The organism is Rothia sp. HMSC062F03 (assembly GCF_001836905.1).
GTDB lineage: Bacteria > Actinomycetota > Actinomycetes > Actinomycetales > Micrococcaceae > Rothia > Rothia mucilaginosa_A.
In genome coordinates this window covers 122,687-238,029 of record NZ_KV830898.1, presented here as the reverse complement: position 1 = coordinate 238,029, position 115,343 = coordinate 122,687, and the positions used below count along the sequence as shown (strand labels likewise).

92 protein-coding genes and 1 tRNA gene (2 of these 93 running past the window's edge) are annotated in these 115,343 nt (G+C 61.9%); 49 read left to right on the top strand and 44 right to left on the bottom strand.

The window, feature by feature from the left end; genetic code table 11:
- Window positions 1–257, bottom strand: partial view of an alpha/beta fold hydrolase gene (locus tag HMPREF2674_RS08545; RefSeq protein ID WP_070825430.1) — the beginning only. The gene continues 769 nt to the left of window position 1, outside the view; 257 of the gene's 1,026 nt are visible here — the first part of the coding sequence; its start codon is at window positions 255–257; its stop codon lies beyond the left edge, outside the window.
- A gap of 219 nt (window positions 258–476) precedes the next feature.
- Here HMPREF2674_RS08545 and leuS point away from each other — a divergent pair, with 219 nt between their 5' ends.
- The 19 genes from leuS (at window position 477) to HMPREF2674_RS08450 (ending at window position 27,198) form a co-directional block, all read left to right on the top strand.
- On the top strand, window positions 477–2,972 hold the full coding sequence (leuS, locus tag HMPREF2674_RS08540; RefSeq protein ID WP_070825429.1) for a leucine--tRNA ligase: 2,496 nt from the start codon (window positions 477–479) through the stop codon (window positions 2,970–2,972).
- Between the two features lie 177 nt (window positions 2,973–3,149).
- On the top strand, window positions 3,150–4,172 hold the full coding sequence (locus HMPREF2674_RS08535; protein WP_070825428.1) for a DegV family protein: 1,023 nt from the start codon (window positions 3,150–3,152) through the stop codon (window positions 4,170–4,172).
- Window positions 4,173–4,525: 353 nt separating this feature from the next.
- Complete coding sequence (gap, locus tag HMPREF2674_RS08530) at window positions 4,526–5,530, top strand: type I glyceraldehyde-3-phosphate dehydrogenase (RefSeq protein WP_049346349.1); 1,005 nt, start codon at window positions 4,526–4,528, stop codon at window positions 5,528–5,530.
- A 341-nt stretch (window positions 5,531–5,871) separates the two neighbouring features.
- Window positions 5,872–7,095 (top strand): phosphoglycerate kinase, encoded by a 1,224-nt coding sequence (pgk, locus tag HMPREF2674_RS08525; protein ID WP_049342838.1) that lies wholly within the window; start codon window positions 5,872–5,874, stop codon window positions 7,093–7,095.
- A 324-nt stretch (window positions 7,096–7,419) separates the two neighbouring features.
- Window positions 7,420–8,343: a DUF6318 family protein gene (locus tag HMPREF2674_RS08520; RefSeq protein WP_053088823.1), complete on the top strand. Its 924-nt coding sequence runs from the start codon at window positions 7,420–7,422 to the stop codon at window positions 8,341–8,343.
- A gap of 116 nt (window positions 8,344–8,459) precedes the next feature.
- A complete protein-coding gene (locus HMPREF2674_RS08515; protein ID WP_065425444.1) occupies window positions 8,460–9,086 on the top strand; it encodes a DUF6318 family protein in 627 nt (208 codons plus the stop codon).
- The gene (locus tag HMPREF2674_RS08510; RefSeq protein WP_141761825.1) at window positions 9,083–9,955 is read left to right on the top strand and encodes a DUF6318 family protein; all 873 of its coding nucleotides are present in this window, start codon (window positions 9,083–9,085) and stop codon (window positions 9,953–9,955) included. The genes HMPREF2674_RS08515 and HMPREF2674_RS08510 overlap by 4 nt, the downstream gene beginning before the upstream one ends.
- Before the next feature lie 371 nt (window positions 9,956–10,326).
- Entirely contained in the window at window positions 10,327–10,917 is a 591-nt protein-coding gene (locus HMPREF2674_RS08505) for a DUF6318 family protein (protein WP_070506373.1), read from the top strand.
- Between the two features lie 83 nt (window positions 10,918–11,000).
- Window positions 11,001–11,780 (top strand): DUF6318 family protein, encoded by a 780-nt coding sequence (locus tag HMPREF2674_RS08500; protein WP_246826208.1) that lies wholly within the window; start codon window positions 11,001–11,003, stop codon window positions 11,778–11,780.
- A 591-nt stretch (window positions 11,781–12,371) separates the two neighbouring features.
- Window positions 12,372–12,971, top strand: a complete 600-nt coding sequence (locus HMPREF2674_RS08495; RefSeq protein ID WP_049342832.1) for a DUF6318 family protein — start codon at window positions 12,372–12,374, stop codon at window positions 12,969–12,971.
- A 2-nt stretch (window positions 12,972–12,973) separates the two neighbouring features.
- On the top strand, window positions 12,974–13,855 hold the full coding sequence (locus HMPREF2674_RS08490) for a DUF6318 family protein (RefSeq protein ID WP_070825426.1): 882 nt from the start codon (window positions 12,974–12,976) through the stop codon (window positions 13,853–13,855).
- Between the two features lie 70 nt (window positions 13,856–13,925).
- Window positions 13,926–14,522, top strand: a complete 597-nt coding sequence (locus tag HMPREF2674_RS08485) for a G-protein coupled receptor family protein (protein ID WP_049334134.1) — start codon at window positions 13,926–13,928, stop codon at window positions 14,520–14,522.
- Between the two features lie 243 nt (window positions 14,523–14,765).
- Window positions 14,766–15,542: a triose-phosphate isomerase gene (gene tpiA, locus HMPREF2674_RS08480; protein WP_049334135.1), complete on the top strand. Its 777-nt coding sequence runs from the start codon at window positions 14,766–14,768 to the stop codon at window positions 15,540–15,542.
- A 272-nt stretch (window positions 15,543–15,814) separates the two neighbouring features.
- The gene (locus HMPREF2674_RS08475) at window positions 15,815–16,279 is read left to right on the top strand and encodes a hypothetical protein (RefSeq protein ID WP_049342829.1); all 465 of its coding nucleotides are present in this window, start codon (window positions 15,815–15,817) and stop codon (window positions 16,277–16,279) included.
- Between the two features lie 108 nt (window positions 16,280–16,387).
- Window positions 16,388–16,645: a preprotein translocase subunit SecG gene (gene secG / locus HMPREF2674_RS08470; protein ID WP_049334137.1), complete on the top strand. Its 258-nt coding sequence runs from the start codon at window positions 16,388–16,390 to the stop codon at window positions 16,643–16,645.
- Window positions 16,646–16,836: 191 nt separating this feature from the next.
- Window positions 16,837–18,246 (top strand): SWIM zinc finger family protein, encoded by a 1,410-nt coding sequence (locus HMPREF2674_RS08465; RefSeq protein WP_070825425.1) that lies wholly within the window; start codon window positions 16,837–16,839, stop codon window positions 18,244–18,246.
- Between the two features lie 82 nt (window positions 18,247–18,328).
- Window positions 18,329–21,100 carry a DUF6493 family protein gene (locus HMPREF2674_RS08460; protein ID WP_070825424.1) on the top strand — a complete coding sequence of 924 codons (2,772 nt, stop codon included), beginning with the start codon at window positions 18,329–18,331 and terminating at the stop codon, window positions 21,098–21,100.
- Window positions 21,101–21,179: 79 nt separating this feature from the next.
- Window positions 21,180–24,074 (top strand): endonuclease, encoded by a 2,895-nt coding sequence (locus tag HMPREF2674_RS08455; protein ID WP_070825423.1) that lies wholly within the window; start codon window positions 21,180–21,182, stop codon window positions 24,072–24,074.
- A gap of 481 nt (window positions 24,075–24,555) precedes the next feature.
- Window positions 24,556–27,198: a hypothetical protein gene (locus tag HMPREF2674_RS08450; protein WP_070825422.1), complete on the top strand. Its 2,643-nt coding sequence runs from the start codon at window positions 24,556–24,558 to the stop codon at window positions 27,196–27,198.
- A 92-nt stretch (window positions 27,199–27,290) separates the two neighbouring features.
- On the opposite strand, the gene HMPREF2674_RS08445 is transcribed toward HMPREF2674_RS08450, so the two are convergent.
- From HMPREF2674_RS08445 to HMPREF2674_RS08415, 7 genes are all read right to left on the bottom strand, one after another.
- Window positions 27,291–28,391 (bottom strand): 6-phosphogluconolactonase, encoded by a 1,101-nt coding sequence (locus HMPREF2674_RS08445; protein WP_070825421.1) that lies wholly within the window; start codon window positions 28,389–28,391, stop codon window positions 27,291–27,293.
- Window positions 28,384–29,370, bottom strand: coding sequence for a glucose-6-phosphate dehydrogenase assembly protein OpcA (locus HMPREF2674_RS08440; protein WP_070825420.1), 987 nt, complete (start codon window positions 29,368–29,370; stop codon window positions 28,384–28,386). The genes HMPREF2674_RS08445 and HMPREF2674_RS08440 overlap by 8 nt, the downstream gene beginning before the upstream one ends.
- Window positions 29,367–30,914: a glucose-6-phosphate dehydrogenase gene (gene zwf, locus HMPREF2674_RS08435; protein ID WP_070825419.1), complete on the bottom strand. Its 1,548-nt coding sequence runs from the start codon at window positions 30,912–30,914 to the stop codon at window positions 29,367–29,369. Before zwf ends, HMPREF2674_RS08440 begins: the two co-directional genes overlap by 4 nt.
- A 215-nt stretch (window positions 30,915–31,129) precedes the next feature.
- Window positions 31,130–32,233: a transaldolase gene (gene tal / locus HMPREF2674_RS08430; RefSeq protein WP_070825418.1), complete on the bottom strand. Its 1,104-nt coding sequence runs from the start codon at window positions 32,231–32,233 to the stop codon at window positions 31,130–31,132.
- A 170-nt stretch (window positions 32,234–32,403) separates the two neighbouring features.
- Entirely contained in the window at window positions 32,404–34,506 is a 2,103-nt protein-coding gene (gene tkt, locus HMPREF2674_RS08425) for a transketolase (protein WP_070825417.1), read from the bottom strand.
- A 728-nt stretch (window positions 34,507–35,234) separates the two neighbouring features.
- Window positions 35,235–36,092: an ABC transporter permease gene (locus HMPREF2674_RS08420; protein ID WP_070825416.1), complete on the bottom strand. Its 858-nt coding sequence runs from the start codon at window positions 36,090–36,092 to the stop codon at window positions 35,235–35,237.
- On the bottom strand, window positions 36,089–37,177 hold the full coding sequence (locus tag HMPREF2674_RS08415) for an ABC transporter ATP-binding protein (protein ID WP_070825484.1): 1,089 nt from the start codon (window positions 37,175–37,177) through the stop codon (window positions 36,089–36,091). The genes HMPREF2674_RS08420 and HMPREF2674_RS08415 overlap by 4 nt, the downstream gene beginning before the upstream one ends.
- 166 nt (window positions 37,178–37,343) lie before the next feature.
- On the opposite strand from HMPREF2674_RS08415, the gene HMPREF2674_RS08410 reads away from it, so the two are divergent.
- The 6 genes from HMPREF2674_RS08410 (at window position 37,344) to HMPREF2674_RS08385 (ending at window position 43,050) form a co-directional block, all read left to right on the top strand.
- Window positions 37,344–38,243: a helix-turn-helix transcriptional regulator gene (locus HMPREF2674_RS08410; RefSeq protein ID WP_070825415.1), complete on the top strand. Its 900-nt coding sequence runs from the start codon at window positions 37,344–37,346 to the stop codon at window positions 38,241–38,243.
- An 84-nt stretch (window positions 38,244–38,327) separates the two neighbouring features.
- On the top strand, window positions 38,328–39,785 hold the full coding sequence (sufB, locus tag HMPREF2674_RS08405) for a Fe-S cluster assembly protein SufB (RefSeq protein WP_049342817.1): 1,458 nt from the start codon (window positions 38,328–38,330) through the stop codon (window positions 39,783–39,785).
- Complete coding sequence (gene sufD / locus HMPREF2674_RS08400) at window positions 39,785–41,059, top strand: Fe-S cluster assembly protein SufD (protein ID WP_049342816.1); 1,275 nt, start codon at window positions 39,785–39,787, stop codon at window positions 41,057–41,059. The genes sufB and sufD overlap by 1 nt, the downstream gene beginning before the upstream one ends.
- An 18-nt stretch (window positions 41,060–41,077) precedes the next feature.
- Window positions 41,078–41,836, top strand: a complete 759-nt coding sequence (gene sufC, locus HMPREF2674_RS08395; RefSeq protein ID WP_049347000.1) for a Fe-S cluster assembly ATPase SufC — start codon at window positions 41,078–41,080, stop codon at window positions 41,834–41,836.
- A gap of 40 nt (window positions 41,837–41,876) precedes the next feature.
- On the top strand, window positions 41,877–42,206 hold the full coding sequence (locus HMPREF2674_RS08390) for a metal-sulfur cluster assembly factor (protein WP_049342815.1): 330 nt from the start codon (window positions 41,877–41,879) through the stop codon (window positions 42,204–42,206).
- A gap of 274 nt (window positions 42,207–42,480) precedes the next feature.
- The gene (locus tag HMPREF2674_RS08385) at window positions 42,481–43,050 is read left to right on the top strand and encodes an Ltp family lipoprotein (RefSeq protein ID WP_070635241.1); all 570 of its coding nucleotides are present in this window, start codon (window positions 42,481–42,483) and stop codon (window positions 43,048–43,050) included.
- 101 nt (window positions 43,051–43,151) lie between these two features.
- Here HMPREF2674_RS08385 and HMPREF2674_RS08380 read toward each other — a convergent pair whose 3' ends face one another.
- On the bottom strand, window positions 43,152–43,652 hold the full coding sequence (locus HMPREF2674_RS08380) for an HD domain-containing protein (protein ID WP_049346998.1): 501 nt from the start codon (window positions 43,650–43,652) through the stop codon (window positions 43,152–43,154).
- Between the two features lie 577 nt (window positions 43,653–44,229).
- On the opposite strand from HMPREF2674_RS08380, the gene HMPREF2674_RS08375 reads away from it, so the two are divergent.
- On the top strand, window positions 44,230–45,084 hold the full coding sequence (locus HMPREF2674_RS08375) for a DUF4253 domain-containing protein (protein ID WP_070825414.1): 855 nt from the start codon (window positions 44,230–44,232) through the stop codon (window positions 45,082–45,084).
- 105 nt (window positions 45,085–45,189) lie between these two features.
- Here HMPREF2674_RS08375 and HMPREF2674_RS08370 read toward each other — a convergent pair whose 3' ends face one another.
- The 3 genes from HMPREF2674_RS08370 to HMPREF2674_RS08360 are packed head-to-tail and all read right to left on the bottom strand — an operon-like array spanning window position 45,190 to window position 47,395.
- Entirely contained in the window at window positions 45,190–45,876 is a 687-nt protein-coding gene (locus HMPREF2674_RS08370) for an energy-coupling factor transporter transmembrane component T family protein (RefSeq protein ID WP_070825413.1), read from the bottom strand.
- Window positions 45,866–46,747 carry an energy-coupling factor ABC transporter ATP-binding protein gene (locus tag HMPREF2674_RS08365; RefSeq protein ID WP_049334157.1) on the bottom strand — a complete coding sequence of 294 codons (882 nt, stop codon included), beginning with the start codon at window positions 46,745–46,747 and terminating at the stop codon, window positions 45,866–45,868. Before HMPREF2674_RS08365 ends, HMPREF2674_RS08370 begins: the two co-directional genes overlap by 11 nt.
- Window positions 46,748–46,777: 30 nt before the next feature.
- Entirely contained in the window at window positions 46,778–47,395 is a 618-nt protein-coding gene (locus tag HMPREF2674_RS08360; protein WP_070825412.1) for a biotin transporter BioY, read from the bottom strand.
- 288 nt (window positions 47,396–47,683) lie between these two features.
- Here HMPREF2674_RS08360 and abc-f point away from each other — a divergent pair, with 288 nt between their 5' ends.
- A complete protein-coding gene (gene abc-f, locus HMPREF2674_RS08355) occupies window positions 47,684–49,282 on the top strand; it encodes a ribosomal protection-like ABC-F family protein (RefSeq protein WP_049334159.1) in 1,599 nt (532 codons plus the stop codon).
- A gap of 744 nt (window positions 49,283–50,026) precedes the next feature.
- Here the strand turns inward: abc-f and HMPREF2674_RS08350 are convergent.
- The gene (locus HMPREF2674_RS08350; protein WP_049343321.1) at window positions 50,027–50,758 is read right to left on the bottom strand and encodes a metal-dependent hydrolase; all 732 of its coding nucleotides are present in this window, start codon (window positions 50,756–50,758) and stop codon (window positions 50,027–50,029) included.
- 140 nt (window positions 50,759–50,898) lie between these two features.
- On the bottom strand, window positions 50,899–51,147 hold the full coding sequence (locus tag HMPREF2674_RS08345) for a hypothetical protein (RefSeq protein ID WP_049343320.1): 249 nt from the start codon (window positions 51,145–51,147) through the stop codon (window positions 50,899–50,901).
- A gap of 261 nt (window positions 51,148–51,408) precedes the next feature.
- Between HMPREF2674_RS08345 and HMPREF2674_RS08340 the strand changes: the two genes are divergently transcribed.
- The 6 genes from HMPREF2674_RS08340 to HMPREF2674_RS08315 all read left to right on the top strand — a co-directional run bounded on the left by HMPREF2674_RS08340 (window position 51,409) and on the right by HMPREF2674_RS08315 (window position 56,747).
- Window positions 51,409–52,125, top strand: a complete 717-nt coding sequence (locus HMPREF2674_RS08340) for a beta-ketoacyl-ACP reductase (RefSeq protein ID WP_049343319.1) — start codon at window positions 51,409–51,411, stop codon at window positions 52,123–52,125.
- A 164-nt stretch (window positions 52,126–52,289) separates the two neighbouring features.
- The gene (locus tag HMPREF2674_RS08335) at window positions 52,290–53,033 is read left to right on the top strand and encodes an SDR family oxidoreductase (RefSeq protein WP_049334163.1); all 744 of its coding nucleotides are present in this window, start codon (window positions 52,290–52,292) and stop codon (window positions 53,031–53,033) included.
- A gap of 126 nt (window positions 53,034–53,159) precedes the next feature.
- A complete protein-coding gene (locus HMPREF2674_RS08330) occupies window positions 53,160–53,948 on the top strand; it encodes an ABC transporter ATP-binding protein (protein WP_049334164.1) in 789 nt (262 codons plus the stop codon).
- Window positions 53,945–54,820: a TrmH family RNA methyltransferase gene (locus HMPREF2674_RS08325; RefSeq protein ID WP_049343318.1), complete on the top strand. Its 876-nt coding sequence runs from the start codon at window positions 53,945–53,947 to the stop codon at window positions 54,818–54,820. The genes HMPREF2674_RS08330 and HMPREF2674_RS08325 overlap by 4 nt, the downstream gene beginning before the upstream one ends.
- Window positions 54,821–55,030: 210 nt before the next feature.
- Window positions 55,031–55,288: a type B 50S ribosomal protein L31 gene (locus HMPREF2674_RS08320; protein ID WP_049334166.1), complete on the top strand. Its 258-nt coding sequence runs from the start codon at window positions 55,031–55,033 to the stop codon at window positions 55,286–55,288.
- 286 nt (window positions 55,289–55,574) lie between these two features.
- On the top strand, window positions 55,575–56,747 hold the full coding sequence (locus HMPREF2674_RS08315; protein ID WP_049334167.1) for an LCP family protein: 1,173 nt from the start codon (window positions 55,575–55,577) through the stop codon (window positions 56,745–56,747).
- Between the two features lie 222 nt (window positions 56,748–56,969).
- Here HMPREF2674_RS08315 and HMPREF2674_RS08310 read toward each other — a convergent pair whose 3' ends face one another.
- The gene (locus HMPREF2674_RS08310) at window positions 56,970–58,235 is read right to left on the bottom strand and encodes an HIRAN domain-containing protein (protein ID WP_070825411.1); all 1,266 of its coding nucleotides are present in this window, start codon (window positions 58,233–58,235) and stop codon (window positions 56,970–56,972) included.
- A gap of 298 nt (window positions 58,236–58,533) precedes the next feature.
- Complete coding sequence (gene pepN / locus HMPREF2674_RS08305) at window positions 58,534–61,209, bottom strand: aminopeptidase N (protein WP_070825410.1); 2,676 nt, start codon at window positions 61,207–61,209, stop codon at window positions 58,534–58,536.
- 249 nt (window positions 61,210–61,458) lie between these two features.
- On the opposite strand from pepN, the gene HMPREF2674_RS08300 reads away from it, so the two are divergent.
- Window positions 61,459–61,545 (top strand) — tRNA-Leu (locus HMPREF2674_RS08300).
- 153 nt (window positions 61,546–61,698) lie between these two features.
- Here the strand turns inward: HMPREF2674_RS08300 and HMPREF2674_RS08295 are convergent.
- Window positions 61,699–62,784 (bottom strand): 2,3-butanediol dehydrogenase, encoded by a 1,086-nt coding sequence (locus HMPREF2674_RS08295; protein WP_049343316.1) that lies wholly within the window; start codon window positions 62,782–62,784, stop codon window positions 61,699–61,701.
- 405 nt (window positions 62,785–63,189) lie between these two features.
- On the opposite strand from HMPREF2674_RS08295, the gene HMPREF2674_RS08290 reads away from it, so the two are divergent.
- The 7 genes from HMPREF2674_RS08290 to HMPREF2674_RS08260 all read left to right on the top strand — a co-directional run bounded on the left by HMPREF2674_RS08290 (window position 63,190) and on the right by HMPREF2674_RS08260 (window position 70,653).
- Window positions 63,190–64,779 (top strand): amidohydrolase, encoded by a 1,590-nt coding sequence (locus tag HMPREF2674_RS08290; RefSeq protein ID WP_070825409.1) that lies wholly within the window; start codon window positions 63,190–63,192, stop codon window positions 64,777–64,779.
- Between the two features lie 418 nt (window positions 64,780–65,197).
- A complete protein-coding gene (locus tag HMPREF2674_RS08285) occupies window positions 65,198–66,157 on the top strand; it encodes an L-lactate dehydrogenase (RefSeq protein WP_049345295.1) in 960 nt (319 codons plus the stop codon).
- 144 nt (window positions 66,158–66,301) lie between these two features.
- Window positions 66,302–66,580: a hypothetical protein gene (locus HMPREF2674_RS08280; protein ID WP_049334173.1), complete on the top strand. Its 279-nt coding sequence runs from the start codon at window positions 66,302–66,304 to the stop codon at window positions 66,578–66,580.
- A gap of 216 nt (window positions 66,581–66,796) precedes the next feature.
- Window positions 66,797–67,624, top strand: a complete 828-nt coding sequence (gene recO, locus HMPREF2674_RS08275) for a DNA repair protein RecO (RefSeq protein ID WP_070825408.1) — start codon at window positions 66,797–66,799, stop codon at window positions 67,622–67,624.
- 126 nt (window positions 67,625–67,750) lie between these two features.
- A complete protein-coding gene (locus HMPREF2674_RS08270) occupies window positions 67,751–68,539 on the top strand; it encodes an isoprenyl transferase (protein WP_049345287.1) in 789 nt (262 codons plus the stop codon).
- A 92-nt stretch (window positions 68,540–68,631) separates the two neighbouring features.
- Window positions 68,632–69,720, top strand: a complete 1,089-nt coding sequence (locus HMPREF2674_RS08265) for a quinone-dependent dihydroorotate dehydrogenase (RefSeq protein WP_070484381.1) — start codon at window positions 68,632–68,634, stop codon at window positions 69,718–69,720.
- Between the two features lie 288 nt (window positions 69,721–70,008).
- On the top strand, window positions 70,009–70,653 hold the full coding sequence (locus tag HMPREF2674_RS08260) for a DUF6318 family protein (RefSeq protein ID WP_070825407.1): 645 nt from the start codon (window positions 70,009–70,011) through the stop codon (window positions 70,651–70,653).
- 196 nt (window positions 70,654–70,849) lie between these two features.
- On the opposite strand, the gene HMPREF2674_RS09330 is transcribed toward HMPREF2674_RS08260, so the two are convergent.
- Window positions 70,850–73,012 (bottom strand): hypothetical protein, encoded by a 2,163-nt coding sequence (locus HMPREF2674_RS09330; protein ID WP_141761823.1) that lies wholly within the window; start codon window positions 73,010–73,012, stop codon window positions 70,850–70,852.
- Window positions 73,013–73,180: 168 nt separating this feature from the next.
- Window positions 73,181–73,840 (bottom strand): DUF3043 domain-containing protein, encoded by a 660-nt coding sequence (locus HMPREF2674_RS08255; RefSeq protein WP_070825406.1) that lies wholly within the window; start codon window positions 73,838–73,840, stop codon window positions 73,181–73,183.
- 136 nt (window positions 73,841–73,976) lie between these two features.
- On the opposite strand from HMPREF2674_RS08255, the gene HMPREF2674_RS08250 reads away from it, so the two are divergent.
- From HMPREF2674_RS08250 to HMPREF2674_RS08225, 6 genes are all read left to right on the top strand, one after another.
- Window positions 73,977–75,371, top strand: a complete 1,395-nt coding sequence (locus HMPREF2674_RS08250; RefSeq protein ID WP_049334180.1) for a M20/M25/M40 family metallo-hydrolase — start codon at window positions 73,977–73,979, stop codon at window positions 75,369–75,371.
- A gap of 291 nt (window positions 75,372–75,662) precedes the next feature.
- Complete coding sequence (locus HMPREF2674_RS08245; protein ID WP_049337623.1) at window positions 75,663–76,016, top strand: HesB/IscA family protein; 354 nt, start codon at window positions 75,663–75,665, stop codon at window positions 76,014–76,016.
- A gap of 103 nt (window positions 76,017–76,119) precedes the next feature.
- Complete coding sequence (trpD, locus tag HMPREF2674_RS08240; protein ID WP_070484393.1) at window positions 76,120–77,190, top strand: anthranilate phosphoribosyltransferase; 1,071 nt, start codon at window positions 76,120–76,122, stop codon at window positions 77,188–77,190.
- A gap of 549 nt (window positions 77,191–77,739) precedes the next feature.
- Window positions 77,740–78,189: an NfeD family protein gene (locus HMPREF2674_RS08235; protein WP_070825405.1), complete on the top strand. Its 450-nt coding sequence runs from the start codon at window positions 77,740–77,742 to the stop codon at window positions 78,187–78,189.
- Between the two features lie 79 nt (window positions 78,190–78,268).
- Window positions 78,269–79,249, top strand: coding sequence for an SPFH domain-containing protein (locus HMPREF2674_RS08230; protein WP_070825404.1), 981 nt, complete (start codon window positions 78,269–78,271; stop codon window positions 79,247–79,249).
- Window positions 79,250–79,413: 164 nt separating this feature from the next.
- Window positions 79,414–79,752: an RNA polymerase-binding protein RbpA gene (locus tag HMPREF2674_RS08225; protein ID WP_049334184.1), complete on the top strand. Its 339-nt coding sequence runs from the start codon at window positions 79,414–79,416 to the stop codon at window positions 79,750–79,752.
- 208 nt (window positions 79,753–79,960) lie between these two features.
- On the opposite strand, the gene HMPREF2674_RS08220 is transcribed toward HMPREF2674_RS08225, so the two are convergent.
- The 24 genes from HMPREF2674_RS08220 to dnaJ all read right to left on the bottom strand — a co-directional run bounded on the left by HMPREF2674_RS08220 (window position 79,961) and on the right by dnaJ (window position 111,910).
- Window positions 79,961–80,698 (bottom strand): polyprenol monophosphomannose synthase, encoded by a 738-nt coding sequence (locus HMPREF2674_RS08220; protein ID WP_070484396.1) that lies wholly within the window; start codon window positions 80,696–80,698, stop codon window positions 79,961–79,963.
- A gap of 122 nt (window positions 80,699–80,820) precedes the next feature.
- Window positions 80,821–82,029 (bottom strand): amidohydrolase, encoded by a 1,209-nt coding sequence (locus tag HMPREF2674_RS08215; RefSeq protein WP_070825403.1) that lies wholly within the window; start codon window positions 82,027–82,029, stop codon window positions 80,821–80,823.
- A gap of 238 nt (window positions 82,030–82,267) precedes the next feature.
- Window positions 82,268–85,300, bottom strand: a complete 3,033-nt coding sequence (locus tag HMPREF2674_RS08210; protein ID WP_070825402.1) for a DEAD/DEAH box helicase — start codon at window positions 85,298–85,300, stop codon at window positions 82,268–82,270.
- Window positions 85,301–85,560: 260 nt separating this feature from the next.
- Window positions 85,561–86,442 carry a twin-arginine translocase subunit TatC gene (gene tatC, locus HMPREF2674_RS08205; protein ID WP_070649401.1) on the bottom strand — a complete coding sequence of 294 codons (882 nt, stop codon included), beginning with the start codon at window positions 86,440–86,442 and terminating at the stop codon, window positions 85,561–85,563.
- A 119-nt stretch (window positions 86,443–86,561) separates the two neighbouring features.
- A complete protein-coding gene (gene tatA / locus HMPREF2674_RS08200; RefSeq protein ID WP_049334189.1) occupies window positions 86,562–86,813 on the bottom strand; it encodes a Sec-independent protein translocase subunit TatA in 252 nt (83 codons plus the stop codon).
- Between the two features lie 15 nt (window positions 86,814–86,828).
- Window positions 86,829–87,167, bottom strand: a complete 339-nt coding sequence (locus HMPREF2674_RS08195; RefSeq protein ID WP_049334190.1) for a hypothetical protein — start codon at window positions 87,165–87,167, stop codon at window positions 86,829–86,831.
- A gap of 93 nt (window positions 87,168–87,260) precedes the next feature.
- Window positions 87,261–89,588, bottom strand: coding sequence for a helix-turn-helix transcriptional regulator (locus HMPREF2674_RS08190; RefSeq protein WP_070825401.1), 2,328 nt, complete (start codon window positions 89,586–89,588; stop codon window positions 87,261–87,263).
- 244 nt (window positions 89,589–89,832) lie between these two features.
- Complete coding sequence (locus HMPREF2674_RS08185) at window positions 89,833–90,228, bottom strand: FKBP-type peptidyl-prolyl cis-trans isomerase (RefSeq protein ID WP_005508667.1); 396 nt, start codon at window positions 90,226–90,228, stop codon at window positions 89,833–89,835.
- Window positions 90,229–90,337: 109 nt separating this feature from the next.
- Window positions 90,338–91,396: an FKBP-type peptidyl-prolyl cis-trans isomerase gene (locus tag HMPREF2674_RS08180; RefSeq protein WP_070825400.1), complete on the bottom strand. Its 1,059-nt coding sequence runs from the start codon at window positions 91,394–91,396 to the stop codon at window positions 90,338–90,340.
- Between the two features lie 240 nt (window positions 91,397–91,636).
- Window positions 91,637–93,109 carry a Pup--protein ligase gene (pafA, locus tag HMPREF2674_RS08175; RefSeq protein WP_070825399.1) on the bottom strand — a complete coding sequence of 491 codons (1,473 nt, stop codon included), beginning with the start codon at window positions 93,107–93,109 and terminating at the stop codon, window positions 91,637–91,639.
- Between the two features lie 29 nt (window positions 93,110–93,138).
- On the bottom strand, window positions 93,139–93,333 hold the full coding sequence (locus HMPREF2674_RS08170) for a ubiquitin-like protein Pup (RefSeq protein WP_049334195.1): 195 nt from the start codon (window positions 93,331–93,333) through the stop codon (window positions 93,139–93,141).
- A 240-nt stretch (window positions 93,334–93,573) separates the two neighbouring features.
- Window positions 93,574–95,400 carry a depupylase/deamidase Dop gene (gene dop, locus HMPREF2674_RS08165; protein ID WP_070825398.1) on the bottom strand — a complete coding sequence of 609 codons (1,827 nt, stop codon included), beginning with the start codon at window positions 95,398–95,400 and terminating at the stop codon, window positions 93,574–93,576.
- Between the two features lie 120 nt (window positions 95,401–95,520).
- Window positions 95,521–97,377 carry a proteasome ATPase gene (gene arc, locus HMPREF2674_RS08160; RefSeq protein ID WP_070484421.1) on the bottom strand — a complete coding sequence of 619 codons (1,857 nt, stop codon included), beginning with the start codon at window positions 97,375–97,377 and terminating at the stop codon, window positions 95,521–95,523.
- A 387-nt stretch (window positions 97,378–97,764) separates the two neighbouring features.
- Complete coding sequence (locus HMPREF2674_RS08155) at window positions 97,765–98,877, bottom strand: tRNA (adenine-N1)-methyltransferase (RefSeq protein WP_070825397.1); 1,113 nt, start codon at window positions 98,875–98,877, stop codon at window positions 97,765–97,767.
- Window positions 98,878–99,091: 214 nt separating this feature from the next.
- Window positions 99,092–100,408 carry a cysteine--1-D-myo-inosityl 2-amino-2-deoxy-alpha-D-glucopyranoside ligase gene (gene mshC / locus HMPREF2674_RS08150; protein ID WP_070825396.1) on the bottom strand — a complete coding sequence of 439 codons (1,317 nt, stop codon included), beginning with the start codon at window positions 100,406–100,408 and terminating at the stop codon, window positions 99,092–99,094.
- Between the two features lie 158 nt (window positions 100,409–100,566).
- The gene (locus HMPREF2674_RS08145) at window positions 100,567–101,415 is read right to left on the bottom strand and encodes an undecaprenyl-diphosphate phosphatase (protein ID WP_049343292.1); all 849 of its coding nucleotides are present in this window, start codon (window positions 101,413–101,415) and stop codon (window positions 100,567–100,569) included.
- A 164-nt stretch (window positions 101,416–101,579) separates the two neighbouring features.
- The gene (gene leuA / locus HMPREF2674_RS08140; protein WP_070825395.1) at window positions 101,580–103,319 is read right to left on the bottom strand and encodes a 2-isopropylmalate synthase; all 1,740 of its coding nucleotides are present in this window, start codon (window positions 103,317–103,319) and stop codon (window positions 101,580–101,582) included.
- A gap of 455 nt (window positions 103,320–103,774) precedes the next feature.
- A complete protein-coding gene (locus HMPREF2674_RS08135; RefSeq protein WP_049343290.1) occupies window positions 103,775–105,205 on the bottom strand; it encodes an LCP family protein in 1,431 nt (476 codons plus the stop codon).
- A 148-nt stretch (window positions 105,206–105,353) separates the two neighbouring features.
- Complete coding sequence (locus tag HMPREF2674_RS08130; RefSeq protein ID WP_193389459.1) at window positions 105,354–106,499, bottom strand: GTPase Era; 1,146 nt, start codon at window positions 106,497–106,499, stop codon at window positions 105,354–105,356.
- 126 nt (window positions 106,500–106,625) lie between these two features.
- Entirely contained in the window at window positions 106,626–108,080 is a 1,455-nt protein-coding gene (locus HMPREF2674_RS08125) for a hemolysin family protein (protein ID WP_070825394.1), read from the bottom strand.
- A gap of 9 nt (window positions 108,081–108,089) precedes the next feature.
- On the bottom strand, window positions 108,090–108,611 hold the full coding sequence (gene ybeY / locus HMPREF2674_RS08120) for an rRNA maturation RNase YbeY (protein ID WP_070825393.1): 522 nt from the start codon (window positions 108,609–108,611) through the stop codon (window positions 108,090–108,092).
- 3 nt (window positions 108,612–108,614) lie between these two features.
- Window positions 108,615–109,742, bottom strand: a complete 1,128-nt coding sequence (locus HMPREF2674_RS08115; RefSeq protein WP_070825392.1) for a PhoH family protein — start codon at window positions 109,740–109,742, stop codon at window positions 108,615–108,617.
- A 109-nt stretch (window positions 109,743–109,851) separates the two neighbouring features.
- Window positions 109,852–110,619: a 16S rRNA (uracil(1498)-N(3))-methyltransferase gene (locus HMPREF2674_RS08110; protein ID WP_070825391.1), complete on the bottom strand. Its 768-nt coding sequence runs from the start codon at window positions 110,617–110,619 to the stop codon at window positions 109,852–109,854.
- Between the two features lie 154 nt (window positions 110,620–110,773).
- On the bottom strand, window positions 110,774–111,910 hold the full coding sequence (dnaJ, locus tag HMPREF2674_RS08105) for a molecular chaperone DnaJ (protein WP_049334207.1): 1,137 nt from the start codon (window positions 111,908–111,910) through the stop codon (window positions 110,774–110,776).
- 251 nt (window positions 111,911–112,161) lie between these two features.
- On the opposite strand from dnaJ, the gene HMPREF2674_RS08100 reads away from it, so the two are divergent.
- Together HMPREF2674_RS08100 and HMPREF2674_RS08095 are read left to right on the top strand one after the other, a co-directional pair.
- Window positions 112,162–113,031: a DUF3097 domain-containing protein gene (locus tag HMPREF2674_RS08100; protein ID WP_070825390.1), complete on the top strand. Its 870-nt coding sequence runs from the start codon at window positions 112,162–112,164 to the stop codon at window positions 113,029–113,031.
- A gap of 234 nt (window positions 113,032–113,265) precedes the next feature.
- A complete protein-coding gene (locus tag HMPREF2674_RS08095; protein ID WP_049334209.1) occupies window positions 113,266–113,664 on the top strand; it encodes a DUF4870 domain-containing protein in 399 nt (132 codons plus the stop codon).
- An 810-nt stretch (window positions 113,665–114,474) separates the two neighbouring features.
- Here the strand turns inward: HMPREF2674_RS08095 and hemW are convergent.
- Window positions 114,475–115,343: the 3' portion of a radical SAM family heme chaperone HemW gene (gene hemW / locus HMPREF2674_RS08090; RefSeq protein ID WP_070825389.1), read on the bottom strand. It continues 415 nt past the right edge of the window; the window shows 869 of its 1,284 coding nt (coding positions 416–1,284); its start codon lies beyond the right edge, outside the window; it ends in the stop codon at window positions 114,475–114,477.

Here is a 115,343-nt window from a genome sequence, read left to right as displayed (position 1 = left end):
ATGAGCTTCAGCAGGTAGTTCGCGATGATTTCGAGGCCGTGGTGGTCGCCGCGGAAACCGTGAATGAGTAGCACGGGGTAGCACCCCTCGGGGAAGCTTCCGGAGCCCATGCCCTCACCGTACTGCCAGTAGCGGGTCGTGACCGCCTGCGCATCCGCGCCGATGCGCGCCTCGTGACCGGTGCCGGGAATGAGCGGGCCGGGTACGCCCTCGAGAACCGAGGCGTTGGGGGAGTTCGAGGGAACGGTGGAGGTCATGGGTACCTTTCACGGGGTCGGGTGCGGGGAGGGCAGGGTCCCACCCCTAATTTTAGGGGAGAAGCCTGAAAAGCCTCTGGAGGGCGGTGTGCGCCGGGCCCCTCGCGCGTCCTCGGCTCGTCCACAGACTAATCAGCGCGGGCTCGGATCCATCTCGTCGCCGCTTTCGCGTTACACTTGGAGGGTTAAGTTTTGATCAACCGTCTTTAAGGAATCGCTGTGTCTGCTCAGGTAGAGACCGAACGCACCGAGAATGCGTACGACTTCCGCGCTATGGAAGCCAAGTGGCGCCCCTACTGGGACGAAACGAAGGTTTTCCAGCCCACCGGTCACGCACCCAAGGGCCGCAAGTATGTTCTGGATATGTTCCCCTACCCCTCCGGTGACCTGCACATGGGTCACGCGGAGGCATTCGCCATTGGTGATATGAACGCCCGCTACTATAAGCAGTGCGGCTACGATGTTCTGCACCCGATTGGCTGGGACTCCTTCGGCCTGCCGGCAGAGAACGCAGCCATTAAGAACGACACTCACCCCAAGGAGTGGACGTACAAGAACATCGACACCCAGGCCGAGTCGTTCAAGCGTTACGCCATTGCCGCTGACTGGAGCCGCCGCCTGCACACCTCGGACCCCGAGTACTATAAGTGGACCCAGTGGTTCTTCGAGCAGTTCTATAAGAAGGGCCTGGCGTACCGCAAGGACTCTATGGTCAACTGGTGCCCCAAGGACCAGACCGTGCTCGCTAATGAGCAGGTCGTCAACGGTGCCTGCGAGCGCTGCGGCACCACCGTGACCAAGAAGGCCCTGAACCAGTGGTACTTCAAGATCACCGACTACGCCCAGCAGCTGCTGGACGACATGGAGCAGCTGGAGGGCAAGTGGCCCGACCGCGTGCTGCTCATGCAGCGCAACTGGATTGGCCGCTCCGAAGGTGCCGAGGTGCGCTTCGAGATTGAGGCCACCGAGGACCAGGCTGCTGAGTCCTTCACCGTGTTCACCACCCGCCCGGACACCCTGTACGGCGCAACCTTCATCGTGGTTGCTGCGGATGCGGCGTTCGCCGAGCAGATCGTGGCACCCGAGCAGAAGGCCGCCCTGGAGCAGTACCGCGAGGACATCAAGGCGCTGAGCGATATCGATCGCCAGTCCTCCGAGCGCGAGAAGACCGGCGTGTTCACCGGCCGCTACGCGATCAACCCGCTGACCGGCGCAAAGCTGCCCGTGTGGGCTTCCGACTACGTGCTGGCCGACTACGGTACCGGTGCGATTATGGCCGTGCCCGCGCACGACCAGCGCGACCTGGACTTCGCCCTGAAGTTTGACCTGCCCGTCGTGAAGGTCCTGGACGTTGAGGGCGCCGAGGATCCGGCCACCAGCGGTGTTGCTACCGCCGGTGACGGCGTGCTCGTGAACTCCGGCGAGCTGACCGGCCTGCCCAAGGCCGAGGCCATCGCTAAGGCCATCGAGCTGGTGGAGGCCGCCGGCACCGGTGAGGGCAAGGTCATTTACCGTCTGCGCGACTGGCTGCTCTCCCGCCAGCGCTTCTGGGGTACCCCCATCCCCGTGATTCACTGTGAGGACTGTGGCGAGGTTCTGGTTCCTGAGGATCAGCTGCCGGTGCTGCTGCCCGATAACCTGCGCGGTGAGCAGCTGGCTCCTAAGGGTCAGTCGCCTCTTGCTGCTGCCGATGACTGGGCGATTGTGCCTTGCCCCGAGTGTGGCAAGCAGGCTCGCCGTGACTCGGACACCATGGACACCTTCGTGGATTCCTCCTGGTACTTCCTGCGTTACGTTTCCCCGAACTACGACAAGGCTCCTTTCGACCCGCAGGCTATGAGCGAGTGGGGTGCCGTGGACATGTACGTTGGCGGTGTGGAGCACGCTATTCTGCACCTGCTGTACGCACGCTTCTTCACCAAGGTTGTTCGCGACCTGGGCCTGATTAAGCACGATGAGCCGTTCAAGGCGCTCATGAACCAGGGCCAGGTGCTCAACGGCGGCAAGGCTATGTCCAAGTCGCTGGGTAACGGCGTGAACCTGGGCGAGCAGCTCGACAAGTTCGGTGTGGACGCTATCCGCACCACCATGATTTTCGCGTCCCCGCCCGAGGATGACGTGGACTGGGCAGATGTTTCCCCGTCTGGTTCGCAGAAGTTCCTGGCCCGCGCCTGGCGCGTGGCTCAGGACGTCACCAGCGAACCCTGCGTGGACGCAACCACCGGTGACCTGGAGCTGCAGAAGCTGATTGCACGCACCGTGCACGAGGTGCAGGGCCTGATTGAGGGCGGCAAGTTCAACGTGGTTGTTGCGAAGACCATGGAGCTCGTCAACGCTACCCGTAAGGCTATTGACTCCGGTGCTGGTGCGGCTGACCCTGCTGTCCGTAAGGCTGCTGAGACTATCGCTATTCTGCTGTCTCTGTACGCACCCTACACCGCTGAGGACATGTGGCACGCTCTCGGCTACGACACCCCGGTTCTGACCGCGGGCTTCCCCGAGGTTGACCCGGCTCTGCTGGTGGATGACACCGTCACCGCTATCGTGCAGATTAAGGGCAAGGTCAAGGCTCGCCTGGAGGTTGCGAAGGATATTTCCGAGCAGGAGCTTCAGGAGCTGGCTCTGGCGGATGCCGCTGTTCAGCGTTCGATTGGTGACGCCGAGATCCGCAAGGTGATTGTGCGTGCACCGAAGCTCGTGAACATCGTAATCTAGGCTTTTGGCCGATCTGCAAGCCCCGCTGTGGCTTCGGTTCGTTCTGCGGAACGTTCCGAAAGGCACGGCGGGGCTTTGCTGTACTGCGGTAGTGATGAGTGCCATAATGTTCAGGAAACGCTAGGAGAGGCTTCGTCGCTGAATCATTCGCTGACGAACCGGAAGAAGGGCCGGAATATGGGGCACGAGAACAACGCAAAGGATCGCATTGCCGTGGTCACCGATAGCGCCGCGGCACTGCATCCGGAGCTGGTGGAGCGGCTGAGTGCTCGCGGGAACTTTGTCGTGGTGCCCATGCCCGTTACGATTCGCACCCCCGGTGCGGAGGACCGTAGCTTGCAGGGCCTCGGCGCCGCCGAGGTGGACGAAGCCATTATGCTGGCGCACGTCATGGGGCAGACCGTGAGCACATCCGGCCCGGCTCCTGGCGCGTTTGCTGACGTGTACGACGAGCTGGCATCGCGCGGCTTTACGCACGTGGTGTCGGTTCACCTCTCCGGCGAGCTCTCGGGCACGGTGGAGTCCGCGCGTACCGGCGCGCGCCTGAGCCGCCTGGGTGCCGAGGGCGTGAGCGTGGTGGATAGCCGCACGGTGGCCGGCGCCTACGGGTATGCGGTGCTTCGCGCCCTTGAGCTGTTGGAGGAGGACCCGAACCCCGAGCGGGTCGTGGAGTGCATGCGGCGGGTGTGTGAGCGCGCGACCTTGTACTTTTACATCCCCACCCTTGATGCGCTGCGCCGCGGGGGTCGCGTTTCCCCGGCGCTGGCGATGGTGGGGCAGATGTTTCAGATTAAGCCCATCGGCACGATTTCCCAGGGGAAGCTCACCTATGTGGAACGGCCCCGTACGGCCGCGCGCGCCCTGGATCGGTTCGTGGAACTGACGGTGCAGGCCTGCCGCGAGCACCGTCATGCCGCCGCTCTCGACGCTTCAACGGATGCGGTCCCGGGCAGCGATACGCCCGGCGAGGTGGTCGCGGTGCATCACGTGGGTAATGCGGCGCAGGCGGTGCAGCTGTATGAGCGGGTGCAACGTCTGCTGGGTGAGGGCTCGCTGAGTCATTCCGCGGGTGCCTCCACCGATTCTGCCTCGGGTGAGGGTTCTGTGGCGCTAAACATACCCGAGTTTTTGGTGAGTTCTCTGCCCCCGGTGCTTTCGGCCCATTCGGGGTTGGGAGCGGTTGCGATGGTCGTGTATTAGCGATTGAAAGGGTGGTTTGTACCCTCTCATCGTGCCTTGATACGGCGGGGTTTTTCTGCGAATGGGCATCGTGTGTATTTATTGTTATTTAGACCATATCGCAACATTTTCTCGGGGTGAACACCACGTAAACCAACAGAAAACAAAGGGTTTTTCGCCTATTTTATGGGGTAACTCACAAAAAATTCTCGAATGAGCACACCAAAACACACACAAACTAGGGTAGGATTATTACCAACAACGGCGGAACGCGCCGGGCACCACAGAGCTCGGAATAATTCGGTAAGCATAATGCCCACAAGGCATCGAATTGGGCGGGTCGCCACCCAACGCACTGACAAGGAGATACTCCAGTGACTGTACGCGTAGCAATCAACGGCTTCGGCCGCATCGGCCGCACCTTCTTCCGCGCAGCTCAGACCGAGGGCGTCGGCTTCGAGATCGTCGCAATCAACGACCTCACCGACGTTGAGACCCTGGCACACCTGCTCAAGTACGACTCCATCATGGGTCGCTTCAACGCAGAGGTTGAGGTCAAGGAAGGCGCACTGGTTGTTGACGGCAAGGAAATCAAGATCCTCGCCGAGCGCGACCCCCAGAACCTCCCCTGGAAGGACCTGGGCGTTGACGTAGTCCTCGAGTCCACCGGTTTCTTCACCGACGGCACCAAGGCAAAGGCACACATCGAGGCCGGCGCTAAGAAGGTTATCCTCTCCGCTCCCGGTAAGAACATCGACGGCACCTTCGTCATGGGCGTGAACGACGACCAGTACGATGCAGCTAACCACCACATCGTCTCCAACGCATCCTGCACCACCAACTGCCTCGCTCCGATGGCTAAGGTCCTGAACGACGCATTCGGCATCAAGCAGGGTCTGATGACCACCATCCACGCATACACCGCTGACCAGCGTCTGCAGGATGCACCCCACCGCGACCTGCGCCGTGCACGCGCCGCAGCCGTGAACATGGTCCCCACCTCCACCGGTGCAGCAGCAGCTGTAGGCCTGGTTCTGCCCGACCTGAAGGGTAAGCTGGACGGCTTCGCAGTCCGCGTTCCCACCATCACCGGCTCCATCACCGACCTGACCTTCACCGCTGAGCGCGAGGTCACCGTTGAGGAAGTCAACGCAGCGGTCAAGGCAGCAGCTGAGGGCCCCATGAAGGGCATCATCAAGTACAACACCGACCCGATCGTCTCCAAGGACATCGAGGGTGAGCCCATCTCCACCGTCTTCGACGCACCGCTGACCAAGGTGATCGGTGACCAGGTGAAGGTTATCGCTTGGTACGACAACGAGTACGGCTACGTTTCCCGCCTCGTGATGTTCACCAACAAGGTTGTGGCTTCCCTCTAAGCCTTCTGGGCTTCGACGCATAGCTAAGCGTCATAGAGCGTGACTAACGCATATAGTGAACCCCGGCACCACCGCTTTACGCGAGGGAGTCGGGGTTTGCTGTACCAAGACTCTTTTGCAGGGGTCTTGAATAAAACCCTTAATGATGTATAAACATACTATTTTCTATCGCTCATTTTGAGTCAGAAATACCGTAAGGGAGTAGGGGATAGAAAGGGTGAATATCCGCGGTATTCTGCGGAGAAACACCTTATAAAAGCTTATTTTTTAGGCTGTCAAAACCCCTATTCTTCGGTATGATTGAAACGGTATATAAACCCACCTAACCAGGAGGAAATCCCATGGCTAAGGCACTGTCCGAACTGCTCGAAGAAGGCGTCGCAGGCCGCCACGTCCTCGTTCGCTCCGACCTGAACGTACCCCTGAAGGACGGCGTCGTCACCGACGACGGCCGCGTCCGCGCATCCCTGCCCGTGATTGAGAAGCTTGCCAAGGCTGGCGCACGCGTCATCGTCACCGCACACCTGGGCCGCCCCAAGGGCAAGGTCGACCCCCAGTACTCCATCGCACCGGCAGCAGCACGCCTGGCCGAGCTCGCCTCCGTGCCCGTGAAGGTTGCAACCGACCTGGTAGGCGAGGACGCAAAGGCTAAGGCAGCAGCCCTGGCCGACGGCGAGGTCCTGGTTCTCGAGAACGTCCGCTACGACGCTCGCGAGACCTCCAAGGACGACGCAGAGCGCGGCGAATTCGCTGACGAGCTGGTCGCACTGACCGGCGAGAACGGTGCATACGTGAACGACGCCTTCGGTGCGGTTCACCGCAAGCACGCTTCCGTCTACGACGTTGCTAAGCGTCTGCCCGCATACCTGGGTGACCTGGTGAAGAAGGAAGTTGACGTTCTGGCTAAGACCCTGAATGACCCCGAGCGTCCTTTCGTGGTGGTCATGGGCGGCGCTAAGGTGTCCGATAAGCTCGCCGTGATTGACAACCTGATTGGTAAGGCTGACACCATCCTGATTGGTGGCGGCATGGGTTACACCTTCGCCTACGCAAAGGGCTACGAGGTGGGCAAGTCCCTGCTCGAGAAGGACCAGGTTGAGAACGTTCTGCGCTACCTGAAGGAAGCCCCCGAGAAGGGCACCGAGATCATTACCGCTGTGGACGTGGTCTGGGCTGACGACTTCTCCGCAGACGCTAACACCGAGATTCGCCCCATTGAGGACCTGACCGGCGGCAAGCTCGGCGCAGAGGCTGAGGGCCTGGACATTGGCCCCAAGACCCGCGAGATTTTCGCTGAGAAGATTAAGGGCGCAAAGACCATCTTCTGGAACGGCCCCGTGGGTGTGTTCGAGATCGCTCCGTTCGCTGAGGGTACCCGCGCGGTGGCACAGGCTATCGTCGACTCTGATGCGTTCTCCATCATCGGTGGTGGCGACTCCGCTTCGGCAGTCCGCAACCTGGGCTTCAAGGACGAGCAGTTCGGCCACATCTCCACCGGTGGTGGCGCTTCCCTCGAGTACATCGAGGGTAAGACCCTGCCCGGTCTGGAGGCACTGGGCGCCTAATCTGGGTGCGCCTCATCTGACTACGTACAGTAGCGCAGAGTTTTAGCGTGAGACCCCCGTCGGGGCGGTATTTCGGTACCGTTCCGGCGGGGGTTTCTGCGTGCTCGGTCTATCTTTTGTGGGGAGGGGCGGTGCTGTTTCCTGGCTATTTGCTGTGGATTCCTTGGGTTTGCGGCTTGTATCGGAGGCGTGTGGAACCGACTCTAATAGACTGGGAATGTAGGGTTCCCCGCCGTTCATGGGACGACGTCTGTTGCACCCGGTGGGGGACCGCAACTCCAGAAAATACATCGCGGTATTTACGAAAGCCGTGGAGGAACACGAATGACCACGAACAATGACGGCAATTCAACCAGCCAGGCTCCTGAGCGGAACCCCGTGCAAAACCCTGGGCAGAGCCCGGAGAAGAAAAAGCGTTTTTCCCGGCGAACCCTGGGATATGCCGGTGTGGGTGTTCTGACGGCTGCGGTTATTAGCCGGTGCACGGGCTTGATTAAGACGCCGGAGGAGCTGGAAGAGGATCGTAAAAAGAAGCAGGAAGCTGAGGAGAGAGAACGGCAGGCTCAAAAAGATCGGGCTTTGGCTGCTCTTGAACCGAATCAAGAATTCGTGGGGGCAATCGATAAGTCTTATCTGTATAAGGATGTTCCTCTTGAGTACACCGCCTACGAAAGCCGCGGCGAGTTCGTACCCGCGACTGAGGAACATCCCGCGCAGAACGTGCCTTACCCTGTACCTCAACCGGAGATGTACGAATATAGTCTGCAGGGTTTTATGACCTTCATGGGGTATTTTTGTGCAGCCCTCAACTACTTCTATTACACGGGAGATACTGAGCCTCTGTCGAAGGTTGTTGAGCCGGCGGCTGTCCTTCCTGAAACAATGCTTCGCCTGTACCGAGAGAAGCGCGGATGGGTTATATCGGAACAGGACGTGTGCAAGGCGTGGATTTATTTCCCAACGAGTAGTTCGGATCGTCTATCAATATCGGAGCGGAATGGCCGGCACATTATATGGTGCTGGCTGGGGGTATCTAAAGAATCCTATACAGGCTATTTCTATATTCCGAGCATCGGTGAAAAATTATCTCTTTACGATTATCGGAGTCCTCTGGGGAGGAAGCCAAGGGACGACAGAGGGGAGAGGCTGGAAGCTGAGCACCTGAATGGCAGGTGGACCTTGTTGAATAATGACAAGGATAGGACACCGATGTACCCCGCAGATGTCCCTCATACCGGTGAATCCTAAGACCGGGTTCATAATAACTTCAGTTAGGAGACGCAAGCGGCTGCCAGTGTCCCTATTGAGCCCCACCTACAGTGGGTTTTGTTATACATCCAAAGATGAGTGTAAGGAAGAAGACAATGATAGACAGCGAAGAACTACTTAAATCATTTGTATATATGGATGATTTCGCTGGAGAGTATTCGTTAGCAACCACTCGTTTAACTGGCGAGTATATTCCGGCCAATCAGGATCATCCAGCATATTCTGCGCCTATCCCGGATTACGATTATTGGCAGCAACCAGTAACTAGCTTTGTGCGGGAGCTTTTCCATTATATCTATTATTACTCCTGTCAGAATTACATTCTTTTGACCTCTGATACACGAGGCTTAGGAGACGATCTGAGTGAGGATGAAATCTTTTTCCCGGCTATTCAAGATCTCTTCGAAGAGGGTAAAGCATGGGTAGTTACACCTGATACTAGGATTCTCAACCTGCACGTTCTCGAGGGTCGGCCGCGCATCACGAATTCGGAACAAGAGGTGACCGAGTGGAAGGTGCGATTTGATATTCATCCTGACGTGAAGGTATATCGAAAAGATACCGGAGAACTGCATCCCATCGCTAAATTTGATACGCGAAGCCTGATTCGTGAGGGATCAATACACGGCACGATGAGAACGGTGAGTGTCAAAGACAAAGGGTCAACAATCAGTTTTATCCCAGAAGGTACCAACAATGCGTCAGAGGAGAAGACATCATGAGTATCAACAGCGGTCCTAACCCATATCCCACCTCGTATTCCGAACCATATTCCCAGCTCAATTATCAGCCTGAACCTCGGAAGAACCGCCCGGTTAGCCGCCGCGTCTTTTTAGGCAGAGTGGGCGTAGGCGTTCTGGGTGCTGGGTTGTTCGTCTCCGCTGGGTATCGTGCTGGCTTGCTGGGAACGGACGAGGAGCGACGGGAGGCACGTCGACGGTTGCAGCACCAAAGATATATTGACATGGAGCCGAAGCAACAATACGACTATCAAAAGGACCTTGGGAAATCTAGTAGATTGCTCATTTACACGGCGTATGAGCGTAGCGGGCGGTATATTCCTGCAACGGAAGAACACGCGGCACAGAATGTACCCTATCCTGTATTGCATCCGGGTATGAATAAGTACACCAGGTCTGGATTATATACTTTTATTGCTTACTATTATGCGTCTCTGAAATATTTTTACCTCACGGGAGACACTGAGCCTCTTTCTAAGATAGTGAAGCCAGAGGATGTTATTGAACCTGAAATCCTCCGGTTCTACCAAGAAAAGCGCGGATGGCTTATCTGTGATGATGATATATTTAATGAGGTATCTATTAATTCTGCTTCTTTTTTCCCAGATGAGAGGTTTGAGTACACCAAGCGGAATATTTTTTATTGTAGTGTAGAATATTTTCTTCACCGGGCAGCGTATTTCTTTATTCCAGAGACGGGGGAAAAGATTCCTCTTGATCACTATGAGACCTTTGAAAGTAGTTTTTTTAGTTCATATCTAGAAAACTTGAAGGGGCGATGGGTTTTGCTTAACAATCAAGATGATTTGATGCCTCTATATCCTCCCGGTTTTCATAAAATAAGATACTAAAACGGATATGTGGGGGTTTCTGCACGCCCGCTCATGCCCGGTCCACCTTGTGCGGGCAGGGTGTGGGGCTGTTTCCTGGCTATTTGCTGTGGATTCCCTCGATTCGCCGCCTGTATCCGAGAGGGACAGAGCAGCTTTACTAGACTGGAAATATAGAGGGCCCCGGCGCTCACCGGGCGGTACCCATACGGTTGCCGCGGGGGAGCGAAACAGGGAGCGCACGCACCTCCACAGGCAAACAAATACAGGCAAGCAAATACAGGCGGGCGAAGACGCCCAGGTGCTGAACCCAGCCGCCCGAGCAGTCCAGGACCACCTCGGCAGCTTATGAAAACGGCAACTAGTGAACATCGAATCCAAGGAGGCAAAGAATGACCGTAAACGCTCAAGCGCTCTTTGACGAAAAAGACTACACCGGAACATACCCGTACGTTGCCGATGGCGTGATTGGGCCCTACACACCCGCAAACCGGGACCACCCCGCCTACTCGGCGCCGGCGCCGGGGGTGAGGTACAGGCCGAGGCACTATGCGGCGAGGAACCTGCGCCCCTACCTGGGCTACTACTACGCCTGCCAGAATTACATGATTCTCGCCTCGGAACCTGCGGTTCTGAGAATGGACAATATCAGCGAGGAAATGTTCTTCCCCACCATTCAGGACCTCTACGAAGAAGGTAAAGGCTGGGTCATTACCCCTAACCCCCAGATTCTGACCATGAACCTTTTGGAGGGGCAGCCGCGCCTCATTGACGAGACGCTAAAAATTGTGGAATGGAATGTGCGGTTCGATATTCTTCCCGAAGTTCAGGTGTACCGCAAGGACACAAATCAGGTGTATCCCATCACCGATTTTGATACGCGCGGCCTGATTCGTGACGGCGCAATACACGGGACTCTACGCACACAATTCACGAATGAGTGGAGGCCCGTCCAATTCATCCCAGAAAATAGTTTGAGCTAGGGGAGGGCATCATGACGAATAACTTTGGTGGACCCGGATACGGCGGACCCGGATATAACGAGCAACGAGCGTACATGAGATCTATGCTGTCTCGCGCCAAGTTTATACGGGCTGGCGTGTTCGCCGGTGCCGCCCTCGTCGCGGTGGCTTTTGGCTGGGGTGTCAACCTGCTCAATACGATGAGCTCGGATTCCCAAGCCGATAAGAAGCGTGACCAGGAATTTGTGCGCCTGGAACCCACGGAGAAGTACGATGAGCTCCGTACCTTGGGGCCTTCCTCCGGGCCGCTCGTCTACACGGCGTTTGAGCGTAAGGGCCGCTTCATTCCTGCCACCGAGGCGCAGGCGGCGCAAAACGTGCCGTACCCGATTCAGCAGCCCGGAATGGATAACTACGACCGCGCCGGCTTGTACGCGTTTTTGGCGTACTTCTTTGCGTCAATGAATTACTTCTACCACACGGGCGACACGGAGCCTCTTTCCAAGGTCACAGACCCCGAAAAGGTGCTACACCCCGAAATTCTTCGCCTGTACAGGGAGAAGCGCGGGTGGGTTATTTCGCCTGACAAGAATGTGCTGAACGCCAACGTTGTTGACGATCTTGTTGCGGGTGAAAAGGCTAAAAATACGAGCCGAAATATTTTGGTGAGCACCCTGTACACGACTAAGGCTACGGACCTGGCGTTTTACGTGACTGAGACGGGTGAGAAGCAGGATATCCGCAAATATTTGAGGTACCTGGGGCGTTTCTCGCTGGCTGTGGAGCATCTGCGCGGGCAGTGGGTGATTGTGGTGGACCGCGACGGCTACAGCAACCGTAACACCTACGAGCCGATCTACCCGAAGGGCTTTGGCAATCTATAGCGTCCCTGGGCCCCCTCCGGCGCGGTACTTTCGGTACCGCGCCGGAGGGGGTTTCGTGCTGGACTTTTGAGGTGGGCTCTTCGCGGTTGGCTAGGGGGGCGGAATCCGTCCTACTGAGTTCGTGTGCAGAGTGCGCGTGTGTTACCTTGAGGAGTGTGTGATTCTCACTGTCACCGAGAGGGAACACACATGCAACGAGTGTGAGCGAGGATGCTCGTTCACCGTCACATCAACTTCAACTTCCGGAAGCTAAATACATGGTTACCTTTCAGGCTCATGCCGTTCCCGTACCTTTTAAAGATGAGAGCGCTGAGGCTCTCACGATGCGGCTCAAGCATCTAACTCAGGTACGTCAGATTTTTATTCGCTAAAGGTATTTATTCGTTTAATAATCTCATTTGTTATATGAATAATGAGTGTTTTTCTTGAGCTGATTCAGTGAATATTTTAACTCTTAACAATTGAATTATTTTTTGTGTAAACCCCCGGGATGCGGCAGGTGAGATTTTCAAGGGTGAAAATATGCAAAATAGATTCATGAATTCAAATTAGCGTTAGGTAATGAGAGATATATTTTAGGAAGGAGAGGAAATGACTGTCGACCCTGAGTGGACCAAAAAATTCTTCAACCAAGAAGACTATAGGGGAGAATACCATCTTGTCGATACGGACATGATCGGAATTTACACCCCGGCAAATCAGCAGCACCCTGCATATTCTGCGCCGCCGCCAGATTACAGCTATACGTTTACTAAATTTCTAACGTCCGCTGATTTGGAATTCTATAATATCTACTATTATCAATGCCAAAACTATATGCTTTTGGCATCCGATTCGCGACGCCTCGAATATGCAATGACCGCCGAAGAACTATTCTTCCCCGCCATTCAAGATATCTTTGACGACGGGAAAGGCTGGGTCATCACCCCCAACCAACAAATCCTGACCATGCATATCCTCGAAGCACAACCGCGCATCCATAATGAAGAACAAAAAATCTTCGACTGGAACGTCAAATTCGACATCCTCCCCGAAGCAAAAGTCTTCCGCAAGGACACCGGGCAGCTACAGCCCATCACCGAATTCGACACGCGCGGACTCCTCCGCGACGGAGCAATCCACGGCACCCTGCGCTCCCGTTTCCTCGACCCCGGCTGGGATATCCACTTCATCCCCGAAAAGGAGGCATAACCATGGAGCCCCAACGCAAGGAACAGGAGACGAACGGAACGCTGGGTTCCTCCCCGGAAGCTCCGCCGGTATCTTCTGGTCAGCTACTCGCTCATCAGCAGGAACCGCGGAAGCCTCGTTTTTCTCGTCGTGCCCTCGCTGTAGCAGGCGTGGGCACCCTCGGCGCTCTCTTTGTCGGTCGTCAGACCGGTATCCTCGCCACCAACGAGGAAAAGCAAGAAGTTCGTCTTCTCAAGCGAGATAGGGCACTAATCGCTCTAGAACCTGAAGAGAAGTTTGATGCTGGTTACGTAGACCGTGGAAGCGCAGCCGGGTTTATGGTGTACACCGCCTACGAACGCAACGGCAGGTACGTGCCCGCCACCGAAGAGCACGCCGCCCAGAATGTGCCGTACCCCGTTCTGCAGCCGGGAATGAATGAGTATAACCGCGGTGGTTTCTATATTTTTCAGGCGTACTTTTATGCCGCCCTGAACTATTTCTACTACACCGGAGATACCAAACCGCTCTCTGAAGTGATCAATCCGGAAGAGATTATTTCCCCTGAGCTTCTTCGGCTCTACCGAGAAAACCGCGGCTGGCTTATTGCCAACCAGGATGTGTACCGTCTGCAGGTTACCACCGCCGGTATTAATGACCGCAGTAAGAATGGTCGGCAGGTATTGAGATACCAAGCAAGACGACGTATTCGCGATGAGGCTGTCTTCTACGTATCCGAAACGGGGGAGAAGCTACCCATCGATAAGTTCTTGAAGACCGGTGAGGAAGAGTACGCTTTCCTCTGCGCGGAGCACCTGCGCGGCCGCTGGGTGCTCGTGGAAGACGATAAGGACGCCACGCCGCTATACCCTCCGGGATTCTCCCTCGAAGGGCTAGAGGTATAAGAATCCACCTTCTCGGTAGCCGCACGACATCACCAGTAACCACACCACACCAACCACAACAAGGAGACATATGGAACAGCCGCCCCAGAACCCCGGCGTACCCGCACAGGGGAGCGCCGTGCAGGGTAGCCCCTTGCCGGAGAATACTGCGCAGAGCAATGCTGTACAGGAAAATACCGTGCAGAACAATGCCGCAGAAAGCACCGCGGTAGAAGCCAGCGCAGTACCTACCGCAACCACCCTCCAGAGCCCCGGACGTGAGCCCGCCGTAGCTGGCGCCGCCTCCGCAGTTCCCAGCGAAACAGTAGCGACCCAGAACGCACCCGCAGAGCCTAAGCGTATGGGCCTGTACTCGCTCATCTGCCTTCCCATCGGTGGATTCATGGCCTACTTCATCGCAGGTTCTCCTTACCTCTGGATGTACTACGCCTATTGGGAATCTTCCTCGATAGCAACGGCTACTCTCATCATTTCGTTTGTTGTTTTGCTGTGCGTCTGCTTCACCTACTGTGCTCTTGCGGCGCTCATCGTTGAGAAGATCGCTACCCGAAAACTGCCCTGGAAGCGTTCCCTCGCCATAAGTGCGCGCGCTACCGCGCTTCTTGTGATTGTTCTGACGATTGTCTTCTTCTGCTACACGTCGTACCTTCTCCGAGGTGGCTACTAACACACCGTAGACAAACACCACCGGCAGAGTACCGGCAGGGTAGAGCCCCTAAGCTCCACCCTGCCGGTACTTCGTATCCGGGGTTCCACGCAATCAGCGAACGCGGGGTGAGAATAGTCAAGGCACAGCATAAAACCGCGCCGAACCAGTGAAAATATGCCGCCAACCCTCTAAAATGGGAAAGGAAAATTCCGAACAACAACCCCGCACGGCATACCGCGCGGGACAGCTAAGGAGCGAACTATGTCGCGTAAGCCCCTCATCGCAGGCAACTGGAAGATGAACCTCAACCACGCAGAGGCAGTCACCCTCGTCCAGAAGCTCGCATGGACCCTCGACGACGCAAACTTTGACTTCTCCGCAACCGAAGTTGCCGTCTTCCCGCCCTTCACCGACATCCGCTCCGTGCAGACCCTCGTCGAGGGCGACAAGCTGGACATCCTCTACGGCGGCCAGGACCTCTCCGTCCACGACTCCGGCGCATACACCGGCGAAATCTCCGGCGCATTCCTCTCCAAGCTCGGCGCAACCTTCGTGCTCGTCGGCCACTCCGAGCGCCGCACCTACCACCACGAAAGCGACGAGCTGTGCGCAGCAAAGGTCCAGGCAGCATACAAGCACGGCCTGACCCCCGTCCTCTGCGTCGGTGAGCCCCTCGAGGTCCGCGAGGCAGGCACCCACGTCGAGTACACCCTCGAGCAGCTGCGCGGCTCCATCGCTGGTCTGACCGCAGAGCAGGCAGAGACCCTGGTCGTCGCCTACGAGCCCGTCTGGGCCATCGGCACCGGCAAGGTCGCAACCGCAGAGGACGCTCAGGAAATGTCCGCAGCAATCCGCGCGGAAATCGCTAAGCTCTACTCCGCAGACGTTGCAGAGAAGGTTCGCGTTCTCTACGGCGGCTCCGTCAAGTCCTCCTCCGCACCCTCCATCATGGGTAAGGAAGACGTGGACGGCGTGCTCGTCGGCGGCGCATCCCTGCAGGCTGAAGAGTTCGCAGCCATCGCACGCTTCGACGCATAAAACCCCGACGCATCACGGCGTCTCATAGTGTTACGGCGCCCGGCCGGGTACTCACCCGGCCGGGCGCCGCGCCTTTTAACCGCGCTTCTTTACGGGTGCGTCTCCGTAAGTCTGTAAGCTTCGGTAGCAAAGTGGCGGGGAGTTGCGCTCAGGGGAGTCCCACTAACCGGCTATGCGCGGCCGGCGGGCAAGATGCCGGGGGTGTTCGCCCCTCGGCGCAAAACCCATCCGGAACGTGCCCGCCGCACGGTTCGCCCCGTACACTTAACGGCATGTTCAGCTTCGGATTCTCCCTCATCATCGCAGGCCTCATCGGCACGATGCTCTTCCTCTACATCCGCAACCGCAGGGTCAGCGCCCCGCGCCTGCCCGGCAATGACGGCGGCAACCTCGGCTACGCGGGCGGCGAAGAGTACAGGGAGCCCTCGCCCGAATACCAGTACTTCGAGAGCCGCCGAGACGAATTCCTTGATTGGCTCTACAGCCGCACCTCCTCTCCCGAAATTCCCGTGACCCTCACCCTGCGCGACTGGGTAGACCAGGGCTTCTACGCCGGAGGAGGCGCCTACTGGGCGGCCGCGCAACAATTCACCTACTACCTCATCGACGGCGGGTACGTGCGCGCCTACGACACTGAAGGCGATGAGCTCACCGCCCAGCGCGTGCTCACCGACCGGCCCGCGGCCCTGCAGCTGACCCCCAGCGAGTACCAGCGCCGCACTAACCGCGCCGCCTAAAAACCTAATCAACGTGACCGAACGGCGACGGTAGCGTATAGTTAAACCGTCTGTCTGCAATGCGAAAGCCGCAGACCCCGCCCGAAGAATGACTACAGGAAGGTCCCCATGGACGTCATCATGAACGTACTCATGGTCATTATTGCCATCACCAGCGTGATTGCAGTGCTGCTCGTGCTGCTCAACCGCGGTCAGGGCGGCGGCCTCTCCGACATGTTCGGTGGCGGTATGACCAACTCCCTGAACTCCTCCGGTATGGCGTCGAAGAACCTGATTCGCCTGACCGTGACCGTAATCGTCATCTGGGTTATCGCAGTGGTCCTGTACGGCCTGGCCCTGCGCTTCAACGGCCAGATCGTCGTCTAGTCAGAGCCTCTCATTAGAGCCCACGCCCACCCCACCGAAGGTGAGCCAATTAGAGCTTCTCCCCGGCACTTCTCAACCGAGAATGTCGGGGATTTTTTATGCACCAAACGGCAATGACGAAAGCGGTAGCGGGGCGTGAATCTTTACGGCATGATAGGACGTATACACCACATACGAAAGGCAAAGAAGCCATGAGCGCCTACACCCTCGACTACACGTACACCGCTCCGTCAGCCCTCATCGACGGCGCCGACTCCCGCGCGCTCAGCCTCGCCACCAGCGGCGGCAGCACCCCCGAAGGCGCCGCCTCCCACCCGTATTTCTTCTCCGGGTTCCTCGAACGAGCAGACGTCTACGCCACTGCACTATTGGTCGTCGCCCGGGTCGCCCGCACCCGCTTCTACGTGCCGCCCAGCTCCCTCGCCGGAGCCCTACGCGCCGCAGACCCCGTTGTCACCAGCACCGCCGAAGGCCTACGCTTCGAATCCTTCAGCGCCTGCTGCGGAGTGTATGCGCGCCTCGACGTTGACTCCAGCGCACTCGACGCCAGCCACAGCGCCGTAGGCGTCACCAACGTAGACGTCAACCCGCCCCTGCGCGCCGCGCTCGCCTCCCTGCGGGCGGGGGAGCCCATCCACTTGAACGTTGGCGACGACGGGCTGCTTACCACCACCCTTGACGGCTCCGTCATGGAAGAAAAAGTGCCGCTGCCCATCCGCTGGCTCAAGGGCTTTGCAGAAACGCAGATGCTCTCATCCCGCATGAGCCCCGTGCACAGCCTGGACGCTGCCGCCGCCCGAACCTTCATCCACTCCCTGCCGCGTAACTCCAGCACCAAGGCGGTCCTGTGGGCGACCCGTGCCGTGCGTTCCCTGCGGCTTGCCACCCGCGCCACCGCCGGATCTGTATGCGTGGCGGGCCCCGAGCGTCTGCGTGTGCTTGAGCCGCTCATCCGCCACATTCAGCGCCTGGACGCATACAGTGAGCCCGTGACCGCCGGTAACGCGCCCGTGCCCAGTGTGTGGGTGGCGCACCTGCCCGGCGCACGCCTGAGCATTGGTTTGAGCCCCGAAAAGTCACGCGGGTTCTCCGGTGAGGGATCCGTGCTGCAGGCGCTGTCTAACCCGAACACCGCCCAGAACGCTGACATGCTCAGCGTGTTGCTTTCCTTCGAGCCGCGCATTGACGTGCCCGTCATGTCTGCCCGCGCAGGCCTGGACGAGGCGGCAACCCGCGACGCCCTCGCCCTGCTGGCTTCCTCCGGTCAGGTTGGTTTTGACTCGCATGCCGGCGAGTATTTCCACCGCCCGCTGCCGGTGCATCCGGAGGCGCTGACCGCCATGCACCCGCGCCTGGTCGGCGCGAAAAAGCTTGCCGATTCCGGCGCTATTGAGCGGGTCGGGGCGGGGGAGCATGGCACCGGTGAGTACAGTGTGCGCAGCAGTGAGAACACGTACACCGTGGTGCTGCCCGCCGACCCGTACGCCGTGGAGGGGTACCTCTGCTCCTGCCCCTGGTGGTTGAAGTACCGCGGTACGCGCGGCCCCTGCAAGCACGCGCTGGCGGTCAGTATTCTCTACCGCGAACACGCCGCCGGCTAGGGTAAACACCCCGACACACCACGCACCGCACTAAAAGACGACGCCCCAAAAGCTCCCCTCAGCTTCCTCCCGAAAGACCACCATGAGCAAACGCCCCGAAACGCATACCTTCCCCGAAGGTGTTATCACCGAGCCGCTCCCCGGCGAAGTCATTTACCCACTCACCAGGCAGCAGAAAACCTGGAGCGACATCATGCACTTCAACCGCAATCTCGCCAACATCCTGGCGGTCGGCGGTACCTTCGAACAGATTTACCGCCGCTGGCAGTACTTCGACATTGTCACCACCCCGTTCGGCTCCGAGGTCGGCAAAAATAAGCCCGGAACCGTCACGCAGGACCGCGTCAAAGCTTATATTGAGACAGGTTGGTTCTCGGGCGCTGCCTCCATGAGACTTGCCGAACTCTACGACGGCACGGTCCTTGAACACGACGAAGACTACTACACCGCCCTCATCAACTGTGAGTCCGACCTGATTCTTCCGCTGCTGCGTGAGGACGAACAGCTCCGCGAAGAACTTATCTGGGGTATGCTTGCCGTCGAAGGCAACCGGGACATCTCTCTCACCCAGCGCGATTCCTACAAGCCCGGGCAGAAGGAGAATAACCCCGGCTGGTCGTGCGCCCTTATCGAAGCCACCGAAACCGGGCTGATTAGCCGTGACCGCCTGATTGATGCGCTCCTGAGCTCTCTCATGAGTGACTTCCCGGCGTACCGGGTTGGCTGGTTCTCACGCCTGGTCACCGGACTCAAACTCACCGCCGAAGAAATTGCGGCACGTCAGAGCGAATTTCTGACGCTGTTCTCCTCGCCCATCGGTCCGAGCGTGACCCTCGGCGTGCAGCATATTCACCGCCTCTGGAGCAAAAACCCGCAGGTGCTGGATGCCACCGCCTTCGCCTACGCGGCACCCGCCGTATGCGCCGGAACCAAAGCAAACGCGCTCAAAATCCTGACCATGCTCCAGGCGCTGTACCGGGAGGGCACCCTCGATGCTGCCGCCTGCGAAGACGCTGTAGTCATGGCGCTCAGCCACACCCACGCGCAGGTTCAAGCCGCCGCCCTCAAACACCTCGAAGAATGGGTGCAGGCGGGCGCCGCAGACAACGCGAGCGCCGAGACTATCGTGTTTGCCGAGCGTGCCCGCGAGCTCTACCGCGACTACCGTTCCCAGCTGGATCCGCTGGTTGTGGCGCAGATTCAGGAAGAGGGCTCGCTGCTGCTTGAAGATGGGTACAGCCCGGAGAATAGCCGGGGGAGCGGCGAGGACAGCGCCGCCCTCACTGAAGCTGCTGACATTGAGGCCGTCGCCGCGGAGGCGCTCGCCGCCTCCCGCACCGCAATCCACCGGTACTGGGACACCCCCGTGCACGCCATTACCGCATCCGACGTGCAAGAACGCGCCCGCGCGCTCCTGCACCATCAGGTCGCGCCCTGCGCCACCCCCGACACTCTCAGCGAAGCAGACCAGCCCGAAACGCACGCCGGATGCGAGCTGGAGCTGGAACTGCTCACCGCCTACCTGCTCAGCGCCGACGGCACCGCGCAGAGCCCAAACCTGCTCGAACAGCTTGTTCCCCTCTGCCTGAAAAAGCTGAACCACTGGGGTTTGACATGGTTCGACATGCGCGCGCACTTGACGGTTATTGCCGCCGCCGGGAAGCTGCGTGAGCGCCCGAAAGCATCGGAGATGACCCCGAAGGAAGACCCCGGTACGGTGCCGAACCTGCACACCATGTACTCCCGCCACGCCGCGTTCTTCAGCACCGGATTCAAGGATTCCCTCGGCGTGCTGCAGAGCAGGCAGAGCTACACCCCGCTCGCCACCCCTGAACTGTTCGGCGGGTGGGTGCATCCGGATACCCTGGTGCGTCGGTACGCCAAGAACCTGGCTGATGGAGCCACCATCCTGCGCCAGGATTTCACGGCGGCGTTACTGCGTGTGCATGTGCCGGAGGTGCTGCCTCCGTACGCTACCGACGAGCAGCGACAGGATGCACAGAGCCGCCGAGCTGAGGCGCTGACTCTGCTTGAAAGCCTCGAAGAGCAATACGTGAAGAACGCTGAGGAAGACGCTCCGCGCTCTGCTCCTACCCAGATTCGCGTGCTCCGCTCCGCTCTCGACGGCACCCTCGCCACCGGGCGCGTCAACCCCTACCTGGAATCCATCACGGTAGCCCAGCGGGAAAAAAGCTGGGGCCTTCAGCTGAACGGAGCGGCGCACGGTGCTTCCACCCCCGAGCTGAACGCTTTCCGCGGCCTCGCCACCGCCCACCACGACGAAGAAGGACAGTACGCCCTGCTCTATCCCTCACGGGCAGAACCGCTGGCTTTCTACTGCGCTAGTAGCAACTGGTACAGCTTGGATCACAGCGCCTTTGACCGGAGCCTGTATTTGGCGTTGGCGGCGCACCCCGGCGCATGGGGTCCCGCCTGCGCGTTCGTGTTCGCCGCGGGCTTCTCGGAGCAGCGTGTCGAAATTCGTTCCCTCGCCGTGGAAATCATGCACCGCGTGCTGGACGATCAGCTCAGCCTTGAGGACGCCACCGCAGGCTTCGTGAACTTTGTGCCGCTGGCGATGCTGAACCGTTGGGCGCTCGCCCTCACCGACTTCGCCCAGCTGGATGCGCGGGCGGCGGTGCGCTTCTTCGCGCGCCTCATACCGCACCTGGATACCGGGGCGAACTCGCTCGGTAAGCTGCTGGGCGCCTTCAGCCAGGCGTTGGCGACTCTCGACCCTGCCACCCGTGCGGAGCTCGTGGATGAGCCGCTGCGTGCCTGGTTGGGTACGCTGACCGGTTCTTCGCAGAAGGCGCGGTACGCCCGGAATATCCTCAACCAGGTGCAGGGCTAACCGCCCCGCCCGCACCCGTTCAAACCCTCCGTTCAACTCTATTACAACCATTCACCATCAACTCCGAAAGCAGGTACCAATGACTGATACCGCCCAGCCGCATAACCCTAACGAGCACAGCGCAGGGGAGCGCACCCTCGAAGAGCGCCGCGCCGCCCTCAAAGCCCTCATGGCGGCAGAATCAACTGACGTGCAGGAATACCATGCCGTCATCACCGGCGCCACCGAGGAGGAACGCGCCTCCCTCGCCCGAACCCTCACCCCCAAGAGCGTCATCGGTAGCGACCACATTAACCGCACCCCGCTTGCCGCCTACGTTGCCGGCGCCCTCGTGCGCACCCCCGACGGCGACCCTTGGGAATACCACCGTTCCGCCGGTCGCGCCATGCGCACCCTGCTCTGGGAGGAGCGCCCGGATCAGCAGCTGATTGACGCGTTCCTGCTCGGCGCCACCGAACGCCCCGACGAGTGGATTCTGCGTTTCATTGAGGGCCTGCCGAACTCTTGGGCGCGCTCGAAGAAAATTTGGGAAACCTGCTACATGCTGCTTCGTGCCCGTAACCTGAGCTGCGATGCCCCCGAATACCTGGTCCTTTTCCTGCACGAAGCCCTGCCCTGCGTGAAGAAGGGCAGCGCCAGTAATCACGCCCAGCTCAAGACCTTCTTCACCCGTGACATGACCCTGCTCGACCAGGAGTTTTGGGCTGTCTTCCGCACCGAAGGGGTGCTCTTCAAGGGCTACGGCAACTACATGGGCGAAAGCGCGGAACTCTGCCGCCTCATGGGCGAATACTTCGACATCCGCGACAAGATTCTGGACGCCCTGCTACGCGGCCTGACCAGCGATTTCAGCGCCTTCAACTCGGCTGCGTTCCACTCCGTCTACACCGATCTGCAGCCCACCGACGCAGAAAACCGGGCACGCTTCGGGCAGCTCATGGCTGTCCTCACCGCAGAGCCCAGCGCCTCCGTCGGATTCGCCCAGACCATGCTGCAGAACGTGCTCAAAGCCTGCGCACCCGCCGCCCTGCAGAAGACCCCCGACCTGCAGCCCCTCGAACAGGTCGACCTGGAACAGCTCATCGACGCGCTCAGCGCGAACCTCTACCGCACCGAAAAGAAGATTCAGCGCGGCGCCCTGCGCCTGCTCAAGCTCATCGCCACCCAGTACGCTGGTTTGAGCAAAGCCAAGCGTAAGAAGGCGCAAACCGCTGAGCAGCTGGCGCTCGCCAACTACGTTGCTGAGCGCATCCTTGAGGCTTACGAGGTGCTACCCCTGGAACTGCGCGGCGCTGCGGAAGCCTGCCTGCCCGAAGACCGCCTACCCCAGGCGGAAGAGGAGGCGGCGGCGGGCGCCTCCGTAGAGGTACCGCCGGTGCTCTTGCCCGGCACCCCGCACCATGAGCCGTTCACCCCCATTGCGGATCTGAACGAGTTCTGCACTCTGCTGATTGAGGAATCGAACACCACCTCGGGTCGAATTACCGGGGACGAATCTCCCCGCACTAGGGGAGAGAACCTGGTGCGTCTTTACCACTTTGCCGCGACCGACAAGCTGGCACCGGCGGGTCAGCAGCAACTGCGTACCCTGCGCAAGATTGCCAGCGAATATTACTACAACAACGTCGCTTACATGTCTGTTCTCCGCGCAGTATTGGAAGCTAACGCCGAGGCCGCAGGATACGAGTCATGGGAGCTACCCGAGCTCACGCCGCTCCTGCAGTATTCCGACCGTAGTGAGATGGTTGCACGAGCTCACCCGAGTAACGCGCTCCTGAGCAAGGAAGAGATGATACGTCTAACTATTCAAAATAAACACCATCTCTGGAATGCTGACTACAAGCCGTTGAAGGGTTACCGCGACCTCCACGAGATCTTCCGCGAGCAGATGCGCGCCGTTGCCGCCGGGGGAGAGTACCACACGGAAGGACGCACGGTGCGCCTGCTGAGTGCCCCGCTACCCGCCCGTCAGCTTACCTACAGTGACTGGACGTACCGCATGGTCTCCAGCCTGGACATCCCTTGGAGCGGCTACAACCGCGGTCTCGATTTTGATCGAATTGAGGAATACCGGCAAGCCAGCCAGGAAGGTCGTCTTCGCGAGGCAGGTTTCGAAAACTTTAACGCTGAGGAATTCGTGAAGTACCAGTCCATGTGGCAGGTCAAGGGCGACATTGTGGATACCGCGGATGAGGCGCGCGAAGCGCTGAGCCGCGCAACCGCTGGCATGAGCCCCGAGGAGGCCATCGCCTACGAAGCGCTGAACACTGCGTTCATTCCCTTCGTGTACCTACTGAATCTCGATAGCGTCGATGGGTGGCGGGGCGACTATATTATCGCTCTCACCGAGTGGGCGTCCTGGCTGCTTCAGAACAACCCGGACCTGCTCTCGGCATACTTCCTGTTCGCCGCTTCGCAGTGCGTTGAGGAGAAGACCGTCACCCCCGTTCCCGTACTCATGCGTGCGCTGAGGGAGTCCACCGTGCAGGTGGGCGCCCCGACCTGCACCCTGCTCGGCTACGTGGCGAGCGCGAAGAATCCTGAGTACCGTCTGGCGGCGGCAGAGGCCATTGCGGCACTCTTTGAGGCGGGCCTGCTGGATACAGGAACCTTCGCGGAGACCCTGAAGTGGGCGCTGGAGGACGGGATGGTTCTTCCGACCCGCCTGGTGGCGACCCTGCGTGAGGTGTCGGCTATTAGTCCGCTGGCAGGTTGGCGTGTGCTGCAGGTTCTGCGCCTGCTGCTACCGATGGTTGATGGGCTGACGAAGGGCGGCGACTATGTGCGCCTGGCGGTTGAGCTTGCCGAACTGTACGGCACTCCTGTTGAGATTCCCGCCGAGCTGGAACCGCAGATGAAGGGCTCCACGGTCATAGCGAAAGCACTACGCGCCCTAGCCGCCGTGCCTGCCCGCAAGACCGAGGAGGCGCTTGCCGCCCGCGAGGCCGCGCTCGCGCTATTGGGCGAGTCCTAACCCGAGAGTCCTAACCCGAAAAACCTACCTGCCGGTGAGGCTACTTGCCCCTTAGCTAGAGCCTCACCGGCGGGTAGAAAACCCCGAGCATGCTTCGGTGACGAAACGGCTTGACCGCCGTCGCGGGGCGGGAGTAGTCTATAGGTAATGGCGGATCATGAAGAGTCCTACTTTCTGAAATATCTTTTTCTTATATTTGTCGGATTCTTCGCTTCCCGCCATTTTTCTTTTAACCCCCGTTCCCGCGCGGCCGGCAGGATAAGCGACCGACAGATAAGCGGCTGATGGACAAGCACGCGGCGGATAAGCGCCGCCCCGGCTCCGCGATACGTAACGGTCGGTTGCTCCCCGCGAATATTTACCCCCGCAGGTCACCGATGACCAAACCCAGCGACAACCCGCGCCCACGCCGCTACGATAAGAACATAGCCGCACACCACCGACGGTGACAGTCGGGTGAGACCAACGGAAAGGACGACCCGTGACTACCCCCTACGACGCATCCCCCTACCTGCAGGAATCACCCTACCTCAACGAGTCCGCCTACCTTCAGGGTGAAGCCCCCGAAGGCCTCAGCCCCCTCGTGCGCCTCATCCTGATGCGCCGCTACGGCGTGTATGTCTTCACCGACCTGTACGACCCCTCCTACCGCTCGAACTACTCGAGCATTAATGAGCGGCACCAGGCCGGCGTATTCGACACCGACCTGGGGCGAGTGTCCGCCCTGAGCAATTGCGGCCTGACCCTCAGCGAGGAATCCCTCGCCCAGGCGCTGAAGGTCAGCGCCAACGAATTTGCCCTGTTCTTGACCATCTGGTCCTACGAGTATGGGTACCGTCCCGGCCGCGTGTTCCGCCGCGACTTTGATCTGCGCGCCCTGGCGCTCCCCGAAGAGCAGCGCTACACCGAGCAGATCATGCACTACCTCTCCAACCCGTACTACAACCCGGACGGTACCGAGCGCATCGTTGGCGGTCTGCCCGAAAACTACGTGCCCTACGAGTGGCAGCAGCCGATGAGCCGCGCCAACTTCACGAGCATGGAACGCAACCGCCGACCCCTGCAGATGGTCAGCGGCGTGCAGAACGCCCTGATTATGGCGGGCGCCCTCTACCGGCAGCTGCTCGGTCAGCAGCAGGCGTACAACCAGACCGACCAGCGCGACCTTGTGGCGCTGCGCCGTTTCCTCGCCCAGCATGACGCCCTGCCGGCTGCCCGACCGGAGAACACCAGCCGCGAAAACCGCGTGTTCATCGCCGCCTGCCTGCACCCCGAAGACGCTGAGCACCTGCGCACCATGAAGGAGGCGCTCGCTCTCGCCGCCGCATACTCGCGCCTGCGTTTCAACGGCACGGTGGGGGACCTGAGCCTGAGCACCGCCCCGCGCCTGAAGCTGCGCCGTAGCGAACGCACCCGCATCGCGCACCTGCTCAACCGGGTGCTGGAAGCCGACCCGGTCGGTGCCCGCTACGACAGCGCGCCCGGCGCCGAAATGTACAAGCGCCTCGTCAAGGCGATTCACCCCGGCGACTACCCGTCACTGACCGCGCTGAGCCGCTGGGCTGACGAGCTGTACCGCGGTGAGGTGTACAGCTTCGAGTCGCTGGTGGACCGCGCATACGCCACCCGGGATGCGCAGAACGTGGCACGTCTGCTCTCGACCCGTCCCGGCGTGTTCGCGCGCCAGCTGGTGCGCGCCCTGACTGCGTTTGAGGTGCCGCGCTACGGCATCGACACCGCACCGAGCCCCGGCCAGCAGATCATCTTTGACGCATTTGCTGCCGTGGCGCCGCGCGTTTCCGCGCCCATCCTGGTGCAGATCCGCAACCTGGTGACCCTGCAGCGTAACGCGCTTGCGAATCCGCCGAAGGAACGCCCCGCCAACCCTGTGGCGGTGCAGGAGGACCGGGAGCTCGCTGACTACGCGCGCCGCAACCCGGAGGGCGTCGCCAGGGTTCAGAACATCATGCAGAACGCGGGCATTCCGAATCCGCTGGGTTCGTTCTTCGGCGCTAATTCCGGCCCGGAGAACCCGATGCGTTCTATCCCGGTCGGTTCCGAACCTGCCGCAAGCCAGCGTGAGGAGCGCCGCGCGGCTTCCGCTCAGAAGGCTCAGCCTGCCGCCCCGCAGCGCATGAACCTGTCCAAGACCGGCATCGCCACCATGATTCCGGCGCGCGAGTACAGCCCGACTGTGCTGGACCTGCTGGAACGCCTGGTTGAGATTGGTCTGTCCGGCCGCCTTGCCGAGACCAGCATCTACCTGCCCGACGAGGTGGGGGACATGGTCATGCCGCTGAACACCCGCAGCGCCCGCCCCTCCCTGGACGGCATGGGCCGCTACAACACCTCCACGGTGCACCTGCCGCCCACCGGCGTGATTCGCCTCTTCTGCTTCTGGGATGAGGGCGTGGACATTGACCTGTCGCTGATGATGTTCGACGCCGAAGGCAACTACATGGACAAGATCAGCTACTGGTCGCAGACCGCTAAGAACAGCCAGGGCGCCATTTACGCGCACCACTCCGGTGACATTACGGACGGTACCGGCGGCGCCTGGGAGTACATCGACATTGAGGCACGCAAGGCGCTCAAGGCGGAGGTGTGCTACCTCGTGCCGGTGGTGCAACTGTACTCCGGCTTCGGGCAGGCGCACACCCTGGACGCGGTGAACGATCTGCAGGCGGGCTTCATGCTGGTTCCCGCCGTGGGCGTGGGCGAGGTACACGAGGTGAGCCAGGTGCACACCAAGTTCGCCCTGCGTGCTGAGAGCCGCGGCGTGCTGCCGTTCATCGTGGACCTGCAGAACCGCGACCCGTACGACATCCCGGAGGAGACCGACGCCATCGTGAAGGTGACGGACATCGGTCTTGCCCGCGGCATTAACGTGTTGCAGTCCGGCGCGAACATCACCGCCGTGCGCGAACACTTCGACTGGGCACAGCCCATGACGGTGCGCGAGTACCTGCGTCTGACCGGTGCGAAGCTCGCCCCGACCGCAGAGGAGGCTCAGGAGGTGCTGGAGGCGACGGTTCCCTCGCTGGCGGCACTTTACGTGGGCTTTGAGGCAGATGAATCTTCGGAGGAGCAAGAGCCGCAGAATCATGCCGCCCCTGAGCAGTAAGCGGGCGTAGAAAAGGGTGGAGCCCCGGATAGTCACCTATCCGGGCTCCACCCTTTTGTTGATGCAGTTCAGAACCGAACCAGAACCGAACCTTACGGGCGGTTCTCGGGAGCCAGCGACTCCTCAGTTGCAAAAATCAGGGTCTGCTTCTTACCGCGCGCACCCACCGCCGGGGTTTCCAGCAGCAGCTCCGCGTTCAGGTCCTCAGCGTCCAGCTTCGCGCCAGCCAGCAGGCGGCTGGTCGCATCCTGCTTATCCTCACCGGTGATGAGGAAGAAGACGTTGCGGGAGTTATTGATAATCGGCAGGGTCACCGACACGCGCTCAGCCGGGGGCTTCGGCGAGTCAGAAACCATGACGGTCACGGCCTTACCGCCCTCAACCGGATCCTCCGGTAGACCGGTACCCAGCAGAACCTGCTTACGGCCCGGGAACAGGGAAGCGATGTGGCCGTCCGGGCCCATGCCCAGCAGGGTGATGTCGAAGACCGGTGCGGGCCACTGGCCACCGCCACCACCGCAGCAACCACCGCCGCCGCATCCGCAACCACCGGCGGACTCGGCAGCCTCAGCGGCAGCGTCAAAGTCTTCGAGAGTGGTCTCTTCGAGGGACTGCTCGGGTGCGGAAGAACCGCAACCGCCGCCACCACAACCACAGCCGCCGGAGCCGCCGTGTTCGTGACCCGCGCCGCCACCGTGACCGCCAGCCAGCGGCAATTCGGTTGCGCCCTCGGGCATCTGCACGCTCACAGTCGGTGCAGAACCGGCGTAGTCACGCATCTCAAAGGCGTAGTGCTCAGCTGCAGCTTCCAGGCCGGTGAAAATATCGGATGGACCCATGCGGTGCACATTGCCCACAACCAGGCCGTGCGACAGCAGGGGAGCGAGCAGCGCCTCAATAGCCTGACCGTCATTACGTTCGGGGCTACGCTCGGGCACGAAACGCTCATCAGAGAACCAGAAATGCACGCGGGACCAGTCGATATCCTTCACGCGCTCGTTCTCAGCCCACGCCTTCAGGGTGGCGATACCCATCGTGCCGCCGGTCAGCGAAATGTGGGCGATCGTGCGCTCAGAGAGCACATGCTCAATGATGTCGAGGATGCGGGTCACCGCGTCCGCTGCGAGAGCCTCGCGGGTCGGGTGCGCCACCAGGACGGGGGTGGAGGAACCCATGTTCTGGATCTTAGGCATCGAAAACCTCCGGGTATTCTTCGAGGTCCAGCGTGTCTTCAGGCTGGCAGGTGTCGTCCACGAGGGTGACAGTGCGCAGCGCCTGCTTCAGCACGTCACCGTAAGTGTCGTCCGGGTCGAGGCGGCGCAGCTCCTCAGAGATGCACTCCGCCAGGGTGCGTACCGGCAGAGCAATCTGCTGATCGGGCGCGTACGGGGTGGAAATGGTCGCCACGGACACGCCGGGGCGGAACATGGTCACCGAACCGTCCTCGCGCTCAATGCTGACGCGGTACAGGCCGCGGTTTGCCGCACCGATGGTGGCCAGGTGCACGGGTGCGTTGAGCATCCAACCGAGCCAGGTACCGAGCAGAACCACGGACGGAGACTTGCCCGAACCCCACACGACTACACGGCGCACGGGGGAGGCGGGCATCTGCTCCAGGAGCGCGGCCAGCTGAGTACGCCACAGGGTGAGGCGGGTCCAAGCCAGGTCGGTGTCGCCGGCGCGGTACACCTCGGCCAGGTGAGTCAGGGCAGCCTTCGGGTCCGCCGCACGCGCAGAATCGGTGATGCGGCGCTGGGCGATGCGACCAATCGAATCCTTGGCGGGGTTCTCGGGCACCGAGTGCGGCCACCAGACCACGATGGGGGAGTCCGGCAGCAGCAGACCGGAGATTAGTGCTTCGGTCGGGCGGGATGCGCTACCCCAGCCGCGCAGAACAATCATCTCGGATGCGCCGGTGTCGCCGCCGAGGTGGATTTCGGCGTCCAGCTGGTCGGAGTCGAGCGGGTCATGCGAGATGTGCACGATGATGCGGCTCGGATGCTCGTGGGAGGCGCGAATCGCCGCGCGCATGGCCTCGCGGGAGTGGCCCTTCTCGGCGAGCACAACGAGGGTGAGCACACGTCCGCTGCTGAGGCTGCCGTTGTTGGCGCGCAGCTGGCTCAGTTCCTTGTTGATGGCGGAAACGGTGGTGTGGTGCAGATGCGAAATCACGGGCGCCTCCAAGCGCGGTTGTCGCGTTCGAGCATTTCGTCTGCCGAACGCGGACCCCACGAACCGGACTCGTAGGGTTCGGGCTTAATGTGGTGTTCTTCCCAGTACTCTTCGAAGGGATCGAGAATCTTCCAGGAGAGCTCGACCTCTTCGTGGCGGGGGAACAGCGGCGGCTCACCGAGCAGCACGTCCAGGATGAGGCGTTCGTAGGCCTCGGGGGATTCCTCGGTGAAGGAGTGGCCGTAGCCGAAGTCCATGTTCACGTCGCGGATTTCCATCTGGGTGCCGGGAACCTTCGCGGAGAAGCGAATGGTCATGCCCTCGTCGGGCTGCACGCGAATCACGATGGCGTTCTGACCGACATGCGCGTTCTCGATTTCACCAAAGAGCGAGCGTGCGGGCTTCTTGAAAATCACGGCAATCTCGGTGACTCGACGGCCCAGACGCTTGCCGGCGCGCAGGTAGAAGGGAGTGCCTTCCCAGCGGCGGTTGGCGATGGAGAGCTTCAGCGCGGCGAATGTTTCGGTGCGGGAGTCGGCGGGAATGTCCTTCTCGTCGAAGAAGCCGTTGACGTGCTCGCCGCCCTGGTAGCCTGCGGAGTACTGTCCGACCGCGAAAGAGTTCGGCAGGTCGTCGATGCGCACGGCCTCGAGGACCTTCGCCTTTTCGGCGCGCAGGTGCTTGGCGTCCAGGCTGAGGGGCTCTTCCATTGCGGTGAGGGCGAGCAGCTGCAGCAGGTGGTTCTGGATGACGTCGCGGGCCGCACCCACGCCGTCGTAGTAGCCTGCGCGGGAGCCGATGCCGATGTCCTCGGCCATCGTGATCTGCACGTGGTCCACGTAGTGGGAGTTCCAGAGCGGCTCGAACATCTGGTTGGAGAAACGCATCGCCAGGATGTTCTGAACGGTTTCCTTACCCAGGTAGTGGTCGATGCGGAACACGGCGTCGGGCGGGAAGACCGCCTCCACGATGGAGTTCAGCTCGCGCGCGCTCTTCAGGTCGTGACCGAAGGGCTTCTCGATGACCACGCGGCGCCAACCGTCGACGGGGTTGACGGTGTCGGCATCGTGCGATGCCAGGCCGTGCTCGGCCAGCTTGGTGAGGACCTGCTCGAAGGCCTTCGGGGGGATGGAGAGGTAGAAGGCGTGGTTGCCGTGTGCGCCACGCTCGTCGAGCTCGGCAAGGGTGCTCTTGAGTTTCTCGAAGGCGGCGTCGTCATCAAAGGCGCCCTCGACGAATCGCATACCCTGCTGGAACTGGTTCCAAACGTCCTCGCGGAAGGGGGTGCGGGCGTTTGCCTCAACGGACTCACGCACGTAAGCGCGGAAGTCGTCATTGCTCCAGGGGCGGCGGCCGAAGCCGACGAGGCCGAAGCTCGGCGGGAGCAAACCGCGGTTCATGAGGTCATACACTGCCGGAAGCAGCTTCTTGCGGGCCAGGTCACCGGTTACGCCAAAGAAGACGAGCGCGGACGGCCCCGCAATGCGGGTAATGCGGCGGTCGCGAGTATCCCTGAGGGGGTTCGCTTCATGACCGTTAGTCACAATATATTCCTTTGATTGCCTTGGTTGGTTCGTGCGGCGCGCGGTTCGTACCATATCGCGCGGAGGCGATGCCGCATCGTGGAAGGTGTGTACCCAGTATTGTACCGTTTTGGGTTCGTCAGCTGGGGGCCGCCCTAATCCGTCGGGTCCCACGGCGGAACCCGGCGGATTAGGGGAGTGCATCCGGCCGCCTCACGAAGGAGACGACCAACGTCTTAGCGAGCGTTGTCGAGTGCCTCGCGGACGGTCTGTAGCAGCTCTTCCCAGGAGACATCGAACTTGGACAGGCCCTCGGTCTCGAGCTTCTCGACGACCTCGGTGTAGGAGATGCCGCGCTCGGCGATGGCGTCCAGAGCCTTGTTCGACTCGGAGTAGTTCGGAACGATGGTGTTGCCGGTAATCTCGCCGTGGTCGGCAACGGCGTTCAGAGTTGCCTCGGGCATAGTGTTCACGGTGTTCGGTGCCACCAGGCCGGTCACGTAGAGGGTATCGGGCAGCGAGGGGTCCTTCACGCCGGTGGAGGCCCACAGCGGACGCTGCACGTTCGCGCCGTGTGCCTGCAGGCGAGCCCAACGCTCGGTGGAGAACATTTCCTCGAAGACCTCGTAGGCGAGGCGTGCGTTGGCCAGACCGGCCTTGCCCTTGAGCTCAAGGGCGTCGCCGCCGATAGCCTCCAGGCGGCCGTCAACCTCGGTGTCCACGCGGGAGACGAAGAAGGACGCGACCGAGTGGATGGTGGACAGGTCCTTGCCGTTCTCCAGCGCCTGCTCCAGGCCGAGCATGTAGGCGTTGATGACCTCGCGGTAGCGGGTCAGGGAGAAGATCAGGGTCACGTTCACGCTGATGCCAGCAGCCAGGGTCTCTGCGATGGGGCGCAGACCTTCCTGGGTTGCGGGGATCTTAATCATGACGTTTTCGCGGCCTACACGCTCGTAGAGTTCACGTGCCATCTTGGCGGTGCCTTCGGCGTCGCGTGCCAGGCGGGGGTCAACCTCGATGGAGACGCGGCCGTCAAAACCGTTGGATGCCTTGTAGATGGGTTCGAACACGTCGCAGGCGTTGCGCACGTCGTCGCAGGTTGCGGCGAAGACGGCTTCCTCGACGTCGGCACCGGCGGCGGCCAGCTCACGCATCTGCTCGGCGTAGGCGGCACCCTTGGAGAGCGCACCGGCGAAGATGGTGGGGTTGGTGGTCACGCCGACCACGTTGTGGGTCTTGATGAGTTCGGCGAGGTTGCCGCTGGTCAGACGCTCACGGGAGAGGTCGTCAAGCCAGATGGAGACGCCGGCGTCGGAAAGCTTCTGAGTGGACTCAGACATGTGAAAACCTTCGATTCTTTGTCGAAATGAAATTTGAGATATCAGTGAAAACTACTGGGCGGCGGGAGGCTCCGGCTGAGCGGTCAGCCGGAGCCTCCCCGTTGCGTCCGCACCCCACCCGTACAGGGGGAGCGCAGTGTGCGCGGCAGTTACCGCGGCGTTGTTATTGCCTACTTAGCGGCGGCGATAGATTCCTTAGCGGCAGCCACGACAGCCTCCGCGGTGATACCGAATTCGCGGTACAGGGTCTTCGCATCGGCGGATGCACCGAAGTGCTCGATGGATACGGCGCGGCCGGCGGTGCCGAGCAGGTCGTACCAGCTCATCGCCAGGCCAGCCTCGACGGAGACACGCGCTGCAACCGAGGAGGGCAGGACCGACTCGCGGTACTCTGCGTCCTGCTCAGCGAACCACTCGCGCGAAGGCATGGAAACCACGCGAGCCGCGATGCCCTGCTCGGCGAGGGTTGCGCGAGCCTGGACGGCCAGCTCAACCTCGGAGCCGGTAGCAATCAGGATGACGTCCGGGGTGCCCTCGGTGTCAGCCATGATGTAGCCGCCGCGTGCGGTGCCCTCTGCGGAGGCGAACTTCTCGCCCTCGGCGTCGGGGTGCACATCCTCACGAGCCCAGACGGGCAGGTTCTGGCGGGAGAGCACGAGGCCCGCGGGGCGATCGGACTTCTCCAGGATGGTGCGCCATGCGACGGCGGTCTCGTTGGCGTCCGCGGGGCGAACCACGTCGAAGCCGGGGATGGCGCGCAGGGAGGAGAGGTGCTCGATGGGCTGGTGGGTCGGGCCATCCTCGCCCACGCCGATGGAGTCGTGGGTCCACACGTACAGCGAGGGAACGCCCATCAGGGCCGAGAGGCGAACCGCCGGACGCTGGTAGTCGGAGAACACGAAGAAGGTGCCCGAGAATGCGCGGGTCGGCGAGGAGAGCACGATGCCGTTGACGATCGCTGCGGCGGCCTGCTCGCGAATACCGAAGTGCAGCACGCGACCGTAGGGGTTCGCGGTCCAGTCTTCGGTGCTACGCGATACCGGGTTGAAGGAATCCGTACCCTTGATGGTGGTCAGGTTCGAGCCGGCCAGGTCGGCGGAGCCGCCCCACAGCTCGGGGAAGGTCTCGGCGATAGCGTTAATGACGGTGCCGGATGCCGCGCGAGTTGCCACGGAGGTGCCGGCCTCGAACACGGGGAAGGCGGCCTTGTAGTCGGCGGGCAGCTCGCCCGCGACCAGGCGGTTGTACAGTGCGGCGCGCTCGGGGTTAGCCTTAGCCCATGCCTCGAACTTTTCGTCCCATGCCTTATGTGCAGCGGCGCCGCGCTCGCGCAGCTGACGGGTGTGCTCGAGCACGTTCTCCTCGATGAAGAAGCTCTTGGCGGGGTCGAAGCCGAGCACCTCCTTGGTGGCGGCAACTTCCTCGGCGCCGAGCTTGGAGCCGTGCACTGCGCCGGTGTTCTGCTTGTGCGGTGCGGGGTAGCCGATGATGGTGCGCAGCTCGATGAACGAGGGCTTGTCAGTGACGGCCTTGGCGCGCTCAATAGCGGCGTACAGCTCGGCGACGTCCTCGACGTAGTCGCCGGTGCGGGTCCAATCCACGCGCTGAACGTCCCAACCGTAGGACTCGTAGCGCTTGGCCACGTCCTCGGTGAAGGCGACGTCGGTGTCTTCCTCAATGGAGATGTGGTTGCGGTCCCAGACGACAATCAGGTTGCCGAGCTCCTGGTGGCCCGCGAGCGCGCTAGCCTCTGCGGTGACGCCTTCCTGCACGTCACCCTCGGAGGCGATGACGTAGATGTGGTGGTCGAAGGGGGAGGTGCCCGGGGCAGCCTCGGGGTCGAACATGCCGCGCATACGACGCTGTGCGTAGGCGAAACCAACGGCGGAGGCCAGGCCCTGGCCGAGCGGACCGGTGGTGATTTCAACACCCTTGGTGTGCTTGTACTCGGGGTGGCCGGGGGTGAGGGCACCCCAGGTGCGCAGTTCCTCCAGGTCCTTCATCTCGAGGCCGTAGCCGCCGAGGAACAGCTGGGTGTACAGGGTCAGGGAGGTGTGGCCGGGGGAGAGGATAAAGCGGTCGCGGCCTTCCCAGCGGTCGTCGGCCGGGTCCTGGTTCATGACCTTCTGGAACAGCAGGTAGGCGACCGGGGCCAGGCTCATCGCGGTGCCGGGGTGGCCGGAGCCGACCTTCTCCACGGCGTCGGCGGCAAGGATGCGGGCGGTGTCAACGGCTCGCTGATCGGTTTCTGTCCACTGGAGGTTTTCTGCCACGTGGGTGTCCTTTCGCAAGGGTGAGTGGATGCGCCAGCGGCTAGGTGCTGACGCCCTGTCCATGGGGCGTAACGATACCCCGGGGGTGTTTATTCCGCGCGGTGCGTTCCGGCGGGTGCCCCGGAGGCTGGTTGCGTCCTTTTCGTTTAACAAGGATAGTTCACTCCGCCGCACTATCTGATGTGAGGGTGTGTACATTCACAGGGTGGAACGCCGCCCGCCCGAGAGCGCCGGGTGAGCGCACCGTTGAGGCGGTGCCGAATCGGCACGGAATCGGTGCGGCGCGGGCTTCCTTCAGCTATAAGAGATTTTGAGGGGCGGTAAAGCTCATGTTAAGGTTGAGCGGGAAGGTTGCGGACCGAGACAGTGGTTGGGTCGGTCCGCCCCTCGGTGATTAAAGCCCCTCCTCCGAACATGAACGTGATGGAGTCCAGCTGTGGTGGTTGGACTCGTGGTTCGGCAGGAGGGGGCTTTCTTTTTAACCCCGAACGCCGGCTATCGGGTTTGGCTGCGCGGGTGCCTCTGAAACTCCCCATCTGCCCCGCGCCTGTTTCACGGCTTGCCCCCTACCCGCTTGCGGACTCTTGCTCGCAGCTCTTGTTGACAGCCGCACCCGGACACGGCAATGCCCCGCGGCTTTCGAATAATTCGAAAGCCGCGGGGCATCGGGTGAAGTACCGGTCGTGAAGCACCAGCCATGAAGCGCAGGTCGAAGGGGCGCAGTCAGGCTAGTCGGACCACTTGAACTTGCGCGAGGCAATCAGGCCAAGAATGACGGTCCAAACCGTCAGAACCCAGTGCGGGTCCGCCATCCACTGGTGGTGAATGAAGTTGCCGCGCAGAGCCTCGCCCAGAGCCGCCGAGGGGAACCACGACACGATCGCGCCGTACCAATCGGGGAAGGAACTGAGCGGGAACAGCACACCGCCCGCGCCGGCCAGAACCACCCAGGCGATGTTCACAATCGCGAGGGTCGCCTCCGCGCGCACCGTACCGGCAATCAGCAGGCCCAGCGCCGTAAAGGCCGCTGCACCCAGCAACAGGGTGAGGAAGGCTCGCGAGAGGGCGATGGCGTCCGGACGCCAACCCAGGCCGTACCCGACCACGCCCACGAGCACGAACTGGATAATCAGTACGACCACCACGGCGATGCACTTGCCCAGAATCAGGCCGTTGCGGCCCAGGGGAGTGGTCGCCAGAAAGCGAAGCACGCCGTAGCGGCGGTCGAAGCCCGTCGCGATGCCCTGGCCCGACAGCGCCGTGGAGATGACGCAGAGGGCCAGCACGCCGGGGACCGCCGCATCCATACGCGAAACCCCCACCGAATGGGCGTAGTCGTCAATCAGGCCCGTAAAGCGCAGGCCCAGAAGCGCCATGATGGGGAAGATGATGTTCAGCATCAGCTGCTCGCCGTTGCGGAGCATCGCCATCGTCTCGTAACGACCCTGCTCAATCACGCGCACGAGCGGGTAGTTCGCGCGGGGCGGGATGTACTCCTCGTCCTCGTCGATGGCGACGCCCCGGGCGGAGGTGTCCGCCGCAGCGCTCGTGCTCTGCTCGCGGTCGGTAGAAGCGGTGGGGCTCATCGAATATCACGTCCTGAAATATCGAGGAAGACGTCCTCGAGGGTCTTCGGTTCCATCTTGAGAGAAATTGGCATGAGGTAGCGTTCGGCCAGCGCCGCGGTGAAGGCCGCCAGGTGCTCCGCGCGCAGGGGACCGACGAGCTCGTACTCACCGGTCACGGCCGGGTGCTCCTCCGAGGCGGGAACGTAGGGGACCGTCTCGATGAGTTTCACACCGGCCCGCAGGTGCGCCGGGAGCAGCTCCTCGCGGCTGGGGGTGGGAGCATCCAGGGTGTAGCGCAGGCGGTTCGTGCCGTCGTTAGCGATCAGCTCGGGAACGGTGCCCTCCTGCACGGTGGCGCCGTCCTCGATGATGTACACGTAATCGGCAAGCTTCTGTGCGTCGTCAATCAGGTGCGTGGTGAGCACGATGGCCACGCCGCGCTCGCGCTGTTCGCGAATAATTTCGAATACGACGTTGCGCGATTGCGGGTCCAGGCCCGCGGAGGGCTCGTCGAGGAAGAGCACGTCCGGCTTGCCGATGAGGGCCGCCGCGAGCGCCACGCGCTGCTTCTGACCGCCCGAGAGTCGCCGAATCGTGGTGCCGTTGAACGCGTCGATACCCAGGCGGTGCGCGAGCTCTTCAACCGGGTAGGGGTCGGTGTACATGCTTGCGATGTGCTCGAGCAGCGGGATGGGGTGCATGGCGTTGGGCAGGCCGCCGTCCTGAAGCATGATGCCGACCTTGGCGCGCAGCTCGGGGTCTGCCAGGAGGGGGTTCTCGCCGAGCAGGCGCACGGTACCGCGGGTGGGCTTGAGCAGGCCCTGGGCGCAGGCGAGGGTCGTAGTCTTACCTGCGCCGTTCGCGCCGAGAAGAACCACCACTTCGCCGGGGAAGACACGCAAATTTACCCGGTTGACGGCGCGGTAGTAGCCGCTTGCGGTGAGTCGTTCGGGGTGCTTATTGCGGAACGCTCGGGAGGGCTTGAACTCTTTAATGAGGTCCTTGATGCTCAGCGCCGGTTCTTCGGCGACGGTGAGCCTGCGCGCCGTGGGGGAGGAGGCTGTCTCCTCTGAGCGGTCCGCGCGTGCGGTGGTGGTCTCCATGGGCATAACTTTCGATTTATTCGCGTGATATACCCCTATATTCTATGCACTACCTCACGTGCTCAACACATTTTTAAGACGATCAACATTCAGCTTCGGGTAAAAAAGTCATCAAATAGGAAGACCTAACTAGCCAAAGAAAAAACAATTAGGACATACTTTATTTGTGTATTCCGTGAACAAGACATCTCAGCGCTCCTCCGAGCGTGAGGCACAGACCCGAGGCGGCACCCGAGGTGTAGCGTCGGGCTCTTGTAGTGCTTCCACCAAAAAGTCCTCCGCGGCACGCACATCCAAGCGTAAGGCCGAGGCTGAGGAACGTACCCGGGACCGCGTGCTCCGCGGCGTTCTTAACCACGGACCGGTATCCGCTGCAAGCCTGGGGGAGCTGCTCAGCCTGACCCCCGCCGCGGTCCGCCGCCATCTGGACGCCCTCGAATCAAGCAACATGATCGAGGTCGCCCCCATTAAGAAGCACGGCGCGGGTGCCGGACGCCCGGCCCGCCGCTATGTGATTGCCCCGCAGGGGCACGAGCGGCTCGGCAACGACTACCTGCTCATCGCGCGTAACGCCCTGCAGATGCTGCGCGATACCGTCGGCGACGGGGCGCTGGAGGCCTTCGCCTCCGCCCGCGCAGCCGAGATGGAGGCGCGCTACCGCCCGGTGGTGGAAGCCGCCGGAGACAACGTGGCCGCCCGAGCTAAGGCGCTCGCCGAGGCCATGAGCAGGGACGGTTTCGTGGCCACCGCGCAGGTGACCGAGCCTCCCGTGGGTCGTAGCGTGCCGGAGCACTTCCTCGCGAGTATCCAGCTGTGCCAGGGCCACTGCCCGGTTCGCGACCTGGCCGAAGACTTCCAGGTCTTCTGTGAGCAGGAGACCGGGATTATTTCTGATCTTCTGGGCGTTGATGTTCGCAGGCTCTCCACGATGGCCTCGGGCGCGCACGTGTGCACCACGCACGTGCCGCTGAACCGAGAGACCGTGGCGGAGAACGCGAAGTCGACGAAACCAGCCACGCCGACCGAGCCCGATGACGGCACGCCGGCTGAGAAGCCGAGCGTCTAGCCGGCGGCTCGAACCCCAAGGACTACCGCGCCTGCATCCGGCAGGTGGCGGAGAGAATGTAATAACCATCGAAGAAAGGCCGTAATGACTGAGAAAGTTGGGCAGAACGCCAACGATACCGTCATTTCAGAGATCCTGGAGATGAACCCCGAACTCGAGGGCATTGGTAACTACGAGTACGGTTGGGCAGACTCCGACGAAGCAGGCCAGGTAGCAAAGCGCGGCCTGGACGAGGACGTCGTGCGTGACATCTCCGCGAAGAAGAACGAACCCCAGTGGATGCTGGACATGCGTCTGAAGGCGCTGAAGTTCTTCGAGCGTAAGCCCATGCCCACCTGGGGCGCGGATCTTTCCGAAATCGACTTCGACAACATCAAGTACTTCGTGCGTTCGACCGAGGGTCAGGCCGGCTCCTGGGAGGAACTGCCCGAGGATATCCGCACCACCTACGAGCGCCTGGGTATTCCCGAGGCGGAGCGTAACTCGCTGGTCGCGGGTGTGGCTGCACAGTACGAGTCCGAGGTCGTGTACCACCAGATTCGTGAGGACCTGGAGAAGCAGGGCGTGATCTTCGTCGACACCGACACCGGTCTGCGCGAGTACCCCGAGCTGTTCAAGGAGTACTTCGGCTCCATCATCCCGATTGGTGACAATAAGTTCTCCGCGCTGAACACCGCAGTGTGGTCCGGTGGTTCCTTCGTGTATGTTCCCCCGGGAGTTCACGTGGAAATCCCGCTGCAGGCGTACTTCCGTATTAACACCGAGAACATGGGCCAGTTCGAGCGCACCCTGATCATCGCTGACGAGGGCTCTTACGTTCACTACATCGAGGGCTGCACCGCCCCCGTGTACAAGTCCGACTCCCTGCACTCCGCAGTGGTTGAGATTGTGCTGAAGAAGAACGCCCGCGTTCGCTACACCACGATTCAGAACTGGTCGAACAACGTCTACAACCTGGTGACCAAGCGTGCGGTTGCGCACGAGGGTGCCACCATGGAATGGGTGGACGGCAACATCGGTTCGAAGGTCACCCAGAAGTACCCCGCCGTCTACATGGTCGGCGAGCACGCCAAGGGTGAGACCCTGTCCATCGCGTTCGCTGGCGAGGGTCAGCACCAGGACACCGGTTCGAAGATGGTTCACATTGCACCGAACACCTCCTCGACCATTGTGTCGAAGTCCGTGGCCCGTAACGGTGGCCGTAGCGCCTACCGTGGCCTGGTTCAGGTGCGCGAGGGTGCTAAGCACTCCAAGTCCTCCGTGGTGTGTGACGCCCTGCTGGTGGACACCATCTCCCGTTCTGACACCTACCCCTACGTGGACGTGCGCGAGGACGATGTGACCATGGGTCACGAGGCGACGGTTTCCCGCGTCTCTGAAGACCAGCTGTTCTACCTGATGCAGCGTGGCCTGAGCGAAGAAGAAGCAATGGCGATGATCGTTCGCGGCTTCGTTGAGCCTATTGCCCGCGAGCTGCCGATGGAGTACGCACTCGAACTGAACCGCCTGATCGAACTTCAGATGGAAGGATCTGTGGGCTAATGCCGACCAACGAAGAAACTCTGGGTTACCACTCCCCGATCATCCCCGGTATGGACCAGGAGGGCGAGAAGCTCGCCACCGAGTTCGCCCACGATGACACCCTGTACCGTGCCACCGAGGCACACCACCAGGGCTCCAACCCGAACAACATCCAGAAGGTGCTGGAGGCATCCCGTGCCGAGCGTAAGACCTCCTACAACGTGGAGGACTTCGCTCCGCTGACCGGCCGTGAAGAGGATTGGCGCTTCACCCCGCTGAAGCGTCTGGGTGGCCTGCACCTGGAGAAGCTGACCGGCACCGCACCGGCACCGAAGGTGACCGCACCCGAGCAGGTCAAGGTTGAGACCGTCTCCCGCGAGGACGAGCGCATCGGCTCCGCCGGTGTTCCCGAGGATCGCGTGGCGGCTAACGCCTGGTCCAGCTTCTCCGAGGCAACCGTGGTGACCATCCCCGCCGAGGCCGAGCTGTCCGAGCACGTCGAGATTGATATCGACGGCACCGGCAACGAGCCCGCCGCCCAGCACATCGTGATTGAGGCTAAGCCCTTCTCGAAGGCCGTCGTGGTCATCCGCCACACCGGCTCCACCGTGCTCGCACAGAACATCGAGTTCGTGGTGGACGACGAGGCCGAGCTGAACGTCGTGTCCGTCCAGCAGTGGGCTGACGACGCCATCCACACCTCCGCACAGTACGCTAAGCTGGGCCGCAACTCCCGCTTCAAGCACGTGGTGGTTTCCCTCGGTGGCGACCTGGTGCGCGTGACCCCCTCGACCAAGTTCACCGCTCCCGGCGCCGAGACCGAAATGTACGGCCTGTACTTCGTGGATGCCGGCCAGCACATTGAGTCCCGTCTGTTCGTGGACCACTCCGTGCCCAACTGCAAGTCCCGCGTGACCTACAAGGGCGCGCTGCAGGGTAAGGGTGCACACTCGGTGTGGGTTGGCGACGTTCTGATTGGTAAGGACGCTGAAGGCACCGACACCTACGAGCTGAACCGTAACCTGCTGCTGGAAATTGGCCCCCGCGCCGACTCCGTGCCGAACCTGGAGATTGAGACCGGCCTGATTGAGGGCGCCGGTCACGCATCCACCACCGGCCAGCTCGATGAGCAGCACCTGTGGTACCTGCAGGCTCGCGGTATTCCGGAGGCTGAGGCCCGCCGTCTGGTGGTGCGCGGCTTCCTGAACGAGGTCATTCAGCAGATTCGCGTTCCCGAACTTGAAGAGCAGCTCACCGAGGCCCTTGAGGCAGAGCTCGCACTCAGCAACAACTAAGCTTTACCAGGAGAAATAATGTCTACTCTTGAAATCAAGGACCTTCACGTCTCGGTCATCCTCGATGACGAAACCACCAAGCCCATCCTCAAGGGCGTTAACCTGACCATCAACTCGGGCGAGATTCACGCCATCATGGGCCCCAACGGTTCCGGTAAGTCCACCCTGGCTTCCACCATCGCCGGCCACCCCAAGTACCAGGTTGATTCCGGCCAGATTCTGCTGGACGGCCAGGACATCACCGAGATGAGCGTGGACGAGCGTGCACGCGCAGGCCTGTTCCTGGCTATGCAGTACCCGGTTGAGATTCCCGGCGTGACCATGTCCAACTTCCTGCGTTCCGCTAAGACCGCTGTGGACGGCAAGGCTCCCTCCCTGCGTACCTGGACCAAGGACGTTAAGGAAGCCATGAAGAACCTGGAGATTGACCCCGACTTCATCGCACGTAACGTGAACGAGGGCTTCTCCGGTGGTGAGAAGAAGCGCCACGAGATCCTTCAGCTGGAGCTGCTCAAGCCCAAGTTCGGCATCCTGGACGAGACCGACTCCGGTCTGGACGTTGACGCACTGAAGATCGTGTCTGAGGGCGTGAACCGTGCGCACGAGGCTAACGACATGGGCGTCATGCTGATTACCCACTACACCCGCATCCTGCGCTACATCAAGCCGCAGTTCGTGCACGTGTTCGTGGACGGCAAGATGGTTGATCAGGGCGGCCCCGAGCTGGCTGACCGCCTGGAAGAAGAGGGCTACGTCTCTTACGTGGGTAAGAAGTAACCTGCTTTCCGTCACCGGATTCGACAAGAAAGATTGAACTATGACTGAGACTGTGCAGGGTCGTGTTCCTCAGGAAGATATTGAGGAAGCCCTCAAGGAGGTCATTGACCCGGAGCTCGGCGTCAACATTGTTGACCTCGGCCTGCTCTACGGTCTGCGCTGGGATGAGGACGGTACCCTCATCCTGGATCTGACCCTCACCACCGCAGCCTGCCCGCTGCAGGAAGTGATTGAGGAGCAGGTGCAGGCCAACCTGGAGAACGTGGTGGATTCCTGGCGTGTGAACTGGGTTTGGATGCCGCCGTGGGGTCCGGAGCGTATCACCGAGGACGGCCGCGACATGATGCGAGCGCTGGGCTTCAACATCTAAGCTCCTAGACGCTGAATAGACACCCGCCGGGTGTGGAGAGCATATACTCTCCGCACCCGGCGGGTGTTTTTATGTTGTTAAAAATTAGGGCAAAGACCTAGCGCTATGTTTTGTAGGCTGAGGATTATGCGGTGACAACAAGGATAGATTTTTTATTGATAATTAGGACAATTTGACTGGGGGGGGGGTCCAAGTATGATTCCTTGTGAATCATACACTCACGTCATACTAGGCTCCTCATGCAACGGCCGCTTGAGGACGCCGAAAGGAAATCATGGCACAAAAGATTATCGCCGCTGACGGTTCTGTCTACGTTAAGAAGAAGCCCTTCTACCTCCGTTGGTGGTTCATCACTCTCGTTATTCTTGTTCTTCTTGGTGGTTGCGCTTCGGTGATGGGTGGTGGCTCCAGCAAGTCTACGAGCGCTTCTTCATCTTCGGCGGCTGCCGATTCTTCTGCCGTTGCTGAAGCTTCTCAGGAATCTGGCGGTGAATCTTCCTCTGCAGGCGCGGCAGAACCCAACACGAAGCAGAACGATAACAACGTTCCCACCGAATATAAGTCTGCTTTGAAGAAGGCTGAATCGTACTCTCGCACCATGCACATGTCTAAGCAGGGTATCTATAACCAGCTCACCAGTGAATTTGAGAAGTTTAGCCCCGAGGCGGCCCAGTACGCTGTGGACAACGTGAAGGCTGACTGGAACGCAAATGCCCTGGAGAAGGCTAAGAGCTACCAGAAGACGATGAGTATGTCTCCCGAGGCAATTCGTTCTCAGCTGACTTCTTCGATTGAAGGATTCACCGAGGAAGAGGCCGATTACGCAGTCTCCCATCTGAACTAATTCAACAGATAATTTAGAAGCCGCCCGGTGCGTGGATACAGTATCCACACACCGGGCGGCTTTGTTATGCTCCGAGACGCTATTCGCCGCGGCTAGACAGGTTACTCGCCCAGGCCCAGAAGCTCCAGCGAGTGCTCGTACTTGATGTGCAGGCAGGAGCGGGTCGGCTCGTCCAGCTTTGCCAGACGGTGCGGGTCCAGGTTGTCCATGATGTCGGCGCGCTTCACCAGGCGGGCCAAATCGTTGGCGCGCACGCGTCCCAGGTACGAAACGCGCGACTCACCGGGGCGGCGGGTCAGCGCCTCGACGGCGTCCACAATCTGAGGGGAGAAGTAGCGAGCCAGGTAGGGCAGCGACACTCCGGTATCTTCCACCGTGTCATGCAGCAGGGCGACAATCTGTACCTCAGCCTTCAGCTCCTCCAGGGAAGTGTCGGGAGAGGTCGAGGATGCCATCTCAGAAACGAGCTTGCGTGCCCCCAGGGCAACACGACGAGGGTGAGAGATGTAAGGCCAGCCGTTGCGGTCCGTCTGTCCCTCATGCGCCTTATCAGCGATGCTGTCTGCCAGGCGAATCATCTCTTTGTAGTAGCTATTCGTCACGAGAACCTCCGTTGGTTACGACTCGATCAATTGACGCTACCGGCTATATAAACCGAGGTATAGATAGCTGGTACCCCTACTGTACGGCACCCTGTCAAATACCACCAGAGAAACGCCATAAGAGCGCGTAAATACGTAAATATGACGGGCTAGCCGGGAGAATCGGGAAGCTTATCGCCCGCACCTGACGTTGGGTATCATTCCAGGGAAGATGCGCTCGAGGGCGGGAGGCGCTGTGCGCGAAATTTGCGAGCGCTCGGGAACGAACGCGGGCGCGGGGTCGGGCGGCCCAACCGGGCGCCGGCTCAGTCCCGCTCGGTAGGCCCCCGCGACGGGGGAAGGCGACCCGCCCTTTCGTCTCAGCAGCCGACCAAAAAATTCCAAACTTTTTTCGGAAGATTTGTTCGCCGAAACCGCCCAATACAACGAACGTTTAGACCCGTTTGGACCTCACCGATAGCAGCTCATCAAACGAAAAAAACGCGCGATTCGGAGGGGTGCTCCGGGGCACTAAAAACCCCCTTTTTTCCCCGGAAATAAGCGCTAAACTTGGGGTAACCAAACATCGGAGAACACCATGGCAGAGCTCTACGAGCGCTTCGTCGCCCTGTATCCCTACCCCCACGAGCGAATCCGCCACGGCGCCCCACGAGCCGAACTCAACCGGCGATACCTCGAACACCTCTACGAGGGCAAGAATAAGGGAATAACCCCCATCGTGGTTGCCCTTGACTCCACCCTGCTCGGGACCATTGAGAACAACGTATCCATGCGCACCTCAACACCCGTCGGGGAGATTACCGCTGACACGATTCAGCAGTACGCGGTTGAGCTCCTCGTGGCCCAGCACGAACACCTGCGACAGGTTGGCGTGGAACGGGCCGCGCACGAGGCTTTCCGGAGCCTCAACGAGACCACCTACCTGAACGTCTACCGGCACCTCATGGAACACGGTGAGCTCAGCGAGGAAGACCTCAACGCACCGCTGGACGCGGAATACCCCTTCGAGCTGACCGCCGGGGTCCTCAATGAGAAGGTCAAGGCCACCGATATCGAGCGGGCCTCCGAACTTCTCATCGTGGATATGCCGGTTCAGGTTGCTTCCGACGTCTTCGCGTACTTCCCCTTCGGCGGCTGGGACGTCAGCCCCGCCCCCGAAACCATGCTGGCCATCGCCCGCTACTGGCTGGAACGTGACGACGCCTACCCGGCGGTCATCGCGGCCGAATTCATCGAGTTCTACACGCCGGTTCCCGTGACCACCCGCCGCGACGCCGAGATTCTGGCGGTCGAGCACACGATGGTCTCCTCGGCAATGCCGGTGCGCGTCTACCGCGGCTTCGACAAGCTCGTGGAGGCACTCTACGGCCAGCACGACTGGTACCTGTGGTGGGAGCAGCTCCCGGCGGCAGTGGTCGTCGAGACGCTCTAAAGGCGGCTGAACTCAACCCGGGGGTAAAAGTGAGAGGGCGGGGTGACTCTTCACCCCGCCCTTACTCTCTGCGCGGGTTTACCGTGCGTCACCGCCCCAATCCGCCTATTTCAGCTCGTCCACACGACGCGCCCGCAAAGCCCGAGCGGTCGCCGTCGCGTAATCCACCGCCTGCACCACCCAGGGAATCAGCAGGCGCCAATACATGCGGCGCGGAAGGTCACGCGCCACCGCCGCCCGCTGCAGGGCACCCCAGCGGTCCACGAGCGCCGGGATGGAACGAATCATGAGGGCAATCAGCAACCCCAGACGCTCGGGCGAAAGACCCACGAAACGCAGGGGCGAGCACAGCCGCACAAAACCGTCAATCAGAACCGGCAGGGGAGTACTCACCAGCAGAGTACGGGAAGCGTAGAAGGCCGTCAGCATGGTCGCGATGGCATCCGCACCGGAAGCGTATTGGCCCGTCAGCACGTAGTAGGCGGCCATAATCAGCAGCAATAGCGCCAGCGTTCGGACCACCAGCCACAGCTGGGAGGCGGACACTCCAGCCCACAGCGCGCACAGCGTGGCCGCGGCCAAAGCCACCAGCGCCACCTGCCAGCCGGTCACCGCCAGCACAATGAACAACCCAAAGAAAAGCGTTCCCTTGAACCACATCGGCGCCCGATGCACCGGCGTGTTCAGCGGCTGATAGAAACCCACCAGCAGGGTGCCGGGGTTGAAGCCAGACCCCCGGGAGGCGGGGCGAGGATTCACACGGGGGTTCGCGCGCGGAGTGTTAGCGCTCATGCGCGCCTCCCGCTGAATCCGTACCTTCGGCTGCCCCCTCATTCGGGAACCCCTCGGCACACCACAGCCGGTACCGCTGCACCATCTGCGCCGCATCCCCCCGGGCGAGCAGGCACCCGTCGTGAATGATTACGGCTTCATCGCAGGACGCCGCCAAATCCAGATCGTGCGTGCTGAGCACCAGCATCTGGTCCAGGGACTCCAAGTGCTTCAGTAACCGCGCCCGGTTCCGCAGATCCAGCAGGGTAGTCGGCTCATCCAGCAGAAGGATCTGCGGGCCAGCCGCAAGAACGCTGGTGAGGGCCACCAGCTGCTTTTCGCCTCCCGAGAGGGTGAAGACGCTCTGGTTCTCCAGCCGCTCGAGGCCGCGCTCGCGCAGGAGCTCACGAACCCGCTCGCGGCGCTGCTCGCCGTTGAGCGCGGTTCTCTCAACGGCCGCGGCGCGGCGCAGGCTCAGGTCAATATCTTCTGCGACGGTGGGCATGATGAGCTGCGCCTCTGGCTGAGCGAAGAGCATCCCCACGCCCTCGAAAGCGCCCTGCGAGCCGATACCGTTGGAGCCGCGGCTCGGCGCCTGCAGGGTGTCCACGCCGTTGACGCGCACAATGCCCTCGTCCGGGTGGGTGAGCCCGTTAAAAAGCCCCAGCAGGGTCGATTTGCCGCTACCGTTGAGTCCCAGCACCGCGGTGCGCTTCGCGGTGAAGCGCAGGCTCACGCTCTTGAGGATACGGCGATGCCCGCCTTCGGGCAGTTCGGTGAAAACACTCACCGACTCGAGCTCGAGGGCGGGCATGCTAGTGGAGGCGCTATCCGCCTGCTCGCCCTGCACGGTCTGCGGTGTACTCTGGCGCGGGGAGCGGCGGAAAAACATAGCTTCCTCTCGGGTAGTTTGGAGGCGTCTCTAACGCTGGGTGGAAGTCAGGGACGGGAAGGCGCGGCGCACCGACAAACCGACCAGAACCGCGATGACGGACTTCACCAGATCCCAGGGGACGAATACCATTGCCGCGTTGAACGCGGCGATAAAACTCATGTGGGCGTTCACCATCATACCGGCGATGCCGCAGGCGGTCAGAACCACAAAACCGCAGAAGTTTGCCAGCAGGGCCATGAGGAAAGTAGCACCGACCGAGCGGGTGTTACGGGTGAACAGGTATGCGAGGGTGCCGGCAATGGCGGCGAAGGGCAGGAAGCCCAGCAGGTAGCCGGCACTCGGGGATGCGAGCGAACCCAGGCCTGCGCCGCCCTTCGCGAAGATGGGCAGGCCGGCGAAGCCAACCAGCAGGTACAGCGCCACGGCGGCGGTGGCGCGCTTGCCGCCGAGCACCTGGGCGGTGATGTAAATACCGAGGGTCTGGAAGGTGAAGGGGACGGCGATGCCGCCGAGGCTCATGGCGGGCATGATGGCCAGGGCGGCGATGAGGGCCGCGAAGACGGCAATGAGGGAGAGGTCGGTGGCGACCGAGCTGCGGGCGGCGTCGTTGCGGCGCGGCGTGGATTCGCGTGTGGGTCCGGGCATCGGCGTGTACTCCTTTGGGTACGGATTTGGTGGGTCGGCTCGGGGGAGAGCCGGAGGGATCGGTTCGCACGGCGTCATTGCGCGGCGTGAAACGTCCCTGCAGAACATTACCATTGAACAGTGTTCGATAGGTATCCTACACCCGTCACCACAGAAATAAAAACAAACCCACATGCACGCACGGCATCCCTGCACTAAAATTGATGGGGTGCTCGCCCGGCGGTTCTCCTCTTGGGAATCGGCCCGGAGCACCAACACCACGCAGACCGTCCCACCCGAAAGACACCCATGATTGCCGTACAGAACCTTGAACTGCGCGCCGGCGCGCGCCTGCTGATGGAAGACGTCACCTTCCGCATCGACAAGGGCGACAAGATCGGCCTGGTGGGCCGCAATGGCGCCGGCAAGACCACCATGACCAAGGTACTGGCCGGACTCACTCTGCCCGCGGACGGCACCGTCACCCGCAGCGGCGAGATTGGCTACCTGCCGCAGGACCCCAAGGTGGACGACATGAGCCAGCTGGCCCGTGACCGCATCCTCTCGGCTCGCGGCCTGGACGGCGTGGCCCGCAAGATGCGTCAGGCCCAGGAAGACATGGCCAGCGAGGACGAGGCGGTGCGCGCCAAGGGCCTGCGCCGCTACGACCGTCTCGAGGCAGAGTTTATTGCCGGCGGTGGGTACGCCGCCGAGTCCGAGGCTGCGGTCATCACCTCCAACCTGGACCTACCCGAGCGCGTGCTCTCCCAGCCGCTATCGACCCTTTCGGGCGGTCAGCGTCGCCGCGTGGAGCTGGCGCGCATCCTCTTCTCGAACGCGGACACCATGCTGCTGGACGAACCGACCAACCACCTGGATGCCGACTCGATCATGTGGCTGCGGGACTTCCTCAAGAACTTCTCGGGCGGCCTGCTGGTCATCAGCCACGACGTGGACCTCATGGAGCTCGTCGTCAACCGCGTCTTTTACCTGGATGCCAACCGCTGCGTGATTGACCAGTACAACATGGGCTGGAAGAACTACCTGGCCCAGCGCGAGCAGGACGAACACCGCCGCAAGCGCGAGCGCGCCAACGCCCAGAAGAAGGCGAGCGCCCTCATGGAGCAGGCGAATAAGATGCGCGCGAAGGCGACGAAGGCCGCTGCCGCCCAGCAGATGATTAAGCGTGCCGAGAAGCTTCTGCGCGGCCTGGAGGAGGAGCGTCAGGTGGACAAGGTGGCGGCAATCCGTTTCCCGGATCCGGCCCCCTGCGGCAAGACCCCGCTTTCGGCGGAGGGTTTGTCGAAGTCTTACGGCTCGCTCGAGATTTTCACGGGCGTTGACCTGGCCATCGACCGCGGCTCCCGCGTGGTGGTGCTGGGCCTGAACGGTGCGGGTAAGACCACGCTGCTGCGCATGCTTGCCGGCACGACGAAGCCCGATACCGGCGAGGTCATCTACGGTCACGGCGCGAAGCTGGGATACTTTGCCCAGGAGCACGAGATTCTGGATGGCGACCGGACCGTATTCGAGAACATGAAGTCCGCGGCGCCCGACCTGGATGACACCCGAGTGCGCACGATTCTGGGTTCCTTCCTCTTCTCGGGGGATGACGTGGATAAGCCGGCCGGTGTGCTCTCCGGTGGCGAGAAGACCCGTCTCGCCCTGGCGACGCTCGTGGCCTCGAGCGCGAACGTGCTGCTGCTGGATGAGCCGACCAACAACCTCGACCCGGCCTCCCGCGAGGAGATTTTGCATGCGCTGAAGGCGTACCAGGGGGCAATCGTCATGGTTTCGCACGATGAGGGTGCGGTGGAGGCGCTCAACCCCGAGCGCGTGCTGCTTCTGCCGGATGCGGTGGAGGACCTCTGGTCGAAGGAGTACCAGGACCTCATCTCGCTGGCCTAAAAGCGTAATTCGCCAGCATAAAGGTAGGGGGCTCCGGCGCCGTATGGTGCCGGGGCCTCTTTTGTGTCTTTTATGGAGTCACCTTCTCGAATATCACGAAAAAATGTGACCTGACCCGTGGGTTTGCATTGTTTTCTGGTCGTATATGCCTATATTGCTCATTAGTGCATTGGGTTTGTGGGTGGAACCTTATGAATCACAGGCACTATTTGACGAAAAAACAATGTTGCCTTGTGGGTTTTTAGATTTCAAAGAAACGTTTTCACTCGAGATATTCGAGCGTACGTGTGGGGTTTGTAAATTTTTCGTGTGTGCCTACTGACATTGTGGGATTTTTGGTAGAAACACAACATCCTTCGGGTATAGACTGGAGTTGTTCCCGCTGATGCGAGGACGCACAAGCGAATCTAAAGCTCGTCACCATCGACGAGCTGACGCGGGGGAGGGGAAACTCCCGCCCGCTCATGAATGGAGAACACCAATGCACAACACTGAATTCGAGAAGTACCCCACCTCCGGTGAAGAGAACGTTGAGGTTGACGTCTTCTGGCCCATCCAGGACGCTTAGTCTCTTAGCCCGACAGGTTCGGGATGATTATTGCGAGGCACCCCGCCGCTTCCTAGTGAAGTGACGGGGGTGCCTTCGTGTTTTGGGATGGTTATATATTCTGCCGCCGAGCTGCTGCGGGGTCGCTTTGTCCTCGGGATGTTGGCTCGTGAAAATCTATCCGTGAGGATGCGGTGCTACTTTACGGCGTGGATGCCCAGCCCAAACGTTTGAAGCGGGTACTCCGCAAATCCCATCATGGCTGCAGCGTACCATCCAATATAGATGCTCAACGCGAGGGTCAGGGCCTTTTCGCGTACGCTGCCGGCGTCCCCCAGGATGGGCAGTGCCATGTAGCCGCTCTTCTTCCACAGGGGCGAGGCCACTAGCGGTTTAATGACGATGGGGTAGAGGGGGAGTAGGCCGCGGGTGGTGAGCAGATCGCCGATGAGGTGAATCGTGGCGCCCACCGAGAAGGCCCAGGGGAGGAGCGTGAGCGAATCCGTCGTGTAGGCGGCATAGCCCAGCGCGATGGCGCCAATCCATCCGCCCGGGGCTCCCAGAACCCGCAGGGCCAGGCCTCCCGAGAAGGCAGCCAGAAGAAGCGAAGCCCACGGGATGCCGTTGTAGCTAATACTTGCGCTGAAGTACGCGATGGCCCAGAAGGCCACCAGGCCCAGAATGGAGTGGGTGCCCTTGCGGTGACCGCCGCTCACGGCCCCCACGATGCGTGCCACCCACCGCGAAACGGGCGGGATGGAATTCGCGATACTGCCGTTGTGATGGTCAATGTCCGGTAGCATGCCGGCCCCGGCGCACGCCAGGGTCGTGACAACGAGCGTGGGAGTGTCCGGAACCTGCACAACTCCCGTCTCGACCAGGGCCAACCAGCCGGCGGCGGCGCTGACGGTGTGCGAGTATCCCATCATGGGGGTTGCCTCCTGGGGTGCTGGTGGGCGCTGGGGGTGCGCGGAGAGTGCCTCAATCTAAAGCTATTAGAACAAATATAGCATATATCGAAAGTAGTTTCGATTGAGGGGTGGTCCCTTCGCCGAGCCCTTTCCGCCGGCTACTCGGAGGAGTTCACCTCGGAGCCGTCGAAGGGTAGCGTCTGCTTCCAGAACTCGCGCTCGCGCAGGTAGTTCTCCAACCAACCCACGTGCTCCGAGCAGGCCAACCAAATCTTTCGGCGCTCGGGGGTGTGTACCTTGGGGTTGTTCCACAGCAGCTGGAACTCCGCCGCCTGCCGGCACCCCTTACGCGAGCACTTCGCGTACTCGGGCTGCGCATCCTGCGAGAGCGAACCCAGAAGATCCATGATTCCCAATCCTTTCACGAACGGTACGGGCGCCTCCGCCGCGGAGGCACCATGAGTTAGTCTACGCGCGGGCGCAGCGTGTATAAAGGGCGTTCTCGAGGCGCGATAGGGTAGTGACGGGGGAGCGAGCGCAGTGTAGCCTGCGGCACCTCGAGCGTAAAACGCGGTAAAATAGGCTTCGACTGTCCATCCGTCCACACCCCGGCCGCGGAGCCGCTGCATCGGCGCCGACCGCGAGGGGTCGACTCACCAAGGAAGCTCATGAGCGAAAACACTCCCAAGACCGTCCTGGTCACCGGCGGTAACCGAGGCATCGGCTACGAAATCGCCAAGGAATTCCAGGCATCGGGCCACAACGTCTGCATCACCTACCGCAGCGGCGAGGCTCCCGAAGAATTTTTCGCCGTCAAGGCGGATGTGCGCGACACCGACAGCATTAACGAAGCCTTCAAGGCCATCGAGGCGGAATACGGCCCCGTTGAGGTGCTGGTTGCCAACGCCGGCATTACCCGCGACATGCTCCTGATGCGCATGAAGGAAGCCGACTTCACCGACGTGATTGACACGAACCTCACCGGCTCGTTCCGCGTGGTGCAGCGCGCCATCAAGGGCATGCTCAAGCTCAAGCGCGGCCGCATCATCCTCATCTCCTCCGTGGTGGGCCTGTACGGTTCGCCCGGCCAGGTCAACTACTCCGCCTCCAAGGCGGCACTGGTCGGTATGGCCCGCTCCATCACCCGCGAGCTGGGCGGCCGCAACATCACCGCGAACGTGGTGGCACCGGGCTTCATCAACACCGCCATGACCGATGTTCTGCCCGAGGAAACCAAGAAGAACTACCTCGCCTCCATCCCGGCCGGCCGCTTCGCAGAGGCCGAAGAGGTTGCACGCGTGGTTCGCTGGCTCGCCTCCGACGAGGCAAACTATATCTCCGGCGCCGTCATCCCCGTGGACGGCGGCCTGGGCATGGGCCACTAAAACCCGCAAAGACTGCATCCCGGCGGGGGTGGCGGTACGATTACCGTCCGCCCGTCGCGCGGCTCGTCGCACCGCCGCCTGCGTGCGCGGGCCGCGCCACAAGACATCGACGTTGCACGCAACGTTAGACACCATCGTTGAACAACACAAAGGACGTACACCGAATGGCACAGCTGACCGGCAAGACCATCATCATCACCGGCTCCTCCCGAGGCGTCGGCGCAGACACCGCACAGATTCTCGCCGCCGAAGGCGCCAACATCGTCGTGAACTACCGTTCCAAGGCACCGCGCGCCAACAAGATCGTCAAGGCCATCGAAGAGGCCGGCGGCAAGGCCGTCGCCGTGCAGGCTGATGTGACCAAGGCCGAGGATCTGCAGACCCTCGTCAACACCGCCGTCGAGACCTTTGGCTCCCTGGACTACCTGATTCTGAACGCCTCGGGCGGCATGGAGACCGGCATGGGCGAGGACTACGCAATGCGCCTGAACCGCGACGCCCAGCTGAACCTGGCACGCCTGGCCGCAGAGAAGATGCCCGAAGGCGGACGCATCGTCTTCGTGACCAGCCACCAGGCGCACTTCATCCGCGAGGTCGAGACCATGGACGAGTACCAGCCCGTCGCAGAGTCCAAGCGCGCCGGCGAAGACGCCCTGATTGCCGAGATTCCCGCCCTCTCCGAGAAGGGTATCTCCCTGGTCGTGGTCTCCGCCGACATGATTGAAGGTACCGTCACCGCAACCCTGCTCAACCGCCTGCACCCGGGCGCCATCGAGCAGCGCCGCGAGACCGCGGGCAAGCTCTACACCGTCAACGAGTTCGCCCACGAAATCGCGAAGATGGTTACCGCAGACGTCGAGACCGGCCACGTTGAGCTGGTCGGCGGCGCACGCGGCTTCATCGACTAAAGACTCCCGCCGCGGCGGCACCCAACGCAGGGTGCCGCCGCGCACCTCCTCACCCGCGCCACCCGTCACCGGATGGTGCGGGTGAGCGAGGCATCACCCACCCGCCAATTCACTGGAAGAAGAACCATGAGCACCGTACTCAACCTGCAGAACGTTTCCGTCGTCCGCGGCGGCCGCAAGATCCTCAACGACGTTTCCTGGACCGTGAACGAAGGTGAACGCTGGGTCGTGCTGGGCCCCAACGGCGCCGGTAAGTCCACCCTGCTCTCCGTCGCGGCGGCCCGCCTGCACCCCACCAGCGGCGAGGTTGAGATTCTTGACGAGACCCTCGGCGCGGTCGACGTTTTCGAGCTGCGCCCGCGCATCGGCCTGTCCTCCGGCGCCTCCGCAACCCAGATTCCCGCCACCGAGAAGGTCTCCGACGTAGTCGTCACCGCCGCATACGCCGTTTCCGGCCGCTGGAACGAGGAATACGACGTCATGGACGATGAGCGCGCCACCGAGCTGCTGGCCGAGTGGGGCGTCGACACCCTTGCCGACCGCACCTTCGGCTCCCTCTCCGATGGCGAGCGCAAGCGCGCCCTCATCGCCCGCGCCCTCATGACCGACCCCGAACTGCTGCTGCTGGACGAGCCCGGCTCGGGCATGGACATCTCCGGCCGCGAGGACCTCGTGGAGCGACTGACCGCCCTGGCCGCTGACCCCTACGCACCGGCCACCGTGCTCATTACCCACCACCTCGAGGAGATTCCCTCCGGCTTCACCCACGCCCTGATGATCCGCGACGGCGGCGTGGTTGCGGCCGGCCCGATTCTCTCCACCATCACCGAGGCCAACCTCGCCGCAACCTACGACATGGACCTGGCCCTGACCGTGACCTCGTCGGGTCGCTTCTCGGCCTTCAAGCGCGCATGAGTCGAGGCCCCAAGCAGCTGACCGCCGAGCAGATTGCCGAGCGCGCCGAACGCGTCTACGCAATCGAGTCGGTCACGCCCCTGGATCAGGCCCCCGAGCAGCAGCTGCGGTACTACACGCAGCTGACCGATGTGAAGCTGCGTAGCGCCCTGGAACCGCAGTGGGGGATTTACATTGCCGAATCCTCCAAAGTGATTCGTCGGGCGCTCGCGGCCGGTCATCAGCCTGTCTCCTTCCTCATGAGTGAGAAATGGGCTGATGACCTGGCGGACGTCCTGCGGGAACACCCGGGCACCCCCGCCTACGTGGGTAGTGAGGAGCAGCTGGAGCAGGTGACCGGCTTTCACCTGCACCGCGGCGCCCTGGCGGCAATGGCCCGCCCGGCGCCTCAGCCCCTGCAGGAGTTGCTGAGCGGGGCGCGTCGCGTGGCCATTCTGGAAGACATCGTGGACCATACGAACGTGGGCGCGATTTTCCGTTCGGCGGCGGCCCTGGATGTGGATGCCGTGCTGGTTACCCCTCGATGCGCCGACCCGCTGTACCGCAGGTCGATTCGCGTGTCGATGGGTACCGTATTCCAGGTTCCGTGGGCCCGGCTGCAGTCCTGGCCGACCGACCTGCAGACCCTGCACGAGCTGGGTTTCAGGAGCGCCGCCATGGCCTTGGAGGAGGATTCCCTGAGCCTGGATGAGCTGGCCGCCCGCGGCGATGAAAAGCTTGCGCTCATCCTGGGCACCGAGGGTCACGGTCTTTCGCCGCGCACCCTGGCGGCCTGCAACGATACCGTGATGATTCCCATGTCCCACGGCGTGGATTCGCTGAATGTGGCCGCGGCGAGCGCCGTCGCCTTCTGGGAGACGCGCCCGCGCTAGGGGCCGGTCGAACGCGCGGGAAATCGCTACGTGATTGGCCGCGGCGCTGGGATTTAAACCCTAAAGGTGGTACCCTTAACGGGTTGTGCTCGCCCATGCGGGTGCAATGGTGATGCGCTCTCAAGTTTTCTCGACAGCCGCACATCGAAAAACCTACTCCATCTATATAAGGGCTACTGGCAAAATCCAGTAGCAGAAGAAGGTAAATCAATGAAGGCAGATATCCACCCGGAATACAAGCCGGTTCTGTTCCGCGACCTCGCATCCGGCAAGGTCTTCCTGACCCGTTCCACCCGCACCTCCGACAAGGTTGAGAAGTGGGAAGACGGCAACGAGTACCCGATCATCGAGGTTGAAATCTCGTCCGAGTCGCACCCGTTCTACACCGGTAAGCAGCGCATCATGGACTCCGCAGGTCGCGTCGAGCGCTTCAACGCACGCTTTGCAAACTTCGGCAAGAAGGCTTAATTCTTCCCGAAAGATTGCGCCGTATAGCGTTTTAAAGGCCCCGCTTCCCTTGGCTTTCAAGGGGGGCGGGGTTTTTCGCTAGAACGTGAGGAACGCTGTACTGCCACGGGCGGGATAGGGTGCCCGCTACACAGCTGACAGCGCTACAATGGGAAAGTATTTTGCGAGGCGTGCATACACCGCCCTTCACTAGCACCGATGATGCTCCGGCTGTCGCGTCACCGGGGAATTACGGCGAAATGGGCGTTGCCTTCTCGCCTATCACCACTTCAAACAAAGGATAATAATGAGCGACGAACACTCTGAACCGTCGCAGAAGAAGAAATGGATTAAGCGTACCCTGCTGATTCTGCTGATTCTTCTGCTGGTTATCGCCCTTGGCGTTGGCTTCTTCCTATGGCGTGCCGGCCATACCTGGGATAGCCAGACCGAGAAATTTGATTCCATCACCAAGGTGGATGAAGACCAAGCCAAGATTAAAGAGAAGCTTGGCGAGGCAAAGCCACTGAACGTTTCCGAGCTGCAGGCACCGAAGGTCACCAACCAGAATGGCTCTTCCTCTGGAGAGGGTGCCGAGGCCGCGCTGGCCGCTAACGCGAGCGAGCATGATAAGAACGGCGACGGTATTCTCGATGACGGCTACAGCTACGACGTCGTGAAGGGACCGGGCCAGAACATCCTGCTGCTCGGTAGTGATACCCGTTCCGGTTCTGAGGCTGCTCTGGTGAGTGGTTCTCGTGCAGACACCATCATGCTGATGCACATCCCGGCTGACGGCAAGGGTGTGTACATCATCTCGATTATGCGTGATACCTGGGTGAACATCCCCGGCTACGGTCCCGCAAAGATTAACGCGGCGCTGAACTACGGCGGTATCTCTCTGCAGGTGGCAACCGTTGAGAACCTGGTGGGTGTCAAGATCGACCACGTGGCTGAGATTGAATTTGAGGGCTTCAAGTCCCTGGTTAACGCTGTTGGCGGCGTGGACGTTCAGGTTCCCTTCGCGTTCACCAGTAACGTCTGGACTTTTACCCCCGGCGTGATGCACATGAACGGTAGCGCGGCGCTGACCTTCGTGCGTGAACGTTACTCTTTCGCTGATGGTGACTATCAGCGTGTTCGTAACCAGCGTGCATTCCTGCGCGGTCTGTACAGCACGATGAAGGCCAAGGGCGCGCTGAGCAATGTTGCTTCTTTCCAGTCTGCTGTTGAGTCTCTTGCTGGTTACATGCGTGTGGACTCCGGTCTGAACGCAATGCAGATTGCTCAGCTTGCGGCTCCGGTGCTGACCAGCGGTGACACCTCGATGCACATGACGACCCTGCCGAACGCCGGCCCGGGTTGGTCGTACGATGGCCAGTCCATCGTTCTGGTTAACCAGGCGGCAAATGCTCAGCTGGCAAACGCGCTACAGCACGATACGATGGATCAGTTCATGGCTACCTACGGCCAGGACTAACCTCTCCTTACCCGGTGCGGGTGTAGGAACGAGGGCGGCCCCCTCACCGAAAGGTGAAGGGGCCGCCCTCTGCTATACCCGAGCTGAACCGTTTCGTGGGTTTCCCGATAGTGCACCCACCGCGGATGGAGTGGAAGATTCTTCTGGAAAGTTGAACACACAAAGAGAGCGTCAGAGCCCGGCGGCGTGCCGTTCTCTGACGCTCTCTTAAACGGGGGAGGACTACACCGAGGTGGTGGAGGAGTCCTGCGCGGATTCGTACTCCTCCTCGTCCGCCTCCTCTTCGATGTACTCTTCGTCCTCGTAAATGTCGTACTCGTCGGCCCGGCGACCGAAGTAGAAGGCCACCGCAGCCACGGCACCACCCATGATTGCAATCAGGATACCGAGAATCGGGGTCCAGAGCATCGAAATTAGGCCGGCCAGCAGAACCGCCAGGCCAGCACCCTTGACCAGGTTCAGCAGTCGCTCACGTTCCGAGGGCTCGTAGTACTCCTCTTCCTCCAGAGTGTACTCAATCACTGGCTTCTCGGCGACCGGCTCATCAGCAGACGGCTCGGATGCTGAGGAACCACCGGTCAGGGAGCTGATAAACCCGCGGCGCTTCTTCGGCGCCTGAGCCGCAGTCTCGGCGCGGTGTCGCTCACCCTCGCTCGGCACGTAGGCTGCGGGCACCTCGTACTCTTCACCGGCCGGCAGCAGAGCCGGAACATTATTGGGCAGAGTCTCGTACCATTCCTGCGGAATGTCGACCGGGCGTGCAGCCTGAACGGTCAGCGACAGCTCCAGAGTGTTACCACGAATCGTACCCCAGGCGCTTGTGAGGCGATCGTGCTCAAAGGCATAGCGAATCACGGGGGCCAGCTGTTCAGACATCTGGGTGCTCAGGCGACCCACCAGCTTGCGATCGTGACGCACCTCCACGCTATCGACCACACGACCGTCGGAGGTCTTCAGCTGGTTAGCCTCCAGGGTCAGAATCACGCGACCCTCACCGCTGGGCGGCAAAATGCTGTGTAGGTATTCGGAGTGCTCCTTCTCGTCCAGAACCTTCATGGACGGTCCCTGGGGGAGCAGGGTGGCACGGGTGGGCGCATCGTTGAGGGGGAACAGTGAACCGGGTGCGGACAGGGAGAGTACACCGGAGCTCTTCACGCGCATGTCACCGTTCTCGGTGCGAACGGCCACGGCGGAGAGCTGCAGATGCGCAATCGGCTCGTACCCGGAGGCAACCACGCGGGTGATGGGCTCCCAATAGGCCGCCGAATCGGCAGCGCTCATGCGACCGACCTTGAACTCGTCAATATAGACGGCAATGCTATTCGGCTCGTAGGGGTTATCAGGCTCGGGGACGAGTCGCGCTTCACCGTACCAGATGCGTTCACGGTCGATGTGCAGTTCCTCAAAAATTTGGAGGGTTTCCGCTTCATAGTAATCGTCGGTGACAATTTCGACGCTACCGCGATCACCGAGTGCGTAGTCGACCACTGAAAACTCCTTCTGATCCGTGTCTAAATGAGCTGATACCTAGTCCATTCTCTCATGGTTTACGGGCGCGCAGCTCACATATTCGGGTGACGTTTATCTGTCTTTTCTCCCGGCACTCATCCGGTCGGCGCGGTGCGGCATCCCTGCCGGGTAACCTTCTCCGCGCACGCTCTGCACCGGGACGCGCAAGACGCCGCTCGGCACATTCCCGGGAATATACCGGGAGCGCGCCGAGCGGCGGTTCATCATTGCGGGACGCTATGGCCCGCATCCTAAGCGTAAGCGCTTAGCTTGGCTACTACTTAGCCTGCAGGGAGGCGTTGAACTTCTGAGCCAGAATCGAACGGTGGCCGTGATCCTGAGCCTCCAGCACCAGGCGGCGCAGAGCCGAGGGAGCCTCGGGGTTTGCCTCCAGCCACTGCTGAGCCAGCTTGACCGACGGGTTGTCGTCCACGCCGAGGCCCTCGGTTGAACCGGTGTTGTACGGAGCCTTCGGGTACAGGCCGCGCACAATACGCGAAGCCATACCAATCGAGCGGGACTCCCACACGCCCAGCAGGGCCTCAAAGTAGGGGCCGTAGTACTGCTCGCGCAGCTCCACCGGGCCGCGCACGTAACCATTAATGGTCGAGGCCAGAGCATCGTTCGACAGGGACTCGTCGTCCATGATGGTCTTGTACGCGGCAGCCTTGCGCTCGGCGTTCGGCAGAGCGGCCATTGCGTACGCGTAACCGTTCGAGGAAATCGAGGAGGGGCTGTACTTGGAGGCGCGCTCCAGCTCCTCCACGGTGACCAGGTTGCGGCTTGCGAGCGCACCCAGGGCGCTCCAACCCAGGTTCTGGTCGTAGGGGATGCCGGTCGCATCGGCGATATCGCCGGTGGTGTCCTCGAACGCACCGCGGGCAATGTCGCGGCAGAGCTCCTCGCCCTTGGTGGCGTTGGTCGAGACCGAGATCAGGCCGCGCAGCAGGATCAGCTGCTCGTCCGAACCGGGCTTAGCCTGAGCCAGGGCGGCGGAGAATGCGTCGTAGAGGGCGTCGTAGAGGCGTTCGCGGCCGGTGGGTGCCGAGAAGGTGGCGATGGCGACCTGCGAGTTGTTGACCATGGTGCCCAGCAGGGATGCGCTGGGTTCCTTGGAGACATTGCGGACGACCGCATCCACGTAGGTGGTGACGGGCAGGCGGGCGTCGCGGACGTTCTCCCAGAGGGATCCCCAGATGAGGCCGCGGGAGAGCGCGGATTCGAGGGTGGAGACGCCCTCGATGGCGGCCTGCAGGCCGTCTTCGTCGGTCAGGGCGACCTTGGCGTAGGTGTGGTCCTCGGCGTTGAGCATGAGCAGGTCGGCCTCGCCCACGAGCTTCTTCTGCTCGTCGGTCAGCTCCACACGGTACTCGGAGACGGGCTCTGCCGGGTACTCGAGGGAGAGCACACCGGTGGAGATGAGCTTGCCGTCGGTCAGCGCGAAGGTTTCCAGCTTTGCCACATGGGGGCGGCCCAGACCTGCGGGCTGCTGTGCGGGCAGTTCCTGGGTGAGGATCAGGTCGGTCAGCTGGCCGTCCTCGCCGTAGACGCGCTTGGTGCCCAGTGCGGACACGCCGGAGGTCTGTAGCCATGCGTTAGCCCATGCCTGCATGTCGCGGCCGGAGACTTCGTTGAGTACCTGCAGGAAGTCGTTCAGGGAGGTGTTGCCCCATTCGAAGCGCTTGAAGTACACGCGGGCGGCTTCGATGAAGGTGTCGAAGCCAACGTAGGCGACCAGCTGCTTGAGGACCGAGGCGCCCTTGGCGTAGGTGATGCCGTCGAAGTTCTGCGCTGCGGCTTCCAGATGGGGGATGTCAGCCACGATGGGGTGGGTGGTGGGCAGCTGGTCCTGCATGTAGGCCCAGGCCTTGCGGTTGTTGGCGAAGGTGACCCACGCATCCTCGAAGTGGTTAGCTTCCTTGGCACCCAGGGTGCCCATGAAGTCTGCGAAGGACTCCTTGAGCCACAGGTCGTCCCACCACTTCATGGTGACCAGGTCGCCGAACCACATGTGCGCCATCTCGTGGCAGATGGTGTTGGTGCGACCCTCCAGGTCGTCCTCGGTAGCGCCGGAAACGAAGATGTAGTCCTCGGTGAAGGTGACCAGGCCGGGGTTCTCCATGGCGCCGATATTGTATTCGGGAACGAAGGCCTGCTCGTACTTGGGGTACGGGTAGGGGTAGTCGAAGAGGTCCTGGAAGAAGTCCAGGCCGTTCTCGGTGACCTTGAAGATGTGGTCGTAGTCGAAGTGCGGCTTCAGGGACTGGCGGCAGTAGGCGACCAGGGGAATGTCACCGCTGTTGACCTTGCTCTTGGGCTTGTAGGTGGTGGTTGCGGTGAAGTACTCGCCGGCCAGGATTGCGGTGATGTAGGTGGAAATCTTGGCGGTGGGGGCGAAGACGCGCTTGGAGATGGAGTCGTCGGAGGGGTCGGTCACCTGCGACTCGAGCACGGCGTTGGAGCTAACGACCCAGTCCTTGGGTGCGGTGATGCGGAAGTTGAAGACGGCCTTCAGGTCGGGCTGCTCGAAGTTGGGGAAGACGCGGCGGCAGTCGGAGGGCTCGTACTGGGTGTACAGGTACACGCGACCGTCGGAGGGGTCGAAGTAGCGGTGCAGGCCCTCGCCGGAGCGGGAGTAGTAGGAGCGGCCGTGGATGGTCAGCACGTTCTCGGCCTTCAGGTTGGCCAGACGGATGCGTGCGCCGTCAACGACTTCGTCCAGCTTCAGCTCGACACCGTTGAGCTTGATGGAGTCAATGCTGTGGTGAATGTAGTCGATGAAGGTTTCTGCGCCGGGGGTGTTGCAGGAGAAACGGACGGTGGTTGCGGTGGGGTAGGACTCGAATTCGGGGTCCTTGGCGTTCGTCAGGTCGACGTGTACGTCGTAGCTATCAACGCTGATAAGAGCCGAACGTTCTGCGGCTTCTTCGCGGGAGAGGTTCTCGTTGTTCATAGTTCCTTATTCTAATCGTTCCTGAAAGAAATCTGGGAGTTTGCGGGCCGTTCCCGTCATATAACCTCCGCGGAGTAGGGGACGTGAGGGTATTCTGGCGGATGCGCACGGCCCCTATCACTCGCGAACCTTCCGCACGATAGTGTGATGCATAACACGCTTTCTTGATTTGCGGAGATCCCCGAAAGTCCGTATAGTATTACGTGTTGCTTCGAACGGCACCGCAAGGAAAACGTTCGAGAGTCACCTGCGCGGGTGGCGGAATAGGCAGACGCGCTAGCTTGAGGTGCTAGTCCTCGCATTTAGAGGGTGGGGGTTCAAGTCCCCCCTCGCGCACAGATAATCCCCGGTTCTTCGGAACCGGGGATTTTTGTATGCCCGGTAAAAAGTACACAAAAAAGTAGCGGGGCGAGGCTCCATGAGGAACCCCGCCCCGCTATCTAGTTCACCCCGCTAGTGCAGGGCTAGAAACTCGCTGAGCGAACCGTATTACTCGGCCAGGCGCTCCGGGTCGGTGGTGACCAGAATCTTCACAGCGGTCTCGTTGTGGTGAATCAGGGTGTCGAAGCCCTTGTCAATCAGGTCTTCCACAGCGATCTTGCCGGTGATGAAGGGCTTGAGGTCAATCTTGCCGGACTCAACCAGCTTGATGGTCTCGGGGTGGGAGTTCACGTAAGCGATGGTGCCGCGGATATCGATCTCCTTGAGCACAATCTTCTGAACATCCAGGGAAGCGGGCTTGCCCCAAATGGAGACGATGACGACCTTACCGGTGGGCTTGAGGGCATCCAGAATCAGGTCCAGAGCGGGCTGAACGGAGGTGCACTCGAAAGCGATGTCGGCGCCACGGCCGTCGGTCAGCTTGTGAATCTCGGCCAGAACGTCGGTCTCAGCGGGGGAGAAAGCGTAGTCGGCAACGCCGGAGTCCAGAGCCTTCTGGCGGCGCAGGGAGGACAGCTCGGAGATGATGACCTTAGCGCCCTTAGCCTTCAGCACGGCGGAGGTCAGCAGACCGATGGGGCCGGCACCGGTGACCAGTGCGTATGCGCCTTCCTTGAACTCGCCGGCACGCTCAACAGCGTGGTAGCCAACGCTCAGGGGCTCAATCAGTGCAGCCTCGTCCAGAGGAATGTTGTTAGGAATCTTGTGAACCCAGCGGCGCTTGACAGCAACCTTCTCGGACAGGCCGCCACCGCGACCTGCCAGACCGATGAAGTTCATGTCCTTGGACAGGTGGTAGTCCTTGGACTCGGGGCCGGTGTAGACGTCATCAGCAATGATGTAGGGCTCGACGACGACGTGGTCGCCGACCTTCAGGTCGTCAACGCCCTCGCCCAGGGCCTCAACGACACCGGAGAATTCGTGGCCGAGGGTCACGGGGGAGTCCTCACCGGAAATCGGGTGGGGGTGGCCATGCTTGGGGCAGAAGATGGGGCCGTCCAGGTATTCGTGCAGGTCGGTACCGCAAATGCCGCACCATGCGACCTTAATCAGAACCTCGCCCGCAGCGGCTTCGGGTGCGGGGATGTCTTCAATGCGGATGTCGTTACGGTCGTAGAAGCGTGCTGCCTTCATGGGATGGAGCTCCTTAAACGTATTAAAACGTGGTTGTGGCGTCTCACAGCGGTGTGCATCTGCCAGGTAGTTACCATCGGGTTCTGCCGTGGTGAGCAGTAGAATGACGGTGCGCGCTCGCGAGGTTGAAAAGGGAAGCAACCTTGCGGATGCGTTCACCGAGATAGTGAACTTTCCTGCCGACATGCTCATCGCGACGCCGGTTGTAGGAGGACGGTAGGATTACCGCTCTCACTGCTTAACGCTACTCCTGTGAAGCGCAGAAAACTAGGCGACATACAAAAAATCTTTTATGTGACGCACATTTCTTCATAAAGTTATCTTGACCTACCGAATAGGGTTACTTCGACCCTTCATGTGCGGGTTGGCTAGCGTAGGTGATGCGCGCACGGTAGCGTAGAGTCCATGAGCACGAACCCCACAAGCACTCCCAAAAATCCCGCCGCACCCGAGACTAAAACTACGCTTGGAGCGGAACCCTCTCGCCCCGAACAGCCAGCCCCCACCGTGCACCGCTACACCGCCCCGGATGCCGACCGCCAGCGCGGCAGCGAGTACGCCGAGGTACTCGCCTACGAGACGCAACAGCGCAAGAACGCCGCCGACCGCCGCATCGGCAGAGGCAAACACCACACCGGTCACCACGGAGAACCCGACGGCGGAGGCTCTCTGCCCGGCCCGCACCCCAAGGAACGCCCGAGCAATCGCCACGGCAAACCTTTCGGTCATCGCCTCGACCACGACTGCGGCCTGGACGATACCCGCCGTGCCCTCGCGGACTCCATCGCCAACCGCGCCAGCGATCTCACCGAAATTCTTCGGGCGATCCACGCGCATCCCGAAACCGCCTACCGCGAGCGCTTCGCCTCATCCACGCTCGTCGAGGCAGTCCGCACCGCGCACCCGGACCTCACCGTCACCCACCCCGCCTTCGGAATCGACACCGCCTTCGCGGTCGAGCTGACCAGCGCCGACTACGACCCCGAAAAGCACCGCACCATTGCGATTCTCTCCGAGTACGACGCGCTACCGGGCATCGGGCACGGCTGTGGCCACAATGTTATCGCCACCGCCGGCCTCGGAGCGTTCCTCGCCCTGGCGGATACGCTCGCGGCCACCCCGGATGCCTTCAGCGGGCGGGTACTCTACTACGGCACTCCCGCCGAGGAGTCCGAAGCCGGCAAGGAGCTCATGGCCCGCGCCGGCGCCTTCGACTCTGTGGATGCCGCAATCATGGTGCACCCCTACTTCATGGACGTGGCGGACCAGGCGTGGCTGGGCCGCCGCGAATGTCGCGTCACCTACACCGGCGTGAGCGCGCACGCCTCCTCGCATCCCTTCATGGGACGCAACGCGCTGGATGCGGCCAGCCTCGCCTACCAGGGGCTCGGCCTGCTGCGCCAGCAGATTCCCGGGTCCGACCGCATCCACGCGATTATTGACCGCGGGGGAGAAGCACCGAACCTGATTCCCGCCACCGCGAGCCTGCACATTAATATCCGCTCCAAGCACGCCCCCACCCTGCGAGCGCTCTCGCGCCGGGTGGAGGAAGTGTTGCGCGGTGCCGCCCTCATGGCCGGGGTTTCCGCTGAGGTGACCTGGGATGGCTCGCCCATGACCATGCCCGTGCGCACCAACGGGCCGCTACTGAAGCGGTGGGTGGCCTCCCAACGTGCCGTGGGTCGGCACCCGTACCCGCCCGGGACCGTGAGCGATACCCTGGCGGCCTCTACGGATTTCGGTAACGTGAGCCTGCGCGTGCCCGGTATTCACCCGCTCATCGGCATCGCGCCGGAAGGCACCGGCATGCACACCGAACAGTTCGCGCTCGCGGCCAACACCCCCGAGGCTGTGGCCGGCGCACTGGATGCAGCCTTCGGCCTGGCGTTTGTGGCGGTGGATTACCTGGTGGACGACGAGCTGGCCCGCGCGGTGCGCACCCATTTTGAGGAGGCCGGCGGCGCCGTGGATGTGGAGGGCTACTTCGCCGGGTAGTAGTCGCACGCCGTGGTCTTCGGGGCCGTATTGGGGTTTCCGGCCCCCGCGGGTTTGTCGGGGTTCGCGCTCGCACCGCTCGGGGGCAAGATACCCAAGTGCCCCAACCGGCAGATGTGAGATTGCTCAAAAGGTCAGAACCGCATTATTTGGTTTTATGAGCGAAAAACATCCCCGCACGCTCATAAAGTCACCATGACCCATCAGAAAAGACAAATTAACCCCACACAAAACGCAGATTCTTCGGCATAATAGAACATAACGAAGCGAGGCACCGGGAAACACCTCACCTCGGCCACACGTGCACCCCGCACTGTGCGCGGTGCAACAGAACCCCGAGGCACACACCCCGCTTCGCCATCCCGCGAGAAAACACTCGCACAGCACAGATAACTCTCACGAAAGAGGGCATACAGCAATGAACGGTGTCAACACCCCCACCAAGCTCGGCGTCATCGGTGCAGGCGGCGTCGGTAGCGCAACCGCATACGCAGCAATGGTTCGCGGTTCCGCCGATGAAATCGTCCTGTACGACATCGACGGCAAGCGCGCTCACGCAGAGGCACTCGACATCGCCCACGGCGCAATGTTCGCTCACGAGGCAACCGTCACCGGCGGCGACGATATCGAGCTGCTGCGCGATTGCGACATGATTATCGTCACCGCAGGTGCTCGCCAGAAGCCGGGTCAGCCCCGCCTCGAACTGGCCGGCGCAAACGTTGCTATCCTCGAGAAGCTGCTGCCGAACGTTCTTTCCGTGGCCCCCAACGCCATCATCATGCTCGTCACCAACCCCTGCGACGTGCTGACTGTTGTGGCCCAGAAGATTACCGGCCTGCCCGCCAACCGCGTGCTCTCCTCCGGTACCGTGCTCGACTCCTCCCGTCTGCGCTGGCTGATCGCAAACAAGGCCGGCGTCTCCATCAAGAGCGTTCACGCGAACGTCGTTGGTGAGCACGGCGACTCCGAGTTCCCCGTCTGGTCCGCAGCCAACATCGGCATGGTCCCCCTGACCGAGTGGGAGCAGGACGGCAAGCAGCTCTTCACCGAAGAGGTCCGCACCGAGCTGGCCACCGAGGCTATGCGCGCAGCCTACAAGGTTATCGAGGGTAAAGGCTCCACCAACTACGCCATCGGCATCTCCGGTGCACGTATCGCCGAGGCATTCCTCGGCGGCCAGAACGCAGTGCTGCCCGTCTCCACCACCATCGCAGGCGAGCTCTACGGCTTCAAGGACGTTGCACTGTCCCTGCCCACCATCGTCAACCGCGAGGGTATCCAGCGCGTTCTGCCGGTTCCCATGAACGAGGCTGAGATGGCACAGCTGAAGGCATCCGCTGAGGCAATCCGCGCCTCGGCCGCATCGCTGGGCTTCTAACAGCTAGACCCGGGGCCAGCGCCCCACGAGAGCCCGCCGCATCCGTCACAGTACATGACCGGATGCGGCGGGCTCAGTCTATGGGGTCGTAACGTATGACGGGCGAAAACACGCCACGCTCCCGTAGGTAGTAGAATAAAGAGCATGAGCACTGATCCTCGCACTGAACTCACCCGCCTCCTCGACGCGCTGGAGGCCCACCTGTCCGCCGTGATTGAACGCAACGGCGAGCACGACCCCGCCATCGATGAGGCCTACGTAGAAATTGCCAACGCTTTCGAGGCTTACGAAGACGCCCTCTTCGAGGCCTACGAAGAGGTCACCCCCCTGAGCGTGTACGGTGATGACGAGGAAGACGATCTCGAGGAAATCCTCGACGACGAAGACGACATCGACGACGACGATATCGAGTACGAGGACTAATACACCTCACCATACGTTCCGACCCCTGATCGCCACCCCCACGCGGGGTGATGCGGCAGGGGTCGAACCGTACCCGGTGCACCCGCATCGGTAGCGACGGACACCGCAGATACCGCAGCCGCAGATGTCGCACGCACCCCGCGGGGGAACCACCGCGCACCCGTCAGAACCCGCAGAACGACAGCCAGTGAACAACTCTCGAGAACGGAGACACCCGTGAGCGAACCCCGCACCTGGCGCGATGCCGCCCTCATCCTCCGCACTCAAAAACTCGGCGAAACCGACCGCATCATCATCATGCTCACCCGCGACGGCGGAATCACCCACGCCGTCGCCAAGGCCGTGCGCAAACCCACCTCCAAGTTCGGCGGACGACTCGAACCGTTCATGCACACCGACCTTTCCTTCAGCCGCGGCCGCACCAACCTGCACACCATCACCCAGGCCGCAACCCTGCACGCCTACACCGGCCCCATCATGGCCGACTATGCCGCGTACACCTGCGCCTCCACCATCGCCGAACTCGCCGAAGATCTCACCCAAAACAGCGCCGGAACCACCGAACTGTACACGCTCACCCACGGGGCATTCGCAACCCTAGCCCACGCGCAGCACACCCCCCAACGCGTGCTCACCCGCTACCTGGCCCGCGCCATGGACTGCTCCGGCTGGCCCCTCATCGGCGAACGATGCACCCGATGCGGCACCCCACTCACACCCGAAGCCACGGCTCAGGAGGGCACTGCGGAAGCCCCGGGCCGATATCTCGCCTTCCACACCGCCCACACCTACGGCCAGTACACCGTCCTCTGCCCGAAGTGCGCCCCCGCCACCGATGCGCCCCTCACCGCTCTCACGGCCGAAGACCTGGCCTACGCGCTCGCCGCCGCCAGCCCCAACCCGAGCGCCTGGGAAACCATCGACGCCGCACCCCGCGGAACCGCCGATAAAATCCTCAAACTCTACCTCGCCACCACCCAAAATCTGCTGGAGCACCCTCTCAAAACCCTTGGGGCGCTCGAGGCGGAAACCCCCGCAAAATAACACCCGAAGCACCCGCCCATGCGCGCTGTGTCACGGTAAAATAGCTAACAGCACGCCAGGTTTATATCTGGTGCATATCTAGGCAAACGACCCCGGGGGAGAACCCGCCAGGGAAGAAAGGCACACATGGCACGCACCCAGCCCGTACCCCCGCCCCCGCACCCCACCGGGGCAACCCCGCCGCCGATTCCGAAGAAGTTCATCCCCCAGCACGTCGCCGTCGTCATGGACGGCAACGGACGCTGGGCCAACGAACGCGGCCTGCCCCGCACCGAAGGTCACCGCGCCGGCGAGGCCGCCCTGCTGGACGTTGTTGCGGGCGCCATCGAAATGGGCATCCCGTACGTGACCGCCTACGCCTTCTCCACCGAAAACTGGAAGCGCTCGCCCAGCGAGGTTGCATTCATCATGCGTTTCTCCACCGAGGTGCTGCAGCGCCAGCTGGCAACCCTCAAGACCTGGGGCGTGCGCATCCGCTGGGCCGGTCGCCGACCCAAGCTGTGGAAGAGCGTCATCGAAGAGCTCGAGCTCTGCGAGCGCGAAACCATCGACAACACCGTCTGCACCCTCACCATGTGCGTGAACTACGGCGGCCGCGCAGAAATCGCCGACGCGGCCGCAGCCATCGCGGCAGACGTTGCCGCGGGCAAGCTCAAGCCCGGCAGCATCACCGAAAAGACCATCCAAAAGTACCTGGACGAACCCGACCTGCCCGACGTTGACCTGTTCCTGCGTTCCTCCGGTGAGCAGCGCATCTCAAACTTCCTGCTGTGGCAGAGCGCCTACGCCGAGTTCGTCTTCATGAACGTGCTCTGGCCCGACGTCGACCGCCGCACCCTCTGGGAAGCCGTCGAAGAGTACGCGCGCCGCGACCGCCGCTACGGGGGCGCAGTCGACGCCATCGCCGCCGAGTAGGCCGACCACTAAGCCCAGGCGTTAGCGCCCCAACGTGGCGACCCGGTTCGCCGCCCACAAACCACCCACACCTCCAACACTAGGGAGAACAAATGCGCATCTACCCGACCTTCTTCAACATCTTCTTCAAGGGCATGGACCCCGAGAAGGCACACCACATCGGCTTCTGGGGCGTGCAGACCCTGCGTAACGTCGGCATCACCCGCGCGCTGCGCAAGTACTTCCAGCCCGCACCCGAACTGGCAACCACCGTCATGGGCATCACCTTCCCCTCGCCCTTCGGCCTGGCCGCGGGCTTCGACAAGGGCGGCAAGGGCATCGCCGCGCTGGCTGGTATCGGCTTCGGCCACGTCGAGATCGGCACCATCACCGGCCAGGCGCAGCCCGGCAACCCGCAGCCGCGCCTCTTCCGCCTCGTCGAAGACAAGGCCGTCATCAACCGCATGGGCTTCAACAATGACGGCGCCGCAGCGGCAGGCCCGCGCGTAGCCGCCGCCCGCGCAGACCTCGAAACCGAATACCGCGGCGTCGTACGCCCCATCATCGGCGTGAACATCGGCAAGACCAAGGTCGTGGAGCTCGAGAACGCTATCGAGGACTACCTGATCTCTACCCGCACCCTGGCACCGCAGGCAGACTACCTGGTCGTCAACGTCTCCTCCCCGAACACTCCGGGTCTGCGCACCCTGCAGGCTATCGAGTCGCTGCGCCCGCTGCTCACCGCCGTGCGCGAGGAGGCAAACCGCGTCAGCCCCAACCGCCACGTACCCCTCACCGTCAAGATCGCACCCGACCTGGTCGACGAGGACATCATCGAGGTGGCGGCCCTGGCCAAGGAGCTGAAGCTGGACGGCATCATCGCCACCAACACCACCATCGCCCGCGAAGGCCTGGGCCTGACCAGCGATATGACCAAGGTCAAGGAAATCGGTGCCGGCGGCCTCTCCGGCGCGCCGCTGAAGCCCCGCTCCCTCGAGGTGCTGCGCCTGCTCAAGCGCGAAATCGGCGACGACCTGGCCATCATCTCCGTCGGCGGCGTGACCACCGCCGAGGACGTGCAGGAACGCCTGGACGCTGGCGCTGACCTGGTGCAGGGCTACACCGCGTTCCTGTATGAGGGTCCGCTCTGGGCGGCACACATTAACCGTGGCCTGGTGAAGCTGCGCCGCGCTCGCCGCTAAAAGGTTTGCGCCCCGCCGGGTAACCGGCGGGGGAGGGAGCCTCACGCTCCCGGCGTGCTGAGGGGGCACCGTTCTCTACCCGTAGGGGGTGGATGCGGTGCCCCTTTTGTGTTTCTGCGCGGGCAAACAGCTCGCGTAATCGGACGGACCACCGCCGGACAACAACCGGGCAACAACCGGGCAACAACCGGACGATGGGAATAGACCAATAACGGGTTCTAGGCGCGCACCCCCGCATAATGGAGGTAGACGGGAAATCATGCACTACAACGATGTGGAGGACCACCCATGACCCCCAACGCGCTGAACCGCCGCTCAATGCTGACCGGAGGCACACTCATCAGCCTCGGCACCCTGCTCACCGCATGCGCCCCGCACGACACCACGCCGACAGGAGGCGCAGCCACGGCATCCGGCGCAGCCACCACCAACAGCAGCTCAAGCACCGGCAACAGCGCCGGCGAATACCGCAAAGCAGACGCCAAAGGCCCCGCCCAGAACGTTCCCAAACCCAACGCCCCCGAAGACGGCTACCGCGAAAAGACCGCCGCCGGCATCCGCAAAACCATGGACGCCTGGAACCAGTGGATCAACTACGGCGTCCAAACCGGCGACTACAGCAAAGCACGCGAATTCCTCTCCACCTCAAACGACGGAGAACTCGAAATCTACCGGGAAATAGAAGCGCTCTACCAGCGCGGCGGATGGGTCATCGACGGCATCGAACACTTCGAACCCGAAGGCATACCCTGGACCGAGGACGATCAAACCTACCGCCTGAAAACCCGCCACGAATGGGACAAAGAAACCGACGTGGAACCAGATGGTCGCCAAGAAACCTGGAGCAGCGACAAGGAAGAAGAAATCTACATCTTCGCCCTCGAACACCACGACGGCAGGTGGCAGATTCTCTACTCCCGAATTGAAGCCTAATCGTGCCGGTATCCAGTCGCAAGCGCAGCGCTTGCCACTAAGAGGTTTACGCTCTGAAGGCTAGACAACAGATATGTTAAAAATTTTGAATACACAGAAGGGGGGTGTCGCTTCACACCATAAGGTGAAGTGACACCCCCATCATGTATACAGAATGGTAATTTATAATTTTATTCAGTTAATTTCAGAGTTATATTCAAAGATCTTCGAGACCGCTATAGTAATCATAATTTTCGATTAGTTCCTCATAGCTATTAGGCTCATAGCTATTAGGATTTTTTCTTTTGTATAGACTACTCGCTGAACGTTTAATGTCTTCCTCCTGGTTGGGGGAATCAAACGTGCAGTCCATAAAATGAATTTCTTTACATTTAACGTTTTCTAGTTCGATATTTTCAACTTGGGAGAAATTTATATTAAGGAAATGAATTTTTTTTACGTATATATCATTCAGGATTAACGACCTTATTTGGCCATCTGATCCGTCTATAGTAATTTCTGAAGCAAGCCCCAAGATACCCTGGAGCAATACATCTATTGGTGAATTAGTATCGATGAATATATCTAATTTTTCAACTGATATACCTTGAATTTTTATTTCTGAACTGGCGCTTATTTCTAATCCACTGAAGACTGATTTAGAAATATTGACTTTATTTGTGGGATGCACCCCAACGCGTCCGAAGATGCTATTTTTCTTGAAGCGTGATTCATTGACATGAATATCTATAGTACTATAGATATTAGTTTCTTGTCGAACGGTGGAATTTTTTATTTTTATCTCTGGGACACCTTCATGTATCTGCTTTATTTTTTCAACCGATAAAGATTCCAGGTTGCATGATTCAAATTTAATTTGCTCTGATTCAACTTCAGTAATAGTTGTTCCAAAAGCAAAATAATTTTTAGAAAGTTTTGCATTTGGAATGGATGAGTCTTTCAGAGATAGGGGGATGTTAAATAACGAATCTTCAATAATTAGACTATTGGTTTTATGTTGAAAATTGGATTCCTTGATTATAAAGTCATGGGGGATCGGTGACCCGGCCAGAAATACGCATGATTTAAAGGTAACAGGTTTCATAAAAGTTACATTACTAAATGGCGGTTCACTGTAGTTGAATAAAAATTTAGTTAAGATGAAACTAGTCGACTTACGAAAAGTCGAACCTTGAAACTTGGTATCGATTAAGTACGCGTCAGGAATATTTTGATAATCAGGTTTAATTATGAATTTGGAGCGGAACTTCGATTTTGTAAAATCAACCCCCTGAAACCCAGAAAGTTTTATAGGTGAATCGATTTTTGCTTCTTTAAAATTGAAAGAATACGTATTTTTATCGATTGAATCGCCTACATGGAAATTTATAAGGCGTCGAGATGCGGGAGATTTAGTGGGTATATGAATTATGGCATTGAAAAAACGTGAATTCTGATACTTTGACGATAGCCAATTATTGGATAAATCTTGAGCAATCAATCGTTCATCTATTATTTTCTGTAAGTATTTAATAATTTTTGGCTTTAATTTGATAGTTCTTTGCTCACTGTCCTTAAAAGACAAGACTTCATAAAGGTCAGAGTATAGCAAAATTACGAATAGGCGGAGTCTGTATCGAATGTAAAAATTGAATAGTGATACTACTTTTCTTGGTCTCGTTGTCGGGGAAACATACCACCCTCCGCGTGCCATGTTGGCAAAGGAGAGTGCGGCCTCTTCAATAGAGGAGGACTTTTTATTCTTTAAGTTTGTATTTTTTTGGAGTACAGCAGACACTTCATCTGTAATATTTATTATTTCATTACGTTTTTCATATTTTTCATAGTTATTACTCGGATTATCTTGAAGCCACTCGATTAGCAGTGAACGTAACTGACGCAAGCCTACCTGAATATTTTTTTCCTTGTCAGTATTTATTGTTTTTATTGCATCGGAATGTCGATTTCTTCTATCGATTATTATGCTTTTTCGGTATTCTTTATGGCGGTCATTTAATTCCATTCTATTTTTCTGGTCATTTTGCAGAAACAGAGCAAGTGCTGTGATTCCAGCTGCTGTCGGGGCAATAGTTTTAAATATTGTAAAACCCAAATCATCTAGTGAGACAGATAGGCAAAAAGCGGTAAAAACGGTAGATATGATTAATAGAAGGGTGGATTCTGTGTTTTTGTCATATGTGTTGGATTTATATATTCTCCTAAAGGATAAAAATATTATTAATATGCAAGCTATTAATATAAATGATGCATTCTTGTGTATTGAATTAAATAGAAAGCTAATTGGACCGTCGGGGAGGTTGAATTTATTTTCGTAATTTTTATCTATAAGTATCTCAGCTATTAGGTCTAGGATGTTCATCTAGCACCTTCCTTTCTTGGTTGGTATCTTAACGGGCGTTGTTATATAAAATTTATATCTCTTTAGATAATTATTTTGTGTCTTCGGGTGTGAATACAGTAGCTGAAAATAGGGGAGAGGCCTGAACCTTCAGGACCTCTCCCCAAGCACCTATAAGGCACTAACGACTTAGTGCGGGTACTCACCGTACTTCACCATCGGAACCGGACGGCGCCAACGACGAACCATCATCACACGGTTAAAGGTGTACATACCACCACCGCGCTGAACCTCGCCAAATTTAGCAATCAGCTTCTTCTTCAGGCCACGCCACAGAATGAAATAATCAATCACCCACAGCAGCATCGCGGCATACATCGCATACACAGAACCGTAATAAATCGAAACGCCAACCTCGGACGAACCCGAAACACCCTGACCGATCCAGCCGCCAACCAGCAGAACCAACAGAACAATCAGCATGAAATCGCCCAGGTTACGGCGCGCATCCACGTAATCACGGATGTAACGACGCTGCGGACCCTGATCCACAAGAGGCAAGAAACGCTGATCGCCGCCACGCAACGCCTCATTCTGACGAGCACGAAGCTTAGCGTTATCCTCACGCTCACGACGACGAAGCTCAGCACGCGCCTCGCGATCATTCGCAAGCGCACGATCACCGCCGCCCACCAGAGGCCTATGACGAGCCGCCTCCCGCTCCTTACGCGAAGGAGTCGGACGGCCCTTCTTCGGGGTAAACTTCGGATCAACCGGAGCCTGCGGCTCCTCTACAACCTGCGGCTGAGCAGCTTCAATCTCAGCCTTCTTATTCTTACGACCAAACACCCTCCCATCATACCCGACACACACAGATACACCCCCTCCACAACAAAACCACGTCAGAGCCTGAAACACCACAGCCCCACCCCACCGCAAGACCCCGAATAACACACCCCCACACCCCGCGATGTAAGGTAGAAACATGACTACTGAATTCACCCACCACAGCGCCCTCAACGACGCAATCAACGAACGATTCGAAGCCACCCTACAAACCCTCACCGACCTCGTCGCCATTCCCTCCATCGCCTGGGAATCCCACGACCTCACCCAGGTCGACCGCAGCGCAGAAGCAGTCGCCGCACTCGCCCGCAAGGCAGGCTTCGACAACGCACGCATCGAACGCGCCACCTACACCACCGCCGACGGCACCGAAAAGCAGGGCATGCCCGCCGTCATCGCCCAGCGCCCCGCCGCCGAAGGCTACCCCACCATCCTGCTCTACGCCCACCACGACGTACAGCCCGCCGGCAACCTCGACCTCTGGGACACCGAACCCTTTGTCGCCACCCGCAAGGGCGACCGCCTCTACGGCCGCGGCGCAGCAGACGACAAAGCAGGCATCCTCGTACACCTCGCCGCGCTCGCAGCCATCAACGAAACCCTCGGCGATGACTTCAAACTCGGCGTGAAACTCTTCATCGAAGGCGAAGAAGAAGCAGGCTCACCCTCCTTCGTCTCCTTCCTCAACACCTACCGCGACGAACTGTCCGCCGACTACATCATCGTCGCAGACTCCGCCAACTGGCGCGCCGGCGTACCCGCACTCACCACCAGCCTGCGCGGCGTCGCATCCGGCGACATCGAAGTACGCGTCGGCAGCCACGCCATCCACTCCGGCATGTTCGGCGGCCCCATGCTCGACGCACACACCCTCATGGCACAGCTCCTCGCAACCCTGCACGACGCCACCGGCGCCGTAGCCGTCGAAGGCCTACACCGAGCCCCCGAACCCGAACTCGAATACGCCGAAGCGGACTTCCGCAACGACTCCGGAATCCTCGACTCCGTACCCCTCGCAGGCACCGGAACCGTCGCCTCCCGTCTGTGGACCCAGCCGGCCATCTCCGTCATCGGCATGGACATCCCCTCCATCGCAACCTCCTCCAACACCCTGGCAGTCCTCTCCCGAGCACGCATCAGCACCCGTCTCGCACCCGGCGACACCCCCGAAAACGCACACCGCGCGCTCGCCGAGCACATCAAGGCCCACGCACCCCACGGCGCCGAGGTCAGCTACACCGCCGTGGATTCCGGCATGCCCTTCTCGACCGAGGTGGACGCAGACGGTGCGCAGACCGCTCTGGACGCCATGCGCGCCGCCTGGGACCTGGAACCCGTGCAGACCGGCATGGGCGGCTCCATTCCGTTCATCGCCGACCTGAAGCAGACCTTCCCGCAGGCACAGATTCTGGTCACCGGTGTGGAAGACCCCGACACCCGCGCCCACAGCGCCAACGAGTCCCTGTACATCCCGGACTTCAAGAACGCAATCCTGGCGGAGGCACTGCTGCTCAGCGCACTCGGCGCTCGCTAAACGCGCTCGCTGACCAGCACCCACTCGGCTAGAAAGCTTCAAGAAGCGCGGGGGAGAAACATCCACAAAAAGTGGGGGAGAAGGGTCACAAACCCCAACCCCCACTTTTTCGGTATCCTAGAAGCAGAATTATTTGTCAAGCCCCCACATCAACACTCACGCCCCCGGCGAACTATGCACACCCTAGGTTGTACATCAAACACCTGGGCGCGTATCGTGAAGGCTAAAACACCCACACGCGACGCACACGCGACGCACACGGGCAACCAACAAAACAAAAGGACAACACCAATGAGTGCAACCACCATCGAACTGCCGACCCACGGCGTCAACCTCACCGAAGTAGCACAGACCAAGGTCCGCACCCTCCTCGAACAGGAAGGCCGCACCGACCTGCGCCTGCGCATCGCCGTCCAGCCCGGCGGCTGCTCCGGCCTCATCTACCAGCTCTACTTCGACGAGCGTGTCCTCGACGGCGACGCAGTCCGCAACTTCGACGGCGTAGAAGTTATCGTCGACAAGATGAGCGCACCCTACCTCGACGGCTCCACCATCGACTTCGAAGACACCATCGAAAAGCAGGGCTTCTCCATCGACAACCCCAACGCAGCAGGCTCCTGCGCATGCGGTGACTCCTTCCACTAAACCGAAGGCACCCACCACTAAAGCGCGACACGCCTAACAAACCCCCGTCTCGCATACTGCACCCAACCGTGCAGATACGCGACGGGGGTTTTACACTTAAAACATGACTACGCACGAAATCACCTGGAAATACATCCTCAACCAGCTCATCAAACACCAAAACCTCACCGACACCGAAGTCGCCTGGGCCATGGACCAAATCATGACCGGCCAAACCGAACAGCCGATCCTCGCGTCCTTCCTCACCGCCCTCCACTCCAAAGGCGAAACCCCCGAAGAACTCGGCGCACTCGCAGCCGGCATGATCGCCAAAGCCGAAACCGTCGACATCGACCCCCACGCCGTAGACATCGTCGGCACCGGCGGCGACCAGCAAAGCACCGTCAACATCTCCACCATGGCAGCCCTCGTCATCGCAGGCACCGGCGCCACCGTCGTCAAACACGGCAACCGCGCCTCCACCTCCAAATCCGGCTCCGCAGACGTCCTCGAAGCCCTCGGAATCCGCCTCGACATGCCCATTCCCGCAGTCGCCGAATGCGCTCGCGAGACCGGCATCACGTTCCTGTTTGCGATGACCTTCCACCCGGCAATGCGCCACGTGGGCCCGACCCGCCGCCTGCTGGGCATTCCGACCGCGTTCAACTACCTGGGCCCCATGACGAACCCGGCTCGCGTGAAGTCCTCGGCTATCGGCGTTGCGAACCCGGTCATGGCTGAGAAGATGGCTCACGTCTTCGCGGAGCGCGGCGATCACGCCCTGATTTTCCGCGGCGATGACGGCCTGGATGAGCTGACCATCGCCACCACGAGCCGCCTGTGGGAGGCTGTAGACGGCGAACTGACCGAGTACCGTTTTGACCCGACCGAGTACGGTCTGCAGAACGCACCGCTGGAGCAGTTGCGTGGCGGCGACGCCGAGTACAACGCGGGTGTGTTCCGCGCCATTTTGGCGGGGGAGGGCGAGGCCCCGAAGAGCCCGCTGCGCGCCATTCACGACGCTGTGGTGATGAACGCTGCGGCTGGTCTGGTGGCGTACCGCCCGACCAACGGCGAAAGCTTTGAGGCTCGCTTCACGCAGGCGTTGGCTGATGCACGCGAATCTATTGCATCCGGTGCAGCAGAGCGCGTGCTCAATGCCTGGGTAGAGTTCAGCTCCAAGCGCGCAGAATAAAGAAACTCAGTAGCTGATGATAGGCACCCGAGATGGGGCGCACCGAATGGTGTGAACTCGTCTCGGGTGTTTGTCGTTTAACGGGAGGCGTTGAGGAACCCGAAGGGTCGGGGCATGTGAGCGTACGGCTAGATGAGATGCGCGGAGCTCAGAGAAAGGTGCGAGGTGCACGGAGCTCAGAGACATGGACGGAAGAGCGCAGTCGCAACAGTCGCACTACGAGGAGCACAGGTTCGACCCGTGCCAGCTAGAGCGTAGAAAGCATCGGTGGGCAGCCGGTGGGGTAGTGAAAAATAGGTCTACTTTACATAATGTATATTATCGGCTTTTTAGGGAGATTGATGAATACTTGATTCTGCCTTGTTGAACGCCGTCTTAACACTCGATGTATTCACCCGCATTTTCCGTCATAACCCATCCCCGCAGGCGCCCCACCTGACATAATGAGCGTAGGCCGCCGAGACATTGATGACTCAGAACCCGGTACGTCCGAGACGTGTTGAGCTCGCATCCGCGCGGCACACATTCCGAAACTCCGAAGGAGGAAACATGGATTGGCTCTTCGAGACACCCTGGACGCTCTGGGTTGTTCTCGCCCTCACCTTCGCCGTTATTGAGATGCTCAGTCTCGACCTGTTCTTTCTCATGCTGGCGATTAGCGCAGGCATTACCGCGGCAATATCGCCCTTCGTGGATAACATGCTCATCCGAACCGTTATTTTCGTAGTGATCTGCCTGATTCTGGTTCTTGGCCTGCGCCCGCCGCTACTCAAGAAGCTCAATCGGTCGGCCGGTAACACCGCCACCAATGTCGAGGCACTCATCGGGTCTGAGGTACGCATCACTCAAGATGTGACTAGCGAAACCGGTTTGGTGGTACTGGCCGGCGACACCTGGACGGCGCGCACCACCTCCGGAACGCTCGTAGCAGGATCACACGCGAGGGTACGAGCCATTGAGGGTGCTACCGCAATCGTAGAGCCTCTCCCCCACAGCTAATACCCACCTGAATACCGGCTCTAGAAGCAGATTCAGATACCCAAAAACACGCCATATAACACACCGATAAGGAGAAATAATGCCTATCAGCCTTATTCTGACGGTCCTACTCATCCTCTTCGTGCTGACGATGCTCGCCAAGACCGTGCGCGTCATTCCGCAGGGACGAGCCGGCATCGTCGAGCGACTGGGTAAGTTCCGCGCCGTTCTCAAGCCCGGCCTGCACATCGTCATCCCCGTGGTTGACCGCGTGCTGCCCCTCATCGACCTGCGCGAACAGGTGGTTTCCTTCCCCTCGCAGTCCGTGATTACCGAAGATAACCTCGTGGTCGGCATCGACACCGTCGTGTACTTCCAGGTCACCGACCCCCAGGCCGCAACCTACGAAATCACCAACTACATTCGCGCCGTGGACGAGCTGACCAGCGCAACCCTGCGTAACGTCGTTGGCGGCCTGAACCTGGAGCAGACCCTCACCTCCCGCGATCAGATTAACGCGGAGCTGCGCGGCGTGCTCGACTCCACCACCGGCCGCTGGGGCCTGCGCGTCTCCCGCGTGGATATCAAGGAAATTCAGCCCCCGGTGTCCATCCAGGACTCCATGGAGAAGCAGATGCGCGCTGAGCGTGACCGCCGCGCAGCAATCCTCACCGCAGAAGGCCAGAAGCAGTCTGACATTCTGACCGCCGAGGGTGAATCCCGCGCCGCCATCCTGCGTGCTGAGGGTGAAAAGCAGGCACAGATTCTGCGTGCAGAGGGCGACGCACAGTCCGCCATCCTGCGCGCAAACGGTGAGGCCGAGGCCGTGCAGAAGGTCTTCGCCGCCATCCACGATGCCAACCCCAGCCAGCAGCTTCTCACCTACCAGTACCTGCAGACCCTGCCCAAGCTCGCCGAAGGCGACGCCAACAAGCTCTGGTTCATCCCGACCGAGCTCGGCGATGCACTGCGAGGCCTGGGCAACGCGTTCGGCACCCTGCCCGCATCCAACCTGGCGGATGCACCCGCAAAGTCCTCCGCCCCGAAGGCCGAGGGTCAGAGCTACGGCATCAACGGCTAGCAGGCACCTAAAAAATTCATAGGGTTCAACCCCTGCACAGTGGGCGGGCGGAGACTATTACCGATATAATGGATGTTTTGTAAACGTTCGAGGGAATAGCTCTCCCCCGCCCAACGTTATACCTGAAGCGCCGCCCGGCGCACACGACGGACACTGGAGGAAAAATGAGCGATCGTAGCCTGCGCGGTATGCGCCTGGGTTCCCAGTCGATGGAAACCGAATCGAACGTGCAGCCGGCACCCCGCCAGCGCGTCGAGTACCGCACCGCAGACGGTGACCGTGTTTTCGTGACTTTCGCGGCCGAGGCAGAGATTCCCCCGGTCTGGACCGCAAAGTCCGGCAAGGAGGCCTTCCTGGTCAACGGTGATTCCACCGCCAACGCCGAGGATGAGAAGCCTGCACGTACCCACTGGGACATGCTCATGGAGCGTCGCAGCATTGAAGAGCTGGAGAAGACTCTGGAGGAACGCCTGGAGTACTACCGCAACCACTTCGCGGTCTAAGGAACGTCTAGACACGTTAGGGGGCCTTTCAGCGGCATGTGAGCCGCCGAAAGGCCCCCTTTTGTGTACCCCGGATGGCCTTCCTGCCCGTCATGTGCGAGAGGCGTTAGGGGTTCTCAGAGGATTCCAACAGAAAGGGGCCGGGGCGGATGCTCGTAATGCGCATCCGACCCGGCCCCCTCATATGAGGTTGGGTTATGACCCGGGACTACTTCTTGCCCAGAGCCTTCTTCAGCTTCTCCGCGTGGCTCTTCAGGCCCCAGCGGGTCACCTTCGACATCGAATCGAAGATGATGTTGCCGTCCATCTTCGAGGCGCCCACCTCGCGCTCAACGAAGGTAATGGGCACCTCGACAATCTTCAGGCCGGCCTGCTCCGAACGCCACGCCAAATCCACCTGGAACACGTAGCCCTTCGAGTCAATACCGTCCAGGTTCAGACGCTGCAGGGCCTCGCGGCGGTACGCGCGGAAACCTGCGGTGATGTCCTTGATGGAGGTGCCCAGCACCATACGGGTGTACAGGTTAGCGCCGCGCGAGAGAATCTGGCGGTGAGCCGGCCAATTCTTCGTCTTGCCACCCGGCACGTAACGCGATCCGATGGCCAGATCGGCGCCCGCCTCAACGGCGCGCACCAGGGAGGGCAGCTGCTCGGGCTGGTGGGAGCAGTCAGCGTCCATCTCAATCAGAATCTCGTAGCCTGCCTCCAGACCCCAGTCAAAGCCCGCCAGGTAGGCGCCGCCCAGGCCGTCCTTAACGGTGCGGTGCAGAACGTGAATCTGAGGGTCCTTTGCCGAGAGCTCGTCAGCGATCTGGCCGGTGCCGTCGGGGCTGTTATCATCCACCACGAGAATGTCTACCTCGGGAGCTGCCTTGCGAAGACGCTCCACCACAACCGGTAGGTTCTCCTTTTCGTTATACGTCGGGATGACAGTTAGAACGCGCATAATACTCCCTCACAGGTGCATATAAAACAGGCCGGTAGATGTCCAGTATACCGGGTAAACATATAAATCGATGAATTATTGAGGGGCTTCAGCCCCGTAAAAAGTCTCTGACAAGCTAAAAATTAGTTACTTTCAGTGTAAATAGATTCAAGAATGGGTAGGGGCGAGTCGTCCTCCAGGACCGGAAGCAGCGGAATCCGGGCGCGCGGATCGGTGCTCCACGAGGCAACGCGCGAATCCGGAGCCTGAACCATCAGCGCCTCCACACGCCAACGCGTCACGAAGGCCGGGGTATCCGGTGCCAGCTGGCCCATAAACGGGTTCTCCTCATGCGCCAGACGGTATACGCCGCGGGTCAGCGCCGCAAACGCGCTACGTGCAGATACGCCGCGCTCATCGTTCACCAGCGCGCGCACCAGGGCCCACGCACCCGGCGCAAACAGCTGGGTATCGGAACCCAACGCAATCGAGGTGCCCGCGACATTCGCGCGGCGCGCAACCGAAGCCACCGACTCCTGGCCCTCTCCCCCGGCGGCCAGCGCGGCCAGCGCCTGCACAGCCTCATCGTCCTCGTCAGACTCCGGCTCGCACACGCTCAAACCCAGGTGCACGCGGCCCTCGGCCAGCTTCTGCAACCACTCATCGCTAATGGGATCCTGAGCCGTGCTGTACGCTGCGTCCAGGCGAATCGGAAGCCACGGACGCTCCCCACGAATCGACAGGGCGGCCTCGGCGGCGGCAGCAAAACCTGCGGAAGCGTCAATCGACAGAACCAGCGCGGCGTCCTCGGCCACCTGGGCGTAGCGCTCCGCCAGCCCCGCGGGAACGTGGATACCCGTCAGCGACAGACCCGGCAGCGCGCGCGGGCCCTCGGTCAGCGGGCGTAGCGCCTTAATCGCGCTCACCAGCTCCTCAAGGTCGACGCCCTCCCGCTCACGGCCCTCAACCCGCGGGCCCGAAGCATCAAGAATCAGACGGATATCCGCCGGGCCGTGCTCCTCGATGTTGTGGCGTAGGGCCGACACCAGATCCGCCGCATCATCCATGGAAGCCAGCAGGGTATGGGTGTGGTAACCCACGGCGCGGTAGACATCCAGGTACTCGAGGATCTCGACGGGCTCCTTACCGCCCACCGGCGCCAGGGCGCGAGCAAAAGCGGGAGTCAGCAGGGCACCGTCGAGCTCCACCACCTCGGTGGACTCATCGGCAATCGAATGAGCACCCGCATCAGAACCAACCCAGCGGACGACGCCGTCCTCCGTCAAAAGAGCCGTGGCATAGGGGTCGACGGGGCTGTACACGCTACCGTCCACAAAAATACGGGTGGCCATTGTTAATCCTTTCGCCATTGAGCGGAACGCTGGGACTCGGGCCCGGGGCGCATCCGCCAACGCGGCGGAACACCCCAACAGGCCCTAGTCCGAGTATAAAAGCACCCCCGGGGGCTGCGGTAGTATGTGCATCCTTTCACGACAAAGAATGACCCGCACCCTCCGGGGGTATCGAATGATGGAACGGCGATGGCGGCCGGGAGCCCCCGGCCACCGCAAGAGGCACGCCGCGAGCGCGTTAGACGTCCAGCGCCACAACGCCGCGGCGTACTGCCTCGATGGCCTCCTCACAGCGAGCGCGGATGACCGGGTCCAGGGATCGGATGTGCGCGATCTGGTCTAGGGCGTCCAGTACCTGCTTTGCCCAGCGTACGAAGTCGCCGGCGGCGAGGCCGGTGTCTTCGATGGCCTTTGCGAGGTGGGCGCCGTTTGCCCATGCGTACATGGGTTCGACCAGGCCGAAGTCGCAGGCCGGGGTCAGGTCGACCTTGAACTGTTCCTCGGCTGCGTTCAGGTCGGCGAGGCGCTGCGTAATCGTCGCGATGGGTGCGCGCAGGGAGGGGTGCGGGTAGTGCGCCAGGTATTCCACGGCGTCGCGCTTGCCCTGGTAGGTTAGTGCGGCGACGGTTGCCGCGATGGCGGCGGGTTCCAGGCCGTCGAGGAAGTGCGCGTCTAGGCACAGGGCGGTCAGTAGGTCGCGCTCGCCGTAGATGCGGCGCAGAGCCTGGCCGCCGGTGGTTAGCGACAGTTCGTTATCCTCGGTGCGTTCGACGTAGCCGTAGCTCTCCAGCAGACGCGCAATGCGGTTGAAGACCTGCGCGATAGTGTTGGTGCGGCGGGCAATCTGACGGCGCAACCCTTCAGTCTCAGAGTTGAGCTTCTGCCAGCGCTCAGCCCAACGCATGTGGTTCGCGCGGTCGGAGCAGCCGTGGCACGGATGGTTACGCAGCTGAGCCTGCAGCGCCTCCAGCTGCGCGTCAATACTGTTCTGACGAGCAGGGATGTTCTGCTGTGCGAGCGCGCGCGGGGCACGTCCGTCGTAGAGTGCCTGGCGCATGCGGCTTGCGGTGTCGCGGCGTTCCTTGGCGGTTTTGAGGCTTAGGCGCTTGGGGATTTTGATGCGTGAGACCGGTTCGACGGCGCCTTCGAAATCTCGGGTTGAGGCGGTGCGCTGGTGCGCGTCCTCGGTGACGATGCCGATGCGGGGGTCGGCGTGCGAATCGGAGCGGGTGACTACGACCGCGTAGCCGCGGGAGCGGCCGTGCGGAATGTAGATGATGTCGCCGGGCAGTAGCTGTTGGATGCTGTGGTGTGCCTGCGCGCGGGCGTGGCGTTCGTTGCTCTTGGAGGCTTTCTTTTCCAGTTCGGCGATTTGGCGGCTGAGCTGGACGTATTCGGTGAAGTCGCCCAGGTGGCATGCCATTGCTTCGCGGTAGCCTTCCAGGGCGTTTTCGTTTTTGCGTACGCGGGAGGCGATGCCCACGACCGACTTGTCGGCCTGGAACTGTGCGAAGGAGGATTCGAGGATTTTGCGGGTGCGTTCGGCGCCGTAGGAGGCGATGAGGTTTGCCGCCATGTTGTAGGTGGGGCGGAATGAGGAGTTCAGCGGGTAGGTGCGGGTTGAGGCGAGGGTTGCCACGTGTTCCGGGGACATGCCGGGGCGCCACATGACGACGGCGTGGCCTTCGATGTCGATGCCGCGGCGGCCTGCGCGTCCGGTTAGCTGGGTGTACTCGCCGGGGGTGATGTCCACGTGGGATTCGCCGTTGTACTTGGTGAGCTTTTCCAGGATGACGGTGCGGGCGGGCATGTTGATGCCCAGTGCGAGGGTTTCGGTGGCGAAGACCAGCTTAATCAGGCCCTGGGTGAAGAGAGCCTCCACGACCTCCTTGAAGAGGGGTAGCAGGCCGGCGTGGTGTGCCGCGATACCGCGAATCAGCCCGTCGCGCCATTCGTAGTAGCCGAGGGTGTTCAGGTCGCGGGTGTCCAGGTGTGCCGTGGCCTCCGCAATGTAGGCGCGGATGGTCTGCTGCTGTTCGGGGGTGGTGAGCGTAATGTCGGCTGCCACGCACTGGCTGACCGCGCCGTCGCATCCGGCGCGGGAGAAGATGAAGCAGATGGCGGGCAGTAGACCCTGCTTGTCGAGGGCGCGGACCATTTCGGGGCGGGTGATGCGCTGGGGGCGCAGCGGTGCCTGTTCGCCGCGCTCACCGTCTGAGTAGCGGCGCGTGCGGTCTGAGCGGCCGCGCTCGCCGCTGCTGAAGGTTTCGTTGAGCCAGCCTTCGCGGCGGTGGCGGAAGCGTTCACGCTTTCCGCCGTAGCGGCCGCGTCCCGGGCCGGAACGGAAGCCGGGGCGTAGTGCCTTCAGCTGCGGGTTCAGGCGCAGGCCGGCCAGCAGAGGGTTGGCGCCCGCCTCTACGGATGCGCCGCGCTGCTTGGCCTTCTGCGTCTTCTTTGCCTGTTTGCGGGAGAGCTGCTCCTCCGGCTCCTGGTTTTTGCCGTTTTTGCCGTGTGCCGAGTTGTCCTCGGGCACGAAGAGGTCTACCACGCGGTGGCCGACCATCATGTGCTGCCACAGGGGTACCGGGCGGTGCTCGGAGACGATAACGTCCGTGCCGCCGCGCACCGTGTCCAGCCAGGCTCCGAACTCCTCAACGTTTGACACCGTAGCCGACAGGGAGATGACGTTCACGTGCTCGGGCAGGTGGATGATGGCCTCTTCCCACACCGCGCCGCGGAAACGGTCTGCCAGGTAGTGCACCTCGTCCATGACCACGTACCCCAGGCCGTTCAGGGTGGTGGAGTTGGCGTAGAGCATGTTGCGCAGCACCTCGGTGGTCATCACGACCACGGGGGCTTCGGTGTTGATGCTCGTGTCGCCGGTCAGCAGGCCCACGTAGTCCTCGCCGTACGCGCGCACGAAATCGTGGTACTTCTGGTTGCTCAGCGCCTTGATCGGGGTCGTGTAGAACGCCTTCATGCCGCGGCGCAGCGCCAGGTAGATGCCGAACTCGCCCACGATGGTCTTACCCGCGCCCGTGGGGGCGGCCACGAGGACGGAGCGGTCCGCCTCCACAGCGGCACACGCCTGACGCTGAAAGTCGTCCAGCGGGAAATCCAGGGAGGCCTCAAACGCGCCCAGGGCGCTCTTGGCGTATGCGGAGCGTTCGCGGGATGCGGCGTAGGCGGCGGCGTAGTCGGTGCCGGGGTGCCCGTTAGAAGCGGTAGAAGTGTGTGCGTCAGAAGTGTGCTGTGCGTGGTGCTTAGTCATGGTACATCCAGTGTAGCGGCTGGCCTGCCGGCGCTCGGCTCGAAGCGGCGGCTTCCGGCAGATATCAGGTACGGGCGAACACACGGGTGAAAACACGGGTGGCACGCGGCGGCTCGAGCCCGACCGCGAGCGCATCCGGCGCGCCTTCTGGGTTTTGGGGCCGTCCGGGGGCGGGTATGCGGAAAGGGCGGGGCGCAGAGGTGAATCTGTGCCCCGCCCTTTCGGCGAGTACCCGTGATGTGGTGTTCCGTCAGGAACGTTTAGGAGGTTTTTTCTTCGTCGAAGTAGCCCATATTGGCCAGGTCTTCGGCGCTGGTTGCGGTGTTCAGGGTTGCTTCGTCTGCGCCTTCTGCCAGCTTGGCGAGCTTGCGGTCGCGGCGCTTGTCGTTGAACATGCAGATGCCGATGGCCGCGAAGAAGAAGATGAGTAGCGGCGCCATGAGGACGAACATCATCATGATGTCGCTACCGGGTGCGGTCAGTGCCGCGATGACCGCGACGAGGACGACGACCCAGCGCCAGGACTTCAGGATGGTCTTACCGCGAATTAGGCCCAGCATGTTAATGCCGACGAGAATGACGGGGATGATGAAGGCGCAGGAGAACGTCACAACGAACTTCAGGATGAAGGAGATGTACACGCCGGCGTCAATGTAGTTACTTTCGTTGACGGGGGTGAACTTCAGCAGTGCGTAGACGACGCCGGGGAGGGTGAAGTACGAGATGGCCACACCGCAGCCGAAAGCGAAGATGGCTGCGGTAAGGAAGCCGAAGAGATACTTCTTCTCCTTGGTGTGCAGCGCCGGTAGCAGGAATCGCAGCGCCTGGTAGAGCCAGACGGGGGACGCAATCACCATGCCGATGTACATGCCGACCTTGAGCAGCTGGTCGAAGGGGGATGCAACGGAACCGTAGTTGAGGTTGGCGTTGCGGCCGGTTTCTGCGTTGATCTGCTGCAGGGGTGCGGAGATCATTTCGATGAAGGGCTGGTAGAGGAAGACCGTGCCGATGATGGCCGCGATGATGGTTGCGATAGCCGCCTTGATGAAGCGGTCGCGAAATTCGCGTAGGTGTTCCTTGAGTTCCATGCGCGCTTCAGGGTTGAGTTTGCGGTTGCGCACGTCCTGGTCGGGTGTTGCCACGGGGTGTCCTCTGGGTGTCTGTGCCTATGGTTGGCTGAGGGGTTTGGGGCGGTGCCGCAAAACCCGTGCCGGCCGGTGGGCGGGCACGGGTTTGGGGCGTGGTGTGTTGAGACCGTTGGTTACTTGGTTTCGGTCTTGCCGTTGTCTACGACCTCGCCGGTGACGACCTCTTCACCGTTCTCTGCCTTGGTGGCGTCCTTCTTGGGGTCGCTCTTGGCGTCGTTCTTGAGGCCTTCGACCTCGGTCTTGAAGATGCGCATGGACTGGCCGAGGCTACGTGCCATGCCGGGGAGCTTGGGGGCGCCGAAGAGCAGGACGACGAGGAGGATGACGACGATGATGGTCGCGGGGTGGCTGAAAATCTGGCCCATGGTGTGCCTTTCTGGTTAGAGCAGGTCTCCGATGTTTTGAGGTTGGCCGAGTCGATCTCGTCGGGAGACCCGTCGCTTGATCCGCTCAGACCTGCGTGTCTGTTTGCCTTGTTCGTAGTTATTGTATGCCTCGGTGATGGGCGTGAATACCCCGAGGGTGGTGTCTCGCGGGAGTTTTCGAGTGGCGTTTGCTTGCGCGGTGTCGAATTGTCCCTCGATTGACTCGACCCAGGTAACGGTTTCGTCGAGTAGCGTGAAACCGCGAGTGAGTGCTTTGTAGGTGAACCATGCCAAGTAGAGGAGCGAGCAGATGATGAGCGCGCCCCATAGCAAAATCCAGAACCACCAAGACATGGGCACCATTATACAAGTTTTGAGGTGTTGTTTTGGTGGGGTGTTGATGTGTTCTGGGGGTTTTAGTCGTGTTTTTGCGGATGGGTGTAGGGTCTAGTTTTCTCTGGGCGAAGCGGGGTTGGCGTTGGCGAGGGCGGTGAGGTGCTCGAGGAGGGCGGCGCGCAGGTGCGCGGGCCCGGTGATTTCGAGGGATCCGCGGTGTGCAATGACGGTGTCGATGATGTTTTTGTCGCCGGCGCCAGCGATGTTGTTGTAGTGCACGCGGACGTGGGTGGTTTTGGTGCCTTTTCGGGCGTGCTCGGCGCTGCGGCGCTTGTAGGTTGCGGTGAGGTTTTCGAGGGTTTCGCCGCCGGGGGTGTGGTCGGTGGGGTGGATGCGCAGCTCGACGCTGGGGTTGGTGGTGGTTTTGTGCTGCTTGGCGTGCCAGTCGTTGACGGTGCTGTCGTGGTTGGGACCGATGTAGTGCGGCTGTGCTTCGCCTGCGGGCGCGTAGCTGCTGATGCGAGTGAGGCGGAAGTTGCGCCAGAAGACGGGTTCGACGGGGGTGGGCTCGGCGCTGGTGGAATTGGTGGAGGCACTCTCCCCCGCCGCGCTCGCGGGCTTTGCCTCCCCGGCGGCAGGGCTCTCTGCGGCGGCGTCCTCAGACAGCGTGGCGAGGTGGCGTGCCTCGCTGGCGCGGCACCACGCGTGCAGGTAGAGGCGGTCGCGGTGCAGGGTGAGCGCTACCGGGTCGACGACGCGTTCCGCGGCGCGGGTGCCGTAGGTGATGGTGAGGGCGCGTCCGCTGGCGAGGGCGGCGCGCGCCTCCTGCAGCCGGGGGTCCTCGGGCGCGAAGAGCAGGTGCTTCGCGTAGTCGGTGGTGCGCGGGTAGGCCTCCGCGAGCGCGGCGAGGATCGCGGCCGGTCGCGGGTCGCCCGAGTACATCAGGTCGGCTGCGGAGAGCGTGAAGACGAGGATTGCCAGCTCGGTGTCGGTGAGGCGGGTGTAGTTGAGCAGGGTGAGGGATGCGGCGCCATCGCTGAATTCGGGGAGCAGGTTGAGACGGGCGGGATTGGCTGCGTCGGGATCCTTAGCCTCAGAGTAGAAGGGTACCTCGTCGAATTCGTCGTAGATGGCGTTGATAATTTTGTCGAGCTTGGCTGCGTTGTTGTTGTCGACGCGGTAGAGGGGGTTGAGCTTGTTGAGGGGCATGGGCGTCTCGCCGTGGACGTCGGCCCAGCGGTCGGCGCGGTGCAGCGCGAGGATGAGGTCGTCGAGGGCGTCGAGGGCGTCGTTGCGGGAACGCTGGGTTGTGGGGAACCACTTGGCGGGGGTTTCGGGTTCGCCGGTGTGCAGGGCGATGAGCTCACGCAAAAGTTCCCGCTGGGCGGCGTGGCTGTCCTGCTGGCGGCCGGTCAGGGTCTTGCCGGATGCGGGGTTCGCGTCGTGGTGCGGCTGGATGAGCCAGCCGGCGCAGGTGGCGTCGATGGCGCTGTCTACGGCGCCATAGGAGGGCACGGTGAAGGGTGCGGCGGGGTCCTCGGCGCCGGGGTTGGGGTCGAGGACGGTGAGGGTCTCTTCGTAGCCGCTGATTTTCTTGAGGCGGGTGCGGGCCTCGTAGGCGGGGTTGATGGGTGCGGGGTCGATGCTTGAGAACACGTCGAGGCTTCGGATGCGGTCGGTGCGGTAAGTGTAGGTCTTGCGCTCTTCGGGGGTTTTGTTGCCGAGGGGAAAGTGCGCGACGAGGTACCAGGAGCCGTAGCTGTAGATGAGGCCGGCAACGCTGACCTTCTCGTAGGTTTTGATGTCTCCACCGCTGCCCTGATAGGTGAAATTGAGGGTCTTGCGCTGCGCGTAGGCGGTGAAGAGCTCGTAGAGGTGCGGGTCGTCGCTGAAGTGCAGGCGCTGGATGTGCTCGCGGTAGGCGTGCAGGTCGCGGGCGCGCTGCTTGACGGTTTTGGTGAGGGGCGGCTGGTTGTCCCGTTTGATCTCTTCGATTCGGGTGACGTTAGCCGCGGTGAGCGCCTCGTCGGTGAGGTGTTCGCTCGTGAGCGCAATCTTGCGCAGGATGCGGTAGGCCTCGTCCTGCAGTTCGGTGCCTTCCCAGCCGCGCAGCTCGGCGTTGAGGAGGAAGAATTCTTTGGCGGTGGGGTTCCACGCGGTCAGCGAGTTGGGGGCTTCTGCGTTGAGGCGGTAGCGTCCGGAGGTGTCGGTGGTGAAGTGGGTGATGCGCGCGCCGGCGTCACGCAGGGTCTGCTTAGCGCGTTCGAAGGCGCGTTCGCTCGCCTCGGAGAGCGCGGCCCCGGGGGCGGAGGTCTTGATGCCCAGGAGGCTGAGGAACTCGTCGCGGCTGATGCCGTTGCGGCGGGTGGCTTCGTCGGGCGCCTCGGCGACGGTGGCGAGGCGGTTCAGGGTCATGAAAAGCTGAGCTGCGGTGGACATGGTTCCATCATACCGGGGTGATTTGTGTTCCGCGGCACTCGTTGAGCGTGCGGGACTGCTGTGGGAAGGTTACGGGAGGGATACGGAAGAGCCGTAGGAAGGGCGAGCCGGCATAGAAAGTCCACCGGCACGCGCCATCAACACGCATCCCCGGTGCGCAAAAGCCCGGCGCCTCTCCCCCGTCGAGGGTGAGACGCCGGGCCGAGTATCTCTTACGCGAAAAACGCGAGAACCTGGCTAGTCCTTAGCGGACGTCCAGCAGGTCCACCACGAAAATCAGGGACTCGCCGGGCTTAATGACCGAACCAGCGCCGCGGTCACCATACGCCATGTCGGCGGGAATCTCCAGGCGACGACGGCCGCCAACCTTCATGCCGAGCAGACCCTCATCCCAGCCGCGGATAACCTGGCCAACGCCCACCTGGAACGGTAGCGGCTCGCCGCGGTTCCAGGACGCGTCGAACTCTTCACCGGTGGAGAATGCAACACCGACGTAGTGGGTGAGCACGCGGGAGCCGGGAACAACCTCAGCGCCTGCGCCCTCAATCAGGTCGGTGATGACCAGCTCGGTGGGGGCGTCGCCCTCGGGGAAATCGATTTCGGGCTTTTCGCGGTCGAGGTTACGCTGACCGAAAGACATGGGTGTCTCCTTTGATTGATTCGAAGTGATTCGAAATGGTGGGGTGCGCTCGCCGCCCATCTCATGTGGGCGGCGAGCGCGGTTGAAAACGTGGGTAGCGTTCCCGGGTTTACTGCGCGGTAGCCGAGGGCGCCGGGGTTGCGGTGGCCGCATCTGTGGAGGCGCCCGAAGCCGATGCGGAGGCAGCAGCGGCGGAAGCGGCCTGAGCCCGTTGCAGGGTCTGCGGGTTCTCCTCGGCGCCCAGGATGTCCACGACGAACACGAGGGTGCCGGTCGGGGTGGAGCCGTTGGCGGACTCGTTACCGTACGCCTGGTCTGCCGGGATAATCAGCTCAACGCGGGAGCCGACCTTCTTGCCGGTCAGGCCGGCGGTCCAGCCCTTGATAACGCCCTGCAGGGACAGCGCCGCGGGGATCTTCTCGTAGTTGCCGTCGAAGACCTTGCCGTCGGAGTACTGCACACCGAGGTAGCGCACGTAGATGGTGTCGGTAGCCTTCACCTCGGGGCCGGTGCCCTCGATGAGGTCCTTCGAGACGAGCTCGGTGACGTCCTGCTTGGTGTCGGGCAGCTTGATTTCAGCCTTGCCGGTGGACTCGTCTAGGGTGAAGGAGGGCAGGGACGGGTCGGCGGGCTGAGCGGTGCCGGTGGCGTACTTGGGCAGCTTGGCCTTGACGGTGTACACCTCAACGTTGGTTGCGGTACCCGGGGATGCGGTCGAGGCGGTGGGCGTGCCGGAGGCGGTGCGCTGCTGCAGGATGTTGGTGCTGTAGGAGAAGGAGCCGCCAACCTTGATTTCCTTGAGCTTCTCGTACACCTCGGGGGCTGCCTGCTTGAGCTGGTCGTTGATGGGCAGCAGAATCGGTTCGCTGGAGTAGGTGGAACCGGCCACCTTGCCGTTAGCACCGTTGAACACGGCCGCCTCGACGAGCACGAAATCGCCATCGTTAATGGAGTCGCCGTTGCCGGTCTCAATCACGTGCGCGGTGGGGGTGGATGCGGCGAAGGGGGTCGCGAAGGACACCTCGGGCTCCGCGGTGGCGCTCTTGAGGGTGTACTTGACGCCGGAGAGGTCGTCGTTGGGACCGGCCTTGGGGGCGCATGCGCTGAGAGCGAGCGCGAGGGCGACGCCTCCGACGCCGATATAGGTTAGGGGTGAGCGTTTGGTCATGATATATCCTCTGGTTGTGTGCGCGCCGGATAATGCGCGCGCCTTCAGAATAGTTTACAGGTACGGGGTTTGGGCGGTCTCATGCTACCGTCCGCGGCTGTGGGCAGGCTGTGCGCGGACGGAGTATCCGCAGGGTTGGGGCGCCGTCTGCGAGGTTGGGGGCGTTCGCCGGAGCAAACGCCCCCTTCACGTATTTCCCGAGCAGAGTTCGCCTGGCAGGGCTTGCCTAGCAGGGCTTGCCTAGCAGGGCGGCGGGAAAGCCGCCTCGCGGTGCTGACGCGCCTTGCCTTCCAGAAGGGTCAGTACCTCCTGCAGGCCCTCGCTGTCGGTCGCGAACGGGTCCTTACACACCAGCGTGTGCTGCGGGTAGGCGTTGAGCTTCAAGTGCACCCAATCCACGGTGAACTGCTCCCCCGCCGCAATCGCCGCGTTAATGAAACGCGAACGCTGCAGAGCGCGAGTGTTCGGCGGCTGAGTCTTCGCCGCCTCCGCAGCGCCCTCGGGCAGGATGCGCTTGACCGCACCGCGACGAACCAGCGCATGGAAGACACTACGCTCCGGGTCGATGTCGTGGTACGCCAAATCCAGCTGACGGATGCGGGCGCTCGCATAATCGGCAGGCTGACCAGCCGCACGGGCGCGGGCAATATACGCATCCAGAAGCTTCTTCTTAATCGCCCAGTCAATCTCAGTGTCAATGCTGCTGTAGTCGCCAGACTCGATAGCGTCCAGGGTGCGCTGCCACAGGTTGAGGGCGTAGTCCACGTGGCGGTGGTGTGCGCCGTACTGCTGCACGTACTGGCGTGCCGCATCCAGGTAGTGGCGCTGCACGCTCAACGCCGTGTAGTACTGCCCGTCGGTGGTCTGGAAGGTCGCGGTGCCGGTCAGATCGTGGCTGATGGCGCGCAGGGCCGCCGGGACGGACACAATATCCAGGCTCGTGACCGGGAAGCGATCCTCGAGCATGCGCAGCACCAGGTCGGTGCTGGCAATCTTCAGCAGCACGGTCGGCTCGGCCATGTTCGAGTCACCATTAATGACGTGCATGCGGCGGAACTTCGAGGCGTCGGCGTGCGGCTCGTCACGGGTGTTAATGAGCGGACGAGCGCGGGAGGTCGAGGTCGAAGCCGCCTCCCAAATATGGTCGGCACGCTGCGAGAACGAGTACGAGGGTACGCCCGTGCTGGATGCCGGGTCGGTCGAACCGGGCACCGGGCCGCCCTGCGGGTGGGTCTTGCCGGCGCCCACCAGAATCTGGCGGGTCACCAGGAACGGCACGAGCTGGGCAATCAGGTCGTTGAACTGCAGCTTGCGGCTGATCAGGTAGTTCTCGTGGCTTCCGTAGGAGTTGCCCGCCGAATCCACGTTGTTCTTGAACAGGTACAGTTCGCCGTCGAGAGGGCGGCCCTCGGAACCGGCGAGCAGGCGCTTGCGAGCGGTGCGCGCCAGGTCGGCGAAGAGCAGCTCGCCGGCGCGTTCCTGCGCGAGCAGCTCGTCGATGCTGCTACATTCGGCGGAAGCGTATTCGGGGTGCGAGCCGACGTCCAGGTAGAGGCGGCCGCCGTTGGGCAGGAAGACGTTCGTCGAACGCCACTGGTCCAGTACGGGCTTGAAGAGGGCGGCGGCGGATTCTTCGATGCTCAGCCGGCCCATGCCGTGCGGGACGTAGCTGAGCCCGAATTCGCTCTCAATGCCGAAAATGCGGTGTTCCATGATGATGACCCGGCGCGCAGGTGCGTCGGTTACTCGCCGCCCTTCTGGACGAAGCCGGTCACGAAGTCCTCGGCGTTCTCGGCCAGCAGGCCGTCGATTTCGTCGAGCAGGTCGTCAACCTCGCTCACGTCAGAAACGACGTGGGAGGCGGCGAGGGTCAGTTCCTGCTCCTGCTCGGCGGCGGTGGTTTCGGTCTGCTGCGCGTTAATGCGTTCGCGGCTCATGGTTCTCTCCTTGAGGTTGGTTAGGTTAGTTAGTTTGGTTAGTTGGTCTGTGGCGGTGGTGCCGGTCGGCGCGGGTTGCGCCACCGGTTTGCGGGTGCACCAGATGCACCGCCTCCGTGGGTTTTGTGGTTTTCACCCTTCCGAATGGGGGTATCAGCCCCGGGACGGAATGTGAGTTCGTGTGGGTTTGGGGGCTGAAACGCCCCGCGGCGGGCCCAAACCTCGACAGCACCCCGCGCCCTAGCGCAGGCCGTTCAGCAGCGCATCCGAGTGGTTTGCCTCCTCCAGCAGCGGCTCCACCTCGGCGGCACCGTAGCGGGTCGGCTCCATCATCGTAAAGCGAGTCAGCTCCTTCGAATAGCGGCCACGGCACGAAACCGTATCCCAGTTAATACCCAGAATCTCCTCGGGCCAGCGGGACATCAGCGTGCCGCGCAAAAACGCGCGCGTCTCACGCGGCGGCTCAGACACCGCACGCTCCACCTGCTCCGCAGAGAACAGCGTGCGCATGCGCCCGCGCGCCACCAGACGATGGTACAGGCTCTTCGACGGATCAATATCAGCGTACTGCAAATCCAGCGCCTTCAGCTTCGGGTTCGCGTAATCCACGCCCTTCTCAACGTAGCCGCGCACCAGCGCGTACTTCGCCACCCAGTCCAGGCGGTCCGCCAGCGAGAGCGGGTTGGTCTCCAGGGCATCCAGCACCTCGCCCCACAGGTCGAGAATCTGCGCGGTCGCCGCATCCACACCCGCCGGGTTCGACTCCTCGTGCGCGCGGGACGCCTCGTAGTAGGCGCGCTGAATCTGCAGGGCGCTCGCCGAACCGCTCGTCGACACCGGGTTCGGCAGGGTCGCCGAAGACGGAGCCAGCGGCAGCTGAACCGACAGTGACAAATCGTGGCTGACCGCGTGCATCGCCGCCACCGGGTCGGACAGGCGCACACCCGGCAGCGCGGGGTGCTGCTCGCTGTGCGACTCAATCAGGTTCATGACCAGCGCCGCCGTGCCGAACTTCAACAGGTTCGAGTAGTGCGAGAGGTTCGCATCCGCCGGAATCACGTGCAGGCGGCGGTACTTCGACTCGTCCGCGTGCGGCTCGTCGCGCGTGTTCACAATCGGGCGGCGAATCGTGGTCTCCAAACCAATCGTGCGCTCAAAGAAATCGGCGCGCGAACTAATCTGGAAGCCAGGAACCTCACCGTGCGTGCCGATACCCACGCGGCCCGCACCCGTGAAAATCGCGCGCGTGGCGAAGAACGGCAGGAGCGCATCCGCCACCTGCTCGAACGGAACCTCGCGGCTAATCAGGTAGTTCTCGTGCGCGCCGTAGGACTGACCCTTCGAGTCGGTGTTGTTCTTGTACAGCTTCACCTGCGGCAGGTCCTCGGCGTGCTTGCCCAGCTCCACGAGCGCCTGGTAAGCCAGCGCGTCACCGGCGGCATCGTACAGCACCGCGTCGGCGGGGCTCAGCACCTCGGGCGAAGAATACTCCGGATGCGCGTGATCCACATACAGGCGCGCACCGTTGGGCAGGATCGCGTTCATCGTCACGCGGTCCCAATCCAGACGCTCCGGGAAGCCGCCGCGGCCGTGCACGCCGGCGAGCGCATCCAGGGCGCTGCGCGGCTCGGCGGGTTCGCCCGGTGCCTGCACGCCCGCCTCGCGCATAATCTCCAGGGCGATGTCCTGGCTGGTCAGCTCGGTGCGGGTGTGGGTCATCTGGCTCGAGTGGGCGGTGGAGGCGTCCTGCACCCGGCCGAAGGCGTCGCGCAGGGGCGACTCGGACTCCCCCAGCCACTGGCCCTCGGGTGCGGCGGGGGCGCTGGGTTCGGTCGAGTAGTTCTCGGCCTGGCGGGCCTCCTCGGCGACGAGCTCGGCGGCCAGGGCGCGGCGCTGCAGCTGCTCGCGGAAGGCCTCGCCGCGGCGGAAGGCGAGCTTGGCGTAGGTGTTGACCACCAGCGCCGACAGCACGGTCGGGTTGGTGCCCGGCGCGGAGGGTGCGATGACGCCGTATTCGGTTTCGGCGCCCATGATGCGGTGCACGCCGTAGCTGGGTGTGGAGTTCATGGGGTTCTCCTGAAGGGTTCCTATATAAATTCTGGACCTGCGGTAATGCCGGTTGTGTCGCGGGATAAGCGCTCGGTGAGTGCCGGATGAGCGCGACCCGGCTCATGCTTGTAGCGCGGTTTAGCGGGCCGGTTCCACCGACACGAGGCGGCCGCGCACACCGGCGACGGTGAGCGCATCCTCGATATCGGGCAGAGGCGGCAAATCCACCTGGTCCTCAAACTCGGCGCGTACCGCCTCCAGCAGGTGGCGGGTACCGATACCCACACCGGCCGCGCCGTTTACCTCGGCCGCACCGGAAGCACCGGCGGCGGTCAGCGCCTGCAGCTGCTCCTTAATTGCGGCCTTCTTCGCGCGGTCCACAATATTGCGAATCACCGCACCCGAGGCGAAGTCGCCGCGGTAGAGCGTGTGCGTGGAGAGGTGGCCGGTCGCGGCGTTCGAAGAGCCCACAATCATGGAGGAATCCACGGTCGCCACGGCGTACGCGGTGGAGGGGGTACGCGCGTACAGCTGGCCCGTTGCGGCGGCAATCATCGAGGTCAGGGCGGCGCGGACGGATCCGGCGGCTGCCACCTCCGCCGCGTCTAGCGGCAGGTCCTCGGTCAGGTACAGGCCGAAGATTTCGGCGGCACCGGCGGCGTCCGGGCGGTTAATGCGAATCTTCAGGTCCAGGCGGCCAGGGCGCATCACGGCGGCGTCGATGAGGTCCTCACGGTTGGTCGCACCAATCACGATGACGTTCTGCAGTGACTCCACGCCGTCAATTTCGGCAAGCAGCTGCGGCACGATGGTCGTCTCGATATCGGAGGAACGGCCCGAACCGCGCATGCGGAACAGCGACTCCATCTCGTCGAAGAACACGACGACCGGGTGACCGGCCTCAGCCTTCTCGCGGGCGGCCACGAAAATATCGCGAATCTGGCGCTCGGTCTCGCCCACGAACTTATCGAGCAGCTCGGGGCCCTTAATGTTCAGGAAGTAGCCGCGGGTATTCGACCCCGGGTTCAGCGCGGCGGCGCGGGCGGCCAGGGAGTTCGCCACGGCCTTAGCAATCATGGTCTTACCGTTACCGGGAGGGCCGTACAGCAGAATACCCTTGGGCGGTGCCAGGTGGTAGCGCTCGAAAATCTCGGGGTGCAGGTAGGGCAGCTCCACCGCGTCGCGAATCTGCTCGATCTGCGCGCCCAGGCCACCGATCTGGCTGTAGGTGACGTCCGGGATTTCCTCAAGCACAAGCTCCTGCGAACGGGAGGCGGGCACCTGCGAGGTAATCATGCGGGTGCGCGTATCGAGGGTCACCGCGTCGCCGGTGCGCAACTGCTCAACATCGAGAGAGCCAGCCACTCGCGCCACCTGCTGGGCGCCCGAGGAGGTATCGACCAGCACGCGCTCGCCGTCGAGCACCTCGCGCACGGTCACCACGTCGCCGAAGGGCTCGGTGTCCAGGGCGACCACGGCCTCGGACTTGTCGTTGAGGAGCACCGTCATGCCGGGGGTGAGGGTGGACAGGTCAATCAGCGGGGACACCGGAATACGCATGAGGCGGCCGCCAACCTGCACGTCCAGGTAGGTGTCAATCTCGGCGGGGGTCTTATCGTCGGCAACCTGCTCGTAGGTCATGGTCTGGCCCTCGTGCACGGCCAGCACAATCGCCGAGTTCAGCGGCGGCATGACGTTCTGCGAGAGGGAGGCGCGCAGGCGCTCCACCTGGTAGCGCATGCTGGTGATGGCCTCGACGAGCTTGCGGTTCTTCTCCCCCGCGCCGCGAATCTGTCGGCTCATATTATCGCGGGTTGCCTCGGCGGCGGTGAGGCGGCGCAGCACGGCGTCATACTCCTGGGCGCTGACGGGCTGACTGCCGGGCAGGGAGGTCGAACCGAACGCGGCGGAGTAGTGCGGCGCGGCGGATGCGGCACTGTGCGCGGTGCCGTGCTGCGGGGTTCCGTTGCGGTCTGCGGATTCGTGGGGGGTCACGGTCTCTCCTATGCGTGTCCGGGCGGGTCGGGCTGTTGCTGGCGGGCCCTTCGGCTGCCTCGATGCGCGGGCTCCGTCAGGGCCGCACCGAGGACGGGGTTGGTACTTTCAGTCTATCGAGAACGCGCGGCTCGGCCGGGGTTCGGGGCGCCAAATTCTCTGCGGGCTCACATGCTGACCCGGTAGTTCTCGGTAGTTCTCAGCTATTCCCCGCTCATCCCGGTGGTTTTAGATTTTTCCGGCGGTTCGGGGCTCATGCCCCGGCGTTTCAATGTTCAGAGGGTTGGCCGGGGGGGGGCGGCGTGCGCGGCGGCTCCTGAGAGCAAAACCTGCGGGCGCTCCGCGGGGGCACCGGCTGATACCCGTGCCCCCGCGTGCCCGTATGAATTATTCAGCGGCCTCGGCGTCCTGCACGGCCTCAGTGCTCTGCGTAGCCTCGGCGGTCTTCTCAGGCTCCAGGCCGTTTTGCGCGGTACCGTTCTGTTCCAGCGCAATCTCGTTCGCGCGGGCGGCGTGCGCGGCAAGGTTCTTCGCATCGCGTGCGGCGCGGCGAATCTTCTTGTCGGTCACCTCGCGCTCACCCACGTTCATGGGAATCCACGCGTTCATGTCCTCCTCGGAGAAGTCAGTCTTGGAGGCGCGACGCTTCGGCGCCAGGCGCACCGCACCGTCGGCCAGGCGGCGGGCCACAATCAGGAACGCGGTGTGCGCCACCATGCGGTGGTCGGGGCGGACCGCCAGGCCCTCCACGTGCCAGCCGCGCACAATGGTCTCGTCGCACTCGGGTTCGGTGAAGCGGCCGTCCAGGCGCATGCCCTCGACCAGGCGGGACATCTGGGTCACGGTCGCAACGTAGCAGATGAGCACGCCGCCGGGTGCGAGCGCCTCCGCCACGGCGTCCAGGCACTCCCAGGGTGCGAGCATGTCGAGGACCACGCGGTCGACGCTGCCGGGCTCTTCAACCTGCGGCAGGGTGTCCTGCAGGTCGCCGATGCTCAGCTTCCACGCCGGGTGCGGGCCGCCGAACATGGTTTCAATGTTGCCGCGGGCGACGTCTGCGAACTCTTCACGACGTTCGAAGGAGTGCACGCAACCGTAGTCGCCGACTGCACGCAACAGCGCGATGGACAGTGCACCGGAGCCGACGCCGGCTTCGACGACGCGTGCGCCGGGGAAGATGTCTGCCTTGACGATGATCTGGGCGGCGTCCTTGGGGTAGACGACGGCTGCGCCGCGCGGCATGGAGAGCACGAAGTCCTTGTAGAGGGGGCGCAGCGCCTGGTAGAGGATGCCGTGAGTGTTGGGGATGACGGTGCCTTCGGGTGCGCCGATGAGGTCGTCGTGCTTGAGGAAGCCCTTGTGGGAGTGGTATTCGCCGCCTTCGGCGAGGGTGATGGTGGTGATGCGGCCGCGTTCGTCGGTAATCTGGACGCGCTCGCCGGGGCGGAAGGGGCCGCGGCGGTTGATTGCGCCGGTGGGGGTGGGGGTGCCGCTGCTCACGGGGTGGTTCTCCTCGGGTGGGTCTGTGCTGACGGGCTGGGTCCTCTCGGCGGGGAGAGCGTTTCCAGCAAAAAATCTCTACTCATTCTACCGGAGGTTACGGCGTGCACGGAGTGAACACAGAAAAGCGCGAGGGGCGGTGCCACGGCCGTATGCCGTAGCGCCGCTCCCCCGCGCTGTCTCGTCCTAGCCGGGCGTTGCTATAGAAGCCGTCTTAGAGGACCACGCCCAGGCGTGCCGCCAGGATGTCACGCACCAGCGCGCCACCGCCGACGGTGGTGTCCGCCAGAGCCTTCACGGCCCACGCATCCACGGCAGCCAGTGCCGCCGGTGCGTTCAGGTCCTCGCTGAGCGCCTCACGCACAGCGGCCAGCAGCTCAACCGCCGCCTCATCGGTGACGCCTTCGGAACCCTCGCGGCCTTCAGCCACCGACACCGCGTGGCGGTAGGTGTCCAGGCGGGCCTTCGCGTGCTCGAGCAGCTCATCAGTCCAGAACCAGTCCGAACGGTAGTGCTGACCCATAATCGCCAGGCGAATCGCGTTCGCGTCCTCACCGGCTGCCCGTAGACGCGAAACCAGCACCAGGTTGCCGCGGGACTTGCTCATCTTGTGGCCGTCCAGACCGACCATGCCGGTGTGCGCGTAGTGCTTGGCGTGCGGGCGGTCAGACACGGCCCAGGTGTGGCCCGCACCCAGGTCGTGGTGCGGGAAGGTCAGGTCGTTACCGCCGGCCTGAACGGTCAGCGAACCGTCCACGAACTGGCGGGCAATCATGGTGCACTCGATGTGCCAGCCCGGGCGGCCCGCGCCCAGCTCGCCGGCGTCCCAGCTCGGCTCGCCCTCGCGCTTGACGCGCCACAGCAGCGGATCCAGCGCGTCACGCTTGCCGGGGCGGTTCGGGTCGCCGCCGCGCTCAGCAAAAATCTCGAGCATTTCGTCGCGGCTCAGGTGCGACACCTCGCCCGGTGCCCACGAGTAGCCCTCGGCGTTGGCCGGCAGCGCGCGCACGGCCTGCAGGTCCAGGTACACGTCACCGTCGGGCTGCTCAACGCCCTGCTCATCGGTGTAGCCGGGCACGCGGTACGCCAGGCCGCGGCGGTACAGGTCCTCAATCAGCGGGAACAGCCACTCAATGGACTCCACAACGCCCACATAGTGAGCCGGCGGAATCACGTTCAGCGCCTTCATGTCGGTGCGGAACAGTTCCGTCTGATCCTCCGCCAGCTCGCGCCAATCAACGTTCGTCGCGGTCGCACGCTCAAGCAGCGGGTCGTCCACATCGGTCACGTTCTGCACGTACGTCACCGGCACGCCCGCATCCAGCCAGGCGCGGTGCAGCAGGTCAAAAGCCACATAGGTGGAGGCGTGACCCATATGCGTCGCGTCGTACGGGGTGATACCGCAAACGTACAGGCTCGCCGCCTTGTCCTCCTGAACCTGAACAATCTCACCGGCAGAAGTATCAAAAATACGCGGCAGCGCAGCCTGACCGGGCAGAGTCACAGAGGCGGGGGCATCCCAAGCTCGCATGGGTTTCCTTTCCGTAAAAACGCCCACAACCGGTGGACGCGCCACACCCGCCGCCCAACCTCAAGGCATGCGGGTGCCAAAAAATCTACTCCAATAAGAATACCCGCCCGTGAGAAACTCACGGACGGGTATGTCATATCACGCTGAGGGCTAAAGCCTTAGAAGGCCGAAGAAGTAGCGTTCAGCACGCCGGTGCCCAGACCAACGAAAATCAGGATACCGAGCGCAATGCGGTACCAGATGAAGATGCCGTAGGACTTCGACGACACGTACTTCAGGAACCAGCCAATCATCAGGTAGCCCACCACGAACGCGACCAGAGTAGCCACGATGGTCGAGGGAATACCGTAGAAGCCGGTGGCCTCCTCGCCGGTGACCACCTTGAAGGTCTTGTACAGGCCAGACATGAACACGGCGGGCATGGCCAGCAGGAACGAGTAACGTGCCGCAGCCTCACGGGTGTAACCCATGAACAGACCCGCGGTAATCGTACCGCCCGAACGGGAAACACCCGGGATCAGTGCCAGCGCCTGCGCACAACCGTACAGCAGGCCGTGACGGAACGTCAGGTCCTTCAGCTCACGCTGCTCGCGGCCGAAACGGTCCGCCAAGCCCAGGAACACGGCGAACACAATCAGCATGGTCGCCACAATCCACAGGCTACGGAACTGCGTGTCGATGTAGTCCTCCAGCAGCAGACCCAAAATGCCGATGGGCAGGGAGCCAATAATAATCAGCCAACCCATGCGGGCGTCCGGATCGTTACGCGGCACGCGGCCGGCAAGAGCACCAAACCACGCCTTCACAATGCGCACAATATCGCGCCAGAAGAAGATCAGAACCGCGGTCTCAGTGCCCAGCTGGGTGATCGCGGTGAACGCGGCACCCGGGTCGGCCTTCTCCGGCAGGATCTGGCCAACAATGTTCAGATGCGCCGATGACGAAATCGGCAGAAACTCTGTCAGGCCCTGAACGAAGCCCAAAATAATCGCTTGAATCCATTCCACGCCTTCAAGGATACAGCAGGGGTACGGCGACGGGGCGGTCCGCGGAGGGTGATATATCACCTCCGCAAACCGCCCCGTCCACACCGCGGAACGCCGCCGAGCGAGTCAAATGCGCCTATCCGCGCCGGATGCGCTCCCCCGCCCTCGCGGAAAACCCGCGTAGCTTAGGCGTCGCGCAGCGCACGGTTCACGGCCGAAATCATGGCCTTCAGAGCCGCACGGGTCGTCGAGTTATCCACGCCAATACCCCACAGCACGCGCGAATCCACGGCGGCCTCAACGTAGCAGGCCGCGTTCGCGGTCGAGGAGGAAGACATCGTGTGCTCGGAGTAATCCATCACGCGAATATCCACGCCCTCACCCGAGAGGATGTTCTGCAGAGCATCCACCGGGCCGGTACCCGATGCGGTGCGGTTGTAGGTGTGACCGTTAATGTTCAGGGCCACGCGCAGGGTGGTCGCACCGGTATCGGCCGAATCAATGTTGATCGACTCGATGCGGTACTTACCCCAGCGCTTCTCGGAATCGGTGGCGGGCAGGTACTCGTCCGCGAAGATGTCCCACAGCTTCTTGCTGGTCATCTCGCCGCCCTCGGCGTCGGTGCGAGCCTGAACAATCTTCGAGAACTCCACCTGCGCACGGCGCGGCAGGTCCAGGCCGTGATCCTGCTTGAGCAGGTAGGCCATGCCGCCCTTACCGGACTGCGAGTTCACGCGAATAATAGCCTCGTAGGTGCGGCCCAAATCGCGCGGGTCGATCGGCAGGTACGGGACCTCCCAGTAAACCTCATCCACGCTCTTGCCGGCCTCGGCGGCGGTGCGTTCCAGGGCCTCGAAGCCCTTCTTGATGGCGTCCTGGTGCGAACCCGAGAACGCGGTGAAGACCAGGTCGCCGCCGTACGGGGAACGCTCGTGCACCTTCAGCTGGTTGCAGTACTCAACGGTCTTGCGGATACCGTCAATGTCCGAGAAATCAATCTGCGGGTCAATGCCCTGGGTGTACAGGTTCAGGCCCAGGGTCACCAGGTCGACGTTACCGGTGCGCTCGCCGTTACCGAACAGGCAGCCCTCGATGCGGTCCGCGCCGGCCAGGTAGCCCAGCTCGGCGGCGGCCACGCCGGTGCCGCGGTCGTTGTGCGGGTGCAGCGAGAGAACGATGTGCTCGCGGTGGTTCAGGTTGCGGTCCATCCACTCCACCGAGTCGGCGTACACGTTCGGGGTGGCCATCTCGACGGTTGCGGGCAGGTTCACGATCAGCTCGCGGCCGTTCTGGCCAATCTCCAGCTCGTCGGCCACGGCGTTGATCACGCGGGCCGCGTACTCCAGCTCGGTGCCGGTGAAGGACTCGGGCGAGTACTCGTAGATAATCTTCGTATCGGAAATCATCTGCTCTTCGTACTTGCGGCACAGGCGCGCACCCTGCAGGGCGATGTCGAGCACGCCCTCCTGATCCTGGTGGAACACCACGCGGCGCTGCAGCACGGAGGTTGAGTTGTAGAAGTGCACGATGGCCTGCGGTGCGCCCTCGATGGCCTCGAAGGTGCGGGCAATCAGGTGCTCGCGGGCCTGCACCAGAACCTGGATGGTCACGTCCGAAGGAATGTGGCCGTCCTCGATGAGGGTGCGCACGAAGTCGAAGTCGGTCTGCGAGGCGGAGGGGAAGCCCACCTCGATCTCCTTGTAGCCCATCTTGACCAGCAGCTTGAACATGGCCAGCTTGCGGTCGGTGTCCATGGGGTCAATCAGCGCCTGGTTGCCGTCGCGCAGGTCCACGGCGCACCAGCGCGGTGCCTTCTCCATGACCTTGTCCGGCCAGGTGCGGTCGGGAAGGTCGACAACAATCTGCTCGTGGAAGGGACGGTACTTGTGTACCGGCATGGGGCTGGGCTTCTGGTGGTTTTTCATGATGAATTTCCTGTGGGTTGGTCCGTCTCGTGCAGCCCGCTTCGGGGCCTGTGCTGTGCCCGGGTATCGGTTCCCGAGCCGTCGTCATCAAGGCGGTGCATCGTATCGATGCTGGTGAGATGCCGCGTCAAAAAGCCGGAACGGTCGCGGCAGGTTCTAGCGTGCCCCGTTCCGGCGAATAAGCAGCAGGTTTACTGCGGTGCGGTGCGCGCCGCTCATGCTCTCACCGTAAGTGGTCATGCCTCCACGCTATCACAGCCCGCGAAAGATTACCGCCGGCGCGGTCGGGCCCGTCCATCATCTGGAAGAACACGAGGTCGACGACTACGCCTGCACGCGGTCATACACCCGGCCACGCGCGCGGTCATACGCCCGGGCATACGAAAGGGGGGCGCACCCACCGCAATGGCGGATGCGCCCCCCTTTCACTCACCGGAGACAACCCCGTAGGGTGTCTAGAAGGCGAAGGCGGTCTGGCACTTGTTCTGGTCGGCGGTCTGGCCGCTCGCGTTACCCGCGATGGCCGCTTCCTGCTTCTCCATCGCCTCACCGGACGGGAAGTCGGTACCAATCGTCACCGACACGCCCTGAACCTCTTCGGTTGCCACCACGCGGGTGACGTTCAGCTTACCGGCAATCTCCTGAGCCTCAGCCTCGTAACCGGTCGAGTAGAACACCGTGGTGAAGTTCGTCGGAGTAGCCGAAGTACCCGGAGTAACATTCGTGTAGCCCAAACCCTCAATCACCGAGGCGATCGTGGCGGAACGGCCCTCCAGGCCGGTCGCGTTGTACACGCTCACCGGTGCCTCACGATTCAGCTGAACCGCCGGGGCTGCTTCTGCGGGCTTTTCCTCTTCCTTCAGCGACTTGTCATCGCGCAGACGCTGGAAGACATTATTGGCCGCTTCGGAAACCTGCAGTCGGTTCGAGTCCTGGGTCCACGGTTCGGTCGGCACGGTCGCGAACACCACGTTCGACAGGTCCACGCCACCGAGGGTTGCGCCCACACCAATCAGGGTGCCGATATTGCCCAGGCCCTTGTCAACGGTCACGTTCTGGGTAATCGCCTCGGCGATACTTGCCAGGCGGCCCGGGTTCGACAGGGTTCCTTCGCTCTTGACCTTGCGCAGCAGCGAGGCCATAAAGCCCTGCTGAGCCTGAATACGACCGATATCGGAACCATCCGAGAAGCCGTGACGGCTACGCAGGAACGCAAGAGCCTGCTCACCCTCAACGGTGGAAGTACCCGCGGGAAGCTTCAGGCCGCTGTACTCGTCATCAATCGGAGCGTCCACACAAACCTGAACGCCGCCAACAACCTTCGACAACTCCTTCACAGCGTTGAAGTCAACCAGCATAAAGTGGTCGATGTTCACACCGGTCAGCTTGCTAATGGTCGCCACGGTGCAGCCCGCACCGCCGCGAGAGAGCGACTCGTTAATCTGAACGTTATCCTCGGCCGGGTAGACGGTGCCGTTATCCGGGTCGGTGCACTGCGGTACCGAAACCATCAGGTCGCGGGGGAAGGACAGCACGCTCACGTTCTTGCGGTCCTTGCTGATCTGCAGGAGCATCATGACGTCCGCGCGAGCCTCAGAATTGCGGTCCTCCTCGTCACCGTAGGCGCCGTTATTGCCTTTGCGGGTGTCGGAGCCGATGATGAGGATGTCCAGCGCGCCGTTCTCCAGGCCGTCCTTATAGTTACTGATGTTCAGCTCCTGCGTGTGCAGGTTATTGCGCATACGCAGGGCGAATACGCCGCCGAAACCAACAACGATGACGAGCATGCAGGCCGTCAGCAGGGCAATCCAGCGATTACGTTTCGAGGTCATCACCGAGGTGCGCATATGGCGCCCGGTGCTTCGTAGGCGAGGTGCCTGGGGCATACCTATTCTCTTTCTGCCGGTGAGCAAGTATTTTCTCAGAGTAACATTCTTCGCTATGAGCGCCGAAAAGAAAAGGGGCGCACGTCACCCGAAAGACGCGGACTAGGCGGCGTTCTCCGGGTGACCGACCCCCTCTCGGGCGGCTGGCCTAGAAGCCCAGACGGTTCAGGGCGCGGGGGTCAGACTGCCACTCCTTAGCAACCTTCACGTGGATGTTCAGGTACACGCGGGTGCCGAGCATTGCCTCAATCTGCTCGCGGGCCTTCGTACCAATCTTGCGCAGGTTCGAGCCGCCCTTACCGATGATGATGTACTTCTGCGACTCACGCTCCACGTACAGGTTCACGTGCACGTCCAGCAGCGGGTTATCCGCCGGGCGGCCCTCACGGAATTCCATCTCCTCAACGGTCACGGCAATCGAGTGGGGCAGCTCCTCGCGGGCACCCTCCAGGGCGGCCTCGCGCACCAGCTCGGCGATGAGGGTTGCCTCGGGCTCATCGGTCAGCTCACCCTCCGGGTACAGCGGCGGGGAGAGCGGAACGTACTGCGAGAGCAGGTCGGCGACCGCATCCACCTGGAAATGCTGAATCGCGGACACCGGGATGATGGCCGCCCAGCCGCCCTTGCCGTCCACGGGCATCGGCTCGGAGATTTCGCCGGCGCGGCGCTGTGCTGCCGGGCCGGAACCCTTCGCGAAGGGGGTCGAGGCGTTCTTACCTCCCTTGCCGCCCTTCTTCTGGGCGCGGTGGGCCGCACGCTTCTCGCGCTGTGCACGCTCGGCGCTCATGATCTCCTCGCCGAGGGCCTCGACGGCCAGCAGCTGTTCGCGCAGCTCGTCGGAGTTCACGGTATCGGCCTTGGTCACAATCGCGACGACCGGCTTGTTGCTCGAAGCCACCAGCTGCGAGGCGATGTAGCGGTCACCCGGGCCGATCTTCTCGTTTGCCGGAATGCAGAAGCCCAGCACATCCACCTGCGAGAGGGTGCCGGCCACCAGGTCGTTCAGGCGCTCACCCAGCAGAGTGCGGGGGCGGTGAATACCCGGGGTGTCCACCAGAATCAGCTGGTACTCGTCCTTGTGCACAATACCGCGGATCGTGTGGCGGGTCGTCTGCGGACGGTTCGAGGTGATAGCCACCTTCTGGCCAACCATAGCGTTCGTCAGAGTGGACTTACCCGCATTCGGACGGCCCACCAGCGACGCGAAACCCGAACGGAAATCCTTCGGGTAGGTCGGCAGCGGGGTGCTCAAGTCCAGAGTGCTCAAATCGAGCGGGGTGTACTCCTGGTCCATTGTGTTTCTCCTTATCAAACCCCGTGCGGGGTGTGTGGGGTGTCAGCCTCATCTGCCTGCGCCTTCGGGGCGGCGGCGGGCTGGCTCAAAGTGTGTATGGGATGATGCGGTGTCTACGTTCGATATTTAGCGGTTGCCGTGCTTGTCGGTGGCAGGTTCAGCCTCTGCGGTATCTCCCGGAAGGTCCGGATGCGCATGCGGCTCAGCCACAGCGGGCGGCTCGGTATCCACGGTGAGAAGGTCAGCAACCTCAGCAGAATGAGCCTCTGAGGAACCCTCAGCGCTCTCCTGCTCATCACGAGGCGGCTCGTACCAGGCCTGCAGCATATCCACCTGGTGGCGGCGGCCCGACGAACCAATCGCACGAATATGAATGCCGTCAATCTCAATCTCAGAACCAACAATCGGTACCATACCCAGGTGCTTGGCGAGCAGGCCGCCGACCGTGTCGACGTCCTCATCCTCCAGGTCGATACCGAAAATCTCGCCGAGCTCATCAATACCCAGACGAGCCGACAGACGGAACGTGCCGTCATCGTTCAGCGTGTACTCGGGGCGCTCGTGGTCGTACTCGTCAGAGATATCGCCGACCAGCTCCTCAATCAGGTCCTCCAGAGTAACCAGACCGGCGGTTCCGCCGTACTCATCAACCACAATCGCCACGTGCGTGGACTCGCGCTGCATATCGCGCAGCAGGTCCATGGCGCGCTTCGTCTCGGGTTCGAATCGGGCCGGGCGCATGATCTCCACCAGGGTTGGCATGGGGGTACCCTCGGGGGCCTCGGAGTGCAGAATGTAGGTGCGCATCGAATCCTTGAGGTAGAGAATACCCAGGATCTCGTCGCTCGAATCGCCGATCACCGGCATGCGGGAGTAGCCCGAACGCAGGAACAGGCTCAGCGCCTCGCGCAGCGGTACGTCGCGACCCACGGTGAGCATATCGGTGCGGGGCACCATGAGCGAGCGGATGCGCAGGTCGTCCATCTCGAACACGGACTGCACCATCTGCGCCTCGTCGTCCTCGATGGTCTCGGCGTCGGAGGCTCGCTCCAAGAACTCGCGCAGCTCCTCTTCCTCGAACACGCCAGCGGGGGCCTCTGCCTCGCGGGCCGGGGCGATGCGCGTCGCGAGGTGATCGAGCAGGCCGGTCACGGGGGTCAGCAGCTTCGACAGGTAATGCACCGGGCGGGCCAGCATGCGAATCGACGAAACCGGGCGGTTGCGCCCCGCGGAGCGCGCCAGCACGTGTAGCACCGGGTAGCCGACGAAGGCAACCAGCACGAGGGTCAGCACGACGGCGAGCGCGTGCACCTCGACCAGGTTCAGCAGGCAGGTCATGGTGGCGAGCACCGCGGCCGCCGCCGCGATGAGGCGGGTCAGGCGCAGCGGGTGCGTGTACACCTCGGAGTCACCGTCGAGGGTGCGCTGCAGAACGTGTGCGCCGAGCGTGCCGGGATGCGCCTCCACGGCTTCTTCCGCCTCGTTGTGCGGCAGGTACGTGAACGCGGTTTCGGCAATTGCGGCCACCACCGTGAAGCCGAGCGCCACGACAGCCAGCAGAATCGAGATGAAAATACCCATGCCGCTCCCCTAGCGTCGAGTCTCGACCGGTGCGGGTCGGCCCAGGAACTCTTCGAGAATCGAACGCTGAATACCGAACATTTCGGCTTCCTCTTCGGCGGTTCCGTGGTCGTAGCCGAGGCAGTGCAGAATACCGTGGGTGGTGAGCAGGCACAGCTCATCCAGGGTGCTGTGGCCCGCATCCGCGCCCTGACGTGCGGCAACGGGCGGGCAGAGGACGATGTCGCCGAGCATGCCACTGGAGGGGTTTTCGGGGGTTCCCGGTTCCAGCTCGTCCATGGGGAAGCTCATCACGTCGGTGGGGCCGGGCAGATCCATCCACTCGATGTGCACGCGCTCCATCTCGTCTTCATTCACGATGGCGATGGACAGGTAGGTGTCATCGGCAAGGTGCATGCGCTTGAAGGCGTGCTCGACGAGGCGGGTGAGCACCTCGGTGTCTACCGCCTCGAAGGATTCGCGGACAAACGCGTCGGTCACCTCGCCTGCACCGGTTGCGGGTTCTTCGCAGTCGAATTCAATCTCTGCCACCGTTTAGCGTCCTTCCGGGGTGGTCTGTGCGTTATCGGCGTTCTTATCAGCGTTCTTTTCGGAGCCGCCGTTAATGCCGGCACGGTCCAGAAGCTTCTCGGCCGCGGCCTCGATGGTGGCGCGCTTGACCTTGCGGTTGCGCTTGCGTTCCATGGCCTTCTGGTCCTCACCCCACTGATCGTAGGCGGAGACAATGTTCGAGACCAGGGTGTGGCGCACCACGTCGGAGGATTCCAGGATGCTGAAGTGAATGTCCTCCACGCCCTGCAGAATGTTGCGCACCTGCTTCAGGCCGGATGCGGCGCCACCGGGCAGGTCAACCTGGGTGATGTCACCGGTAATGACCATCTTCGAGCCGAAGCCTAGGCGGGTCAGGAACATTTTCATCTGCTCGGCGGTGGTGTTCTGCGCCTCGTCGAGGATGATGAACGCGTCGTTGAGGGTGCGGCCGCGCATGTACGCCAGCGGTGCGACCTCGATGGTGCCCGCCTCCATGAGCTTGGGGATGGTTTCGGGCTCGAGCATGTCGTGCAGTGCGTCGTAGAGCGGGCGCAGGTACGGGTCAATCTTCTCGTTGAGGGTGCCGGGCAGGAAGCCCAGACGCTCGCCGGCCTCCACGGCGGGGCGGGTGAGGATAATGCGGTTCACCTCGTGGCTCTGCAGCGCCTGCACAGCCTTCGCCATGGCGAGGTAGGTCTTACCGGTACCCGCCGGGCCGATACCGAAGATCACGGTGTTCGAGTCGATGGCGTCCACGTACTTCTTCTGGTTAATGGTCTTGGGGCGAATCGTGGTGCCGCGGGTGGAGAGGATGCTGGTAGACAGCGAGTGCGCCGGGTTGCTCAGCTCCTCGCCGAGCATGCCCATGAGGCGGTGAATGACCTGCACGGTAATCTGCGTGTCATGGCTGGAGAGCACGCGCAGCTCGTTCAGCAGCTTAGCGGCGGTGTTGACGGCCTCGGAGGGGCCGGTGATGAGCACGTCCAGGTCCTTTGGGCGCAGGCCAATCTGCTCGAAGTAGTCCTCGATGATGCTCAGGTGCGCGTCCTGCGGGCCGAGCACGGCAATCATCTCTGCGGCGCTCTTGAAGGATACGGTGCGTGCGGTCGACAGCGGTCGGGAGGTAGTCATATGGGCTCCTTGGCTAGTGATGTATTTACAAGTATAGATGTGCGTGATGCGTCACGCCCCGGCTGGGTTCCAGCAGTTGGGTTTTACCGGCCGGGTTTAGCGCGGCGCTCTACCAGCGGCCCAGCACCACGTTCAGGGTGCACATGGCGGCGGACCCGGCGGTGGAAGAACGCAACACCTCGTCGCCCAGCAGCGCCAGGTGCGCGCCGGCCTCGGTGAAGAGCTGCACCTCGCGGTCGCTGATACCGCCCTCGGGGCCGACGAGCAGGTAGATTTCTTCGGGCAGGTTCTCTGCCGCTACAAGCGTGCGTGCCAGGGCGCTGAGGCGTTCGGTCGCCTGCTCATGCAGGATGAACACAGCAGAACCCTGCCCGGTGACCTCCTCGATGAGCTCCACCAGGTCGGTGGTGCTGTACAGGTCGTACACCTCGGGAATGAGCGCGCGGCGCGACTGCTTCGCCGCGGCGGTGACGGTGTTCTGCCACTTGGTGTGCGCCTTGGCGGCGCGTTCTCCCTTCCAGCGCACAATCGAACGGTCCGCGCTCCACGGCAGCACGCCGTACACGCCCAGCTCGGTGGCGGTCTCAATGGCGAGCAGGTCGCGACCGTCCTTCGCGAGCGCCTGCACCAGGTAGATGCGAGGGCTGGTGTGTTCCTCGCGGAGCTGCTCCACGCGCACGATGACGCCGCGGTCGGTCAGGGAGTGCACGGTGCCCACGGCTCGGCGGCCGGTGCCGTCGCCCAGGTCGATGCTCTCCCCCACTTCCATGCGCTTGACGAGGGCGTGCTTGCCCTCGGGGCCGTCCAGCTCGAAGGATGCGCCGGGGGTGAGGGTCTCGTACTCTTCGGCGCTGATGTAGAAGATGGGGGCGCTCATGGTGCTCCTTGGGTTCGGGCGGTGCTTCGTGCGGGAGGTGCGGTTCGACGCGGCTGCGAGGCGCGGTCGCCGTCTCGGGGTCGTCCCCGCATAAACACGGCGGATGCGGCGCCCACCGGAAAGGCCCGGTGGGTACCGCATCCGCTACAGAGATTTACTTGAACTGGTCCTTCAGGCGGGAGAACAGGCCACCGCGCTGCTTGACCTGCGAGCCTTCGTTCAGCGGCTCGTTGCGCAGGGCCGCAAACTGGCGCAGCAGCTCGCGCTGTTCCTCGGTCAGGTCGGTCGGGGTCGTCACCTGAACGCGCACGAGCAGGTCGCCACGGCGTTCGGTGCCGAGCACGGTTGCGCCCAGGCCGTTGAGGGTAATCGTGTCGCCGCTCTGGGTGCCGGCTGGGATGCTGACTTCCTGGTCGCCGTCGAAGGTTTTCAGCGGAATGACGGTGCCCAGTGCCGCCGCGGCCATGGGGATGTTCACGGTGGTGACCAGGTTGTCGCCCTCGCGGCTGAAGTACTTGTCGCGCTTGACGTTCAGGTCGACGTACAGGTCGCCGTTGGGGCCACCGTGCAGGCCGGCCTCACCCTTGCCGCGCAGGCGGATGCGTGCCTGATCGTGCACGCCGGCGGGGATCGTGAAGGTCAGCGGCACGTCTTCGCGCACGCGGCCCTGGCCGTGACATTCGGGGCAGGGGGTTTTGATGACGGTGCCGTAGCCGTGGCAGTCGGGACATTCGACCTGCTGCATGACGGTGCCGAGGATGGACTGTACGCGGCGCTGCATGTAGCCGTGGCCGGCGCAGGTGGTGCAGGTTTCGGGCTGGGTGCCCTCGGCGGTACCTTCGCCGTTGCAGGACTTGCAGGTCACGGCGGAGCGGCGCTCGATGGTCTTCTCGACGCCGAACACGGCGTCCTGCAGGCTGATGGAGACGGTAATCAGGTCGTCCTGGCCCTGACGCACGCGGGATGCGGGGCCGCGTGCGCCCGCGGCGCCGCCGGTGAACATGTTCAGCAGGTCTTCGAAACCGCCGAAGCCGCTGAATCCGCCGCCCGGGTAGCCGCCGCCTCCGGGGTAGCCTGCGCGGCCCTGTTCGTCGCCGGTGGTGTCATAGTTGCGGCGTTTTTCGGGGTCGGAGAGCACCTCGTAGGCGAGGGTGACGCGCTTGAACTCTTCGGCAGCGTCCTCGGAGGGGTTCACGTCCGGGTGCAGCTGGCGTGCCTTCTTGCGGTAGGCCTTCTTGATTTCTTCGGGGCTGGCGTCGTTCGATACGCCGAGAGTCTCGTAGTGGCTCATGTGTCTGTGTTCCTGTTCCTCTCAAGATGGTGACGGCGCTCGATGAGTGCGCCGCCAACATAGTCGTATCAATTCTATGGGATAGTGTACGCGAGCCGATACAATGGCTAGGCTGAAAGGGGTCGCTCCCGCTATCCGCTTAATCCCCGGCGCGCCTGCGGCCCGGCGACGGTTATTGGGCGCCCGAGGCTCTCAGATCGCCCGCCGCCTACTCTCATCGGCTACGTCCGCACCATCCGAAGGAGAATACCTTGAGTACCCACCACTCCCCCTACGGCTGGGGCGCACAGGATCTGAACGCAGACCGCCTGAGCCGCAAGGCCCCGCCCGCGCGCAAGGTTCCCCTGCAGCGAGGCTTGCTCATCGAGAGCGTGGACGGCTGGGTGGGCGAGGTGGTGTGCGCCGAACGCATCGGCGGTGCTATCTTCTTCGGTCTGGAGGACGCCAAGGGTCGCGTGAAGAATTACCCGCTAGGCACCGGCTACCTGATTGAGGGTGAGCCCGTTGAAATCATCGCTCCGGCACCGGCGAAGGCGCCCAAGCGCACGATTTCTCGGTCGGGTTCCATCGCCGTGAAGAACGCCCCCGCGCGGGTTGCGCGTGCCTCCCGCATCTGGGTTGAGGGTCTGCACGATGCCGAGCTGGTGGAGAAGGTTTGGGGCCACGACCTGCGCGTTGAGGGCATCGTGGTGGAGCCGCTGCACGGTGTGGACGACCTGGCCGGCGCGGTGCGCGAGTTTGCCCCGGGCCCGGGCCGCCGCCTGGGCATCCTGGTGGATCACCTCATTGAGGGCACGAAGGAACAGCGCATCGTTGCGGAGGCGCTGGCCGTGCCGGGTGCGGCGGGGCACGTGAAGATTGTGGGCCACCCGTTCATCGATATTTGGCAGGCGGTCAAGCCCTCGGTCCTGGGCCTGAAGGCCTGGCCGCAGGTGCCGCGCGGCGAGGACTTCAAGAAGGGCACGCTGCGCCGCCTGGGCCAGCCGCACGAGACGCAGGCGGATGTGGCGCAGGCCTGGAAGCACATCCTTTCGCGGGTGGATTCTTACGCCGATTTGGACCCGACCCTGCTGGGGCCGGTGGAGTCGCTCATCGACTTTCTCACCGAGCCCGGCGCGTAACCGCGCTGTGCGGATGTGAGTTTGCTCAGAACCTTGCAATCCAGCGCATTAACCGCCGGCGGGGCTGGCTTGAGGCGGTACAATGGTGGAGCACCGATGCGGCCGCTCCATTGAGCCGCGGCGGTGCTTCACTACACTCAAGGGCCGTCACCACCCACACGGTTCGCCCCGCTCGGGCGGATTCGCCGTTTGACGGTGACCACCACAAGATACTTCGATTGAACCAGGATTTTCGTGACTAACGACGCACGCCCGACCACCGGGCCTCAGAAAACCCGCAAGATTAGCGTGATTCAGGACCGTAACCGCGCGACTCTCGCGCATTTCGGGGGGATTCTCGGCATTCTTCCCTCCGCCGCGGTGTTCTACGTGAGCCGCCGTAACGCACCCTTCGCTGAGCAGGAAGCTTTCGAGGCCATGAACTTCACCCTCGTGCCCTCTCTGCTGATTGTTGTCTGCTTCATCCTGGGCTTTGTGCCCGGCCTGGGTAACATTGCCCTGGTGCTGGGGATGCTCGTGTGGCTGTTCATGGCGATTGCTTCGGTACGCGCCGGCATTGAGGTTAATCGCGGTGAGCCGTACAGCTACCGCGTGAACCCGCGCCTGCTCGACCGCGTGGTGAAGAGCAACTAGGTTAGAGCACCCGGTGAGCAGCTAATGCCGAACCGGTTGCGTTCACGAACGCTGCACCGCATTTTGAATACTTAATTTGAATACTTAAGGGGCCCGCACCACTCGGTGCGGGCCCCTATCGGTTAAGTCTGCGTCTTCGGTGCCCGTCGGCTCGCCTCTCGAGTCAGCTCCCCCATTGAGTCTGCTCGTTGGGCCGTTAAGTCAGTTTCGTGCCGCCCGCAAACCGGCGGAGGCTATCGCGGAACCGGGAGAGGCACGTAACGGCACCAAACAACCCCGCTGGAAATCGTCGTTAAACGATCGTGGGCCCCTGTTGCCAGGAGCCCACAACCGTATTCACTCAACTTCAGCAAAGACGAGAACACGCTGTTAGACATATACCGTCCTGCCGTGAACTATTATGGCACAGCCTAACCTTCAACCACAACTTGAGAAACGCTCTTTGGAGAAAGTTTTTAGGCCTTTGCGGCGGCTTCCAAAACCCGGTGACCGACACCTCACGAAAACCCACTAAAAACCCACATACCTTTAAGCTGGTCCAGCGAAAATTTCCGAATCAAATCCAAAGATTCCACACCAAAGCCCATCGATAAGCGACCGAAAATCCCTCAGAAAAAATTTTTAAATTTTTTTCTCGCAACATTCGCGCGGCCCGGTGCAACTCAGCGAATACGCGGGCAGGTAGCCCTTCCTCACCCCACGCGTCTCTCCTCTGGCACACCCGGCGGCACGTGGGTTCGGCGAAACGAGGCCGCCTCCCCCGGCGCCCGGGGTATGTGTCAGAGGGGCGGGCGCCTCATTCCCCGAGCGTCAGTCTTCGGCAGCCTCCGAGACCTCCGGCAGCAGCTCGCGCGTCACGGCGTCACCGAGCAGGCGGCCCTTGAGGGTGAGGCGCACGTGCGCATCCGGGTCGGGCTCGGCGGAGGCGGTGAGCGCATCCGGTTCGATGAGCCCCTGGGAGACGAGCCAGCGCAGAGACGCGCCCAACTGCGCCTCGTCGTGCACGGCGAGTAGCTCGCGCATCGCCAGGCCCTCGCGCACACGAATCATGAGCATGATGGTCTCGAAGGCGCGGGTCGAGGCGTCCAGCACCTCGCGCGCGGCCGCCGGGGACTCCCCCGCACGCACCTTCTGCGCGTACGGCACCGGGTGCTTCACGTTCCACCAGCGGGTACCGTTCACGTGCGAGTGCGCGCCGGGACCGATGCCCCACCAGTCCTGGTTGCGCCAGTAAGCGAGGTTGTGGTCGCTGCGGGTGTCCTCACTACGCGAGTAGTTGGAGACCTCGTACCACTGGTAGCCGGCTTCGGTGAGCAGCTCCTCGGCGAGCAGGTACATGTCCGCCATGAGGTCTTCATCGGGCATGGTGTACTCGCCGCGGCGAATCTGCGCGGCAAGCTTGGTGCCGTCCTCCACAATCAGCGAGTACGCCGAAATGTGGTCGGGCTCGTAGGAGATCGCGGCGCGAACGCTGCGTTCCCACTGCTGCAGGCTCTCCCCCGGCGAACCGTAAATCAGGTCCACGGACACCTGCAGGCCAACCTCCTTAGCCCAGGCGACGACCTTCGGCACGTTCGACGGCGTGTGGGTGCGGTCGAGTACCTTCAGCACCTCGGGGACGACGGACTGCATGCCGAAGGATACGCGGGTGAAGCCGCCGTCCTTGAGGGTCTGCAGGT

Coding starts and splice junctions, on each gene's coding strand:
- HMPREF2674_RS08535 (WP_070825428.1), top strand. CDS start 3,150: ATGGGGCACGAGAACAACGCAAAGGATCGCATTGCCGTGGTCACCGAT.
- pgk (WP_049342838.1), top strand. CDS start 5,872: ATGGCTAAGGCACTGTCCGAACTGCTCGAAGAAGGCGTCGCAGGCCGC.
- HMPREF2674_RS08520 (WP_053088823.1), top strand. CDS start 7,420: ATGACCACGAACAATGACGGCAATTCAACCAGCCAGGCTCCTGAGCGG.
- HMPREF2674_RS08515 (WP_065425444.1), top strand. CDS start 8,460: ATGATAGACAGCGAAGAACTACTTAAATCATTTGTATATATGGATGAT.
- HMPREF2674_RS08510 (WP_141761825.1), top strand. CDS start 9,083: ATGAGTATCAACAGCGGTCCTAACCCATATCCCACCTCGTATTCCGAA.
- HMPREF2674_RS08505 (WP_070506373.1), top strand. CDS start 10,327: ATGACCGTAAACGCTCAAGCGCTCTTTGACGAAAAAGACTACACCGGA.
- HMPREF2674_RS08500 (WP_246826208.1), top strand. CDS start 11,001: ATGCTGTCTCGCGCCAAGTTTATACGGGCTGGCGTGTTCGCCGGTGCC.
- HMPREF2674_RS08495 (WP_049342832.1), top strand. CDS start 12,372: ATGACTGTCGACCCTGAGTGGACCAAAAAATTCTTCAACCAAGAAGAC.
- HMPREF2674_RS08490 (WP_070825426.1), top strand. CDS start 12,974: ATGGAGCCCCAACGCAAGGAACAGGAGACGAACGGAACGCTGGGTTCC.
- HMPREF2674_RS08485 (WP_049334134.1), top strand. CDS start 13,926: ATGGAACAGCCGCCCCAGAACCCCGGCGTACCCGCACAGGGGAGCGCC.
- tpiA (WP_049334135.1), top strand. CDS start 14,766: ATGTCGCGTAAGCCCCTCATCGCAGGCAACTGGAAGATGAACCTCAAC.
- HMPREF2674_RS08475 (WP_049342829.1), top strand. CDS start 15,815: ATGTTCAGCTTCGGATTCTCCCTCATCATCGCAGGCCTCATCGGCACG.
- secG (WP_049334137.1), top strand. CDS start 16,388: ATGGACGTCATCATGAACGTACTCATGGTCATTATTGCCATCACCAGC.
- HMPREF2674_RS08465 (WP_070825425.1), top strand. CDS start 16,837: ATGAGCGCCTACACCCTCGACTACACGTACACCGCTCCGTCAGCCCTC.
- HMPREF2674_RS08460 (WP_070825424.1), top strand. CDS start 18,329: ATGAGCAAACGCCCCGAAACGCATACCTTCCCCGAAGGTGTTATCACC.
- HMPREF2674_RS08455 (WP_070825423.1), top strand. CDS start 21,180: ATGACTGATACCGCCCAGCCGCATAACCCTAACGAGCACAGCGCAGGG.
- HMPREF2674_RS08445 (WP_070825421.1), bottom strand. CDS start 28,391: ATGCCTAAGATCCAGAACATGGGTTCCTCCACCCCCGTCCTGGTGGCG.
- tal (WP_070825418.1), bottom strand. CDS start 32,233: ATGTCTGAGTCCACTCAGAAGCTTTCCGACGCCGGCGTCTCCATCTGG.
- HMPREF2674_RS08420 (WP_070825416.1), bottom strand. CDS start 36,092: ATGAGCCCCACCGCTTCTACCGACCGCGAGCAGAGCACGAGCGCTGCG.
- HMPREF2674_RS08415 (WP_070825484.1), bottom strand. CDS start 37,177: ATGGAGACCACCACCGCACGCGCGGACCGCTCAGAGGAGACAGCCTCC.
- sufB (WP_049342817.1), top strand. CDS start 38,328: ATGACTGAGAAAGTTGGGCAGAACGCCAACGATACCGTCATTTCAGAG.
- sufD (WP_049342816.1), top strand. CDS start 39,785: ATGCCGACCAACGAAGAAACTCTGGGTTACCACTCCCCGATCATCCCC.
- sufC (WP_049347000.1), top strand. CDS start 41,078: ATGTCTACTCTTGAAATCAAGGACCTTCACGTCTCGGTCATCCTCGAT.
- HMPREF2674_RS08390 (WP_049342815.1), top strand. CDS start 41,877: ATGACTGAGACTGTGCAGGGTCGTGTTCCTCAGGAAGATATTGAGGAA.
- HMPREF2674_RS08385 (WP_070635241.1), top strand. CDS start 42,481: ATGGCACAAAAGATTATCGCCGCTGACGGTTCTGTCTACGTTAAGAAG.
- HMPREF2674_RS08375 (WP_070825414.1), top strand. CDS start 44,230: ATGGCAGAGCTCTACGAGCGCTTCGTCGCCCTGTATCCCTACCCCCAC.
- HMPREF2674_RS08370 (WP_070825413.1), bottom strand. CDS start 45,876: ATGAGCGCTAACACTCCGCGCGCGAACCCCCGTGTGAATCCTCGCCCC.
- HMPREF2674_RS08365 (WP_049334157.1), bottom strand. CDS start 46,747: ATGTTTTTCCGCCGCTCCCCGCGCCAGAGTACACCGCAGACCGTGCAG.
- HMPREF2674_RS08360 (WP_070825412.1), bottom strand. CDS start 47,395: ATGCCCGGACCCACACGCGAATCCACGCCGCGCCGCAACGACGCCGCC.
- abc-f (WP_049334159.1), top strand. CDS start 47,684: ATGATTGCCGTACAGAACCTTGAACTGCGCGCCGGCGCGCGCCTGCTG.
- HMPREF2674_RS08350 (WP_049343321.1), bottom strand. CDS start 50,758: ATGATGGGATACTCGCACACCGTCAGCGCCGCCGCCGGCTGGTTGGCC.
- HMPREF2674_RS08345 (WP_049343320.1), bottom strand. CDS start 51,147: ATGGATCTTCTGGGTTCGCTCTCGCAGGATGCGCAGCCCGAGTACGCG.
- HMPREF2674_RS08340 (WP_049343319.1), top strand. CDS start 51,409: ATGAGCGAAAACACTCCCAAGACCGTCCTGGTCACCGGCGGTAACCGA.
- HMPREF2674_RS08335 (WP_049334163.1), top strand. CDS start 52,290: ATGGCACAGCTGACCGGCAAGACCATCATCATCACCGGCTCCTCCCGA.
- HMPREF2674_RS08330 (WP_049334164.1), top strand. CDS start 53,160: ATGAGCACCGTACTCAACCTGCAGAACGTTTCCGTCGTCCGCGGCGGC.
- HMPREF2674_RS08325 (WP_049343318.1), top strand. CDS start 53,945: ATGAGTCGAGGCCCCAAGCAGCTGACCGCCGAGCAGATTGCCGAGCGC.
- HMPREF2674_RS08320 (WP_049334166.1), top strand. CDS start 55,031: ATGAAGGCAGATATCCACCCGGAATACAAGCCGGTTCTGTTCCGCGAC.
- HMPREF2674_RS08315 (WP_049334167.1), top strand. CDS start 55,575: ATGAGCGACGAACACTCTGAACCGTCGCAGAAGAAGAAATGGATTAAG.
- pepN (WP_070825410.1), bottom strand. CDS start 61,209: ATGAACAACGAGAACCTCTCCCGCGAAGAAGCCGCAGAACGTTCGGCT.
- HMPREF2674_RS08295 (WP_049343316.1), bottom strand. CDS start 62,784: ATGAAGGCAGCACGCTTCTACGACCGTAACGACATCCGCATTGAAGAC.
- HMPREF2674_RS08290 (WP_070825409.1), top strand. CDS start 63,190: ATGAGCACGAACCCCACAAGCACTCCCAAAAATCCCGCCGCACCCGAG.
- HMPREF2674_RS08285 (WP_049345295.1), top strand. CDS start 65,198: ATGAACGGTGTCAACACCCCCACCAAGCTCGGCGTCATCGGTGCAGGC.
- HMPREF2674_RS08280 (WP_049334173.1), top strand. CDS start 66,302: ATGAGCACTGATCCTCGCACTGAACTCACCCGCCTCCTCGACGCGCTG.
- HMPREF2674_RS08270 (WP_049345287.1), top strand. CDS start 67,751: ATGGCACGCACCCAGCCCGTACCCCCGCCCCCGCACCCCACCGGGGCA.
- HMPREF2674_RS08265 (WP_070484381.1), top strand. CDS start 68,632: ATGCGCATCTACCCGACCTTCTTCAACATCTTCTTCAAGGGCATGGAC.
- HMPREF2674_RS08260 (WP_070825407.1), top strand. CDS start 70,009: ATGACCCCCAACGCGCTGAACCGCCGCTCAATGCTGACCGGAGGCACA.
- HMPREF2674_RS09330 (WP_141761823.1), bottom strand. CDS start 73,012: ATGAACATCCTAGACCTAATAGCTGAGATACTTATAGATAAAAATTAC.
- HMPREF2674_RS08250 (WP_049334180.1), top strand. CDS start 73,977: ATGACTACTGAATTCACCCACCACAGCGCCCTCAACGACGCAATCAAC.
- HMPREF2674_RS08245 (WP_049337623.1), top strand. CDS start 75,663: ATGAGTGCAACCACCATCGAACTGCCGACCCACGGCGTCAACCTCACC.
- trpD (WP_070484393.1), top strand. CDS start 76,120: ATGACTACGCACGAAATCACCTGGAAATACATCCTCAACCAGCTCATC.
- HMPREF2674_RS08235 (WP_070825405.1), top strand. CDS start 77,740: ATGGATTGGCTCTTCGAGACACCCTGGACGCTCTGGGTTGTTCTCGCC.
- HMPREF2674_RS08230 (WP_070825404.1), top strand. CDS start 78,269: ATGCCTATCAGCCTTATTCTGACGGTCCTACTCATCCTCTTCGTGCTG.
- HMPREF2674_RS08225 (WP_049334184.1), top strand. CDS start 79,414: ATGAGCGATCGTAGCCTGCGCGGTATGCGCCTGGGTTCCCAGTCGATG.
- HMPREF2674_RS08220 (WP_070484396.1), bottom strand. CDS start 80,698: ATGCGCGTTCTAACTGTCATCCCGACGTATAACGAAAAGGAGAACCTA.
- HMPREF2674_RS08215 (WP_070825403.1), bottom strand. CDS start 82,029: ATGGCCACCCGTATTTTTGTGGACGGTAGCGTGTACAGCCCCGTCGAC.
- HMPREF2674_RS08210 (WP_070825402.1), bottom strand. CDS start 85,300: ATGACTAAGCACCACGCACAGCACACTTCTGACGCACACACTTCTACC.
- tatA (WP_049334189.1), bottom strand. CDS start 86,813: ATGGGCCAGATTTTCAGCCACCCCGCGACCATCATCGTCGTCATCCTC.
- HMPREF2674_RS08195 (WP_049334190.1), bottom strand. CDS start 87,167: ATGTCTTGGTGGTTCTGGATTTTGCTATGGGGCGCGCTCATCATCTGC.
- HMPREF2674_RS08190 (WP_070825401.1), bottom strand. CDS start 89,588: ATGTCCACCGCAGCTCAGCTTTTCATGACCCTGAACCGCCTCGCCACC.
- HMPREF2674_RS08185 (WP_005508667.1), bottom strand. CDS start 90,228: ATGTCTTTCGGTCAGCGTAACCTCGACCGCGAAAAGCCCGAAATCGAT.
- HMPREF2674_RS08180 (WP_070825400.1), bottom strand. CDS start 91,396: ATGACCAAACGCTCACCCCTAACCTATATCGGCGTCGGAGGCGTCGCC.
- pafA (WP_070825399.1), bottom strand. CDS start 93,109: ATGGAACACCGCATTTTCGGCATTGAGAGCGAATTCGGGCTCAGCTAC.
- HMPREF2674_RS08170 (WP_049334195.1), bottom strand. CDS start 93,333: ATGAGCCGCGAACGCATTAACGCGCAGCAGACCGAAACCACCGCCGCC.
- dop (WP_070825398.1), bottom strand. CDS start 95,400: ATGAACTCCACACCCAGCTACGGCGTGCACCGCATCATGGGCGCCGAA.
- mshC (WP_070825396.1), bottom strand. CDS start 100,408: ATGCGAGCTTGGGATGCCCCCGCCTCTGTGACTCTGCCCGGTCAGGCT.
- leuA (WP_070825395.1), bottom strand. CDS start 103,319: ATGAAAAACCACCAGAAGCCCAGCCCCATGCCGGTACACAAGTACCGT.
- HMPREF2674_RS08135 (WP_049343290.1), bottom strand. CDS start 105,205: ATGCCCCAGGCACCTCGCCTACGAAGCACCGGGCGCCATATGCGCACC.
- HMPREF2674_RS08130 (WP_193389459.1), bottom strand. CDS start 106,499: ATGGACCAGGAGTACACCCCGCTCGATTTGAGCACTCTGGACTTGAGC.
- HMPREF2674_RS08125 (WP_070825394.1), bottom strand. CDS start 108,080: ATGGGTATTTTCATCTCGATTCTGCTGGCTGTCGTGGCGCTCGGCTTC.
- HMPREF2674_RS08115 (WP_070825392.1), bottom strand. CDS start 109,742: ATGACTACCTCCCGACCGCTGTCGACCGCACGCACCGTATCCTTCAAG.
- HMPREF2674_RS08110 (WP_070825391.1), bottom strand. CDS start 110,619: ATGAGCGCCCCCATCTTCTACATCAGCGCCGAAGAGTACGAGACCCTC.
- dnaJ (WP_049334207.1), bottom strand. CDS start 111,910: ATGAGCCACTACGAGACTCTCGGCGTATCGAACGACGCCAGCCCCGAA.